This is a genomic window from Kitasatospora sp. NPDC088783 (assembly GCF_044750705.1).
Classification (GTDB): Bacteria; Actinomycetota; Actinomycetes; order Streptomycetales; family Streptomycetaceae; genus Kitasatospora; species Kitasatospora fiedleri.
Genome location: NZ_JBIVKJ010000018.1, coordinates 1 through 111,953, shown reverse-complemented (window position 1 = coordinate 111,953; position 111,953 = coordinate 1). Strand labels below are relative to the sequence as shown.

Genomic DNA, 111,953 nt, shown 5'->3' with positions numbered 1-111,953 from the left:
ACCCGGCGGAGTCGGGGGGCTGCCGGTACGAACGGGGGGATCAGACCTCGGTGCGCTGGGCCGGAATACCGGCCAGCAGGGCACGCACCTCCGCCTCGCGGTAGCGGCGGTGGCCGCCGAGAGTCCGGATCGACGTGAGCTTGCCTGCCTTGGCCCAGCGGGTCACGGTCTTCGGGTCCACACGAAACATCGTGGCGACCTCTGCCGGCGTCAGCAGGGGCTCGGCGTCAGGGGTACGAGCGGTCATGAGCGGCCTCCTCGGGAGAACCGAACCAGGGCGGTTCTATCCTTCAAATTCTGCACCTTGGCCCCCGATGCCCGAAATGGCACGGACGGGCCGAGTCGGTTATAGGACGAACGGCTTGTCCTGGTGTCTACAACTACACCATCCGTCCAGCCCCATCGGCCAAACCGCCAAAATTGACCCCTCACGGGTTCAAGAGCGACGGAAGGCCCCGGACCACCCCATAGCGGACAGTCACGCAGCGGTGACGTCCGGTCACGGTGCGGCACGCCTGAGTGAGCTTGGGCTGGTTGTCCCATTTTGGCATATAGGTCTGAGTTCGCGTCAACGGTGAGTAGTATCACGTTCCGTGGGGATTGACCCGATCCGGGACCATGGTCCCGGTAACCGCGCCAATGGTATGGACCATCCTCCCCCGGGCGCCGGAGTTCGGCCAGAGGCAATTTTCTGACGCCCCGTCACCTCCCCCGTCCGCCCCGCGCCCACACCGCCCACACCGTCCTCACACCGCCCGGACCCGCCCGGACCCGCTCAGGACGCCTGCCGCAGCGCCAGCACCCGCCGCCAGCGCGCCGTCAGCCCCTCGTAGGCCCGCAGCGCCGCCGCGGTGTCCCCGGCCCGCAGGGCGCCCAGCCCGTCCGCCAGTTCGCCCACCGAGCGCTCCTCGGCCAGCTCCCGCGGGCCCAGCAGCCGGGCCAGGCCGCCGTAGTCCAGCTCGACCAGCGAGCGCGGGTGGAACTCCTCCAGCCAGCGCCCGACCTCCTCCGCGCCGTCCACCAGCGGCCCGCCCGGCGCCCTCCCCCAGCCCTCGGCCGGGGGCACCCCCTTGCGCAGCAGCCGGTAGGCCCGGGCCACCCGGCGGCGGGCCTGCACCATCGGCGTCAGGTAGAACAGCGCGGCCGGCTCCGGCCGCTCGCCCTCCCCCGACGAGCCGTACTCCCCCGCCGGCACGTGCCGGCGGTCCTCCTCGCCGAACGGCAGGAACCAGCGCAGCGGCACCTCCCAGCGGCTGGAGGCGATCCACGGCCGGGCGTCGGGGTGCTCCTGCTGCCACCGCGCCCGGTCCGCCTCCGCGGCCGTCCGCAGGGCCGGCGGCAGCACGGTGTCCACCAGGTGCGCGGGCAGCGTCCGCTGCAGCTCCTGGAGCGCCAGCCAGCTGCGCAGCCGGGTCGTCCAGGGGCAGACGTAGACCACCCCGTCCAGCGCCCGCACGAAGGCCCGCCCGTCCTCCCGGGCGGGCAGCGGACGGGGCGTCAGGGCCGCCAGGCCCGCCAGCGCGGCCCGCTGCTCGGCCAGCGCCGCCGCGGTCACCGGCTGCCCCGGCCCCTCGGCGTCGGGGCCGTGCTCGGCGGCGTACGCCTGCCAGCGGGCGCGGTCGGGCTCGGGGAAGGCGGCCAGCGGCTCGTAGACCCGCAGCTGCGCGGTGTACGGAGGAAGCACGGTCGTGCGCCAGACGGTCACGCCCGGCATCGTCGCACGCGCCCGCGGGAACCGTCAGGGTGTCGCGCGGACGGCTTCGGTCGTTGTCCTTCGGGGGCCCCCGAAGGGCGGATTCGAAGGTGTTCCCGAGGCTAGGCTTCCACTCAGACGCCCGCACCACCGCCGCGGGCCATCCTTACTGGAGTCACCACCGTGACCGACGTACACACCACGCACACCGCACCAGGCGTGCTGAGCCGGGTCTTCGGCACCGACCGGGACGGCGAGGGGCACGAGCAGGTCGTGCTCTGCCACGACCGCTCCTCCGGCCTCAAGGCGATCATCGCCATCCACTCCACCGCCCTCGGCCCGGCCCTGGGCGGCACCCGCTTCTTCCCGTACGGCACCGAGGAGGAGGCGCTCCAGGACGCGCTGAACCTCTCCCGCGGGATGAGCTACAAGAACGCCCTCGCCGGGCTCGACCTCGGCGGCGGCAAGGCCGTGATCATCGGCGATCCCGAGAAGGTCAAGAACGAGGCGCTGCTGCGCGCCTACGGGCGCTTCGTGCAGTCCCTGCGCGGCCGCTACATCACCGCCTGCGACGTGGGCACCTACGTGCGGGACATGGACGTGGTGGCCCGGGAGACCGAGTTCGTCACCGGCCGCTCGCCCGAGCACGGCGGCGCCGGCGACTCCTCGATCCTGACCGCCTTCGGCGTCTTCCAGGGCATGCGCGCCTCGGCCCAGGCCCGCTGGGGCCGGCCCACCCTGCGCGGCAAGCGGGTCGGCGTGGCCGGCGTCGGCAAGGTCGGCCACTACCTGGTGGGCCACCTGGTCGCGGACGGCGCCACCGTGGTCGTCACCGACGTCTCCGAGGCCGCCGTGAACCGGGTCCGGGCCACCCACCCGGAGGTCGAGGTGGTGGCCGACACCGGCGCCCTGCTGGCCTCCGCGCTGGACGTCTACGCCCCCTGCGCGCTCGGCGGCGCGCTCACCGACGACACCGTCGCCGCGCTGGGCGCGGCCGGCACCGCGGTCGTCTGCGGCGCGGCCAACAACCAGCTCTCCCACCCGGGCGTCGAGAAGGACCTCGCCGACCGCGGCATCCTGTACGCGCCCGACTACCTGGTGAACTCCGGCGGCGTGATCCAGGTCGCCGACGAGATCGAGGGCTTCAACTTCGACCGGGCCAAGACCAAGGCGACGGGGATCTTCGACACCACCCTGGAGATCTTCACCCGGGCCGCCGCCGACGGCGTCCCGCCCGCGGTGGCCGCCGACCGGCTCGCCGAGAAGCGGATGCGGGAGATCAGCGCGCTGCGCTCGGTGCTGCTCCCGGGGGCCCGCCGGGGCTGACCCGGACCGCCCGTGCGCGCGGGGCCGGCACCGCCCGGCCCCGCGCATCACGATGTGGAACCGGATTCTCAGTCCGTCCCCCGATCGGGCGATACCGCGCCCCCTTCGGGGGATAATCTCTGCAGGAACGACGGGACCGGCCCTGGGTCGGACAGCCTGCCAAAGCCCCGTAATTCCCCTCTGACCTGGGCGGACCTGGTTCGGGGGGGCTCGGGTGCGCGCCACGTCACACCGGCGACGTACCGTCCGGCGGCGGAAACAGGTACCGTTAATGCTCCAAGGGACGGTTTCCCACTTCGGGCAGGCCGGACCTGATCATCAACACGTGTCAGACTCGGGGCCGTGAGCCCCACCGTTGAGGGGGTCGACCCATGGGGCGCGGCCGGGCCAAGGCCAAGCAGACGAAGGTCGCCCGCGAGCTGAAGTACAACAGCGGCGGGTTCGACGCAAACCGTCTGTCGAATGAGCTGGGTGTATCTCCGTCGACCGCGATCGAGCCTGAGCCGATCGAGGACGACGACGAGGACGACCCCTACGCGGCGTACGCGGACAAGTACAACCACGACGACGAGGAAGAGGACACCCCTCCGGCTCGTCGTCGCGCGTAACGCCCTCCGACCCGGCCGGTCCGAGCGCTCCCCGTGAGCGCCGGGCCGGTTTTCGGCGTCCCGCCGCGGCACCCCGGGGTTCTCCGGCGTCCCGCTGCGGCGCGCTGAGGCGCGCTGAGGCGCGGGGGCGGGCCGGGCGTGCGAAGGGCCCCACCGCGGTGCGGCGGGGCCCCTCACCGTGCCTCGGGTCAGAACGACTCGTAGGAGTTGTACAGCGCGGCGCCGCCGTCGTGCTCGGCGGTGCGCTCGACCACGTCGCCGAGCAGCCAGGCCTCCACGTCGCGGTCCTCCAGGACGGCGAGCACCGCGTCGACCGACTCCGGCGGGACGACGGCGACCATGCCGACGCCCATGTTCAGGGTCTTCTCGATCTCCAGCGTCTGCACCGCGCCGACCTGGGCGACGGTGCGGAACACCGGCAGCGGCGACCAGGTGCCGCGGTCGAGGCGGGCGTGCAGGCCGTCCGGGATGACCCGGGCCAGGTTGGCGGCCAGGCCGCCGCCGGTGACGTGCGAGAAGGCGTGGACCTCGGTGGCCCGGGTCAGCGCCAGGCAGTCCAGCGAGTAGATCCTCGTCGGCTCCAGCAGTTCCTCGCCCAGGGTCCGGCCGAACTCCTCGACCCGGCGGTCCAGCGACCAGCCGGCCCGCTCCAGCAGCACGTGCCGCACCAGCGAGTAGCCGTTGGAGTGCAGGCCGGAGGCGGCCATCGCGATCACCACGTCGCCCGCCCGGACCCGGTCCGGACCGAGCAGCGCGTCGGCCTCGACCACGCCGGTGCCGGCGCCCGCGACGTCGTACTCGTCCGGGCCGAGCAGGCCCGGGTGCTCGGCGGTCTCGCCGCCGATCAGCGCGCAGCCGGCCAGCGTGCAGCCCTCGGCGATGCCCTTGACGATCGCGGCGACCCGCTCCGGGACGACCTTGCCGACGCAGATGTAGTCGGTCATGAACAGCGGTTCGGCGCCGCACACCACCAGGTCGTCGACGACCATGGCGACCAGGTCGTGGCCGATGGTGTCGTGCTTGTCCATGGCCTGGGCGATGGCGACCTTGGTGCCGACGCCGTCGGTGGCGGTGGCCAGCAGCGGGCGCTCGTAGCGCTTGAAGGCGGAGGCGTCGAACAGTCCGGCGAAGCCGCCGAGCCCGCCGACCACCTCGGGCCGGTTGCTCTTCCTCACCCACTGCTTCATCAGCTCGACGGCACGGTCGCCGGCCTCGATGTCGACACCCGCGGCGGCGTAGGTCGCCCCGGTCTCGTTGCTGGTCACCTGGTGTGGCCCTTTCGAAGTGGTGGTGCTGCCTCCCCGGCCGGGGCCGGGACGGGGTGCCCCCGGCGTCCGGCGCCGGGGGCGGTGCGCACGGTTACGGGCGGCGCAGCGCGTCCGCCGCGCCGGCGCCACCCAGCATCGACTGCACGCCGTCGAGGTCGCTGGTCTGCTGGCCGCCGCGGACGGGCTGCTTGGCCTGGTGGCCGGAGTTCGCCGCGCCGGCGATTTCAGCCTCCAGCAGCAGCTTGCCGAGCAGCGCCGGGTCGGGCAGCTCCATCGGGTACTCGCCGTCGAAGCAGGCCCGGCAGAGCTGGTCCTTGGGCTGCTTGGTGGCCTCGATCATCCCGTCGATCGAGATGTAGGCCAGCGAGTCGGCGCCCAGCGAGCGGCCGATCTCCTCGACCGAGAGGCCGTTGGCGATCAGCTCGGCGCGGGTGGCGAAGTCGATGCCGAAGAAGCACGGCCACTTCACCGGCGGGGAGGAGATCCGGATGTGCACCTCGGCGGCGCCGGCCTCGCGCAGCATCCGCACCAGCGCGCGCTGGGTGTTGCCGCGGACGATCGAGTCGTCCACGACCACCAGGCGCTTGCCCCGGATGACTTCCTTGAGCGGGTTGAGCTTGAGCCGGATGCCGAGCTGGCGGATGGTCTGGTTGGGCTGGATGAAGGTGCGGCCCACGTAGGCGTTCTTCACCAGGCCGGAGCCGAACGGGATGCCGCTGGCCTCCGCGTACCCGATCGCGGCGGGGGTGCCGGACTCGGGCGTGGCTATCACCAGGTCGGCCTCGACCGGGGACTCGGCGGCCAGCTTGCGGCCCATCTCCACCCGGGAGAGGTGCACGTTGCGGCCGGCGATGGTGGTGTCCGGGCGGGCCAGGTAGACGTACTCGAAGACGCAGCCCTTGGGCTTGGCCTCGGCGAAGCGCGAGGTGCGCATGCCGTTCTCGTCGATGGCGATCAGCTCGCCGGGCTCCACCTCGCGGATGAAGCTGGCGCCGACGATGTCGAGGGCGGAGGTCTCGGAGGCGACCACCCAGCCGCGCTCGATCCGGCCGAGCACCAGCGGGCGGATGCCCTGCGGGTCGCGGGCGGCGTAGAGCGTGTGCTCGTCCATGAAGACCAGCGAGAAGGCGCCCTTCACCCCGGGGAGGACCTTGCGGGCCGTCTCCTCGATGGTGAGGTCCGGGTGGCCGGCCAGCAGGGCGGTCAGCAGGTCGGTGTCGTTGGTGGCCGCGGTCCGGCCGGAGCGGGAGACGTGCTCCTCGCCCGGCAGTTCGGCGACCATCGCCGCGAGTTCGGCGGTGTTGACCAGGTTTCCGTTGTGGCCGAGGGCCAGCGAGCCGTGGACGGTCGCGCGGAAGGTCGGCTGGGCGTTCTCCCAGACCGAGGACCCGGTGGTCGAGTAGCGGGCATGTCCGACGGCGATATGCCCGTGCAGCGACCCCAGGGAGGTCTCGTCGAAGACCTGGGAGACGAGTCCCATGTCCTTGAAGACGAGAATCTGGGAGCCGTTGCTCACTGCGATGCCCGCGGATTCCTGTCCGCGGTGCTGCAGGGCATAGAGGCCGAAGTACGTGAGCTTCGCGACCTCCTCGCCGGGGGCCCAGACCCCGAAGACGCCGCAAGCGTCCTGGGGGCCCTTCTCGCCGGGGAGCAGGTCGTGATTGAGTCGTCCGTCACCACGTGGCACGTCTCCGAGTCTAGGGCAGCCCGGGCGAACGGCCTGATGGCAGCCTCCTGGTACGCGCGTAGATACCGCCTCTTACCAGCTTTCCGCACAGCGGGTGGCCGCCTTCACGCCCTTGTCATCAGGCTTTCGCACAGTGGACGGGCGGGTCGAACGTGAGCCTGCTCACGCTGGGTGATCGCGGGGCGGGCGGGGCCGCGGGGGCGGCGGGGCGGGCGCTCAGGCGGCGGGCAGCAGCAGCCGCCAGGAGGCCGGGCGGACCGTCCAGGTGCGGTGGCGGACCGGGCCGACCGGGCAGCCGTCCGCCTCGTAGCCGAAGCCGCGCCCGGCGACGGTCAGCCGGTCGGTCCGGTGGCGCAGCGGGCTGCCGTCGAGGTCCAGGGCGAGTTCCATGGCGCCGTCGACCACGGCCACCCGCAGGTGGCGCACCCGCTGGTGCACGTCGGCCAGCAGCCGGCCGTCGGCCTCGATGCGCAGTTCCTCCGGGCCGGCGGGGCTCGCCTGCTCGGTCGCAGCCAATTTCGCCCATAGCGAACGCCAGCCGCCCTCCCCCGCCCGTCGGCCGTGCGGGCCCCCGCGGCCCGGACGGCCCGGACCGGTGAAGCGCACCTCGGCGAGGACCACGCCGCCGCCGTCGTCGAGCAGCAGGTCCAGCCGGCGGGCGGTGCCGGCCAGCACCGCGCGGGCCGCCGCCACCGGCTCGGCGGGCACCCCGAGCAGCCGGGCGGTGGCGGTGGCCACCGGGCCGCCGACCGGGACCAGCCCGACCGGGTCGGCGTCCAACTCCCGCTGCCGGTGCAGGGACTGGAGCACCCGCTGGAGCGCCTGGTCGGAGCCGATCACCACGGCCCGGCGCCGGCCCCGGTGGGCGAGCACCCGGTCCAGCTCGGACGGGCTCTCGGGCAGCGCGACCTTCACGTCGGCGCCGCCGCACAGCACGTCCTTGGCGATCCGCACCGATTCGCCGTCGGCCTCCCGGGCCGACGGATCGAGCAGCACCAGCAGCGGCCCGGGGCGCTCGGCGTCCTCCGGGGGGCGGGATACGGGCGTGGACAGCGACGACACGACCGGTCCTTCCTCAGGTAATCTCTCGGTGCAAGAGCCCCTTGCGCCATTGCGCCAGGGGCTTCGTCCATCTCGGGCCAGACTGCGGTCTACGCAGGATGCCCCAACCGGAAGGGGTGTACGCCTGTGCCGGCACTCGTGCTCGTTGGCGCCCAGTGGGGAGACGAGGGCAAGGGGAAGGCCACCGACCTCCTCGGCGGCTCCGTCGACTACGTCGTCCGCTACCAGGGCGGCAACAACGCCGGTCACACGGTGGTCATCGGCGACCAGAAGTACGCCCTGCACCTGCTGCCCTCCGGCATCCTCAGCCCGAACGTGGTGCCGGTGATCGGCAACGGCGTGGTGATCGACCCGGGCGTGCTGCTCTCCGAGCTCAAGGGCCTGGACGAGCGCGGCATCGACACCTCGAAGCTGCTGATCTCGGGCAACGCCCACCTGATCACCCCGTACCACCGGACGCTGGACAAGGTCACCGAGCGCTTCCTCGGCAAGCGCCGGATCGGCACCACCGGCCGCGGCATCGGCCCGGCCTACGCCGACAAGATCAACCGGGTCGGCATCCGGGTCCAGGACCTGTTCGACGAGTCGATCCTGCGCCAGAAGATCGAGGCGGCGCTGCACGACAAGAACCAGCTGCTGGTCAAGCTCTACAACCGGCGCGCGATCCCGGCCGAGCTGGTGCTCGAGGAGTACCTGGGCTACGCCGACAAGATCAAGCCGTACCTGGCCGACACCACCCTCGTCCTGGACGAGGCGCTGAAGGCGGGCAAGGTCGTCCTGCTGGAGGGCGGCCAGGGCACCCTGCTGGACGTGGACCACGGCACGTACCCGTTCGTCACCTCGTCGAACCCGACCTCGGGCGGCGCGTGCACCGGCTCCGGCATCGGCCCGACCAAGATCGACCGGGTCATCGGCATCCTCAAGGCGTACACCACCCGCGTCGGCTCGGGCCCGTTCCCGACCGAGCTGCTGGACGCCGACGGCGACGCGCTGCGCCGGATCGGCGGCGAGCGCGGCGTCACCACCGGGCGCGACCGGCGCTGCGGCTGGTTCGACGCGGTGATCGCCCGCTACGCGACCCGGGTCAACGGCCTGACCGACTTCTTCCTCACCAAGCTGGACGTGCTGACCGGCTGGGAGCAGATCCCGGTCTGCGTGGCGTACGAGATCGACGGCAGGCGGGTCGAGGAACTCCCGTACAACCAGTCGGACTTCCACCACGCGAAGCCGATCTACGAGAACCTGCCCGGCTGGAGCGAGGACATCTCGAAGGCGCAGTCCTTCGCCGACCTGCCGAAGAACGCGCAGGCGTACGTGAAGGCGCTGGAGGAGATGTCGGGCGCCCCGATCTCGGCGATCGGCGTCGGCCCCGGCCGGACCGAGACCATCCAGATCAACTCCTTCCTGTAGGACGCGCGCGAGAGGCCCCGGCCCCCCCCGGGGGCGGGGGGGGGGGGGCGCGCGCGCGGGGGGGGGGGGGGCCCCGGCCCCCGGGGGGGGCGGGCGGGGGGCGGGGGGGCGGGCCCCCCCCGCCCCCCCCCCCCCCCGGGGGGGGGGGGGGGCCCCGGGCCCCCCCCCGCGCGGTGGCGGCCGGACCGGCCGCCGGCGGACGTCAGTAGATGGCGGCGGAGACGATCGCCGCCACGGCCAGGTTGGTGGAGGCGGTCACCCAGACCGCCGGGTGCGGCTCGCGGTCGACCAGCAGCTCGCCGAGCCTGCCGGGCGTCACCAGGTCCAGCACCCAGAACGAGACGGCCATCAGCACCAGGCCGAACAGGCCGAACACGGCCGCCGCGGCCAGGCCCTTGGCGAACTCCTGGTAGGTCGACATCACGGCGGTGAACACGATCGCGCCGATCGCCAGCAGCGCCGAGCTGAGCACCACGGCGGCGTTCCGGTTGCGCTCGATCCAGATCTGCCGGCGCAGCTCGCCGGGCGTCAGCAGGTCGACCAGCAGCACGCCGAGCAGCAGCAGGACCAGCCCGACCGCACCGTACGCGGACGCGTATCCCAGCTGGTGAAGGATGTCGTTCATGCGTCCCGCCCCTCCTGCCTGTCCGGCCGCCGGCCCGTGCCGAGGACCGGCACAACATAGCGCACGGGGCGGGCGGCCGGACGGGGCCGAGGCTCAGTCGTTGTGCTCGACCAGGCGGTCCAGGCAGACCGCGACGGCGATCATCAGCGGGACGTCGACGCCGTCCTCGATCTCCACGCCGTAGGTGTCGCGGATCCGGAACCACTTGCGGGAGACCTCGGCGAGCCGGTGGCCGTCGCCCTTGACGGTGTACTCCTTGTCGATCAGGTCGCCGTGGATCTCGTACTCGCCGCCGTTCTCCAGCTCCACGTGGTACTTGTCGTGGAACGGGGTGAACAGCTTCTTGCGGACGGTCGCCACCACGTCCCCGTCCGCGTTCTCGATCTTCATCGCGTCGCGGACGGTCAGCACCTTCTCCCGGACGGTGGCGACCGTGTTGCCCGCGGTGTCCTGCAACTCGAAGGTGTCGCGCATCCGCAGCACCTTGCCGTCCACCAGGAACGCCTTCTCGCCGTGCTCGTCCTCGACCCAGTAGTCGTCGCCGACCGCGAAGAGGCGCTCCTTGACCACGAACTTCCGACCCATGTCCCCGACTCCTCGTCTGGTGCTCGCCGGCCCGCCGTCGGGCGGCACCCGACATGGTGCCACCGGCCGCTACGCCAGGTCCCACAACAGGCGGTAGTAGGCGAGCCGCTCGGCGTCCGGCGCGACGCCGTACGCCTCCAGCAGCGGACGCTCCCAGCCCGGGCCGTAGTTCCACACCGTGCTCCAGGTGGCCACCGCCAGGTCCGCCCAGCGGTCGGCCGTGCCGAGGGCGCCCAGGTCGACGTGGCCCGAGGGGCGGCCGTCCGCGCCGACCAGGGTGTTGGGCGCGCAGGCGTCGCCGTGGCAGACCACCTCGACGTCCACCGGCGGCGGGTCGGCGAGCACCGCCAGCGCCCGCTCCACGGTGCCGTGGTGGCGCAGGTCCGGGTGCCAGTCGGCCGGGTCGCGGCGCAGCGCGGCGGCGCGGGCCACCCGGCCCGGCGCGGACCAGTCGTACGGGCAGCCGGCCACCGGCAGCGCCTCGTGGAAGGCCCGCAGACCCGCGCCGACCGCCCGGACGGCCGTCGCCGGGTCCCGCTTCCACGCCTCGTCCACGGCCGACCGCCCCGGCAGCCCCGCCGTCAGCAGCCAGTGGCCGCCCGCGGCCTCGCCGCCGCCCAGCGCGAGCACCTCCGGGACGGTGGTGAACCGCCGCGCCCAGCCCAGCCGTTCGGCCTCCACCGCGAGGTCCGCCGGGCTGCCGGCCGGCGCCCACTTCACGAACCGCCGCCCCGGCCCGTCGCCGAGCCGGAACGTCAGGCCGTGCAGCTCGTTGCGCCACACCGCGACGACCGGCTCACCGGCGGCCAACTCGGCCACGGCGGGCGGTACTTCGACGTCGTCCCCGGGTACGTAGGCGATCATCCGGCCATTGTCGCGCGCGGGCGGCGCGGCGTCACCCGGGTTCCGGCCGGGAACCGGGGCGGGGCGCCGGACGTACCTACCGGCACGAGGAACGGGGGAACCACGTGTCCGAAACGACCAGCGGACCTGTCGAAGCGGTCGCACCGGGCGAACCGTTCGCACCGGGCGCACCTGTCGCACCGGGCGAGCTGCTCGGCACCGGCCGCACCGCGGACGTCTTCGCGCTGCCCGACGGGCGGGTGCTGCGCCGCTACCGCGCCGGGGCCGGCGCGTGGGCCGACGCGCGGGGCGAGGCCGACCTGATGGCCCACCTCGCCGGGCACGGCTACCCCGTACCGGCCGCGTGGCCCGGCGAGCGGCCCACCGACCTGCTGATGGAACGGCTCGACGGCCCCACCATGGCGCAGGCCGTCACCACCGGCGCACTCGCCCCCGACGCCGCCGGCCGGATGCTCGCCGACCTGCTGCGCCGCCTGCACGCCGTCCCGCCCCGCACCGCCGCCCACCCCGGCGACCGGGTGCTCCACCTCGACCTGCACCCCGAGAACGTCCTGCTCACCCCCCGCGGACCGGTCGTCATCGACTGGGCCACCGCCACCGAGGGCGACCCCGGCCTGGACACCGCGATGAGCGCCGTCGTCCTCGCCCAGGCCCTGCTCGGCATGCCCGAACACACCGCCGCCGCCCCCGCCGTCCTCGTCCCCCTCCTCCACGGCCTCCCCCCGCTCACCACCCACCACCTCACCACCGCCCGCGCCCGCCGCGCCGCCGACCCGGTGCTCGACGCCGCGGACCACGGACGGCTGGACGCGGCCGTCGCCCTGGTCCGCGCCTGCGCGGCGGAGGCGGCGGCCGACGCCTGACCGGCGGCCGGACGGTCAGACCGGGGAGCGCTCCTGCGGGAGCGGGGCCCGGAACTCCGGCTCCACCAGGACCGGCGCCGCGGCTCCCGCCGGGCCGGCCGGGGAACGGCGCCCGGGCGGATCGGCGGCCCGCACCTGCTCCAGGGCCCGGTCCAGGCCGCGGCGCAGCACCGGCGCGAGCGGCCTCTCGACCAGCCGGTGCACCAGCCAGGCGACCACCAGCATCGCCGCGGTGACCGTCCCGACCGCCGGCCACGGGCCCATCCCGCTGCGGTGCAGCCAGCGCAGCGCCGTCCAGCCCATGACTTCGTGCAGCAGGTACAGCGGGTAGGTGAGCGCTCCGGCGACGGTCAGCCAGCGCCACTGGATCCGCGCGGTCCACCCGAGCGCGACCGCCAGCACCGCCAGGTACGCGAGGGTGACCAGCAGGACCACCGGCCAGTGTTCGAGGTGCAGGCCGGCGACGTCCAGCGGCGCGACCCGCGCGTCGCCCAGCGAGGGCTGCACCTCCGCCTGGTGGCGCAGCCCGTTCTCGACCGACAGCGCCCAGTTGAACCCGACGATGCCCCACAGCAGCAGGTTCGGACCGAACCTGTGCATCAGGTACATCGCCATTCCGGCCACGAAGAACGAGGAGTACTCCGACATGCCGATGGAGTCGACGAGGGGGGTCGACCACGCCGAGGCCACGGTCCACAGCACGCAGAAGACGACGATCTTGCGGTACGTCAGGCCGCGCCACACCAGTGGGGCGAACAGCAGGTAGAAGCGCATCTCCACCCACAGCGTCCAGTAGACCGCGTCCACGCTGTCCAGGTTCAGCCCGAGGTGGAACATGGTCAGGTTGGCCAGCACCGCGTCCACGGTCAGCGGCTTGCGCAGGGTCGGCCACAGCGCCAGGAACGCCGTGGTCGTGAGCACCGCGAACCAGTAGGCCGGATACAGCCGGACCACCCGGGAGCGGACGAAGTCCCCGAGGCTGCGCCCCCAGGAGCTCATGCAGATCACGAAGCCGCTGATGACGAAGAACAGGCACACCCCGGTCCAGGTGTACGCGCCGAGTTCCGCGTAGCCGTGGAACACCTCCACCGCCGGCCGCTCCCAGGCGCTCTCCGCCGGCTTCGTGCCCCCGCCGTAGCCCACGTAGTGGTGGAAGAGCACCATCAGCGCGGCGACCAGCCGCAGTCCGTCCAGGGCCGCCAGTCGGCCCCGGGAGCGCGGTTCCCGGGGCGGGTCGCCGCCCGCGCGACGCAGGAGAAGTTCCACCGGTCATCCTTCCGGGACGTGGCCAGGAGTGGAACTTCGGCGCCGGTCAACGCACAGCCCACCGGTCGCGCCTCGCACGACCCTCCACCGCAGGATGACCCGCCACCGACCGGACCGCCGTGGTCCACGTCTCCTGTCACCGGATCCTGACGACAGTTTTCCGAAGCCTTTACCGGCCGTCAGCGCCCTCGGCCCGATGCGGTTGACTGGGGGCATGACTTCTCGTGCACGCGTCCGGGCCCCCGAGCTGGTGGGCAAGGGCGGATGGCTGAACACCGGCGGCAAGGACCTGTCGCTGGTCGACTTCCGCGGCAAGATCGTGATCGCGGACTTCTGGACCTTCTGCTGCGTCAACTGCCTCCACGTCCTGGACGAGCTCCGGGAGTTGGAGGAGCGGCACCGGGACACCGTGGTGATCGTCGGCGTGCACTCGCCGAAGTTCGTCCACGAGGCCGACCACCGGGCGGTGGTGGACGCGGTGGCGCGGTACGAGGTGCACCATCCGGTATTGGACGATCCGGAGCTGGTGACGTGGAAGCAGTACGCGGTGCGGGCCTGGCCGACGCTGGTGGTGATCGACCCGGAGGGGTACGTGGTCGCGCAGCACGCCGGGGAGGGGCATGCGCACGCGATCGCGAAGCTGGTGGAGGAGCTGGAGGCCGAGCACGCGGCGAAGGGGACGCTGCGGCGCGGCGACGGGCCGTACGTGGCGCCCGAGCCGGAGGCGGGGGACCTGCGCTTCCCGGGGAAGGCGGTGCGGCTGCCGGACGGGCACTACCTGGTCGCGGACTCGGGGCACCACGCGCTGGTGGAGCTGGCCGAGGACGGCGAGCGGGTGGTGCGGCGGATCGGTGACGGCGTGCGCGGGCTGGTGGACGGGGTCGAGCCGCGGTTCAGCGAGCCGCAGGGGCTGGCGCTGGTGCCGGCGGGCCTCGACCTGGGCTACGACGTGGTGGTGGCCGACACCGTCAACCACGCGCTGCGCGGCGTCCGGCTGGCGGACGGCCGGGTGACCACGCTGGCCGGCACCGGGAAGCAGTGGTGGCAGGGCTCGCCGACCGCGGGCCCGGCCCGCGAGGTGGAACTGTCCTCGCCGTGGGACGTCGCGTTCTTCGACGGCCGGGTGTGGATCGCGATGGCGGGCGTGCACCAGCTGTGGTCCTTCGACCCGGTGGCCGGGACGGTCGCCGTCGCGGCGGGCACCACCAACGAGGGCCTGGTGGACGGTCCGGCCGCGGAGGCGTGGTTCGCCCAGCCATCCGGCCTGGCGGTGTCCGCCGACGGCGAGCGGCTGTGGGTGGCCGACGCGGAGACCTCCGCGCTGCGCTGGGTTTCACGTGGAACCGGCGAGGTGCGCACCGCCGTCGGCACCGGCCTGTTCGACTTCGGGCACCGGGACGGCGCGGCCGGGCAGGCGCTGCTCCAGCACCCGTTGGGCGTCACCGTGCTCCCGGACGGCTCGGTGGCCGTCAGCGACACCTACAACCACGCGCTGCGCCGCTACGACCCGGCGACCGGCGAGGTCAGCACGCTGGCCACCGACCTGCGCGAGCCGTCCGGCGCGGTGGTGGTGGACGGGGACATCGTGGTGGTGGAGTCCGCCCGGCACCGGCTGACCAGGCTGCGGCTGCCCGAGGAGGCGGTCCGGGTCGAGGCCGTCGCGCACCGCACCCGGCGGGCCGCCACCGAGGTCGCCCCGGGCGCGTTCCGCCTGGACGTGGTGTTCTCCGCGCCGTCCGGCCAGAAGCTGGACGAGCGCTACGGCCCGTCCACCCGGCTGCTGGTCAGCGCCACGCCGCCGGAGCTGCTGGTGTCGGGCGCGGGCGCGGACAGCGCGCTCGGCCGCGAGCTGGTGCTCTCCGGAGAGGTGGCCGAGGGCGTGCTGCACGTCTCGGCGATGGCGGCGTCCTGCGACGACGACCCGGCGGTCGAGTACCCGGCCTGCCACGTGCACCAGCAGGACTGGGGCGTGCCGGTGAAGCTGGTGGCGGGCGGCGCGAGCCGGCTGCCGCTGGTGCTGGCCGGGATGGAGTGAGACGCGGACGGGGGCGGGCCGCCGGCCCGCCCCCGTCGTCCGGGATGCCGCTCAGCCCTCCAGGAACGCCTTGATCGCGCTCGCCAGGTAGTGCGGGTCCTCGGCGCCGCACAGCTCGCGGGCGGAGTGCATGGACAGCGCCGCGATGCCGCAGTCGACGGTGGTGATGCCGAGCCGGGCCGCGGTGATCGGGCCGATCGTGGTGCCGCAGGGCATCGCGTTGTTGGAGACGAAGGACTGCCACGGGACGCCGGCCTTCTCGCAGGCGGCGGCGAACACCGCCCGGCCGACCCCGTCGGTGGCGTACCGGTTGTTGACGTTGACCTTGAGGATCGGGCCGCCGTTGGGCATCGGGTGGTGGCCGGGCTCGTGCCGCTCGCTGTAGTTGGGGTGCACCGCGTGGCCCATGTCGGAGGAGAGGCAGACGGTGCCGGCCAGCGCCCGGGCGCGGTCCTCCAGGGTGCCGCCGCGGGCGTGGCAGGAGCGCTCCAGCACGTTCCCCAGCAGCGGGCTCTGCGCGCCGGTGTCGGACTCGCTGCCGGTCTCCTCGTGGTCGAACGCGGCCAGCACCGGGATGCACGGCAGGTCCGCGCCGGCCTCGGCGACGGCGGCCAGCGCGGCGGTGGCGGCGTGCACGGACAGCTGGTTGTCCAGCCGCGGCCCGGCCAGCAGTTCGCGGTCGCGGCCCAGGTAGGCGGGCGGCTGCACGTCGTGCGCCATCAGGTCCCAGCCGGCCACGTCGGCGGCGTCCAGCCCGGCCTTCCCGGCGACGTACTCCAGCAGGGCGCCCTCGGTGGTGCCGCCGATCCCCCAGATCGGCGTCAGGTGGCGCTGGCGGTCGAGCTTGAGGCCGTCGTTGACCCCGCGGTCGAGGTGGATGGCCAGCTGCGGCACCCGCAGCAGCGGCTCGTCCAGGTGCACCAGGCGGGTGGTGCCGTCGCGCAGCGCGAGCCGGCCGGAGATCCCGAGGTCCCGGTCGAGCCAGGTGTTGAGCGGGACGCCGCCGTAGATCTCCACGGCGATCTGCCGCCAGCCGGCCGAGCTGGTGTCCGGGACCGGCTTGACCCGCAGGTTCGGCGAGTCGGTGTGGGTGCCAACCACCCGGTACGGGGTCGCGGCCGTCGCGTTCGGCGGCACGTACCAGGCCATCAGGGCGCCGCCGCGCACCAGGTAGCGGCCCCCGCCGTCGCCGTCCCACGCGTCCGTCTCGTTGACCCGGCGGAAGCCGACCCGCTCCAGCCGCTCGGCCGCGCTCGCCACCGCGTGGTACGGCGAGGGAGAGGCCGCGAGGAAGGCGATGAGGTCGTCCGTGTGCTTCCGGTCGAAGTGGGCCGTTCGGGCGACGGTCGACATTTTGCTCCTGGGTAGAGGGCGGGGCGGGCCTGGTGGGGTTGCCGGTCCGCACCATGAGCATATGCCCGTACACGGACAGGGCCGCGGGAAGTCCGCAACGGTGACACAACAGTGAACGGGCCGCGACCCGGCGCCGCGGCCGGGCCGCCCCGGAGCGGCTCGGAGCGGCCCCGGAGCGCCCCGGAAGTGACTCCGAGCGCCCCCGGAGCGGACAACGCCGCGGGGCCCGGTGGAGTACCGGGCCCCGCGGCGTGAGGGTGGGTCGGGCGGTCCTGTGGCGGGCGCCGGGTCAGAACGCCTCTTCGGCCAGCTCCATCAGCTCGTTGTCGATGTTCTCGGCGATCTGGCGCTGCGCGGCGGTGGTCGGCAGCACGGTGCGGGCGAAGTGCTTGGCCGCGGCGACCTTGCCGCGGTAGAACGGCACGTCCTTCTCGGAGGCGCCGGCCTCCAGCTTGGCGAGCGCGACGGCGGCCTGGCGCAGCAGCAGCCAGCCGACCACCACGTCGCCGGAGACCAGCAGCAGGCGGGTGGTGTTCTGGCCCACCTTGTACATGTTCTTGACGTCCTGCTCGACGGACGACAGGTCGGCGATCAGGGTGCCGACGATGGCCTCCAGGTCGCCGGCGGCCTTGGCCAGCAGGTCGCGCTCGGCGGCCAGCTCGGCGCCGCCCTCGCCGGCGGCCAGGAACTTGGTGATCTGCTCGTTGACGGCGGTCAGCGCCTGGCCGCCGTCCTTGACGATCTTCCGGAAGAAGAAGTCCTGGCCCTGGATGGCGGTGGTGCCCTCGTACAGGGTGTCGATCTTGGCGTCCCGGATGTACTGCTCGATCGGGTACTCCTGCAGGTAGCCGGAGCCGCCGAAGGTCTGCAGCGACTGGGCCAGCTGCTCGTAGGACTTCTCCGAGCCGTAGCCCTTCACGATCGGCAGCAGCAGGTCGTTCAGGCGCTCGGCGGCGGCGTCGTGCTCGCCGCGCAGGCGGGCGGCCAGCATGTCGTCCTGCACCGAGGCGGTGTAGAGCACCAGGGCGCGCATGCCCTCGGCGTACGCCTTCTGGGTGAGCAGCGAGCGGCGCACGTCGGGGTGGTGGGTGATGGTGACGCGCGGCGCGGTCTTGTCCATGAACTGCGAGATGTCGGCGCCCTGCACGCGCTCCTTGGCGTACTCCAGCGCGTTCAGGTAGCCGGTGGACAGGGTGGCGATGGCCTTCGTGCCGACCATCATCCGGGCGAACTCGATGATCTTGAACATCTGGCGGATGCCGTCGACGGTCTCGCCCAGCAGCCAGCCCTTGGCCGGGTGCTTGGCGCCGAAGGTCATCTCGCAGGTGTTGGACGCCTTGAGGCCCATCTTGTGCTCGACGTTGGTGGCGTAGACGCCGTTGCGCTCGCCGAGCTCGCCGGTCTCCCAGTCGAAGTCGAACTTCGGCACGATGTACAGGCCCAAGCCCTTGGTGCCCGGCTTGCCGCCCTCGGGGCGGGCCAGCACCAGGTGGATGATGTTCTCGGACATGTCGTGCTCGCCCGAGGTGATGAAGCGCTTGACGCCCTCGATGTGCCAGGAGCCGTCCTCCTGCTTGACCGCCTTGGTGCGGCCGGCGCCCACGTCCGAGCCGGCGTCCGGCTCGGTCAGCACCATGGTGGCGCCCCAGAGGCCCTCGACCATCCGCTGGGCGACCTTCTGCTGCTCCTCGGTGCCCTCGTCGTAGACGACGCCGGCGAAGGCCGGGCCGGAGGAGTACATCCAGATCGCCGGGTTGGAGCCGAGCACCTGCTCCGCGTACGCCCAGACCAGGGAGTTCGGGGTGACCTGGCCGCCGATGCCCTCCGGGATGCCCAGGCGCCACCACTCGGCGTCCATGAAGGTCTGGTAGCTCTTCTTGAAGGTCTCCGGGATCGGAGCCGTGTTGGTCTCCGGGTCGAACACCGGCGGGTTGCGGTCGGCGTCGACGAAGGAGGCCGCGAGGTCGTTCTCGGCCAGCCGGGAGATCTCGCTGAGGATGTTCTTCGCGGTGTCGACGTCCATGTCGGCGAACGGACCGGTGCCGTACACCTGGTCGCGGCCGAACACCTCGAAGAGGTTGAACTCCACGTCCCGCAGGTTGGACTTGTAGTGACCCATGACCGTTTCTCCGGTTCGTCTGCTCCACGGGCGGCCGCTTCCGGCGCACCGCTTACCCACCAGTACGCCCCATGATGCTACCGGTTGGTAACTTGTTCAAGCCCCCTGACGTGACGGAGCTATGAACGTGGTCACGTCCCACAATGGCCCCCCGGGCCGGATTGTGCGGATCACCCGCCCCCAAGCGGGGCGCGGCCCGATAGCCTTGTCCCCGTGTACGGCTACGAGCAGAGCGCCTACCAGGACCCCTACCAGCAGCAGATGCAGCAGGGGATGTCCGGCATGCCCGGCCCCGGGTACGGCGACCCGCAGGCCGCCCAGCAGTCGCTCTACCCCGAGCCCTCGCCGCCCTCGCTCGCGGACGCGGTGCGCGCCTTCACCACCGGCGCGATGCCCGTGGAGGACTTCCAGGCCATCTTCATCACCTCCAAGGTGTACTGCCCGCGCGGCGACCGCCCCGGCTTCCTGGCCCTGCACAACACCCCGACCCCGGTCATCCCGATGTTCAGCTCGCTCAAGGAGCTGAAGCGGTACGCGGGCAAGGAGTCCAAGCACTTCTCGGTGACCGGCGCGGAGATCCTCGACCTGCTGCCCACCGGCTACGGCTTCGCCCTCGACATGGAGGGCGAGCACCGGATGGTCTTCGACGCGCGGGCGGTCGAGCAGATGGTGGACTTCACCATGCGCCGCATGTACGGCTGACCCCTCCCCCTCCTCCCGCGCCTCCCGCCGGACGGGAATGCGTCCAAGTAGTTCAACGTTCAACCTTGCGAGTGGTTGATGATTGAACTACTGTGGTGGACGTAGGCCACAGACCCGCCTAAGGAGGCCGACATGCCCGCCGTGACCGTCGAGAACCCGCTGACCCTGCCGCGCGTCACCAGCCCCGACCCGGTGCACAGCACCGCCCGGCCGGTCCTCACCGTGGCCACCACCCCCGAGGGCTACGAGGGCGAGGGCTTCCCCGTCCGCCGGGCCTTCGCCAAGATCAACACCAAGTTCCTCGACCCGTTCATCATGATGGACCAGATGGGCGAGGTCGACTACGAGGCCGGCGAGCCCAAAAGCTAGTCCAGTTGGGGCAGTAGTGGCAACAGGGGTCTGACCTGCGGAAACGCAGCTGAACGTCCGAAACCGAACCATCGAGGAGGCCGACATGCCTGCCGTGACCGTAGAGAACCCGCTGATCCTGCCGCGCGTCGCGGCCCCCGCCGAGGGCGCCAACGCCCGCCCGGTTCTGGCCGTCGCGACCGCCCCCGAGGGCTACGAAGGCGAGGGCTTCCCCGTCCGCCGCGCCTTCGCCAAGATCAACCAGAAGTTCCTCGACCCGTTCATCATGATGGACCAGATGGGCGAGGTGGACTATCAGGCTGGCGAGCCGAAGGGGACGCCTTGGCACCCGCACCGGGGCTTCGAGACCGTCACCTACATCATCGACGGCACGTTCATTCACCGTGACTCGCACGGTGGTGGTGGCACCATCACCGACGGCGACACCCAGTGGATGACGGCGGGTTCGGGCCTGCTGCACATCGAGACGCCGCCCGAGTCGCTGGTCATGTCCGGTGGTCTGTTCCACGGTCTCCAGCTGTGGGTGAACCTGCCCGCCTCCGACAAGATGATCGCCCCGAAGTACCAGGACATCCGCGGCGGCAGCGTCAAGCTCCTCGCCTCGGCCGACGGCGGCGGTCTCCTCCGGGTCATCGCCGGCGAGCTCGACGGCCACCAGGGCCCGGGTGCCACCCACACCCCGATCACGATGATCCATGTCTCGGTGAACCCCGGTGCCCAGGTCACCCTGCCCTGGCGCCCGGACTTCAACGCCCTCGCCTACGGCCTGGCCGGCAGCGGCTCGGCGGGCGAGGAACGGCGTCCGTTCCACATGGGCCAGGCCGTGGTCTTTGGCGACGGCGACAGCCTCACCATCCGCGCCGATGAGAAGCAGGACTCGCGCTCGGCCAACTTCGAGGTCGTCCTGCTCGGCGGCCTCCCGATCCGCGAACCCGTCGCCCACTACGGCCCGTTCGTGATGAACAGCCACCGCGAACTCCAGCAGGCCATGGAGGACTTCCAGGCCGGCCGCCTCGGCACCGTCCCCGCCGACACCAACTGACCCGTATCGCCACGCCGGACAAGGTCCCGACCGCACCTGTGCGGCCGGGGCCTCGCCATGCATGCACCGAGAACCTTGAGACCGGCGTCTCCGGCCCGGACGGCCGCGCCCCAACAACGCCTGACGGCGACAGGGTGGGAAGGCGGAGTCACCTGGTCTCATGCTGGCATCGGACAGCTGGCTGTTATCCAGTCATCGAATGATCACTTGCGATCCAATACAGGCATCACACCGCTAAACACTTCGATATATGGCCGATTGGCGGAGACCAAACGGTCATCCTGGGCAGTAAGATCCAGCCATCGATACGGTTCACATATGGCCGATTTTGTTCATCAGAGACATGGAGTCCCGCTCGAAGCTTATGAATTGACTCGGCGAGATCATGCTTCACAGAAGACCTCAGATCAGATCCGTGACGCCGTCAACAAGCAGGTTGAAGAGTGGCAAGCCGAGGAGGCGGCGAATCCGGAGCTTTGGCGGCAGCGGAACGCTCGCCGCGAAAAGGCGCTTGAGATGATGGGATCGTTCAAGACCTCAGATCATCAGATCATGCGCTGGCGCGTACGTCTCTACTGCAGCCACATCGTGGAGACGAAGCGGCACTGCTCCATGGCCAATCCCACGATGCACGGATCATCGTCGATGCGGTGCCCGGATTGTGGCAAAGACCCTTCGGTCATCGTGGCCTACGAGCCACTCGGGCTTGTAGTGGAACCACCAAATGCCAGAAACGCCCCCGTTCCAGCCCCCAAGAGCAACCGCCTCACCCGCACCCAGCTTGAACAACGTATCGCGGCCTTGGAGGCCGAGAATACGCGGCTCAAGACCGAGCGTGGTTCGTGAGACCAGCCGCATGGAACCGTCGTCCGCCGCGTGTCATCACAACGGTCCGAACTCCGTTTCCGGCCGGTAACGGTCCTAGGAAGCAGTAGTGCGGCAGAACGCCGCTTTGGCTCAATAGGTACATGGAGATCAACGAGAACTGGGCCTATCGTGCCCAGCCCAAGATGCTTGGCAGCGCGGTCCGCCGCGTGGAGATCGTCCGAGAGAGCGGTCCGCGTCGGTCAGCCCAGGTGCACGTTCGGTTCCTCGATGGAGAGGAGGCTGGGCTGCAGGAATGGGTGGCACGGGCTTCACTGGTCGCCCGGTGGGCTGACGTGGAGGTCTTCCGTGCTGACGATGCTGCGGAACTGAGGCTGACCGAAGCGTCCCGGCAGGTGCGCAAGAGTCCCGAGTTCGAGGCGGCCCGGACGGTCCTGGGGTTCGTCCGCCCGAAGAGCCAGGTCCGGCTGCGCAAGGGTGTGGCTGACGCCGGCGTGTTGGAGCTGACCGATCTCGATGCCACAGCGCGTCGTCTGGACCTCGATCCAACCGAACTGCGCGCCGATCCGATGGTCTACGAGACCCGGTCCGGGCTGTGCCTGGCGGGCTGGCCGGTCGTCGAGCGGATCGCCCGGCGGGCTGCGAAGGTGCTGGCCGAGGAGATCCTGCCGGAGGTCGATCGTCGGCAGGAAGCCGTGGACCGCGAGCGGGCCCTTCCGTCATGGCACTCCTGGGAGCGCCGCCGGGACGACGGGAAACTGAAGACCGAGGACGACGCCCTCCGCACCGTCCGCGAGTGGTGCGGCCAGGAGCGGGTGGACCGCTATGACGAGCTGCTTGCCCTCCGCGAAGAGGTGGAACGGCTGAACACCCTGATCGAGCGGGCCGTGAAGGCGTTGCGCGAGCGAGGGCACGGCGTCATTGCCTCCACCATTGAGCGCGACCTTGGCGTCCGTATCTCCAGCCTTGGTCCCGAGGTGAGGCGCTGAGGTCGCGCCAGGGGGCCGCCTCACGGGGTGGTTGGGCGGGCTCGGCCGGCGGTGTCTCCTTGACGGGCTGATGCGGGCTCCAGCCGTTGAGGAAGGGACGCAGGGCCTCGTCAGTGGGTTCGGTCTCGAAGTCCTCGACGCCGAGCCCGCGGCCGGGCGACGTCGGATCGATCCTGTCGGCTTCTTTCGCACCCCAATCGGCCCACTGGCGCAGGCGCCCGGCCTCCGCGACGGACGTGGCGCGGGACACGGATTCCTCCAGCTCCGCGCAGAACCGGCGGATCTCAGCTGCAGCACGCCACCGGTCCAGGGCTGCCGCGAAGGTCTCCGCTCGCGCAGCCTCGGCGGCGTGGACCTTGGCGGCGGCGACGGCTTTCTCCCACTGCCGCTGCTTGCGCTCCTTCTCCTCGGCCTCCAGTCGTCGCCGCTCGGTCTCCGCCAGCTCCCGTTCCTCCCGAAGGCGTCGTTGCTCGGCTTCGTACGCCAGGCGGCGCTTCTCCTGGTCCTCGGCGTGCGCCTTGAGTGCCCGGAAGGCACTGCCGATCTGTTCCTCCAACGGGCGGTCGGGCCTGTCGCAGTACTCCTTCTTCCAGGCGCTGGCGTGGTTGTAGCCGTAGGGATGGGGTTCGACCAGGTAGAGGTCGAGTTCTCCGGACGGCTCGGTTCGGTAGGCGGGTGTGACCCGCTGCCAGTCGTACGTCTTGCGCCGCCCCTTGGGGACAGGCACGTACTTGACCTGCTGCTGCCGCTCCTTGAAACCGATCTCCCAGGTCCGGCCGTGGACGTTGAGCATCGGCCTGGCCTGCCGTCGCTTCTTCGAGATCGTGACGTCCCCGTGCCTCGCCAGGGCTTCCTCGGCGATCAGACGGACGATCGGCAGCACTCGTGGGAGCACCTCCTCGGAGATCTCGAAGGCGCTGTGGTCGGCTGTGATCGCCGCGATCACGTCGTCGACGTCGGTGATGACCCGGCTGCGCTGGAGGCGGATCCGGTTCCACTCGGTCTCGTCGAGCCCGTTCGTCCGCAGCAGGCCGAGGAAGAAGTCTCCCTTCTCCCGCCCGCTGTACTTCAGCTGATAGCCGTCGGGCGCATACTCCCGGGCGGCATCGAAGGCCCGCCGGAGCCGCGCACGTTCCTCGGGCGGCGGGTCCGAGATACGTAGGAAGCGCCCGGCCTGCTGGACCTGCTCGATCAAAGCTAGGCCAGTCACCGAGCGGGGAGGCGGCAGCGGGCGGGCTGAACGGGTAGGAGTCAGCGGCTTCGGGCTCCTGGCCCCGTCGTCTGGTTGAGCATCCTGCCTATGGGCCTTTGCAGCGGGTTCCTGAACTTGATCACGATCTGCAGACCGGCCGGGCCGCTTGGCCGGCCGATCCGGGTGATAGCCATGCTCCAGATAGAACTGTCCGACGTCGGTGATCTCCGCCAGCCACTTCTTCTCGGCGGTCCTCGGCATGAGAACCAGCCCCCGCTCCTTGAGTGCCCGCACAGTGAGAGCGAGCGCGGGTTCGTCCGAGGTAACAGGGTTGGCTCCATCACCGATACGAGTCAGGAGTGCGAGCTGACGCTCGTTGAGAGGAGTCCAGCGGTGCATATCGTCTTGGTGTCCCCTCACTCCTGTCCAGCACAAGCCAATTGATCGGCCCTGCTGGCGGAATTCACCGTCGCCGCCCCCGTTGGGGCACGACTAGCCCTACCGCCCGGTACGGACTTGGTGGGGTCGGGCGGCCTGCCCGACCCCACCGCAGTTTCACTTGGTAGCGAGACCGATCAACTCGTTGATGCTTCTCATGTCCCGCATCCCGTGGAGGTATCCCACTCCACGATGAAGGTGTACCAGAAGCGTGTTGGCGACGTTCTTCTCGGTTGGTTCTTCGCCATCGGAGACGCAGCGCTGCTGGATCAGCGCCATGTAGATGTCTCCGTGCTCGCCGGCGAAGGTCCGCCAACTCATCTCTACGTTCGAGTCCGTGACGATCTCTCGGACCAGTGGCGTGCTGGGATCTTTCAGGGAGACGGCGAGCGCCCAGCGACACAGCACGTTCCAGTGGGAGATTCCGGTATGGCGCTTGATCCAGACGAGCTGATCACGGGCAGTCTTTGACAGGCGAATGATCTCAAGCGACATGGACGGCTCCTGATGTCCACCAGTATCCGGGGACGACAGCAGTGGTGAGCTCTGTATCGTCGTGGACCAGCATGTAGGTGTGCGAGATCGACGGCTTCAGGCGGGCGAGCAAGTGCTCGTCGATCTCCTCATCGGTGGAGAGCAGCAGCACTTGGCGGCCAGCGTTGGGGAAATAGCGGTCGACGAGATGCTGACGGTGCTGGCTGTCGAGCCGACCCAGTGGTGTGTCGATGACACTGGGAAGGCGGTTTCCTGCGACCTTCATCAGACCAGCCAGGAGCGAGATAGCAAGGAGCTGCCGTTCACCAGCGCTGAGACGGCCAAGGTTGAGCTCCTCGCCCTCCTCGTCCCACAGCTTCAGGGCGAAGCTCTCCGCATCGATATGGAGGTTCTTGACTAGCCCGCGCTTACGCATGAGCTCGTTGAAGCTCTGCAGGACCGCCACTTCCAGGAGCCCAATATGGCGCTTGACGAGCGCGGTACTGAACTGCGTGAGAGTGCCTCTTGTACGCTCGGCATAGTCGAAGAGCCTCTTTGCGGCCTCTGCATCCCACGTAGAGTCGCCCGCTTCCTTGCGGGCACGGGTTACGGCGGCTTCCAGTTGGTCGCGTCGGCGCTTCAGGTCCTCGATGATGGCGCTCGATCGGTCGTGGTCGGCTCGTGCTACAGCAACTTGGTCGTGAAGTTCTCGCCGCTTGGCCATGATCGACTCAACGCGGGTCTGGTCGGGGACGCTCGAGAGCTGCTGATCAAGAGTGTCCAACTTGTCCTGCAAGTCCGCGGACTCGCCCAGGAGCTCGCCTGCCCGCTTCCGGTCGTGAGCGAGTGTCTGGCGGAGAACCGCGAACTGGGCCACGGCATCGTGCGGAAGACGGAACCCGTGCTCCCAGCTGGCAACCGCGGCACGCTTCTTTCGGTCCGAGGCGAGCTTCCGCGACACCGACAGGCGTGCGGAGTTCGGGAGGCCATCAAGCAGACCAAGAAGCCACTCGTCCCTGTCCGCCAGCACATCCACGACTTGAGACGCCTTGGACGCCTCGTTCTCCTGCTCGGCCTGCTTACCCAGCATCTCCAGCTGATCCTGAAGAAGAAGCAGGGGGAGAGACGAACCCGCAATGCTCACCAGAGCCAATGACGTGGCCTCGACCTGTGACTTCACCCGCCCACGGTCAGCCTCAAGGTCCTTCACGCGCTCGAAGAGCCGTCCCCCCTCGCGCTCGAAGTCGCTCTCCGACTGCTCCAACTGGCCTTGGAGACGGTCCAGGTCTGTCTTGAGCCTGCTGCGCTTCTGAACTTCCGAATCCACGGCGCTCACAGCCGCCTCGTACTCGGCCTCCCGGGATTCGAGCACAGCCATGAGTTCCTGGTCCTTGGGAGTCATCTCCTGACGGCGCTGCAGGGCGGCCAGGTCAGTACGCAGCTGCTCGACTGCATGAACCCCCATGAGTGATCGGACTGCAGTCCGAATCACGGCACCGGCCTGCTCCGGGTCAGCAAGCGCCTCGATCTTTTCCCCGTCAAAGAAGAACAGGGAAGAGAGGTCGAAGGGAAGTATTTCCTCTACGTGCTCGAGCCACCCATTGGCAATGACTGGCTCAAGGACTCCATCGATCTCAACCCTCAGGGTATCCTTGCCATCGGCGCCCCAACTACGGACGACCGTGTAAATCTTCTCCTTGTCCTCTACTGCGATTGAGAACTCGATCGCGACCGATGCACCCTCGCCGGCCTCAACCTGCCTGTTGATGCTCTCGCGCAGAAACGACTCGTAGTTACGGCCGCCGCGAGCACTGCAGTTGGCACGCCTGCCGTACAAAGACAGCTGGATCGCGTCAAGCAGCGTGGTCTTGCCGCATCCGTTCAGGCCTCCGATCAGTACGATCGGACGATTCTTCTTCGGGGTGAGTTCGAGTGAGTGACGACCTCGGTAGGCCCCAAAGTTCTCCAGGGTGATCTTATTCAGGAGCATTGGCGCTGTTCTCTTCGTCGAAGATGCTGGGCGTGGTGGACCTACGTGAACGCAAGGCCCTCTTACGCTGGGCGAAGGCGAGGGCGTCCTCCTGGTCGACGTAGTAGCCCTTTTTGATGGTGTCTTCCAACGCCTTGAACAGGCCCGAACGGCGGGTCATGGTGCGGTATTTCCGCTCCACTCCGAGCAGTGCCCTGGTTGTCTCGAAATGCAAGGTGTCGCCCTGGCAGATCTCTTCAAGGATCTTCATCTCATCAGCGCCCAAGACCAGTTGGGCATCCAGTGTGCGGCCAGGGAAGTCCACACCTGTGGTCTCGCGGTAGATACGCGGGAGAGAGTCTTCCACCTCATGCTTCTCAAACACCCAGAGCCGACGGATCTCGTGCAGCTCGTCCATCGTGATCAGCTCGATGTCCCGCACGTTCTCAGGAGCGTGCTCGCGCACCCACGTTTGCGCCTCCAAGAGGTCCCGCAGCCATTCCTCCCGGGCCGACTGCTTGTACGGCCCGTGGACAACGTCCTCCCCGTCCCCGAAGAGCATCACGCTGCCGTTCATGCGCCGGAAGTCGCGGATCGGCTTGTCTGGCAGCGGCTTCCCCGTCTCCTCGTCATGCCCGAGAGGCGCGTCCAGCTTGTTGCGCAGAGTCAGGAGCGGAAGCATCCACTCCTTCTCGTCATCGTTCTGGATCATGGCTGACATGGACTTGTCCTCTTCGACGAGGGTGCAGGTCCAACATCCGAATCGACTAGAACCACAGGACGGTGTGGTGTTGTCGACGACGAGCGGACACTCGCCGTCTGCCGAGGCGCCCTGATACATGGTCAGGAGGTCCTTGTTGTCGTACCCCCAGGGGTTTTCCTGCTGCATGAGGAAGGCCCATACGTCCTCGTTGGTCCACGCCTCCACGGGGCTGTAAACGAGGGAGTTGGGCAGGTTGCCGTTCGGAGAGAGGCGGTCGCGAACACGTCGTTCTTCGTGCTTCGCCATGGCCCGGGCACGCGCCTGGCTTTCCGCCTTACGGATGCCCAGCACGAGGATGGCCTCGCCGTGCTCCTGCACGACGCTGCGGATGAACTCGTTGGACGGCCTGATCTTCAAACGCTCGGTGCACCAGCGGAATTTCGGGCGCGGTGCGGGGTAGCCCCGGCCGATCAGGGACACCCAGAAGCTGTCCTTGATCTTCGGCGTCAGGCGATGCGGCTGGATCGGAAGATCCTGATCGACAGCCGCCTGATGCATCTTCTCCAGCGAGTGCTTGACCCACATGGCGACAACAGGGTTCTCAACAAGGGTGTCGGTACTGATCACGTGAACCGGCTTGGTTCGCTGATCGGCCGGCAGCCCCTGCAGCGCGAGCCAGACCAACTGGAGGACGGCGGTGGAGTCCTTGCCCCCGCTGTAGCCAACGACCCACGGGACCTGGTCCGCGGTGTAGAGCTCACGGATCTCCTCAGCGAGCTCCCCCACGACCTCCGCAAGTTTCCGGCCTCCGAAGAGCGGGCGTCGTACCTGGACGAGTGGGAGGGTGGTCATTCGTCTCCTCGCATGTACGCATCCTCAACCCGCTGCTCCTCGGCGCCGAGGGGAAGCTGCAGGTGATGGCGCAGATAGTTCACGGTCAGCGTCACGTTCTGATGGTTCTTGGAGACCCGTCCCGCCACGATGGCTCTGCCGGCCCAGTCCTGGTTGGTGCGGGACCAGTCCACCTGCTTGAGCGGCGCTAGCCTTGGTGTCCACTCTGTCGGGTCTGTTGACTCGCGCAGAAGCGTGTTTCCGAGGCGGCCAAGAGCATGCAGGGCGATGCCGTGGCTATGGATGAAGTCCCGCCGGATATCCGGCGCGGACAGCTTGCGTTCGCGCGCCAAGCGCCACTCAGGGATGGCCGCGTCGACCGTCTCCCAGAAGGTCTGCGCCAGGGACACCGCCTGCTCCTGACTGGCCAGCTCAATTCCCTGCAGTAGCGACTGGGTGGCGAAGTACAGGGCACTCAGAGTGAAGAGCCGGCGCGAGCTTGAAGAGAGGGTGCTCTTCTCCATCTCCACATGGCCGGTGAACACTGATGACCGCAGCACCAAGAGGCGGACGAGCGCAGAGTCCTCATCGCGGTGGTCGTAAAGCACGCCGATGGACCGCGGCGGCCTGACCGCATGCCGGTTGAGGTCAGCGAACATTTGCTGGCAGCGAGAAAGTCCTGTGTCGTGGAAGAACACCACCGCGATGGTCTCGTCGCCGAGGTCGGGGTTCTCCTTGAGGGCCAGCTCAATCGCGCCCCGGCGATGCTGGCCATCGTTGATCAGGAAGCGAGCGTCCATGGGGATGCGGATCTGGCCGGCGCGCATGCCAGGACCCTCGTCGTGGATGCTCTCGAAGATCATCTCGCCGTCGACGGACGCCGTGAGGGCACTAAAGACGTAGTTGTCCGGGTTGTCCAGGATGTACTTCGCGAGAGCCGGAAGCCTGCCCTTGTTGAGCACGCGCTGAGCTCTGACCTCGGCGGCGAGCTCCTCGTCGTCGAACAGGAAGATCTTCGGGATCAGCCGCAACGGGCACATGGAGACGTAGAACTCTCGCCCAGCCTGTACCCCTCGGATGGCAGGGAAGACGTACTCGAAACCCGATGACGTCCTTGTGCCTGTCTTGGTAGATGTACGCGTGCCCACCTGCGCAAGGGTATCGTAGCCACGTCACCGATTTAACGTTTGCGACGTGTCCTGCTTACCGAAGACTGCCTGGGGGTCTGCTGATGGCGACGTACCTGGACGCGGCGGCAACCACCCCCGTCGACCCGCGTGTCGCGCAGGTGGTGCTCCACTGGATGACCGAGGAGTTCGGCAACGCCGGGAGTCGGACCCACGAGTACGGCACGCGCGCCAAGCGCGCGGTGGCGCAAGCTCGCGAGTACCTCGCAAGGACGGTAGCCGCCAAGCCAGAAGAGCTCATCTTCACCAGCGGAGCCACCGAGTCCAACAACATCGCGATCCTCGGCCTTGCCCCGTTCGGGGAGAAAAGTGGTCGACGTCACATCATTGCGTCAGCCATCGAGCACAAGGCCGTTATTGAGCCTCTCGAACACCTGGCCTCTCGCGGCTTCGAGGTCGAGTTCATCAAGCCGGACCCCAGTGGCAGGGTCTCCCTCGAATCCGTACGTGAGCGTCTGCGGCCGGAGACTCTGCTCGTCTCACTCATGCACGTGAACAACGAGACCGGCGTCATCCAGCCCGTCGCGGATCTGGCCCGCGAGCTCCAGAAGACACCTACTTATCTTCACGTCGATGCCGCCCAGGGCTACGCGAAGGTGGCCGAGGACCTCAAGGCCCCCATCGACATGATCAGCATCAGCGGTCACAAGATCGGTGCGCCGAAGGGTGTCGGGGCGCTCGTACTACGCCGCCGCGGCTGGAACAAGGTCCCCCTTGAGCCCATCATGTTCGGCGGCGGCCAGGAGCGGAAGCTACGGCCAGGCACTCTTCCTGTGCCCTTGATCGTAGGGCTCGCCGAAGCCTCCCGGATCTTCCACAGTGAGCACGCGCAGTGGAAGAAGGAGTCAGAACGGATCCGGGAGGTCCTCCTCGCCGCGCTCGCACAGACTCGCTTTACGATCAACGGCGACCCTGCCCATTCGGTTCCGCACATCCTGAACGTTTCCTTCGCCGATCTGGATGCTGAGGCACTCATCGTTGCGCTGCAGGACCAGGTGGCAGTGGCGACAGGCTCAGCCTGCACAAGCGCCTCGTACACGCCCAGCCACGTCTTGACGGCAATGGGCCTTCGCGAGCACACGGCAAGGAACGGGCTGCGACTGTCCTGGCTGCCCAACCAGCTGAAGGGCCTCGACGTCGAAGCTGTTGTGGCTGAGGTGCTCAAGCTTCAACCGGAAGCCTGATCTGGTCTCCGCTTGACTAGGCGATGCCCTTTCAGGTGCCAGCCACAGCGGGCGAGCTCGGCCTCCCAGCCAGCCTCCGTCCCGATCAGGTGTGGCTTGGCGTAGAGGCCGGCTCTCACCTCGGCGTCCGTCAGACGTCGGTAACGTGCAGCATGCGGATCATCCGGGGCAAGGAATTCGTGCTTGCGATGTAGTAGAGGGCGGTTTGTCGATCCCTCATATGAACGATGAGAAGTCTTGAGCGAGCGCAGGTCGACCTGGTAGTCACTGCAGATCCGCGGATGCGGATCGGAGTCGAAGTCGGGGTAGTGCAGCCAGCTCGCCGCGCGCCCATCGTGCTTGAGCTTGACGAGCGTCCACTGTTCAGGGCGTCCCGCCGCGATCGCAGCGCAATGCTCGTAGAGCCGAAGGACTGTCGGCATCATGTCCAGGGAGCGCTTGTGAACGTACAGCGCCGTCGGCGTCAGCTTGCCAGCCCTGGAGGCGGACATAGCGCCTCTCACGTACGAGTCATCACGTAGCTTGAGAAGCAGGCGATCAGCTCGATTGCACGCCTCCCTATAGGAGGAGAAGAAGGCTCGAATATCCAACTGGACAGATAGTGGAAGGCTCGCGAAGGGGCCCCTTCCGTTAAACAGTTCAAGCGCCAGGAACAGCAGGGTGTCCAGGGTGGATCGGCGAGCAGAAGCATCGACCAGCTCCTGGCGGGCGGTTTCACGGAGAAGTTTCCGCATAGCCGACGGATTAAGCTGGGCGATAATTTCCGCGATCGGTCGTGGCGCTTCTTCCAGCCGTGGCGCCCGGCCACGGCTTTCGACGTATTCCACCAATGCCTTGATGGCGCCGTCTGCCTCGTGGGACACTGCCCAGGTCAGCTGCGGAGCGATCCGCTTTGCAAGGTAACTGAGTCGGGCAGCTTCGTCCCTGAATGCGTAAATGATCCCGGGTGCCGCGGCCACGCAGCGCGATCCGGTGACATCCTCAACGAGTTGGCGAAGCTCGTGAGTGGCGAACAGGTGCTGGAACGTGCCCCGACTTGTGAGTACTCCGTCCGCTGCACGGTCGCCATGGACCTTGGAACGCTCCCACGTCAGGCGCGCCGACACGATCAGCACAGTTCTCGCCAGCGCCCACGCTGTTCGGAGCGTTTCCCTCCTCTCCGCCGGGTCCTCGATCACGTTCAAGACATAGGTCATGAGAACAACGTCAGCAGGACATTTCTGGGCATGCGGTTGGAAATGTGGATCCCACCCAGTGATCTGACAATCCAGACGTTTCAGTGCTCGCACGTCATCGCCACGGCCACATCCGAAGTCCAGGATCTTTCGATCCGGATACAGTTGACCGTCAATGAATGCCTGACGAGCCGGCACCGAAAGGCAGGACCGTGCGATAGCGGTGCGATGCCGCTCGCTCGCCCATCCCGGTTCTCCCACAGCCCCTCCCCGCCAGGTGAGGACCTGGCCCACATCCTGCACACCGCGCGCCTTCTAGACCGGCCGCACCCCGGAGATCGAGCTCTCCCCGAAGGCGGAGCCAGTACTGTGGCAGACGCCAGACGGCCTCACCTTATGAGAGCGTCCGCCAGCCGCTGCGGCCCGATCCAGCGAGCCACCGCCCAAGGATCGTGTGCCTGACAATAGACGCCCACGTTCACCGGAGTCATTGCACCCTTTGCATTCCTAGGGGCAGCGAAGAGCTCGGAATCGTCGATTCGAGCCGCACAGCCGTCAGGAGACTCGCAGCGTCGGCGTGTAGCCACCGTCCGCAGCACCCACAGGGCCTGGGGCTGCGTGACAGCTCCCAGCTCAGGGAGTGCAACTATTCCCAAGGCCCACGGGATCGCATCATAGATATTTGTGTATCTATTCTTTACCGAATTGCACCAGCCGCAGGCCAGACGTAGGTTGAAGACCTCCGTCTTTCCGCCCTGGGCAACCGGAGTGACATGATCAACCTCGATGCAGGCGTGAGCCGGCCGCGTGCGAGGCCTAGTGAAATCCACCAAGCTCGGAACAACTGGCAGGTCCCCGGACTCGCCCAGGAATTTACTTCGAGCTGCAGATCCAAATTGATATCCGCACAGATAGCAGCGCGGATCCGGCTGCGCCTGCGCCCACAGCTCGTCGCGCATGGCAGCAGTTATCGTCAGACGTTTGCGGTCGCGCCTGGCCTGCACCAGCTGCCATGCAAAATCCGTCAGAATTCTGGCGTACTTGTCGCGTTCATCCTTCGGAGAGTGAGGGCTGGCCTGGTTGAAGTGCGCCAGAACCTGCGCATGCACGTGACCGATGTTGAGATTGCTGTCAAGCTCGAACGGTGCGAGGTCTACAAGGCTCTCGATAAACCAGCGCCCCCATACCGTGGACAGGTCTCCCCGCAACAGCCAGCCGTGCTGTCCAGAAACTTCCTCGGGAACGGTGCGGTCCGAGAGCGCCTTGAGGCGCTCATCCGACCAGTTACTTGCAAGCGCCTTCTGGATCTCGGCGATGAAGCCCGCGACCTGCTGAGGCTGCATCACGCCCCACTGACGGGGTTGTACTGGCTTTCCTTCGGAAGCGACTCCGGGTTCTTGCGATAGTCGACCCAGAGCTTGGCCCAACGATTGCGAACCGCGGGAACGTCCTTCTTTGCGACATTCCAGTTCCGGTTGAAGTAGGAAGAGCTTACTTCCTCGAGCCACGACTCCATCGTGGCATCAACGTCGCCGATACTGCTCAGTGTCTTCTTCTGGGACCGCAGGTACTCGAAATAGTCGGCCGCCAGAATCGTCAGGCTCACCTTGTTGAAAAGGTTGCGCTGCGAATTTCCCCATGCGTTGGAGGCTTCCATGTCGGGCGAGCCGAACTTATCCCTAATATTGGAGTAGAAGCGAACAAATACGTCACGCCATGGACCGTCGGCACGACCCCACTCGGCAAGCCGCTCTTCCTGCGTCTCACACTGCGCCACGAAAGCGCTGTCTTCGAGATGATGCTTCGCCCAGATTCGCGCCCAGTCAAGCTTTTCGCCATAGAGCTTTCCGCCGGACAACTTCCGGAAGATGTTGACAAGCCCCGTGAGGACAGACCATTGGAGAGAGGTATTCTGGTCTCCAGAGATGCCCGTCTGGACCAGGTTCTTGAACGGACTTTCGTCCGATCGCGTCAGATAGGCAATAGCTTGAGAGTCGTCAAGCTTGATGTCCGCGTTCTTCAGCCGTTGCGCGACCGGCTCCAACTCCTCCTTACTGAGACTGGTTGAGACAATGGTCCCAAGGAGCGCCTTGTTTAGCGGAGTGGCCTTCTGATTCACCACAACAAACTGGAAGACATGCTCGCTCGGGCTGTCATCCATAAGCATCGACACCGGAAGCTGCCGGACGTGCTCGGCGATGAAGGATGAACTGGCCTGGTCCGGATCCATGCCCAACTCCGCCGACTTGAGAAGGTATTCCTTCCCTGCGTCGCTCTCCGTCAACAATTCAGCCGCAAGTACTGCACCCTTAAGCCGGTGCTGTCCATCGACGAGCATGGCCGGCTTGAGATAGCTGATCATGGCGGTTCGATCGAAGCCAAGAATGCGCTCGGGTTTGGCGCTGTCGTCGAGGGCTTCGAGTACCTTAATTCGACCCCTGAGCTCGGTGTAGAAGTCGGTAATATGGGTTTCGTCCGTCAATAGAACGCTGGCGGCATCAGTGTCGTCGACACCTGCGGCATTGTTCTCATCAACGTCTTCCTCTTCGTCCACCTCGACGGAATCCTCAAGACCGTGCTCGAGGCGCCCCCGCTCCATTATTGACGCCATGCGAGCCTGATCGAGGGGCATCTCTGCGAGGCTTGGAACGCGCAGCTCCAGTCGCTGTACGACTTGCTGCATGAGGTCGAGCAACGAATCACCACTGAAGTCACGGCTCGTGATTCGCAACGTGCCGAACTGGGGATGTCCATCTTGCGGGACAAATTCAACCAGATCCAGGCCCTGGGGTGCCGCGAGAAGCGGGTTCTGCACAACATTGCGCTCGTCATGATAGAAGCTTGAGAGCTCGCGGATCCGCGTCTTGCTCTCCTGACGCTGGAACCCGATGGTCTGCTCGTCCTGGAGACGACTGCGCTGAGGTACACCCACCCAGTCAGAGATCTCGGTCGCCCGCGCAGCAAAGAGCACCAACGGCTTCCCCGATGGCGTCTGCTGCGTCCGGTACGCCGGGTACTCATACGTGGTGATCTTGGCGTTCACGCGGGCCCCTCCAGCGGGATCATGATCGTGCGTGCCCACAAAGTTACAGTGCCCCGACCACGGTTGGGAGAGTTTCGTGTGTTACGTCGTCGTTGGTCGAGCACACGAGCGCGGGTTCTGCCCCTCAGCTCATCGGTGGGGATCGGGAGGATCACGGTGGCCGGACGCATACCACCGACCCTAGCCGGACCACCCCGCTGTGCGTTGATCCACGTCCGTCAGACAGTGGTACGCGCTTGGCTCCCCGCGCCGGTCATTGCGGCGCGCAGGGCAGCTCGGACACGGGCAGCTCCTGCCGTTGCCACGACAGCTCTACCGCCGACCTCACTGGTTCGGGGTGCGAGGCCCGCGCAGGGGCGACAGATGCCGGGGCGGGGCACCGGGTCGTGGCACTTGGCGCACTCGGCGTACCAGGCCGCTTGCGGGCGCACGGGGGCCTGGACAGGCGGCATCTTGCGCTCAAGTCGGTTGCGGAGCACGCCGGTCGGTGAGTGGAGGGGGACGGGCAGGCCAGGGAGCAGGGCGCGGGTGAGGTCGGTGTGGGTCGCGCCGCGCTCCAGCCATTGGGCGACCAGGGGCGCGAGCGTGCGGGCTTCGGCCTCGCCGAGGTGGAGGCGGGGTTCGGGGCGGATCGCCCGGAACAGGGTGTCGACCGCCTCGCGGACCTGCTCGTCCGGCAGTACGGGGGCGTCCCCGGTTTCCTGGCGGACCTCCTCCCGCCCTCCCGGCGGCTCGGTCGCCTCGTCGGCGGTCGTCCCGCTGCTCACGGGGCCGGTGGGGCGGGAGGGTTCTTTGTACCGGTTCTTTGAAAGGGCGTCAGAGACGCCGGTGGCCGGTTCACCGGCGGCCGGACGGGTGGCACCCGGTGGCAACGGGAGCTGCGGGGTGTCGTAGACGTGGGCCTCGCTGACGATTCTGCCGTCGGGCATCCGGATCTTCTCGACCCGGTAGAAGCCGGCGTCGGTCAGCTCCTTGAGGGCCTTGCGGATCGCACCGCGTCCCTGGGGGCTGGTGTCGGCCATGTGCTGGCCGTCCTCACGCCAGCCGTCGGGGCGGGAGAGGAGGTCCGCGAGCAGGCCGCGGGCGGTGTAGGAGAGCTGCCGGTACTGCAGCATGGCGTTGGGCAGCACGGTGTAGTGGCGCGCGTGGGCGCTACGATGAACACGCATCGGGAGTTACAGCTCCTGGTGCCGGACCCCGGGGTGTTCCACCACCGCCGGGGTCGCCTGTTTTCGGTTTGACCACGGAACGTAGCACAACGCCCAGGCAAGCAAGGCGTGTTCATGCGAGCGGTCTTGATCACGTTCACTCGCCGAGGAGCACGACGCTCCGTCAGGAGCGGGTGGCCCCGTGTTCCAGGTATGCCGTCTCGGACTGTGCCCTCGCGGCGCAGGCGGCGTGGACGCGGCGGGCCAGGCGCGGGATGAGGACTTCGTCGAGCTGGTCGGTGGTGTGGAAGGCGTACTCGCCGATCTCCACCTGGTCGACGGTGACGTGGTCGAGTTCGTCGGCCGGGAGGATCCCGCCGTCGAAGACGAAGAGGAGCTTGTCGCCCTCGGCGGGGTGCGGTGCCCAGTCGGCGACGAGGAGGCGGCCGATCGGCGGGGTGATGCCGAGTTCCTCCCTGACCTCTCGGGCGGCGCCCTCGCTCGGGGTCTCCCCGGGGTGCAGGTAGCCGCCGGGGATCTCCCAGCCGGGCTTGTAGGTCGGCTTCACGAGCAGGACGCGGTCGTCCTCGTCGAAGAAGAGGACGCCAGCGGCGGTGCGGGGTTGGGCCACGACCTCTTCAGGCGGGGAGTCGCTCATGGCAACGACTGTAGTCGTCCGCTGCGGTCAGGCGACGATGCTGAGCCGTTGGGCGACGCCGACGAGCAAGTGGCTCGGCTTGCCTCGCTGTTGGCGGACCCAGGCGGTGACGAGGTGTCGCGGGATGAAGTGGTAGCGGACTTGCTCGGGGGCGAGTTCCTCGGCGTCCAGGACGAGGGCGAGCGCCTCGTCCATGCGGTTCTGCGCGCTGTAGGTGCGGGCGATTTCGAGCATGTGCCGGACGCGGCGTTCGAGCGGGAGGGTCGAGGAGTCCACGCGGGGGCCCTGGTCGGCGGCGATCTGGATGTCGCCGAGTTCCATCGCGGTCGAGATCCGGTGGATGGCCACGTTGGTGGGGCTGAAGGCCGTCCACATGTGATTGGCGTCGTGGCCGAGGCGCTGCGCGGCCCTGTTCACCTCGGCGAGGAACTCGCGGACGGTGCTGCGGTCCTCGGTCCTGGCGGCGGCCATCGACCCGACCAGGAAGAGGGCGCCGTAGATCGAGAGGTAGGTCGGGGAGGCGTCGTCGAGGCCGGCCTCCAGGTAGGTCGCGGAGTCCACGACCAGGTCGCGGGCAGCGGTAAGGCGCCCGTTGGTGAGCAGGCAGTCGGCTACGGCGAGTGGACCGTCCCCGCCTCCGCCACCTTGATCGGCGTCGGTCGCACCGCCGTCGAACAGATCCGCTCGATCACAGCGTGATCAGCACCCGTGCAGCGGCTCTGTTTCGGTCCCGGAAAATCCCCAACCGCCATGCGGAGCAGGGGAGTACCGTCCCTTCATGGCCGCAACCACCAGGTCCGAGCTGATCAGCCCTGCCACCCGGGTCGCCTTCCGATCGCACTGCACCGGCATCAACCTCCGGGACATCGCAGTGGCTTGGGAAGGGCAGGGCTTCGCGCCCGTCGCCCCGGACGAGCTGAACTACCAGGACACAGGAGCACGACGCTCCTCGTTCCAGTCCTACGCTCAGACGGTCGACTGGAGCGACCGCGGCCACGTGGAACGGGCGCTGTTGGTCTTCGAGGACCTGATGCGGGTCGCCCGGCGTGAGGAGTGGCAGGGCAAGTGGCTGGAGGACCTCACCGTCCCGCTGGGGCGGGACGGCCTGAGAGTTGACGAACGGGGCCGGATCCTCTGGAACAAGCCACCGGCTCGCACCCACGACCTCAGCGGTCTCCGCGACCCTTCGGGCATCCTCGTCGAGCTCGACCGCGTCCACCGCGACCTCTCCGACGACCCGGCCGGTGCCATCGGCAGCGCCAAGCAGCTGATCGAGGCCACCGCCAAGACAATCCTGCGCGAACGCGGCCTGCCCATCGATGAGAACGCCAAGATGCCCGTCCTGATCAAGCAGGCCCAGAAAGCCCTCGCTATGGACGCCTCCTCCGCCATCCCCGGCCCGGACGGCACCGACGCGGTCAAGAAGATCCTCGGTGGGGCGGCAGCCATCGCGATCGGGATCGCCGAGCTGCGCAACCGCGGCCACGGCCAGGCCAGTGCCCCGGCCGGTCTAGGCGTGCGGCACGCGCACCTTGCGGCCAACGCGGCGATCACCTGGTGCGAACTGATGCTCGACACCCTCCGCGACCCCGCCGCCCCCTGGCGTCAGACCGCTTCCGCGCCTCCCCCGCAGCCAGGGCATGCCGGGTCGTGACCGCGTCCGTCGGGCCTGACACTAGGGCACCGATACCCAACGCCGCCTCGGCTCCGCCCGATGTCGTCGCCTCGGTGTCCAATGGCCCCATGGACGACCCGCAGCCTCGAACGACGTGGCACCCGGTGAACGGCGGCGCCGAGGTCACCCTGGTCATGGAGACCCCGGCCGGTGCCTCCATCCGCCGCATATCCGACGCGCTGCCCCTGCCGCCCGACACCGACCCGGGCAAGAGCGCGGAACTGGCGACCCATGCGGCTGCGGCGATCTGGGGGCTGCCCGACTTCGTCTTCCATCCGTCGATGGCCGAGAAGGGCTCCGGCCGACGTGAGCTCGGTGACCGCGTCATTCTCACCGGTCGGCGCGGCTTGATCGTCCAGGTGAAGTGCCGCACCGTCGCCCCCAAACCCGACGAGGCCGAGCGGGCGTGGATCAACAAGGTCGTCGGCAAGGGCATGCGGCAGGCGAAGTGGACCGTGCGCACCCTCAACCTCGCGGCGGCCCAGATGGTCAACGGCCGGGGCCGCACGCTGACCGTGGCGGGAGACGCCTTCGAGTGGGCCGCCGTCCTGGAGCTCGACCACCCGCGCCTGCCCGACGCGACCGTGCCGGACTGGGAGCCCATCGGCATCCCCGCGATCGCCCTCACCCGGCGCGACTGGGACTTCCTCTTCGACCAACTGCCGCTCCCACCACCGCGGTGGTGGGAGCGGCAGTAACGCAACAGGGCCCCTCGTCGTTGCCGTGGTGTTCTCATGAGCTGCCCCGAGTTTCGTGGAGTACGCGATCGTGTGATCAATCGGTCTGCCTGGGCTGTCCGATCCAGCAGTCGATACAGACTTCTCACGCTCGCCACGGCAGTCTGGGACGCCGCCGGTGTCTGCCCCGCGGCGGCTGGTCAGCCGGTTCGATGTCGTCCGGTTCGATGTGCGTGATGGGCGTGGCCGGTTCGTCGCCGAGGAGGACGGAAGTCCAAACCCGTTCCTGGAGTTCGGCGATGCAGGGACCGCAGGCGAACATGGGCGCGTTCATTCCCGCGACGGTTGCCGGGCCGATCCACAGGACGCGGGTCCACCGCTGGCCGCAGTACAGCCAGCAGATCCCGTCCACCCAGGGGTTGCCGTCGTTCGTTCGCGCGGGCGCGGGCAGGCCGCCACGGGCGAACTCGGCAATGCCGGGGATCACGAGCACGTCTACGTCGAGCACTTGGAGGTCTCCGGTAGGTGGCCGCATGGTGGCGACCAGGACGGTCGGGCCCAGCGGGGATGGCGCCGGAGCAGGCTGGCCGAGGCAAGTCGGCTGCCGGCGGCACGGTCAGGACGGCTGCCGGACGTAGGCCAGGTGGGGTGCCCGGTCGAGGTCGAGGGTGAAGCCCTCGATATCGCCCGTGTCACCGGGCAGGGTGAGGCTGTAGCCGTTGCCCGCCCAGGTGGCCGGTCCGGCCGGGGTGAGACGGTCCGGAGTTCCGCGGCGCCACAGGTGGAGGGTGTCGCCAGTGCGGGTGAGCCGCAGGGCTCCCGGGACCTGGTCGCAGGTGAAACGGCCGACTTCATGGTGAGGCCAGCCGTCGTCGTCCTTGCTGTGGACTGCGGCGGTCTGGACCGTCCGTCGCGCGTGTTCGGCCGCCAGGGGCAGCAGCTCGTCCAGGTCCTGGCCAGGGTGCTGGTCCAGCGCGCGGAGCACAGCGGCTGCAGCGTGGTCGGAGGCCAGGTCGGTGTTGTTGGAGAGGCTGACGATCCGTAGGCCGTCGCGGGTGAGGTGGGTGGCGGCGGAGAAGCCGTGTTCGTGGCCGTAGTGGAAGACGGCGGTATTGCCGGGGCGGGGGGCGGCGTACAAGCCGGGGCCGTACAGATACGGCTCGCGGTCGGCCGTGCGGTAGCCGAGCGCCTCCTGCCAGGGCAGCGAGGCGCCGTCGTGCTGCCACTGCTGGTGGAGGTGGCCGAGCCAGCGGTCGAGGTCGCCTGCGGTGGTGAACAGGCTGCCGGGGCCGGGCAGGGCGGCGGGGGGTTGGGTGTGCTGCCAGCCGTTGTCGGAGGGTCGGTAGGCGGCTGCGGCACCGGGGACGACCTGGCGGGGGTCGCTCTGGAAGCCGGTGGCGTGCATGCCGAGCGGGTCGAAGATCTGGCGGCGGGCGAGGTCGGCCAGGTCGGTGCGGTGGACGGTCTCCAGGAGTTCGACCAGCAGGAGGTAGTTCGTGTTGCTGTAGAGGAACTGCCCTGCCGGGACGGCGCGTTCGCGCTGCCGGTAGGCAAGAGTCCGCAGGTCGGCTGCGGTGTAGTGGTCGAGGTCGCGCAGGCCGGCGAGGCCGAGCAGGGTTTCGGCGTCGCGCAGGCCGGAGGTGTGGGTGATCAGCTCGGCAACGGTCACGTCAGCGGGCTTCAGTTTGGGCAGCAGGTCGGCGGCGCTCTGGTGGAGGTGGATCAGGTTGTCGCGGGCCGCGAGCAGGACGAGGTGAGCGGTGATCTGCTTGGCGACGGAGCCGGTGTTGAAGGCGGTGTCCGGCCCGATCGGGACCTGGTGCTCGACGCTGGCCAGGCCGGTGTGCCAGAGCGCCGGTTCCCGGCCGGGGAGACGGACGAGCAGGGACAGGCCCGGGGCGGTGGGGCGGTCGGCGGTCACAGGGTGAGCGCCTGGCGGTGGACGGCGGCGAGGCGCTCGCGCAGGCCCTCGTCGCGGATGAGGTGGAGGGCGCGCGGGTGGTCGGCGGCGCTGGCGGCGAGGAGGTCGCGCTGCCGGTCGAGGTAGGCGGTCAGGAAGTGCCGCACGTCGCCGTCGGTGTGCTCCAGGACGCGGGCGGTGTACAGCATGGTGAGTGGGAAGGCCCAGCAGGCGTGCAGGAAGCCGAAGGCGGGCCGCACGCTCTGCTTCCACGGGGAGTAGAAGGCGGCCTGGTCGTCGATCTTGCTGCCGGTGGCGGTGAGGGCGTCGTTCAGCCAGTTGTGGCCGGCCTCGTGGATGAAGTCGCGGGCCAGCACGACGGGGTCGCCGACGTGGTCGAGGAAGACGGTGCCGGGCAGGCGGGTGATGGTCCAGCTGTCGAGGGTCTGGCCGAGCTGCTTGGTCCGCAGCAGGACGACCACGACGGCGTGCGCGGCCAGCAGGGTGCCGAAGCCGGTGTCGGCGGCGGTGATGAACGCGCCGGCCGCCAGGGTCCGCAGCGCGATCGGCGCGGGTTCGGTGCCGGGCCCGATCACGTAGTACGGGGTGTCCGAGATCGGGGAGCGGGGCAGGTCGGTGAGGTCGGGGGCGACGACGACGCGCGGACCGAGCACGGTGGGGGTGGAGTCGGCGGCGGCGTGCGGGTTGGCGGTGTACCAGTCGAAGGCGGTCCGCTCGCCCGAGCGGGCCGCGGCTTCAGCGCCTTCGAGGGCGTGGTGGGCCAGGCTGTAGTCGGCGGCGGGGCCGAGGCCCGTGGGCCGGGGCGGGGTCCCGGGGCTGAGGATCGTGTGGATCTTGGCGGCGCGCTCGTCGTGCAGGCGGCTGGTCGGCGGGAAGTCGAAGAGGCCGGGGGTGTCCACGTGCGGGCTCCTAACCAGGTGCAAAAGGGGCGGCCTGGGGCCGGGCCCGCCGCGGTCGGGTCCGGCCCCAGGTTGATTACCTCCGGCGTTCAGCGCGCCGAGCGGTCAGGGGTGTTCAGGCGATGTCGCCCTCGGCGGTCGGCCAGCCCTCGGCGGAGACGCTGGAGGTGTGGGCGGTGGTGCGGACGGTCTCGTCCTCGCCGCGCAGGTCCTCGACGTCGGCGAGGAACTCGGAGATGCGGTCGTTGTCCATGGGGTCCTTCTCCTTCTGAGCGAATCGGATGGTGCTGTTGCGTGCCCGCTGCGGTGGTGCGTGCTCGGGCACCGGGCGGTGCTCGCGCCCGGGTCACGGCGGCCTCCCGGTCAGTGCTGGACGGTGCGGGCGACGGTGCGGAGAGCGGCGGCGAGGTCGCTCATGGCGGGGCGGTCGTCGGCCTGCTCGGAGAGGGCTGCGACGACCAGGGTCCGCAGCACGGCGGGGATGAGGGCGAGGTTGGCGTGGCCGCCGAGGCGGGGGATGTCCGCGCACAGGTAGCGGTAGATCAGGACGGCGAGGCTGAACACGTCGGCGGACGGGCCGGCCTGGTGGTAGCCGGTGAGGTACTCGGGCGGCCAGTGAACCTCGGGTCCGCGGTGCTCGGGGCCGCGCGGGGTGGCCAGGCGGCGGGCGGCGCCGAGGTCGGTGATCAGGCCGCGGCCGCCGTGGATGAGGATGTTCTCCTGGTAGACGTCGCGGTGGACGATGCCGCGCTGGTGCAGGGCGCTCAGGCCCTCGGCGACGTCGGCGAGGATGTCCAGGCCCTCGTCGGTGTCCTTGCCCGAGGCCATGAGGGTGCGGAAGTTGCCGCCGTCGCACAGCGGCATGGTGTACCAGTCGAACCGCTCGCCGGTGCCGCACGCCAGCAGGGGGACGACGTGGTCGGTGCCGTCGGCGGCCTGGGTGAGGTCGGCCTCGTGGCGGAAGTCCTCGCGGGCCAAGGCGCGTTCGGCGTCGGTCATCTGCGCGTACCAGTAGAAGCCGTAGGCGGCGCTTCGCTGGTCGGCGGGGAGTTCGGCCAGGACGTGGTTGGAGCCGAAGCCGGCCTTCAGCACGACAGGCTGCCGGCCGTCGCGGTGGGCGGTGACCAGGGTGCTGGCGCGGGTGAAGGCGAGCAGCTCGCTCACCTGCCAGCCGTCCGTGCGGAGTTGGTCGAGGACCCAGGCGGCGGGGTGAAGGGGGTTCAGGTTCATCGGCTCGCTTCTTCAGGCGGACGGGTGGTGGCGGTCAGATGGGCGAGGCAGTCGGCGGCCAGTTGGTCGAGGTCGTCCTTGGTGGTGCACGGCCGCTGCCAGACCTCCAGGCCGGTGCAGCGGGTCCAGGCGGTGGCGGCCTGCGGGTAGAGGTCGGCGAGACGGGCGGCGGCCTCGGGGCGGTCGGTGAAGCGTGGGGCGCTCTCGCGGCCGGCGAGGCGGGCCTGGCACAGGTCGGGCTCGGTGGTCAGCAGGACGGTCAACTGCGGGCGGGCCCGGTGTTGTTGGGCGAGGCACTCGACGTACTCGGCGACCGGGCGCCGGTGGACCAGGGCGAGCAGGCAGGCGGTGGACAGGCTGAGCCGGTCGGCGACCACCGGGCCGCGGGCGAGCGCGGGGGCGAGGTTGAAGCGGGCGTGGAGTGCGAGGTCCCAGCAGGCCGCTTCGACGGCTTCCTCCGGGTCGGCGGCCGGTTCGCCGGCCCGCAGCCGCACCAGGGTGCGGGTGGCGGCGAGGGAGAGCCAGGAGAACTGGCCGGTGTGGTCGAGCACGACGCCGCCGGTGCGGGCGTCGGCGAGGAGCCGGTCTCGCAGGGTGCTCTTGCCGGCGCCGGGTAAGCCTTCCAGGGCCATGAGCACGGCGGTCACCTCGCCGGTTCGTCGGCGGCGAGCCAGCTGATGAACTTCGCACACCGTCCGGCGGTCACTGGCAGGGTGCCGTGGGCGAGTTGGGAGCCGTAGAGCAGCGCGGTGCCCGGTGCGGGATCGACGGACCAGCGGGTGCGGGGCATCTGCTGGAACCAGGCTGCGGAGTTGTCGGCGCCGTCGTGGGCCAGCCACATGCCCTCGGCGTAGCCGTTGGCGGCCGGGTCGGGGGCCTGGCGGTACCAGAGCCGGTCGCTGGAGGCGGTCTCGACGTAGAAGTCACCTCCGGCGTCGGCCGCCATGATGACGACGCTGATGCCGGCGATCTGGCGGGGCCAGGCGAGCGGGTCGGGCGCGATACCGTCGAGGTGGCTGGTGATGTGCTGCCCCGCGCCATACTCGACGTACGTCCACGGGCGGCAGACGGTGATGGAGGGCATGACCCTGGCCAGAGCCGGGCGGGCGCGGTCGAACGCATCCTGGAGGATCTTCTCCGCCTCGGCGGGGATGCCGAGGATCTCGATGCGTCCGGCGGGTTCGTAGACGGCCATCGCCTGCTCGTGGCTGTGGCCGGGGATCTCGTGGATGGAGGTTCGGCGCTCGTCGCCGAAGCGGATGGCGTCGGCGGCGGCCAGGACGTCGTCCATCAGGGTGGTGAGGTCGAGCCGCTCGGTGGGGTCGAGGAAGTTCTCGATGCTGCCGACGCCGACGGTCTCGGCTATGTGGATCACGGTGTGGGCCTCCTGGTGTCGAGGACGCGGCGGATGTCGTCAAAGTCGGTGCAGTGGTTGAGCCAGCTGACGACCGGGCTGCCGCCGACGGCCAGCGGGTCGCGCCACAGGGCGAGGAGTTCGCCGGTCAGCGGCAACTCGTCCGTGCCGGGTAGCAGCCAGGCACCGGCCTTCTCGCCGACGTGGGCCGCGGGGCATGGTGCGTGGTGCTGGTATACGAAGACGCGGGTCAGCCGGGCAGCGGCGGCCTCCCGGCACGCCTGCCGCATCGGGCCGTGGGGTTCAGGCCGCCGGTAGGCGCGGTGTTCGGCGGCCAGCCACGCCTCCGCGACGGCGGCGGCCGAGTCCGCGACGCGGCACGTCGCACAGCAGGTGGCCCCGTGCGAGGGACACCGCCCGACGCTGGTGCCGAGGGTGGTGGCGACCTCGTCGAGGACCGCCCACGCGGTGCCTGCCAGTAGCCCGCCCGTGTCCGGCCGCACCGTCCGCACCGGGCTGCGGTGGTTGCAGCACATCTCGCCGACGGTGGCGGCCGGGGGCGGGACGAGGACGGGTTCAACGAACAGCGCGTGGAAGTAGACGATCCGGCCGAGGAGTTGGTGAACGGCCACCTCGTCGCCGGGCTTCATCCAGCCACCGCCGTGGACGCGGCACCGGCCGGGGCCGGCAGCGGGCAGGAGCACGCGGTGCCCGCCGGGCGCTCGACCTCCAGTGCCGTGGCCAGGGCACTGGCGGCGGCGTCGAGGCCGGCGAAGTAGGCGTCCCAGTCCTGGTGGTGGTCCGGGTGGAGGCTGAGGTCGAGCACCGGGACGGTGGCGCCGGAGGTCTCGCAGGTCAGCTCGGAGCGGGCAACGCGGACCTCGAATCCGGCGGGCAGCGCGGAGGCGACGGCGGTGGCCGCGCGGCACAAGGCCGCGGCGGTGCGGGCGTACTCGGCGCGGTCACGCGGCAGCAGACCGACCCGCAGTTCGGCCGGGTCCAGGTCCAGGCCGCCGTACGGGTGGCCCTGGCAGCTGTCGTAGGTGATCAGACCCCAGCCGGTGGTGAGGACGTCGACCAGTGGCCAGACGCGCGCTTCGATCGCCTCGCGCCACTTCGGGTGGGCGGGGTCGAGGTCGTCGGCCTCGTGGACGCCGGGCAGGCCGACGGTGTTGATGTTGCCGTGCTCGCTGGCGTGCAGCCGCACCTCGGCGCGGAAAGCAGCGGGGTCGTCCCAGCGGGCGGTGAAGGCGTTCACGTCGCGCATGCTGTTCGGGCTGCGGGGGTGCCAGCGAAGCATCTGGCACCAGGCGCCCTCGGGGTGGGCGGGCTGGGCGAGGAGTGCGGCGATGCCGTCGACCAGGCGCATCCGGTGGTCGCAGTAGGCGTCGTCGTCCACGGCCGGGTCCTGGCGCCAGCGGGTGGCGATGCAGCCGCCACCGCAGGTGCTGCGGTAGTCGCAGCCCGCGCACTTGGCCATCAGCGCCTTGCCCTGGTCCAGCAGCAGGTTGCCCTGCTGGAGGCGGACCACCTCGTCCTGGCCGGTGATCTCGTCGAGCCGGCCCAGGCGGGCCTGAGGCCACGGCAGTTCGTCGCAACTGCCGAACCGGTTGTCCGGGTAGAGGGTGAAGACGTGGTCGCACTTGAGGTCGGAGAAGTGGCAGAAGCCGCTGCCCAACCCGCGCAGACGCCGGATCGTGGAGACGGCCGGCTCTAGCTTGATCCGGGTGAAGTGCCCGGCGCCGATCCAGTGGGCGGTGACGGCGAGTACGAACTGAGCGTACTCGTTCGGGTGGATCGCCCACGCCGGCCCGCCCTCCCCGGTAAGGGCGGCCTGCTGGAGCAGGCGGCTGGCCGGGACGCGACGGGTCTTGGCCGTGGTCGGGCGGCGGATGGCGGTGTCGAAGCAGGGGACGAAGCTGACCGCGTTGACCGCGGTGAAGCCGGCCAGATGGTCCAGCACCTGCTCGGCCCGGCCCAGCACGGCCGGGGTCACGGCGGCGATGACGCCGACCTTGCGGCCCCGCTCGCCCAGCAGCTGAAGGGCAGCCGCGACGCGCGGGTAGACGGGCCGGCCGTCATAGCCGATGCGCCACGCGTTGCCCTCGGCGTCGCCGTCGAGGGAAACGCCGATCTGCAGCTGCGGGCAGAGCTCGTCGAAAAGGTCGAGCCACGCGGCGTCGAGCTGGACGCCGTTGGTCTGCATCGACACGCGCACCACCTGCGGCTGGGCGGCGAGTTCGCGCAGGACATCGGAGATCGCGTCGCGGCCGGCGGTCAGCGGCTCCCCGCCGTGGAGCTCAACGGCGAGCGGACGGCCCCGGAAGATCCGGGCCAGCTGCCCGACCTGGTCGGCGCCGACCCGGGCTCCGCCGGGAACCTCCTTGCGCTTCTCGTAGCAGTAGAGGCAGTCGACGTCACAGGTCTCCCCGCGCAGCTTGACGATCACCGACACCGCCGTACTGGTGTCCTCGGGCTGAAGGCTCCGGTAGAGCCGGTCGATCGGGTGGTGCTGTTCGGTGGTGCGGTGCATCGGCTGCCTCCCTGCTGCCGTGACCGGGTGGATTAGTCGGACAGGCGTCCCAGCAGGGCGCCCTGGCCGGACTGGAGGATGTGCGCGGCCTCCAGCGGAATCCAGAAGCACTCGAAGTGGGTGGGCTCCTGCTCGCCGTCGTGGTCCTCCTGGCTCATCCACCGCTCCTCGGTGGGCTCGGTGAGCTCCAGCTGGAAGACGTGCCGCCGCTGGATCTCGAACCGGTACGGGCTGATGTCGTACTCGGTCTCGCCGAGCTTGCGCACGATCTTGAAGTCGTTCAGGCCGGTCTCCTCCCGGGCCTCGCGCAGCGCGGCGGCCTCCGGGGTCTCGCCGGGGCGGATGCTGCCGGCTGGGACCTGGATGCCGACCTCCTCGTAGGAGTAGTCGGTGTGCCGGAACACCAGCAGCCGCCCGTCGCGCACGACGTAGACGAGAACCTTCTCCTTGGTGACCTTCTCGGGCATCGGAACAACCTCCACGTGGTTGGGAATGATCGTTGGGAGCTCACGGGACCGCGGCTCCAATCCCTGGGCCCGGCCGATGAGGCCGAGCTGGGAACCCACGAGTTTAAGTCCGCTGAGTATTCGTCAAATCGCTTTCTTCTGACCGCTCCGGGGGAAATCTGACTGTTGCGGGCAGAGCGATCGACCCCTCGTTCGACAAGTGCAGACCTCGAACCGCCCACCGCGAACAACACGTTGTGCGACTAGGCTGGCGCTGATGGTGACCATGCCGGTACGTCCTGGCACTGCCCCGACCCTGAACTTTCACCGAACTTCGGCCCCCTGCCAGCCGGAACCGTGCCTCGCCCCTCGGTGGCCGGTGCCATGCTTGGCGCCATGGCGGAACTGAACGGAAGCCCGATCAGCCTGGACCACCTCCAGGCCCTTGCCCTGACGAACTACGGGCACTTCACCTCGATCCGTGTCGAGAGCGGCCGCGTGCGCGGCCTCGCCCTCCACCTGGCGCGCCTGGCCCGTGACTGCCGCGCCGTCTTCGACACCGACCTCGACCTCGACCGCGTCCGGGACTTCGCCCGCCGCGCCGTACCGTCCTCCGGGGACTGCGTGGTCCGGGTGACGGTCTTCGATCCCGCCCTCGACCTCGGGCACGTCGGCAACGACGCCCACCCGCACGTACTGGTGACCACCCGTCCTGCCGGACCGCTGCCCCTCCCTGCCATGCGCGTTCAGTCCGTGGTCTACACCCGTGACCTGCCGGCCGTGAAGAGCGTCGGCCTCTTCGCCTCGCTCCACCACCGCCGTGACGCCCAGCGGGCCGGCTTCGACGACGCGCTCTTCACCGACGCAGAGTCGGTGATCTCCGAGGGCGGCACCTGGAACGTCGGCTTCATCAGGGGGGACCAGGTCGTCTGGTCGGACGCCGAGTGCCTGGTCGGCACCACGATGGAGTTGCTGCGCCAGGCCCACCCGTCGTCGACCGCGACCGTCCGGCTCCGCGATCTCGCCGGCTTCGACGCCGCTTTCGCCACCAACATCGGCATCGGTGTCCGGGCGATCAGCGCGGTGGACGGCACAGCCTTCCCGGACACACACCCCGTGATCGAAGAACTCCGAAAGGAGTACACGGAACTCCCGCTCGATCTACTCTAGTTGGCTCCGGCGAGGGGACGCCGGACGCGAAGGGGTGGGGTGGAGGGGCCGCGTTGGCGACCGTAGAGGTGTGGACCGGAGCCGAGGTCAAGGCGCTTCGGCAGGCGAAGCGGATGAGCATCGAGGCGTTCGCCTGCCACCTCGGCATCAGCGACCGCATGGTGTCGAAGTGGGAGGCGCGGGGCGCCGACATCACGCCCAGGCCGGTCAACCAGGCCGCACTGGACACGTCGCTCGCGGCGTCCGGCCCCGAGGTCCACGAGCGCTTCGTGCGCCTGACCGGCGCCTCGGCCGTCGTCCTCTCCGACCAACCCACGGAGAGCGAACACGCCCTGCCCCGGCAGCACCAGATCAGGCACCCCGGCGACGGTAAGCGAATGGCGCTCGTCGAAGCCGGGGTGTTCCTCGCCGGCCCCGAGAAGACGCCGATCTGGCTGCCGGACTTCTACATCGACGTCTTCCCGGTCACGAACTCGGACTTCTCCCGCTTCGTCGCGGCCACCGGCCACCCGGCTCCGCGCCACTGGCCGAAGGGGAAGTGCCCGGACGCGCTGTTCGACCATCCCGTCGTGTTCGTCACCTGGCACGACGCCGCCGCGTACGCACTCTGGGCGGGCAAGCTGCTGCCGACCAGTCACCAGTGGGAGAAGGCTGCCCGCGGGCCCCGGGGTGACGTGTACCCCTGGGGTGATCAGCCGACCCCGGCCAAGTGCAACAGCCGGGAGGGCGGTATCGGCCGGACGACCCCGGTCAGTCGCTTCCACAGCGGGGTCAGCGCGTACGGCGTCTACGACCTGTGCGGCAACACCTGGGAGTGGTGCGCGGACGAATCCGAACCGGGACGGCGCGAGCTGAAGGCCGGCGCGTTCACCAGCCCCTTCGCCCGGGCGACGCCGTCCGCCTTCAACGACGCCGACACGACCATGCTCGACGACGACACCGGCTTCCGATGTTGTTTCGTGGACGGCGCGCCGGGCTGAGCCGAGGCTCTTGCGGTGGCGACTGTGCGGGGCGCCGACCTGTGTACCCGTTAATTCCACGTGGTGCCGGCGAGCAGGCGTCGAATCCCAGAGCCGTCATGGCGTCGTCGAAGTTCTCCCACTCGTGTTCGGGTTCAGTGAAGTGCTGGTCGAAGTAGGCGCGGGTGAGGTCGGGTTCCTCCCACTCGTGCGCGCAGCGCCAGCGGACGAAGACCTGGTGGAGGACGTTGAGCAGGAGCCAGTCGCGGCGGGCGTGGCAGTGGGCGCAGGTGATGGGGATGCCGCGGGCGTCGAGTTCGGCGGGGTGAGGGACGACGCGGACGACGGGGTGCTGGGGCTCAGGGTTGTGGAAGTCGGGTTCGTAGTCGGTCATGCGGTCCCTTCCGACACGGTGGTGTGGTGCAAGGGAGCACAAGACGTGCGGCGGTCGGGAAGTTCCCGACCGCCGCTGAAGACATCACATCGACACCCTGGCCATGGAGTTGACGGGCCAGGGTGCCGGTGAAGGTCACTCCTCGCTGGGTGCGAAGAGCCAGCCGTCCGGGGCGACGATGTCGAGCAGGCGCTCGTACTCGGTGCGGTCTTGCTCGGTCATGACGGCGGCGGCGACGGCGGCCGTGCTGTCCGCCGGGAGCACGGCGAAGTACCGGTGCAGGAGGGCGATGACGGCCTGGGTGGCGTCAGCTATCTCGCGGTCGCGTTCGATCTTGCGGTCCCGCAGCCAGCAGAACGTTTCGCACTCCTCCCGGGTGGCGCCGAGGACGGTGGCCTGCTCCTTCCTGGTGAAGGGGCGGCCGTCGCTGTGGGACCAGGTATTGGTGTCGGGGCGGTACTTGAAGTCCGCGTCGAACAGCAGGTCCATGACGTCGGTGCGGTAGTCGGACTGGGCCAAGGTGGTGAAGCTCCTTACGGGAGGGGTCAGCGCCGGTGGGGGGGCCGGCTGTGAGGTGGTGGGTGGGAGTGCGGCTGTCGGGGTGGGGGCGGTTCCCGAGGTGCCAGGAGAGCTGTGGGGCTGGTGTGTTGGGGTAGGTGGAGTGGTGGTGCGGCCGGTGGCGCTCCTGGACAGTGCCGCGTTCGTGCGGCGGTCCTCGGGCGTGACCGCTCGTCCGGGGGCGGGGAGGGCGGTGTCGCGGCGGATGCGCCAGGTGAGCACCGCGGCGGCGGAGTCGGCGCTGGCGAGTTCGCGCCGCCCGGTGGCGTGGGCGAGCAGGGTGTTGGGGTCGTGGCCGGCTGCTTCGGCTTCGGCGAGGGTGGCGGCGAGGGCTGCCCAGCCGTCCTTGTCGGCGAGCACCCGCGCGGCTTGGTCGGCCGGTAGCGCGTGGCGGAGCGCTGCCGCCTGCCGGTCCCGGACTTCCCCGGGTAGGCGTTCGCCTTCGAGGGAGAGGTGGGCGATCGGTCGTCCGGCGTGCCTGCCGTAGGCGGTGCGCAGGTGGTCGGCCGTGGTGCGGGCGGCGTCGGCCTGGTGCCGGTGGCCTTGGACTGCATGCCACTTGGCTACGAGGACAGTGAGGAGGATCAGGCTGGACAGGATCGTGGCGGCGGCCGCGCCCTCTTCGCCTCGGCCGCCGGTGGGGCCGGTGTAGAGGAGTTCGCGGGCGGCGGAGCGCATCGCGCGCAGGTCGGCTCGGGAGGCGCGGGTGCGGGAGACAGCGGTGTATTCGAGGGCACGGGCGGCGTGGTTGATCTCCTTGCGGGACAGGACGGGGCTGGTGAGGGCGAGGGCGTCGAGGGCTTCGATGCCGCCGCTGACCACGGCGGCGACCTGGACGGCGTCCGGGGCGTCGTCGAGGATGCGGACGGCGTGGTCGACAGTTGCGCTGGCCCGGTACCGGGCCGCGACCGGTGAGCTGGTGGTGGGCAGGTCGGTGCCAGTAACGAAGCGGGCGTGGATCTGCGGGCGGGTGAGGTCGGCGGCGAGCTTGCTCCCCGAGAACCACACCGGCCCGGTGCCGTCGCCAGCGGCGAGGGCGAACTTGTAGCCGGTCACGTCCCCGGACGGCGCCCGCCGCACGCCCAACAGCACACCCTGGGCGGCGAGGCCGGCGGCGAACTCCTCCTCGCTCGCGGCCCCGGCCAAGGCACGGCGCACGGAGGTGCGCAGCCGGTCGCGGTCGCTGGTCTCCTTGCCCTGGCGCTGGGCCTTGCGCAGCTCCGCGCCGGTGGCGCGTTTGGGGACCGCGGCCCGGTAGGCGCGGGTGCGGGTGTCGGCGAGGCTCTTGAGCCCGTGCTGCCTTTCTATCGTGGTGAGTTCGGCTTCGACGCGGTACTGGTCGCCGCGCAGGCGGGCCTGGGTCAGGTCGGCACGGACGGTGGTGGCGAGGATGTGGATGTGGTCGTCAGCGTGGCGGACGGCGATCCAGCGACAGGCGTCCGGGTCGCCGTCGGGGGCGATGCCGGCGGCGGCCACGACGCGGCGGGCGACGGCGGCCCAGTCGTCGTCGGTGAGGATCCGGTCGGTCGGGTCGGCACGGACCATACGGTGGTAGACGTGGCTCTTGATCTTGCGGCCGTACTGGACGACGTGCAGGTCGAGGGCATCGCGGAGCTGCGCGAGAGTGGAGTGCGGGTCACGGCCGGGGTCGGGGACGAAACCGTCCCAGGACGCGACGAGATGCGGGTCGGTGTGCTCGTTCGCCCGGCCCGGCCCGTACAGGTAGCGGAGCGCGCCGAGGGTGTTGCTGCCGTGGACGGCCTTGCTGATCAACGGCGCTTCGCCTTCGCCAGCTCCATCGCCACCCGGTCGACCTCCGCGATGACCAGGCGTCCCGCGTCGAACGCGGCACGGACGGCGTCGGCGGCGTCCCGGACGTCGGCGGGCCGCAGGTCGATGCCCGAGTTGTACTCGCGGGCGAGCTGGTTGAGGTTGCTGGCCGCGCCGGCGGACTGGCGCCGCACCAGCCGCAGCTCGTCGATCGCCTCGTCCAAGCTCACGTCTCGACCACCCGGCCCCAGGCCTGCGTCGGTGAGGGCCTTGCGGGCGAGGTAGTGCGCGACGGTCAGGTTCTCGGAGGCGGCCCACCGCTCGATCTCCCGCTTCGTCTCGGAGCTGACGCGGAAGGAGACCTTGGCGAGCCTCGGATTCTCGTCGTCACGGCGACGGCGCTTCGGCGAACGATGGGCGTCGGCACGGTCAGCACTGAGCGCTACATCGGTAGGTGACGGCTCGTAGGCGACGGTGGGCTTCTCCAGGAGTGCCGCGCCCTCGCGGTGCTCCTCCGGTGTTGTCGAGCGCGCCCCCGCGCCCGGCAGCACCGCCTCGTCCGCGCCCTCCTGGGCGTGGGCGTCCGCGTCCGGACCCCGATCAGGGGTCCGGACGCACTCGCTTGCTCCGCTGTTGGCCTGGAGGGGGTCAACTCCGTTGCGGCCAAGGGAGCTTACAGGGCTGCCGTGCTGGTCGTTGAAGGGCTGGCGGGTGGTGTTCACGGGGATGCTTCTGGTGGCGGTGAGGGTGGGAGGCTTCCGGGCAGGTGCCGGTTCGGCCGCGCTGGACTTCGCAGGCATGGACGGCGTGCCAAGTAGAACGAGCCGGGCGTGGACCGGCGCGCAGGAGAGGTGGTCGGCGGCGCAGGCGAGTTCTGCCGGGTGCGGTGACCGGGGCGGTGGACTTCTGCCGACCGCGTGTGCGAGTCGACAGAAGCCGGTGTCCGGCCGACCGCATCGGTCGGCCGGACAGGCGGGCGGGCGGTCAGCTGGTTCCGGGGTCCTTGCGGCCGTGCTCGGCGTTCCATGCGAGGCGGAGCCTCTTCATCAGCTCCGTGAATCGGGTACTGCCGAGCGGCAGGCCGGCTTCCCGGATGCCCTGTTCGACGATCGCGCGGGTGAGTCGGCCGTGGGCGATGGCAGACTGGAGGCCGACCTCCACCAGTTGGTCCATGGATGCCCCCGGCGGGCGGCCGATCGGCTTGCCCTGCGTGGTGGCGGCAGGCTTATCGACGGGGGATTCGTCGGACGGCTCGGCGGGTTCGGCCTGCTCCTCGGCTGTGGCGTCACGAGTGCCGTTCGGCTGGTCATCGACTTCTGCCGACTGGGGACCGGGGAGTGCGCCGCTCCACTCGTCGGGCAGAAGGCCGGCCGCGGACAGCAGTGTCAGCAGTGCGTTGTCGTCGCTGCGGTCCTCCCCCTGCTCCGGCCAGGACTCCGCTTCGTGGTCAGCGGTCACCGCATCGGTGGAGGTCGTGGCATTCGGTGGGTTGTTCTGCTCACCGTGGCGGGCGATGAGGATATAGAGGTGGACGGCGCCGCCGAGGGCGAGCGGGGCGAGGGTGGACAGGACGCCGACGACGGTGTCGCTGAGCCTGAGCTCACCGCTAACGGCGGGCATCTGGTTGAGGCGGACGGCGTGCAGGGCGTTGGCCCAGACGCTGGTGGCGGTCGCTGTGGCGAAGAGAGTCCAGGCGTAGGCGCGGGCGGGCCGGCGGGCGTTGCGCAGGACGAGCAGGGCGCGCACGCCGTACGCGATGAAGCCGTCGATGATGATCGGGAACAGGTAGGTGAGCGGACCACGGACGTGGGCCGCGGCGGCCATCTGCCGCAGGGCGTCGTAGGACAGGACGAAGCCGAGGACGCCGAGCAGGGCGACGGCGAGGCGGTCGAAGAGCGTGGCCCGGACGGACGGCGTGGGGGTAGGGGGGATCGCAACGGTGGTCACGTGTGGTGCTCCAGGGGTGGCCTCGCCGCGCGCGGGCACGGCGATGCGGCGAGGCAACGTTGGGGTGAGGTGTGGGGGGCCGGCGGTCCGGCCAGGCCGTTCAGAAGCTGAACGGCCTCAGGCAGCGGTTCTCCGGCGGCGGTCGGTGCCGGTGAGGATGGCGCGTTCGCACATCTCCGCGAGGCGGGAGGCGGTGCGGTCGCCGAGGGCGGCCTTGATCTCGCCGAGCGGCAGGTTGGTGGTGAAGAGCGTCGGGAGCATGTACTCGTAGCGGTGGTTGACCAGCCGCAGGGTCAGCTCCTCGGTCCACTCGGACGTCTTCGCGGCGCCGATGTCGTCGAGGAACAGCAGCGGGCTGGTCATCAGCTCGCGCAGCTCCCGCTCGGTGTCGGCGCCTTGGCGGGGCCGCTGGGAGGCGTACAGCTCGGTGGCGGTGATCTTCGCCCACCGCAGCCGCACACCGGCCTTCAGGAGGATGCGGATCGCCCCGTACGCCTGGTGGGTCTTGCCCGAGCCGGTGGGTCCGGCGATCAGGAGCGAGGGTCCCTGGGCGATGCCGGGGGTGCCGCCGGGGCCGGGCCGGCAGGCCAGGGTGACCTGCCGGACCCAGGTGGTGACCTCCGGGTGGTCGGCTTCGGCGAGGCGGTAGCGCGGTGGGATGCGTCGGTCGGCGAGCTCCAGCGCGGTGGACAGCTGGTCGGCGTTGGCCAGCGGCCGGTCGGGGTCGATGCCCTTGGCGGCCAGGAGTCGCTCCAGGCGCAGGACGGCGCCGGAGGCCGGCTGCGGCTCGCGACGCTCGTCCGCGCGGCGGGGGATGGGCAGGCTGGTCACAGGTCCCCCTCGTAGTAGGCGCGGGCGTCGGCCGGGTTGGCGAAGGGCTGGTAGGGGGCGCGGGCAGCGCTGTGCCCGGTACGAGTCGTTCCGGCGGGCTGGGCGTTGATCGCCTCGTGGACCATGCTCGGCAGCACGCTCGGGCTCATCGGCTTCGCCGCGTACAGCCGCAGCCCGGCACGGATGTCGTCGTCGCTGGTGCCGCCGTCGAGCATGCCCTTGATGACCTTGCCGAGGTGCCCCCGCACGTTGGCCGGTACCGGCTTCGGGCAGCTGGCGACGTACTCGGCCACCAGGTCGCCCGCGTTCACCGACGGCTCGCCGGTGGGCGCGGCGACCAGGACCGGATCGTCCCGCTCGGGTGCTGCCGACGAGGGTGCCGGGGTGGGCGCGGCGTCGCCGCCCCCTTCAGAGGTAGATCCATGGTCCAAGGTCCATGGTCCAGGCACGACGTTCTCCGGAGTCCTCCGGAGGGCTTCCGGAGAGGCCGTCTGACCTGCACTCTCGCTCGGACCCGCCGCATCGGGCACCGGCCGGGCTGCTGCAGGGGCGGAGACGACGTCGGCCGCGAAGGGCCGCTGGGCGGGGACGGTCTCCGCGAGGGTCGCGAGCGGTTCCGGAAGGCTCCGGAAGTTCTCCGGAGCCGGACGCACGCAGCCCTGGCCCTTCGCCTTGCACTTGCCGCACCAGCCCGCGCTCTCGTGGACGGGGCAGGCGGGCAGGCGCGAGGCGGTGGGGTGGGAGATCTTCTGGTGCTCGTGCCACTTGGCGACGTGCAGGTACTGGCGGCCGTCGCAGCCGGTGTACCGGCAGATCAGGCCGGTCTCGGCGAGCTGGTGCAGCTCGTCCTCGGTGTCGAGCGCGGTGTGCTCGGGCCGCAGCGACCACAGCGCGCCGTTGAGGACGGCCGCGTTGTCGCGCTGGCGTCCCTCGTCGTCGGCCTGGGTGAGCAGGCAGACGAAGGTGCGCTCGGCGGTCAGGGAGACCGAGGCGAGGTCCTCGGAGACGGGGTACTCGGGCTTGATGGTGCGGATGCGCGCCATGGCCTACCGCCCCGCCTTCGGGGCGAACGGGCGCGAGGCAGGTGCGCCGCACAGGGGCGACGCCGTACGCTGGAGCACGCTGGTCCTTCCTCGGTGCGCATGGGCTGCAACCCTGCACCGTGGTCGATCGTCATGGATGGGCGGTTTTGGGACCTTTCAGGCCCTCGGTGTTGGTAGCACCGGGGGCCTTCGGCCTTTTCGGGGCGAGGCGCAGGCCGCCGCCCGCGATGCGGTTCGACTTGACATGCGTTTCGCTATGCATGACTATGGCACCCCGGCGGCCGTTATGCAAGTCGCCTCGGAACTAGATGCGAGGTGAATCGAATGCCTGGTCAGGACAAGGCTGCGGAGGCCCCCTCCGGCGCACTGGTGCGGGAGGAGTCGGAAGGCGGTTCGACCGGTGAAGCCGCTGTCGCCGGCCTGAGCGAGGAGAACGCTGCCGAGCGGGTCCGGCTGGAGCGTGAGCTTCGCGGCTGGAGCACCGGCGAGCTGGCCAAGCGCATGACCGAGGCCGGCTACCCGATCAACCAGTCTTCGGTCTGGCGCATCGAGAGCGGCGAACCCCGCCGGCGGATCAACCTCGACGAGGCGATCGGCTTCGCCAAGGTCTTCGACCTGGCCCTGGAGGACTTCCTCGGCCCCTCGACCTCTCCCGAGGAGAAGATCATGCAGGAACTCGCCGACCACGTGGTCCAGGGCTACCGCCTGGCCGCACAGGGCGCCGAGTTCACAACGAAGGCCCTGGCCGCCGCCGAGAAGTACTGCCAGGACTTCCCCCACAACCGCAAGCGGCTGCGTGGGAAGATCGCGATCGGCCTCTCCTTCGAGTACCGCAGATACGCGCCGACCCCACTGGTCCAGGAGTTCCTCAAAGGCGGCACGATGCCGACCGAGCCGGTCCACACCGACGAGTGACGGTCCTGGCCGTCACCCGGACCACCGCCGACCGCTCAAGATCTTCTTGGAGAACGGCCGGAGCGGCCCTTACCGTGCCCACCGGGCCCGACCAGCCGTTTGGCGCGGCCGGGATCCAGAGCTAACGTCACACCCCACGCGGCCACCAACCGCGCAACGCCCATCCATGACGATCGACCACGGTGCAGGGTTGCAGCCCGCCAGCCACCGAGGAGGGACCTGCATGCCGCCGCAGCAACACACAGTCGCCACCCGCAGCTCCTGCCAAGCCACCACCGCGCGGTTCGTATCGGGCTCCGCCGCGACCGCCCCCAGCGCCTCCCCTAGACCCATCTGACGGGTCTGTCCCCAGCTGCCCGTCTGTACCCGCAGGCCACCTGCGCTGGACGCCGACGCAGCTTCTCCGCCGTGCCGCCGCGACAGATCGCGGCCCGTCCGGCTCTCGTGATCTCGATGCCGACATCCGATCGCCGCCTTCTCGCTCCCAGTCGGGAGCCATCCTCTCGCCAACTGCCCATCCACGACGTCACCATGCGGTAGCCCGGGTTGCAGCCCGTCGACCACCGCAAGAGGAGCCGCATGCCCCAGCTGTCCCTCAGCACTGCCCAGCCGGATACCCGCTCCGCAGCCATCCACCTGAAGGCCCTTCAGGCCCCAGTGGCGGCCACTCGACCTGCACTGACCACTACCGGCATCCTCCGCTCCAGCCGTGTGATCGACGGATCGCTCGCAATGCCCCATGAGCGGAAGTCCTCCGGCAACAAGGGCACCCGCAAGCGGGTTGACCCCTCGGTAGCTCTGGACGTCTGCGTGCCCAACGACACAGTCGTGGGCCGCTTCCACACCGGCCGCCGGACCGACAACCGCCCTGAGTCCCTGCCCAACTGGCGGGTCTCCAGCACCACCCCGGAGACTGCTGCGGCAGTCTCTCAACTTCTCGGCGGCACACAGGCCGACGATTGGGCCCAGGGGGTAGTGACCGGTTCGCCTGCGGTTCGGATCGTCCTCGACGGCGCGGGCTCCGTCGTGACCGAGATGCGCTTGTGGGGACCGAAGGGGCTCGTCCACCACTGCGACGGTGCTCTGTTCCTGTCACCGGCCGAGGTGCGGGGGGCTCCGTGCGGCTGCCCAAGCTCCTCCGAGGAGCGGGCCGCGCTGGCCAAGATGCTCAAGGCTCCGCAGCCCGAGACCACCGTGACCTTCCGCCTGGCAGGGCACTACGGCCTCGGACGGTTCGAGTTCAGTTCGCCCTCCCGGATGCTCGCCGACGAAACACCCGAGATCCGTGCCCAGCTCGCCGGCTTCGTGGGCGAAGCGCTCTGCGAACTCGCGCTCGAACTCGTCACGGTCACGGTAGCCGGTAACGTCGAACTCTCCTTCCGGAAACCGACGTTGAAGGTGATCGGACCGTGGAGCTAAGGCTGGCCTGACAAGTTCCCACCGGGTCGGCCCACCTGGTAATTCGCACCCCGCATCGAGCGCCGTCCGGCAACCTGGGATCACCGACCACAGAACGCCTGGGTGTCGGACGGCGCCTTCCTCGGCCTGGTGGCAATCCGTGGGGGCCACGGCCAGGTGTGGTCGGACGATCTCGCCTACGACGAGGGCCTGAACCCCGAGGCGGACTTCCGGGACTGGTACCTCGGCGGGCTTGCGAGGGTGCCCAGCCGCTGAGGCCGCGCACCCTCGATCGGTCCCATTACTTCCACTCCACACCCGTCACCGACAGCTTCGTCGCTCCGTACGCCTCCGAGGAGAGCACCGTTGCGGGGCCGCCCCCTTGCGGCACTTCCACGACGGCCGGCACGGACCACACTTCTTCGATGCTGGCCCACTTGCGGCCCCGTCCCAGCAGCGCGTCGGTGTCGCCGTTGGGCTCGATCCAGTTGGCCGGCGTCCGGCCCCGGTCCCGGTAGGTGCCCTCCAGTGTGCAGATGACGAGGGAGCCGCCGTCCTTCAGCCGGAACGTCGGCAACGGGTTTGTCAGCGAACGGAACGAGAGGCTGCGCTCAAGCACCTTCTCGTCCCATCCGTTGAAGTAGTCCACCAGGCCGTTGGTGAAGTCGCCTCGTTCGAAGTCAGCGCTCTCCGGCTTCCCGGCCGGCACGGTGAAGCTCAGGTACTGGGCGTAGCGCCCGCACACACCGGTATCCGTTTCTGCTGTCGGCGACAGCTCCACGCCTCCGAACGTTCCACGGGCCAGGGCGGGCATGGCCTTCGGCCGCACCAAGCGCTGGCCCGGTGCCGGAGTCGAGGAAGGGGCGTCGGCCGGAGCCGTCGTCGTCGGAGCCTCGGTCACCACCCAGGTGGCCACGACTGCCTTCCACTCCCCGCCCACCCGGTCGCGCGTGAAGAAGGTCAGGGTGGAACTGCGGTCCGTTTCCCGCCCCTCCGTCTTGTTCAGGACGGCGAAGCTCTGCGGCTCTCCGGAGCCGGTCTGCGGGATCAGGTACACCGGGCGGACCGGACGGATGGGTTCGTCCTTGGTTCCGTTGACCTGGTGCAACTGTGCCGTGGCCCGGTTCTCCTTGAGCAGTTGCCCGTCCTCCACCCGGGCGAGCGCCTCGCTGTCGCCCTTCTCTGTGGCCGCCTGCCTCTCTTTGACGTACCGCTCGAAGACCTGCTGGGCCTGCGCTTCGGTGAACGACGGTGTCGCACTGGTGGTGACGCTCCCTGAGGCGCGGGCGGCGGAAGACGCCAGCGACGTCCCGGACCCGCCTCCGGAAGAACAACCGGCCACGCCAACCGTGAGGAGAGCGGCGGCACCCATTGCGCTCCAGCCCCGCGCCCGCTTCTGTGCGATCACTCCGGTTCCCCCTCTGGTCCATCAACCCGATCTGAGGGATCGTATTGGGTCCGACTGAGGCCCCGGCCCTGACATCGGCTCCCTGGGGAGCGGTGGGGGCGGATCGACCAGCTCTTGTCATACAGGTCCCGGACATCGCTGTCCGGGACCTGCTTCACCTACTGGCAACCGTCACAGCACGTGCTGACTGCCGTCGTCCGCCGTTTCCTGTCGCTTGGCGAAGTCGATCTTCACCCGCTCATGCGCCGGCCCTCGTCCGCCCCGCTCTTTGGACTTGAACACGGTGATCCGGTCCACGAAGAGCTTGATGAACCTCCGGCGCTCGGCGATGTCCGCACCGGCCCACCAGGAACCCGGACCGATCGGGTCGATGGCCGGGTCGGCGGGCAGCCACTCGGCGATGGGGATGACCGGGGTGATGGCCTCCTCCAGCGTCGCTATTCGGGCCTCCGCGGCTTCCAGGAGGGTCAACAGGGCGGTCTCCTCCGCGATGAACCGCCGTCGGCCGATGTCGCCCCGGAAGCCGCCCGCCTTGCGGTCGTCGTAGAGCTCTTCGAGCGCCCGCGCGGCGTCCGCCCTTTCCGCCACCAGCATCGCCCGTTCACGGGCACGTTCGGGCAACTCGTTGGCGACGCCGAAGCGACGGGTGGCCTCGGCGAGGACCGCGAGCGCCTCGTGGTCGTTCTCGACCTCGCGCAGCAGGGCGAAGACGCTCCGGACCACGTGGCCGTCGAGCGCGGGCTGACTGATCGTGCAGTCGCCGGCGTGCTGCCCCGGCAGGACCTTGCGGCGGCGGCACCGGTAGGACCGCTTCATCCCGTTGGGGTCCGCGTGCGAGGTCTTCACGGCCCCGCACTCGCAGAACAGCACGTCCATGGCGGTGAGCAACGCTTGGCCCCGCGACATGCCCTTCCCGCGCCCTCGACCGTCGAGCCACTGTTGAAGCTCGTGCCACTCCTCGGGCGGGATGATGGCGTCGTAGATCTGGAGCGGCTTCATGGTCTCGGGGTCGCGCAGGATGCGGTAGCTCTCAATCTGGGTCGTCGTCCGGCCGTCCTCGTCGACCTTGTACACCGGCACGGCCGCGAACCCGGCTATCCGGGGGTCGCGCAGGATGCGCTTGACGGTCTTCGTGTCCCACGCGCTGTCCTTGGTCTTCTTCCCGTAGGTCGCCCCGCGCGTGGGCACGATGACCTCATTGTTCATGCGGTTGACGATGCCGCCCAGCGATCCGGGGTGCCGTCGCTGCTTCGGGTCGTACGGCTCGTCCTTGTGCTTCTTGATCGTCGCCCACCAGTCCCGGATGACCTCGGGCTCCTGCTTCGTGTGCACCAGGGTCTGGATGACGATGGGCTTGTTGTCCGCCGTGAACCTGGTCTCCGCCTTGAGCTCGAACCCGTACGGGGCCTTGCCGCCGAGGTACCCGCCGAGACCGCGCGCGGTGGCCTTGGCCCCGCTGACGGCCTCGCTCTTGTTCTTGCTCTCGTTGTGGGACTGGTCGAGCCGCATGAACATGTGGATCAGGTCCACCAGGTTGCCCTTGCGGAACTCGCCCTCGGTGACGCTGACGATGGTCACGCCGAGGTTCAGCAGCTCGACCACGATCGGGATCGCGTCGAGCGGGTCCATGCGGGACAGTCGGCTGATGTAGTAGACGATCAGCAGGTTGATCCGGCCCGCCCGGCACGCCTGCAGCAGCTTCTCGAAGTCCGGCCGCTCGGCCCCCGTGAAGGCGGAGATACCGAGGTCCTCGAAGTAGGTGATGGACGCGGCGTTGCGCTTCCTGGCCTCCTCGACGCCCTTCTCGCGCTGAGTGGTGGTGGACGCCTCGCTCGCGTTCTCCCGCGCGTCGGACTGGCGGGAGTAGATGGCCGCATGGACGTCCATACCGGTGATGACGTTTGGTGTGGACACAAACGATGATGTTACTGGTCCTCTAACTGGCATAGGTGAAGGGCACCCCCTGGCACCCGCACCGCGGCTTCGAGACGGTCACCTACATCATCGACGGCACCTTCATCCACCGGGACTCGCACGGCGGCGGCGGCGTCATCACCGACGGCGACACCCAGTGGATGACGGCCGGCTCCGGCCTGCTGCACATCGAGACCCCGCCCGAGTCGCTGGTGATGTCCGGCGGCCTCTTCCACGGCCTCCAGCTCTGGGTCAACCTGCCCGCCTCGGACAAGATGATCACCCCGAAGTACCAGGACATCCGCAGCGGCAGCGTCAAGCTGCTCACCTCCGAGGACGGCGGCGCGCTGATCCGCGTCATCGCCGGCGAGGTCGACGGCCACCAGGGCCCTGGCGCCACCCACACCCCCATCACCATGACCCACGTCTCGCTCACCCCCGGCGCCCAGGTCACCCTGCCGTGGCGCGCCGACTTCAACGCCCTCGCCTACGGACTGGCCGGCAGCGGCTCCGCCGGCCAGAAGCGGCGGCCGTTCCACACCGGCCAGGCCGTCGTCTTCGGCGACGGCGACAGCCTGACCGTCCGCGCCGACGAGAAGCAGGACTCCCGCTCCGCCACCTTCGAGTTCGTCCTGCTCGGCGGCCTCCCCATCCGCGAGCCCGTCGCCTGGTACGGCCCGTTCGTGATGAACAGCCACCGCGAACTCCAGCAGGCCATGGAGGACTTCCAGGCCGGCCGCCTCGGCACCGTCCCGGCCGACGCCAACTGACCGGTCACCGGCACGACGCCCGCGCGAACCCTCTCCGGAGCGGTTCGCGCGGGCGTCTCCCGTTCCGGACCGAACGGGCCCCGGACGGCTTCCGTTCGGTCACGGCTCCGCCGAACACGGACGGAGCGGCGGTACCGGACGCGATGATGTTCACGTCTCGTCCACATCCGCCCATCCGAGGAACGCGCCAGTGAATCCGTACCGGACCCCCTCGCCCCGATCCGGCCGGCGGACGGCAGGAAACCGGTGGGTGCGGATCGCCCTGCTGGTCTTCCTGCCTCCGGTGGCCGCCGTGATGGTGTGGCGGTCGCGCCGGGTGCACCTCGCGGCCAAGGTGCTGCTGACGGTGTGGTGCCTGTTCATGTCGCTGTTCTGGTTCGCGGTCATCGTCGGCCCGGAGAAGAAGGGCCGCGTCCCCGCGCCCGCGGCCACCACCGCCTCGCCCAGCGCCGCACCCAGCCCCGACGACAGCCCCACGCCGGAACCCGCCACCAGTGCGCCCGAGCCGACGCCGACGCCCGCGTCGACCCCCACCCCGACACCGGAGGTCCCGACGCCCGAGGTCCCGGTGCCGACGCCGACCGTGCCGCCCGCCGCGACGCCCGAGGCGCAGGAGCCCACCCCCGAGCCGGAGCGCACCACCGAGCAGGCGTCGGCGTACTACAAGAACTGCACGGAGGCGAAGGCCGCCGGCGCCGCGCCGCTGCACCGCGGGGACCCCGGCTACCGCTCCGCGCTCGACCGGGACGGCGACGGGATCGCCTGCGAGAAGTAGCCGCGGGGAACCCCGCCGGGCGCGGAACGCGTCCGGAGGGGTGGCGCGCGGGGCGTCCGTGCGGGTGCGGGAAGGGTGGCGGGCGTGGCCGGGGACGACTACCTCAGCGGGACGATCCGGGCGTACGACCGGGACTCGGAGCGCTACGAGCGGGCGACCGCCGGGATGCTTCCGGACGCCGAACTCGACGCGTTCGTCCGGCTGTTGCCCGACCCGGCCGGACGGGTGCTGGACGTCGGCTGCGCCTTCGGGCGGGACACCGGGCTGCTCGCCGCCCGCGGGCTGCGGGCGCGGGGCGTCGACCTGTCGCCCGCGTTCGTGGCCCGGGCCGCGGAGCGCCACCCGGAGCTCGACTTCCGGGTCATGGACGCCCGGCGGCTGGCCTTCCCGGACGGGCACTTCGCGGGCGTCTGGTGCCAGGCCACGCTGCTGCACCTCAAGGACCACGACGTCGGCGCGGCGCTGGCCGGGTTCCGCCGCGTGCTGGCCCCCGGCGGGGCGCTGTTCGCCAGCTTCAAGGAGGGCGAGGGCGAGGAGGAGGTCGTCGAGCGCTTCAGCAGCGACGCGTCCCGCTTCTACCGCTACCAGTCCGCGGCCCGCGTCACCGCGCTGCTGGAAGCCGCCGGCTTCCGGGTCGTCGCCGTCGAACGCTCCCACGAGGCCGAGCGCTACGGACCCGGCCACCGCGACCTGACCTGGCTGCACGCCTTCGCCACCGCCCCCGCCCCGGACGGGGGCTGACCGGGCGTCGGGTCAGTCCTGGGCGGGGGGTCGGGCCCGGAGCTGTTCGAGTGCGGCGAGGGCGGCGGCGCCCGCCTCGGCCTTGGTGGGCTCGGGTTCGGCGGCGCGCAGGCGGCGCAGGGCCTCGGTGAGGCGGTCGGCGGCGCCGCGGAGCTGGGCGGCGCGTTCGGCGTGGAGGCCGGTCATCGGGTCCTCGACGACGGTGACCGGGATGCCGCGTTCGCGGGCGGCGGCGAGGACCGCCTCGCCGGCCTCCGGGATCAGGGTGAGCGCGGAGGCCGCGAACAGGCCGCCGGCCAGGTTCTTCGGGCGGCCGAGCAGGTTCTTGGCCACGATCTCGCAGGGCAGCGAGCGCTCCTGCCGCTCGGCGGCGGCGGTCGCCGCCAGCGCGACCGTGAGCAGCGCCTCGGCGGCCCTGGTGACCAGCCACCTGCGGCCCGGGACGGGCGGCAGGAACTCGCGGATCCGGTCCACCTCGCGGTCGACCACCACGTCCGGCAGCAGGTCGACGGTGCTGTGGCAGCGGATCTCCAGCACCTTGTCCCAGGCGGCCGACTCCCCGTCGAAGCCGACCTGCTCCGGCCCGACCGCGACCTGGCCGAGCCCGTCCAGCAGGTGCAGCAGCCGCACCGCCGGGCCCGGGACGCGCGGGAGCCGCCCGACCAGCCCGGCGAGCGAGACCTCCCACTCCTGCGTCGGCGGCGTCCCCGGCTTCGGGTGCGTCTCCAGTGCCCGCCGGGCCCAGTCCGTCCCCGCCCTGGCCCGGGCCGAGGCCAGCGCCGCCCCGGCCCGCCGCCCGGCGTCCTCGCCGACCCGCCTGATCCACATGCCGGTCCCTCCCCGTGGCCCGCCGGTCCGCTGTACCCGCCACGCTACCGGCCGGGGGCGCGCGGGACGGGGGGTCGGCGGCGGAAGGGCACGGGAGGAGGAAGAGGGAGAGGACGGGGAGCCCTGGGCGGGAGGCGCTGCGGAGCGGGCGGCCGGGGCGCGGGCGGCGCGGGTGGCGGCGGGCGGGAAATGGCGGCCCGGGGCGGGGCGGGGGTTCGTAGGGTGGGGGTGACGTTGACCGCAGGACCGGGAGGACGGCATGGCGACGATTCACCGCACCACCTTGGAGCCGGGCAAGTTGGAGCTGCTGGCGAAGTGGCTGCCGGAGCAGGAGTGGTTCCGTCCGGGGGGCGGGGAGCTGGTGCGGGCCGGGGGGTTCCGGCTGGACGATCCGGCGGGGGAGGTGGGGATCGAGCTGATGGTGGTGACGGACGGCCGGGACGCCTACCTGGTGCCGATGGCGTACCGGGGCGCGCCGCTGGAGGGGGCGCCGGCCGGGGCGTTGATCGGGGTCTCGGAGCACGGGGTGCTGGGGACGCGCTGGTTCTACGACGGGGCTCAGGACCCCTCGGTGCGCGAGGAGTTGGCCCGGCTGCTGCGCGGTGAGGCGGTGCCGCAGATGCAGGGCGAGAGCGACGCGGTGGACGGCAGCGTGGCGGTGGCGCCGGTGGCGGGCGAGGTCGTGCCGGTGGTGCGCCGGGTGCTGGAGCCGGCCGGGGAGCCGGTGGCGGGCCAGGTGGTGGCGGGGTACACCGCGCCGGACGGGTCGGCGCTGCGGGCGGTGTTCGTGGCGGACGGCCGGTCCTGACGGGGGTTCAGAGCGCGGCGTAGAGCGCGGCGGCGTCGTCGTGGGCCTTGCTGCGGGGCCAGCGCAGGCAGGCGGCGTCGGAGCGTTCGGCGGCCCGGACCTGGGCGATCAGCTCGGCCGGGCCGTCCTGGGCGAGCAGCCGGAGCGCGTCGGCCCAACTGCCCAGTTCCAGGCGGTCGGTGTAGCGGGCGGCGCCGTCCGAGAGGGCGGCCACGCCGTGCAGGTCGGCGCGGGCGACGGCGCCGGTCTCGGCGTGCGCGGCGGCGTGCGGGGTGGCGGCGGCGATCCACGGGCCGCGGCCGGTGTTGCGGGCGGCCCGGACGGCGACCGCGTACCGCAGGTAGAGCGCGGCGCGTTCGGCGGTGCCCGGGACGGTGGACCAGATCTGCCGGCGCAGCGCCTCGCCGTCGGGGAAGCGCTGGTTGTCGCCGATCACCCGGGGCGGGCCGTCCTTGGGGTGCAGCACCAGCAGGGAGTCGCCGAGCGCCAGGTACTCCAGGGTGTCGCCGCGCAGCCGGGCGGCGACCACCATGGCGGCGGGGGTGGCCGGGTCGGTCAGGTCGCAGGTGCCGTCGTGCAGGGCGGCGGTCTCGGCGATCGCGTCGGCCAGGCAGTCGGCCATCGGGCGGTCGGTCCGGTCGGTGAGCCCGGTCAGCAGGTGGACGCCGAGGCGGCGCACGTACCAGGCGATGCCGTGGGTGCAGCCGGACCGCAGGGTGTCCGGGGCGCTGGAGCCGTCCAGGAGGACCAGGGCCTCCGGGGTGGCGGCCGCGAAGTCCTCGTTGGCCCGGTCGGGGCGGCGCGCGTCGACTGCCAGCTCTACCCGCATGCCCACCAGTCTGCGGCCGGGGCCCGGCCTCGAACAGGGGGACGACCGTGATCGCTCCGCGGAATGATTCGGACATAATGGTACGAAAGTGTGCCAATCAGTCGCAGCGTCCCGGCCTCCGGCCCCGGCAACAGGAGCACCCCATGGTCTGGCAGTTCTTCGTCCTGGTGATCGCCTCGATCGGCTTCCCGGTCCTCACCCTGCTGTTCATGATGGGCGGTCTGGAGTACCGCGAGGACCGCCGGCACGGGCACGGCGCGGCGCGCCAGGGCTGACGGACACCGATATCGGCTGACAGCACCCCCCGTCGGCATGACAGGGTGGGCACTCAGCACACCCGTCTTCCGCCCAGGAGGTCCCCCCATGAGCAGCGACACCGCCCCGGCCGCCGAGCCCTCGCCGGACGCCACCGACGGTGCCGAGGCCGCCGCCCCGGACGACCAGAAGGCCAAGTTCCTGGCCGCGCTCCAGCGCAAGGGCAACGAGAACCGGAACGCCGCCGGCGGTCCCGGCGGCGACTCGAAGATCCACGGCACCCACGGCGCGGCCGGCGGCAAGCGCACCTTCCGCCGCAAGAGCGGCGGCTGAGCGGCCCCCGCCCGGCACCCGGACGGCCGGTCCCGCGCACGGAGCGCGGGGCCGGCCGTCCGGCGTTCCCGACCGGGCCGCGGTCAGGCCGCGGGCGCGGTCGGCGAGACCGGCAGCGGCGCCGGCGCCGGCAGCGGTAGCGGCTCGGCGAGGAAGGCCAGCGCGTTGTCGACCACCGTCGGCTCGGAGAGCACCCGGCGGTGCCCCAGGCCCCGGGTGGTGATCAGGCGCAGCTGCTCCTCGCCGTACGCCGCGCGCAGCAGGTGCGCCTGGCGGAGCGGGACGACCTCGTCGTCCTCGTCGTGCACCACCAGGATCGGCGCGCCGACCCGTTCGGGGCGGTGGGTGGCGTCGAAGCGCCGCCGGACGTCCCCGGCGTCCGGCAGCAGGACGCGTTCGATCCGCCGGGCGAGGTCCGCCTTGAGGCGGTCGTTCAGGCCCAGGCCGGCGGTGAACCCCTCGACCAGGAAGCCGAATTCGGCGACCCCGGCGACGGCGACCAGGCGGCCGACCGGCACGCCCTCGGCCATCGCGAGGAAGGTGCAGCAGACCCCGAAGGAGTGCGCGACGGCGCCCTCGAACGGACCGTGCCGCTCGGCGAGCCGGCCGATCAGCTCGCGGTACTCCAGGATCGTGGTGGCCCGCCCCGCGGAGTCGCCGTGGCCGGGGGCGTCGAAGGCGACCGGGCTCATCCCGAGGTCGAGCAGGCCCCGCACGTACGGCGCGAACCGGGACGCCCGGGACTGCCAGCCGTGCACCAGCAGCACCGGCCGCCGGCCGTCGCCCCAGCGGTAGGCGCGCACCCGCTTGCCGTTCACCGCCAGCTCCTCGGTGGTGGCGCGGTCGTGCAGTTCGCGCTCCGCCGTGCGCACCCGGCTGCGGCGGAGCGGGCGGCGGAAGAGCTCGTAGGCCACTCGGCCCGGCGGGGCGGTGGCGACCAGGGAGGTGGCGTTCAGCGTGGTGCGCAGGAGAGCGGTAGCTGCCATGGGCGAGATGTTAGCACGATCGTTCGTGCAGTTTGATGGGTGAGCAGAAGCCCCGCGCCGGAGCCGGCCGGGGCGGTCGCGGGGCGGGGCTGGGCGGTCGCGGGGCGGGAAGGACGGACCGCCGGTCAGGCCGCGGGAAAGCCGAGCAGGCGGCGGATGGTCCGCGCCGCCCGGTCGTAGCGGGACGGGTCGTCGTGCAGCACCGCGAGGCTGTTCGCGCTCTCCATCAGGGCGGTCAGCAGCAGGGCCAGCTCCGCCGGGTCGGTGCCCGCCGGCAGTTCGCCGGACGCGTCGGCCGCCCGGGCCAGGTCGGCGACCAGGCCCTCCCACTCCAGCGCCGACTCGGCCAGCGCGTCGCGCAGCGGGCCGGGCCGGGCGTCGAACTCGGCCGTCACCGCGTAGAAGAAGCAGCCGCCCGCGAAGACCCGGCCGCGCGAGTAGTCCAGCCAGTGCTCGCACAGCGCCAGCAGCCGGGCCGCTCCCTCCGGGCGCTCCAGCGCCGGGGTGACCACCCGGTCGTAGAAGATCCGCCGGGCCGCCCGGACGGTGGCCAGCTGGAGCTCCTCCTTGGAGCCGAAGCCCGCGAACACGCCGCTCTTGCTCAGCCCCAGGTCCGCCGCCAGCCGCCCGATCGACAGCGCCTCCAGGCCCTCGACCGACGCGATCTGCACCGCCCGGCCGAGCACCGCCCGCCGGGTCTCGTTGCCGCGCTGGACCCGGCCGTCGGTGGAGCGGGCCTCCGGGGAGACCTCGACGGGGACGGTCGCGGCGCGGACGGCCACGGCCGGGACGGTCGCGGCGGGAGCGGCCTTGGTGGAGGGGCTGGCGGCCACGGGAACACCTCCGGCGGGGCGGGTCGGGGACACCCGCCAGCGTACGCCGGGGCGGCCGTCAGCCGGTGTGCTCGTCCGGCAGGTACGGGGTCTCGCGCAGGAAGAGCGCCCCGCAGGTGTGGCAGTTGCGGTCGGGGTCGAGGGTCCAGCGGGTGGCCTCCTCGACGGGGGCGGTGGCGGCGAGCTCCTTGCCGCACAGGGCGATGAGGTCCGCGTTGCGGACGATGTGCCAGCTGACCACGGAGTCCGTGGCACCGTCCGGGCCGGTCTCGGCGCGCATCTGATGCATCATGATCACCATGGTCCGCCGCCCGGACCGCTCCGGCAATTCGTACCCCGGGCGGTACCGCGCCCGGGGCCCTCCCCCGGCGTGCGCGGCTCAGCCCCCGGCCGGGGGCTCCGGCAGCACCTCGCGGACCTCGACCGGCATGTTCATCGGCCTCCCGTCGTGCCCGGGCGCGGCGGAGACCAGGGCCGCGACCTCGACCGCCCGCGCCTCGTCCGCGCAGTCGACGATCCACCAGCCGAACAGGAACTCCTTGCGGTCCGGGAACGGCCCGCCGGTGACGGCGGGCGCCCCGTCGGCGGCCCGCACGATCCGGGCGGTCTCCGGCGCCGCCAGGCCGCGGGCCTCGACCAGTTCGCCGGTGGCGGTCAGGTCGGCCACCGCCCGCCGCATGTACGCGACGTGCGCGGCGACGGCCCCGGCGTCCCAGGTCGGGATCGGCGGGACGGGGGTGTCGTCCTGGCTGAAGTGCAGTTGCAGCATGTACGTCACGGCGGGGCTCCTCGGGGCGCGGCTGGTTCGTCGTCCTCCGTACCAGGGTCGGAGCCGGGACGCCGCTCTCGACGTCCCGGGTCCGCGACGTCCCGGCCGCCGTACCCGCGGGGGCTCAGTCGGTGGCGCGCAGGGCCCGCCAGGCCGCCAGGGTGGCCAGCAGCAGGGCGGTGCCGGAGACGCAGAAGCCGACCCGGGCGCCGACGTGCTGGGCCACGAAGGTGACGGCGAGTCCGGTGAAGGGGAGGGTGCCGGTCATCGCGCTGCCCCACAGCGACATCACCCGGCCGCGCATCCCGGGGGCGGAGCGCAGCTGGGCCAGGGTGTTGGCGGTGGCGATGAACCAGATCGAGGTGAGGCCGACGGCGGCCATGCCGATCACCGCGACGAAGGCGTTGGGCGACAGCGCGGTGCCGAGGACGGCGACGGAGGTGGTCAGCGCCAGGGTGCGCACCCGGCGCGGGGTGGGTTCGGGCGCGGAGGCGGCGAGCAGCGCGCCGGGCAGGCCGCCGATCCCGAACGCGGCCATCAGCAGGCCGTACCCGCCGCCGCCCATCTGCAGGGAGCGGCTGACCAGCGGCGGGAGGGTGAGGTTCATCGCGAAGATCAGGCCGCTGGCGGCGGACATCGGCAGCAGGCCGCGGACGATCGGCGAGCGCCGGGCGTAGGCCAGCCCCTCGCGGGCGCTCGCCCGCGGGCCGCGGACGACCTCCCGGCGCGGGCCGCCGTCGGCGGGGCGGAGCTTGATCAGGGCGATCATCGGGGCGGCGTAGGCGAGGCCGTTGAAGGCGAAGCAGAACGCCGGGCCGTTGGTGGCGAGCAGCGCGCCGGCGATGCTGGGGCCGATCACCCGGGAGGCGTTGAGCGCGACCTCCCAGAGGCCGACCGCGCTGGCCACCGAGCCGGCGCCGACCAGGTCGACCACGAAGACCTGGCGGGCCGGGGAGTCGACGGTCGCGATCAGCCCGGTGCAGGTGGCGAGCGCCAGCAGCACCCACAGGTGGACGCCGCCGACGGCGGTGAGCAGGGCCAGGGTCAGGCCGACGGCCATCATCAGGCCCTGGGTGAGCAGCAGCAGGCGGCGCCGGTCGGAGCGGTCGACCAGGGCGCCGGCCCACGGGCCGAGGACCAGCGTCGGGCCCCAGGTGCAGGCCGTCAGGACGGTCAACCAGACGGCGTTGTGCGTGAGTTCGAAGATCAGCCAGGACAGTGTGACGCCCTGCGCGAGGGTGCCGGACGCGGACGTCAGCTGGCCGTAGAACCAGATGCGGAAGTCCCGCCCCTGGAGGGCCTGACCCATCCGGGACAGCGCGCGACGAGGTGCGGAGAACGGCTCCGCGGCAGTGGTGGTCATGGTCCCTCCGGTGGCCGGTCTAGACCTTAACCGGAGTTCCGGGGCGCTCGGCCAACGGGTTTCGGGCCGTGGGACGGGCCCTGCGTCGGCCGGACGGGGCCGCAGCGGAAGCGGGGCTCGGCGGCGGTGCGCGGCGGCGGGACGGGCCGGACGGGCCCTCAGGAGGCGGTGCGCAGCAGCGGGGCGGTCGGGCGCGGGGTGAGGATCTTGTCGAAGCTCACGGTGGCGCCGCGCAGCGGGTGGGTGCGCAGCTGGACGCGGTCGGCCAGGGCGTGGATCAGGAACAGGCCGCGGCCGCACTCGGCGTCCAGGTCGGGGACGGTGTCGGCGACCGGGGCCGGCAGCGCGGGGCGCAGCGGGGGCAGCACGTGGGTGTCGTAGGGGGCGGGGCGGTCCGCGGCGGGACGGCGGACGGCGAGCACCCGGGCCGGGACGGAGGCCCGGCCGCGGCGGGTGCGGCAGCGCGGGCCGGGCCGGTCGGCGGCGGGGCGGCGCGGCGCGGCCGGGCGCGGGCCGGGGCGCTCGGCGGCCACGGGCGCGGCGGCGGACGCGGCGGGGGCGGCCGGGCAGGCGTTGGCGACCTCGATCCGCAGCAGGTCGCCGCTGAGCGAGGCGGTGACCTGGAAGGTGTCCCCGGGGTGGGCGGGAACGGCGTGCTCGACCGCGTTGGCGCACGCCTCGGTGAGGGCCAGTCCGAGGTCGAAGGCGATCTGCGGGTCGACTCCGGCGGAGTCCATGGCACCGAGCAGGATGCGGCGGGCGAGCGGCACGCTGGCCGGGTCGCGCTTGAGGTGCAGAGTCCACCAGATGTCCACGGGAGATCCCTCCTGGCTGCGGCTCCACATACAACTAGCTATCTCCTCGGCCGTGCGCGGTGAACCGTCCGCACGAGCGAAGCCCGCCCGTTCGGCGGATGGACCGGCCCCGCCGGGTGTGCCGATCAGCGCGTGGCCGGGTGAGTGCGCCGGGCGGTTTCCCGCCATTCGCGACGGGTTGCCGACCCTGCCCCGGTAGCGGGTGTAGGCGGTGAGATGATGGCCCGGCCATGACCGACCCCACCGCCGCCGCCCGCCGGGCCGCCGCCGCGCCCGCTGGACGGGTGCCGACGGCCGCCTGGGACCTGCGGCTGCTGCGGGCGGTGCCGTTCGCGCTGGTGTGCACGCTGGTGGCGGCCTTCGGGCACGTCCGGGCGGGCGGCGCGGTGGCACCCGACACGCTGGTGCTGGGGTTCGCCGCGGTGTGCGCGGTGGCGGCGCTGGCCGGCGGGCGGGAACGCCCGCTGGGGGCGATCGCGGCCGGGCTGGGCACCGGGCAACTGGGCCTGCACCTGCTGTTCCACTCCTTCGGGAGCGGGCTGGGCGGCGGTCGGGCGATGGCGCACGCGCAGATGGCCGGAAACGGCTCCATGGACCCGCTGGCGGTCGCCGCGGGCCGGCTGCTGTGCGACGACACGCCCGGCAACGGGCTGACCGTCGTCCCGCTGGACACCACGCCGGAGCAGGTGGTGAGCGCCGCGGGCCTGGACCCGCAGGCGGTGGTCGCCGCCGCCGCGCCGCACGCGTCCGGCTGGCTGGGGCTGACCCCCGGCATGCTGCTGGGGCACCTGGCGGCGGCGCTGGTCGCGGGCTGGTGGCTGCGGCGCGGCGAGGCCGCGCTGTGGCGGCTGGTGCGGACGGCCGCGCTGACCGCCCGGGAGTGGGCGGCGCCGGTGCGCCGCGCGGTGGCGCTGCTGTCGGCGCTGCTGCTGGGCGCCGAGCGCCCGGCCGCGCCGCGCCGGGCCGGGCGTCCGGAGGACTGGCCGCTGCCGGTGGCGGCGGTGCTGCGGCACAGCCTGCCGCGCCGGGGACCGCCCGCGGTGGCGTTCGCGCGCTGACCGGGCCCGGGGGAACCGGGGCTCGGGCGCGCGCCGCTGCCGCCGTGCCCGCGCCCTGAGCGGGCCGGCCGAGTCTCCCGCACCTCCCCCACCGGGCCGACGCGCACCGCCGCGCGGCCCCTCTCCCTCAGGAGTCCCCTGATGCGTTCGCTTCCCGCCCGTCGTTCCCTCGGCGCGCTCGTGGTGGCGGCCGGCGCCCTGCTGGCGTCCGCCGTGCCCGCCTTCGCCCACGTCACCGTCCAGCCCGGCAGTGTCCAGCAGGGCGGCTACAGCGCCGTGGCGTTCCGGGTGCCGAACGAGAGCGACACCGCCTCCACCGTGAAGGTCGAGGTCAACCTGCCGCTGGACCACCCGATGGCCTCGGTGCGCACCCAGCCGGTCCCGGGCTGGACCGCCGTCCTGGAGAAGTCGAAGCTCGACAAGCCGCTGGACTCGCACGGCCAGCAGATCACCGAGGCCGTCTCGAAGATCACCTGGACCGCCAACGAGGGCACCAAGATCGCGCCCGGGCAGTACCAGGACTTCGCGGTCTCGCTCGGCGCGCTGCCGACCGACGCCGACACGCTGGTCTTCAAGGCGCTCCAGACGTACGACAACGGCGACGTGGTCCGCTGGATCGAGGAGGCCAAGGACGGGCAGCCCGAACCGTCCAAGCCCGCCCCGGCGCTGAAGCTGACCAAGGCCGCGGGCGCCACCGCCGCGGCCGCCGACCAGCACTCGGCGGACTCCACCGGCCAGCAGGAGGCCGCGTCCGGCGCGAAGTCCTCCGACTCGACCGCCCGCACGCTGGGCGTGGTCGGCATCGTGGTCGGCGTGGTCGGCGCGGCGCTCGGCGCGGCCGGGCTGCGCCGCCGTTCCGCGCAGTCCTGACGCCCCGCCGGGGCGGGGCCGCCGCACGTCCGGCGGCCCCGCTCCGGCCCCTCGCCGCACCCGGCGCCGCCGCGCGCCCGCTCCCGCGCACCACCCGCTCCCCGCACGAACAGGAAAGTCCCTTGGTCTCCCTCCGCCGCACCCGCCCCCGGCTCCTGTCCGCCGCCGCCCTCGTCCTGGGCGCCTCGCTCGCGCTGTCCGCCTGCTCCTCGTCCGGAGGAGGCGCGCAGGACACCGGGGCGGCCAAGGTCAGCAGGAAGGCGTCGACCAGCCAGTACCAGGGCACGGTGCTGAGCAAGAACTTCGAGAAGCCGGACCTGGTGCTGGACGACACCTCCGGACAGCCGTACGACCTGCGGGCGCGGACCGCGGGCAGGACGGTGCTGCTGTTCTTCGGGTACACCAGCTGCCCGGACGTCTGCCCGACCACGATGGGCGACATCGGCGTGGCGATGTCGAAGCTGACCCCGGAGCAGCGGGCGAAGCTGGCGGTGGTGTTCGTCTCCACCGACCCGGAGCGGGACACCCCGCAGGTGCTGCGGACCTGGCTGGACTCGATGGGCAAGGACTTCGTCGGGATGACCGGCGACCTGGCGAAGGTGAAGGCCGCGGCCAAGCCGCTGGGCATCCTGGTCGAGGACCCGGTGGTGGACGCCAAGGGCGCGGTGACCTCCACCCACGGCGCGCAGGTGCTGGCGTTCCTGCCCGGCGACGACAGGGCGCACCTGCTGTACATGGCGGGCACCTCGATCGACGTCTACCGGCACGACCTGGAGCTGATGGCGAACGGGGTGGCGGTGTGAGCCGGGCGTTCCGGCGCGGCGCCCTGGTCGGGGCGGGGCTGGCCGCCGCCCTGGCGGTGGGCGCGGTCGCGGTGGCGCACCAGTCCGACGGCCCCGGCGGCGCGCCGCGGCTGACCGTCGCGGACCCGTACATACCGCTGCCCGCCACGCCCGACGGGATGGGCGCGGGCTACCTGACGGTCCGCAACAGCGGCGGCGCGGACACCCTGGTGGGGGTGAGCAGCCCGGCCGCCGGATCGGTGACCATCCACCGCTCGACCGACACCTCGATGGAGCCGGTCGCGGCGATGGACGTGCCGGCCGGCGGCACCCTCGACCTGGCCCGCGGCGGCGCACACCTGATGATCATGGACTGGGCCAGGCGGCCCGCGCTGGGCGACGAGCTGGAACTGGACCTGGAGTTCGCCAAGGCGGGCCGGGTCGTGGTCAAGGTCCCGGTGAAACCGCTGACGTACCGTCCGGGTAGCTGATCGGCGATGGCGACGAGAAGGGGCACGCACGTGGTGACAGGGGCGAGGCGGCGGCTGGGAGCGCTGCTGGCGGTGCTGGTGGCGGCGCTCGGGCTGGTGCTCGGCGGGGCGACGGCCGCGTCCGCGCACGCCAGCCTGGAGGGCACCGACCCGCAGCGGGGCTCGGTGGTGGCCACCGCGCCCGCCGCGGTGACGCTGACCTTCAGCGAGGGCGTCTCGCTGGCCGCGGACTCGGTGCGGGTGCTCGACCCGCGGGGCGAGGCGGTCGACGACGGGAAGCCCGAGCACGTGGACGGCAAGGAGTCGACCGCCCGGGTGGGGCTGCGCCCCGGCCTGGCCGACGGCACCTACACGGTGGCCTGGCGGGCCGTCTCGGAGGACTCGCACCCGGTCGGCGGCGCGTTCACCTTCTCCGTCGGCGCCCCCTCCGACACCTCGGTCAACGCCGCCGCCGTGCAGGGCGCCGAGGCCGACGGCGCGGTGGCCTTCGCCTACGGCACCGCCCGCACCGTCGCCTACCTCGGGTTCGCGCTGCTGGCCGGCGCCGCCGCGTTCGTGATCGCGGTCTGGCCCGGCGGCGCGGCCGTGCGCGGCGTGCAGCGGCTGCTGATGACCGGCTGGATCGGGCTGCTGCTGTCCACCGTCGCCGTGCTGATGCTGCGCGGCCCGTACGAGCGCGGCACCGGCCTCGGGCAGTCCTTCGACCTGTCGCTGGTGCGCGCCACCCTGGACGAGCGGATCGGCACCGCGCTCGCCGCCCGGCTGCTGCTGCTCGCCGCCGCGGGCGTCTTCCTGTCGCTGCTGGTCGGCCAGTTGGGGGTGCAGCAGCCGAAGCCCGCCACCGCCCCGGAACCCGGGCCGGACCCCGAGGACCCCGAGGACCCCGAGGACGAGGAGGAGGCGGAGCTGCGCCGGCTGGAGCGGGCCGCCGCCGAGCGCCCGCAGCGCGACACCCGGCTCGGCCTCGGCCTGGCCGGGCTCGCCCTCGCCCTGGCGCTCTCCGCGACCTGGGTCGGCGCCGACCACTCCTCGGTCGGCATCCAGGTCGCCCTCGCGCTGCCGCTGGCCGCCCTGCACCTGCTGGCGATGGCCGGCTGGCTCGGCGGCCTGGCCGTGCTGGCCGTCGGCCTGCGCCACGGCCTGCCCGCCGCCGCCGTCGAGCGCTTCTCCAGGCTGGCGTTCTGGCTGGTCGCGGTGCTCGTGGCCACCGGCGTCTACCAGTCCTGGCGCGGCCTCGGCTCGTGGAGCGCGCTGGTCGACACCTCGTACGGGCGGCTGCTGCTGGTCAAGGTGGGCTGCGTGGCCGCGATGCTCGGCGTGGCCTGGATCTCCCGCGCCTGGACGGCCCGGCTGCGCACCGCCGACGAGACGCCGTCCGTCGCGGCGGACGGCGGGCCCGCCGACCCGGCTGCGGTGGACGCCGAGCCGGTGGACGCCGAGCCGGTGAGGGCCGCGGTCGGCGGCGGCGACCCGGAGCGGGCCGCCCAGCTCGCCCGGCAGCGGGCGCTGCGGGTGCGCGCTCGGGGCGAGCGGGCCGGCGGGGGCTCCCCGGCCCGGTCCGGGCTGCGGCGCAGCGTGGTGGTGGAGACCTCGGTGGCCGTGCTGGTCCTGGTGGTCACCACCCTGCTCACCAACTCCCCGCCCGGACGCGTCGCCCGGGCCGCCGCCGACGCGCCCGCGACCGCCCCCTCCGCCGGGGCCCCGGCGGCGCCCGGGCGGACCGAGGAGCTCAAGCTCCCGTACGACACCGGCGGCCGCACGCCCAACGCCAAGGGCACCGCGACCGTCACCGTCGACCCGGTCGGCACCGGCCCGAACGCGGTCACTCTCAAGCTCACCGACTCCGCCGGGCAGCCGGCCGAAGTCCCGGAGCTGGAGCTGGCGTTCACCCTCCCCGACCGCGACCTCGGCCCGCTCCCCGTCACCCTCCAGCCGCAGGGCGCCGGCAGTTGGAGCGGCACCGCGCAGCTCCCGCTGGGCGGGGTGTGGGTGGTGTCGGTGACCGTCCGCTCCTCCGACATCGACCAGGTGACGGCCACCCAGCAGCTCAAGGTCGGCCAGTGAGCACCGCCGAGCGGCCGCCCGCCGCCGCGCCGGAGCGGGCCGCCGCGCCGGGGGCGGCGCGGGGGCCGTCCCGGCGGGCGGTGCTCGGCGGGGCCGGGGCCGGGCTCGCGGTGGGCGCGGCCGGCGGGGCGTGGGGCGGCCGGGCCTCGGCGCAGGCCCCGGCGGCGGGCGCCGGGGCCGCGCCGGGCGGGGCCCGGGTGCCGTTCCACGGGGCGCGGCAGGGCGGGATCGTCGAACCGGCCCAGGCCCGGGTCGAGTGGGCGGCGTTCGACCTGCTGTCCAGCACCCGCCGGGACGGGCTGGCCGCGCTGCTGCGCGGCTGGTCGGCGGCGGCGGCCCGGATGGCCGCGGGCGAGCCCGCCGCGGAGGGCGAGAACCAGATCGCGCTGGACGCCGGGCCCAGCTCGCTGACCGTCACCTTCGGCTTCGGCGCCACCCTGTTCGACAAGGCCGGGCTGGCCGACCGCCGCCCCGAGGCGCTGGCCGCGCTGCCCGCCTTCCCCGGCGACGCGCTGGACCCGGCCCGCTCCGACGGCGACCTGTGGGTGCAGGTCGGCGCCGACGACGCCCTGGTCGCGGTGCACGCGCTGCGGGTGCTGGTGCGGCTGGCCACCGGGCTGGCCGCGCCGCGCTGGCTGATGTCCGGCTTCGCCCGGACGCCCGGCGCGACCCCGCACCCGATGACCGGCCGCAACCTGATGGGCCAGGTCGACGGCACCAACAACCCGCGCCCGCAGGACGAGGGCTTCGCCGCCACCGTGTTCGCCACCGGCCCGGACTGGATGGCCGGCGGCAGCTACGCCGTGCTGCGCCGGATCAGGATGCTGCTGGAGGGCTGGGACACCCTGCCGCTGGAGCGCCAGGAGCGGATCGTCGGCCGCCGCAAGAGCGACGGCGCCCCGCTGTCCGGCGGGCCGGACGCCGTCGAGCGCACCCCCGTCGACCTGGCCGCCACCCACCCGGACGGCACCCTGGCGATCGCCCCCGACGCGCACGTCCGGGTCGCCGCGGCGGCCTCCAACGGCGGGGCGGCGATGCTGCGCCGCGGCTTCTCCTTCCACGACGGCCTGCTGCCGGACGGCTCCCCCGACGCCGGGCTGCTGTTCGCCGCGTACCAGGCCGACCCGGCGCGCGGCTTCGTGCCGGTGCAGCAGCGGCTGGCGCGCGGCGACGGCCTCTCCCGCTACCTGCGGCACGAGGCGTCCGCGCTGTTCGCGGTGCCGCCGGGCGCGCCCGAGGGCGGGTACGTGGGGCAGCCGCTGCTGGAGGGCTGAGCCCGCCGGGGGCGCGGGCCGCCGCCCGGGGGGAGCCGGGCCGGCTGCCCGGAGTGCGGAACGGGGCCGGGCGGGGCGGCGGAAGTGGCTAGGGTGAAGGCGGATCGGCCTTCGGGCCGCGCAACACTCGCTGCTCGTTCGGAGGCGGTCATGTCGGCGACCCGTTACACCTACCTCGGGCCCGCGGGCACGTTCACCGAGGCCGCCCTGCGCACCCTGCCGGAGGCCGGGACGCGGGAGCTGACGCCGATGGCGTCGGTGTCGGCGGCGCTGGACGCGGTGCGGGCGGGCGAGGCCGCGGGCGCGATGGTGGCGATCGAGAACTCGGTGGACGGCGCGGTCACCACCACCAGCGACGAGCTGATCAACGGCAGCCCGCTGATGATCTACCGCGAGGTGCTGCTCCCGATCTCGTTCGCGGTGCTGGTGCGGCCGGGCACGGCGCTGTCGGACGTGAAGACGGTCAGCGGCCACCCGGTGGCCCAGCCGCAGGTGCGGCACTGGCTGGCCGCGCACCTGCCGGACGCGCAGTGGGAGTCGGCGGCGTCCAATGCGGAGGCGGCCCGGCTGGTCCAGGACGGCCGCTACGACGCGGCGGTGGCGGGGGCGTTCGCCGCCGAGCTGTACGGGCTGGAGGTGCTGTCCGACGAGATCCACGACGCGGCGGCGCCGACCACCCGGTTCGTGCTGGCGGGCCGTCCCGGGCGGGTGTCCTCGGCGACCGGCTGGGACAAGACCTCGATGGTGGTGTGGCTGCCGGAGGACCACCCGGGCGCGCTGCTGGAGCTGCTCCAGGAGTTCGCGGTGCGCGGGATCAACCTGATGCGGATCGAGTCCCGGCCGACCGGCGAGGGCATGGGCAACTACTGCTTCCTGATCGACTGCGAGGGGCACCTCAGCGAGCGGCGGGTCAGCGAGGCGCTGATGGGCCTGAAGCGGATCTGCCCGCAGGTGCGCTTCCTCGGCTCCTACCCGCGGGCCGACCAGGGCACCTCCGCGCCGCTGCGGGCCGGCACCTCGGACCTGGATTTCGCGAACGCCGCGGACTGGCTGTCGCGCTGCCTGGACGGGCGCGGGGAGCTCTGAGCGCGCCCCCCGGCGCGGGGGTGCGATTCCGGCCGGACGGGACGGTACGCCGTCCCGTCCCGTTCATTTCCGACCTGCCCGCACGTCACCTGCCCGGCCGAGCGCCGTTCACCGGCGGTGCGGCCGGGCGCCGCGCGGGCCGGGGCGGGCGGGGCGGTTCATCCACAGGGCGGCGGTCGGCGTCCACAGGGGCGGTTGTCCCCAGCTGACGGGCAGTTATCCACAGGGCCCGGCGCGAGTCGACAAACCGGTAAAGAAACCCCCAGTACCGGTCAGATCATCTACTAGGGGCGCGGAGTGGACTTATCGGACCAGAGTCCCCCTCGCGCCGACAAATCACCTGGGCGAGCGAGCGAATTCCCTCACTCGGGAAGCCGAATCGAGGTTTGAAACCTGGAATTCCCGGTTCGGACGCCTGCGGACCTTCGGTTTCCCGCTGTCCACAGGCCCGGCCCGGAACCTGTGGATAACCCGCCCCCGGCAGAGTTGTCCACCGGGGTTATCCACAGGCGGGGCCGGGTTATCCCCAGGCCGGGCGGGGCCGCCCCGGCCCCCTCCCCCGGCGGCCCGGGGCAGGATGCCGCATTTCCTGCCGGAAGGCCACAGACCACCGCACACCGCGCACCGGCCGGAACCCGCCCCCGGCCGAGCCGGGCGGCGTCCCGGAGCGCCCTCCGCCCACCGGTAGGCTGGAGCCCGTGATCGACCTTCGCCTGCTCCGTGACGACCCCGAGCGAGTGCGCACCTCGCAGCGCTCCCGTGGTGAGGACGTCGACCTGGTCGACGCCCTGCTCTCCGCCGACGAACGCCGCCGCGCGTCCGGCACCCGCTTCGACGAACTGCGCGCCGAGCAGAAGCAGCTGGGCAAGCTGGTGTCCGCCGCCAAGGGCGAGGAGAAGGCCGCCCTGCTGGCCCGCACCAAGGAGCTGGCCGCCGAGGTGAAGGCCGCCGACGCCGCGCAGGGCGAGGCCCGGGAGGAGGCCGAGCGGCTGCAGCGCTCGCTGGCCAACCTGATCGACCCGGCCGCCCCGGTCGGCGGCGAGGAGGACTTCGTCACGCTGGAGGAGATCGGCACCCCGCGCGACTTCGCCGCCGAGGGCTTCGAGCCCCGCGACCACGTCGAGCTCGGCCGGCTGCTCGGCGCGATCGACACCGAGCGCGGCGCCAAGGTGGCCGGCGCCCGCTCCTACTACCTGACCGGCCCCGGCGCGCTGCTGGAGCTGGCCCTGGTCAACATGGCGATGGCGCGGGCCACCGCGGTCGGCTTCACCCCGATGATCACCCCGGCGCTGGTGCGCCCCGCCGCGATGGACGGCACCGGCTTCCTCGGCCAGGCCGCCGAGAACGTGTACTACCTCGCCGACGACGACCGCTACCTGGTCGGCACCAGTGAGGTCCCGCTCGCCGCGTACCACATGGACGAGATCCTGGACGCCGAGCGGCTCCCGCTGCGCTACGCCGGCTTCTCCTCCTGCTTCCGCCGCGAGGCCGGCACCTACGGCAAGGACACCCGCGGCATCATCCGGGTCCACCAGTTCGAGAAGGTGGAGATGTTCGTCTTCACCACCCCCGAGGACGCCGAGGCCGAGCACCGCCGCCTGCTCCAGTGGGAGAAGGACTTCCTGAACGCGCTGGAACTGCCCTACCGGGTGATCGACGTCGCCTCCGGCGACCTCGGCTCCTCCGCCGCCCGCAAGTTCGACATCGAGGCGTGGGTGCCGACCCAGGGCAAGTACCGCGAGGTCACCTCCACCTCCAACACCACCGAGTACCAGGCCCGCCGGCTCTCCATCCGGATGCGCGACGCCGACGGCGTCCGCCCGCTCGCCACCCTCAACGGCACCCTGGTCGCCGTCCCCCGGGTGATCGTCGCGCTGCTGGAGAACCACCAGCGGGCGGACGGCTCGGTGGTCCTCCCCGAGGCGCTGCGGCCCTTCCTCGGCGGGAAGGCCGTGCTGGAGCCCGTCACCAAGTAACGCCCCCTCTCCCAGGAGCACCCCGCGCCATGAGCACCGCACCCCTGCCCTACCGACTGGTCGCCACCGACCTCGACGGGACGCTGCTCACCAGCGCCGAGAACGTCTCCGCCCGCACCCGCGCGGCCCTGGGCGCGGTCACCGCGCTCGGGGCGAGGCACATCATCGTCACCGGGCGCTCGGCCGGCTGGACCAGGCCGGTGCTCGACGAGATCGGGTACGACGGGATAGCGGTGTGCGGGCAGGGCGCCCAGGTCTACGACGCGGGCGCGCACAAGCTGATCACCTCCGTCACCCTGGACCGGCGGCTGGCCGCGGTCGCCCTCGCCAAGATCGAGGCCGAGGTCGGCCCGCTCGCCGTCGCCGCCAACCAGGACGGCCTGGACGGCGAGGTGCTCGCCGGGCCCGGCTACCGGCTGCGGATCGGCGCCGAGCTGCCGCTGCGCCCGGTCTCCCCCGACCAGCTGCTCGCCACCCCCGTCAGCAAGCTCTACATCCAGCACCCCGAGCTGACCGACGACCAGCTCGCCGAGGCCGCCTGGTCGGTGGCCGGCCAGCTGGTCGGCATCACGATGGCCGGCGCGGGCATCGTCGAACTCCTCCCGCTCGGCCTGACCAAGGCCACCGGCCTCTCGCTGGCCGCCCGCCGGCTGGGCGTCACCGCCGCCGAGACGATCGCCTTCGGCGACATGCCCAACGACGTCCCGATGTTCCACTGGGCCGGGTACGGCGTGGCGATGGGCAACGCGCACGAGCGGCTGCGCGCGGTGGCCGACGAGGTGACGGTCGACAACGACGAGGACGGCGTGGCCGTGGTGCTGGAGCGGGTGTTCGGGCTGCGCTGAGCCGCACCGCCCCGCGGGGACGGCGGAGGGGCCGGGCGTCCGCCCGGCCCCTCCGCCGTCCGTACCGTCCTGCGGTGACCCGCCGTCACCTGCCGTCCGGTCAGCCGTAGCTGACGTTGGAGCAGGCGTCGTCGTCCGCCGAGCGGGCGTTCTCGGCGACCTGGGAGGCGACCGGGCCCGGGTCGGTGGCGCCGGCGGCCGGGGCCGTGCCCGCGTAGTCCTTGCCGAGGATCAGCGTGACGCCCGCGCCGCCGCCCGCCTCGACGGTCGAGCCGGGGAACAGCGCGGCCACCGCCTCGGCGTGCGCCTTCTGCCCGGCGGAGCCGTACTGCACCACCGTGGTGGCGTGGTTCTGGCTGGCCGCGTTGCCGGTCGCGGTGATGGTGTAGTTGGCGGCCTTGAGGGTCGCGGCGGCCTTGGTGCCGAGGCCGCCGGTGGTGGTGCCGTTGTAGACGGCGACCTTCACGCCGGTGCCGTCCGCGGGCGGGGCCGGGGTCGCGGTCGGCGTGGCCGGGTCGGGACTCGGGGCGGCGGTGCCCGCGCTGGCGTCCTTCCCGTCCAGGGTGCGGTCGGCCTTCAGCGCGGCCCAGAGCTGGTCGACCTCGGGGTGGTTGAGGCCGATCCGCTCGCCCTGGTAGTGCCAGGGGGTGGTGAGGAACTTGATGTCGTGCAGGTCGATGTTCTTGAGCGACATCGCCAGGTCGGTCAGCTTCTGCACGCTGCCCAGGTCCTCGTCCACCGTCAGCGACTTGGTGGCGGCGTCGGCCAGCGGGAACAGGCTGGTCGGGCTCATCCCGTTCGCCTTGACCTGCTTGATCAGCGAGGAGAGGAACGCCTGCTGGCGCTGCATCCGGCCGACGTCGGAGCCGTCGCCGATGCCGTGGCGCAGCCGGACGTAGTCCAGCGCGGCCTGGCCCTCGACCTTCTGGACGCCCTTCGGGTAGACCAGGTTGCCCTTGCGGGGCAGGTTGGGGTTGATGTCGCGCTCGTAGATGTCGTTGGGCAGGCAGACCTCGACGCCGCCGACCGCCTTGGTCATCGCGGCGAAGCCCTCGAAGTTGACCACGATGGTGTGGTCGACCCGGAGGTTGGTGAGCTGCTCGACGGTGTTCTGGGTGCAGGCCGGGTTGCCGTCCTTGAAGTTGCCCACCGAGAAGGCGCTGTTGAACATGACGTCGGTCTGGGGCTTGGTCCAACTCTTGTTGGCCAGCATGCACTTGGGGATGTCGACCAGGGCGTCGCGGGGGAACGAGACACCGACGGCGTGCTTGTGGTCGGCGTAGACGTGCAGCAGGATCGTGGTGTCGGAGCGGGCGCCGCCCTCGTCGCCGCCGCCGAGGTCCTTGTTGGCGCCGTCGCGCGAGTCGGAGCCGATCAGCAGGATGTTCATCGGCTTGTTGCCGTTGGCGTCGGCCTGCGCCTCCGGCGGGCGGCTCTCGCTGACGCCGGCGCTGTCCCAGGAGGAGAGGTTGGCGTTCAGCCGCCAGTAGAGGAAGCCTCCGGTGCCGACCACGGCGAGGCTGGTGCCGACCAGGCTCCAGACGACTATCCGCTTGGTCCGGCGGGGCGGTTTGCGGCGGCCCTGCGCGGCGGCCCGGCCGCCACCGCCGCCGCCCTGCGCGGCCCGGCGGGCCTCCGCCCGTCCGCCGCCACCGGCACCGCCACCGCCGGCACCGCCGCTGGTGCCGCCACCGGCTCCGGGGCGGCCCTGGGCGGCCCGGCGGGCCTCGGCGCGGCCCCGGGCGGGGGCGGCGCTGTCGTGGTCGGGGGAACGGCGGCGCGGAACGGTCGGCGCGGGTGCGTCGTCGCGCCGGGGGGCGTCCTGCCGGTAGGTGTCCCCCTGCGGCGGGAGGTTCTCCCACCAGCCGGGGTCCTCGCCCGACGACCCCGCCCTGTGGCCTGTCATACCTGCACCCTTCACCGGAGGCTGCCGTCGGGCGCCTCTGCCACCGCGCCGTCCGCCCGGATCGGCGCGGCGGACGGATGAAGCCGGAGAGCGGAGCATACAAAGGGATCATTTCCGAGTCACCGCCCGGGGCACCACTCCGAGCAATGGAACGCCGGCACGCGGACCGCCGGTTCCCGCCCCGGGTGTGAGACGCACAACGCCGCGCACGACCCACCCGCCCCGGTGGTGGGCGCGCGGGGCCGGGAGGCGCGGGACCGGCCAGTTGTAGGATGACCGGGCAAGGGGTTGTAGGATGACCGGCGTCGGTCGGTCGGTGCGTACGGAGAGGAGCCCGGGCGTGGAGGGGTTGCAGGCGGCGGGGCGGCGTTCGTTGGTGGACGCCGCGATCGAGCAGCTGCGGGAGCAACTGGCGTCCGGGGTGTGGCCGGTGGGGGCGCGGATCCCGACCGAGCACGAGCTGGCGGAGCGGCTCCGGGTGGGGCGCAACACCGTGCGGGAGGCGATCCGGGTGCTGGTGCACGCGGGGATGCTGGTGTCGCGGCAGGGGGAGGGGACGTTCGTCCGGTCGACGAGCGACCCGGCGTCGGTGCTGCGCGGGGTGCAGCGGTCGGGGGTGCGGGACGTGCTGGAGGTGCGGGCCGCGCTGGAGACCGAGGCGGCGCGGCTGGCCGCCGAGCGGCACACCGCGGAGGACCTGGCCCGGATGCGGGCGGCGCTGGAGCGGGAGGCCGCCGTGATGGCGGCGCACCCGGAGCGGGCCGGCCGGGAGGCCACCGTCGAGCACGACCTGGAGTTCCACACCGCCGTGGTGGAGGCGGCGCACAATCCGGCGCTGACCGAGGTCTACCGGTACTTCGGGGCCTCGGTGCGGGAGTCGATGCGCACCGCGTTCGGCGACCACGAGATGCCGGAGGTGGCGATCGCCACCCACGCGGCGCTGGTCGACGCGATCGAGAGCCGGGACCCGGAGCGGGCCGAGGCGGCCTGCCGGGCGCTGCTGGCGGAGCCGACGGCGGCGGTGGAGCAGCTGCTCGCCGAGATCGCCGCCCGGAAGTAACGCCCGGTCAGTCCGGTCGACCCGGTTCCGCCCCTTCCCCGTTCCGTTCCACCCGCACAGAGAGTCAGCCCCGCCATGTCGGTCACCCGTGCCGTGCCGCCCGTCCTCGACCAGAAGGCCGGCGGCCGGACCGCCGCCCCGTACGCCCACCCCGCCCTGCTGCTGGCCGGGATCGTGCTGGTGGCCCTGAACATGCGGGCCTGCCTGGCCGCGGTGTCGCCGATGGTCGCGGAGATCCAGCGCGCCTTCGGCCTGTCCGCCACCGCGAGCGGCCTGATCACCACCGTGCCGGTGCTGTTCCAGGGCGTGGGCGCGCCGCTCACGCCCCGGCTGACCCGGCGGTTCGGCACCGAGCGGGTGGTGCTGGGCGCGGTGCTGGCGCTGGGCGCGGGCGTGCTGCTGCGGGTGCTGCCCTCGGTGGCGGCGCTGTACGCGGGCTGCGTGGTGATCGGCGTGGCGATCGCGGTGCTGAACGTGTCGATGCCGGGCCTGGTGAAGCGGGAGTTCCCGCAGAGGGCCGCGGCGATGACCGGCGTCTACTCGACCACCATGCTGGTCGGCGCGACCATGGCCGCCGGGCTGTCGGTGCCGCTGGAGCACGCGCTGGGCGGCGGCTGGCAGGCGTCGCTGGGGGCCTGGTCGGTGCTGGCGCTGGTCGCCGCGGTGGCCTGGCTGCCGCAGGTGCTGAAGGCCCGTCAGGAGCGGACGGTGCCCCTGCGGGTCGCCCCGGTGACGCCCGTCCCGGACTTCGGCACCAGCCCGTGGCGGTCCGGGCTGGCCTGGCAGATCAGCGTGTTCATGGGCATCTCCTCACTGCTGGTGTACACCCTGGTGGCGTGGATGCCGACCATCCTGGCCGACCACGGGATGCCGCGCGGCGAGGCGGGCCTGGTGTTCGCGTTCAGCAACCTGGTGCAGGTGGTCGGCGCGTTCCTGGTGCCGCTGGCGGCGGGCCGGATGACCCGGCAGCGCGGGCTGGCGCTGGTGATGGCCGGGCTGAACGGCGCGGGCGTGCTGTGGCTGCTGCTGGCGCCGGTGTCCGGGGCCTGGTTCTCGGCGACGGTGCTGGGCCTGGCGCAGGGCGGTTCGCTGGGCCTGGGCCTGGCGTTCATCGTGCTGCGCACCGACAGCGTGCCGGGCGCGGCCCGGCTGGGCGGGATGAGCCAGGCGGTGGGCTACCTGGTGGCGGCGGCCGGCCCGGTCGGTGCGGGTGCGCTGCACCAGCTGACCGGCGGCTGGGACGCGACGCTGCTGGTGATGCTGGTGCTGGCCGCGGTCGCGGCGGTGGCGGGCTGGGGCGCGGGCCGCAACCGGACGGTGTGACGGGGCGGGAGGACGGACGGGCGGGAAGGTCGTCGACCTTCCCGCCCGTCCGCGTGTCCGGGGCCCGCGGCCGGTGCCGCCGGGCCTACTCCTCGCTGCCGAGGGTGAGTCCGGCCAGCTTGACCGAGGCGACGGCGGTGGCGCCCGCCGCGACGACGACCAGCAGCCAGACCGCGGTGGTCAGGCCGACCGGGGCGGTGACGGTGCCGTCGGCGGCGACCGCCTCGGTCAGGGCCAGGCCCCACTGCTGGACCGAGAGGGTGCGGGCGCCCTCGACGTAGTTGCCGATCAGGGACTCCCAGATCAGCGCGTAGGCGAGGCCGGCGATCACCGCGTGCCGGGTGAGCACGCCCAGCAGCAGGAACAGCGCGCTGTAGGCGGCGCCCGCGGCGAGCGCGCCCACCCCGTAGCCGAGCGCCACGCCGTCCCCGGGGCCGTACAGGATCAGGCCGGCGACGTAGGTGGGGACGGCGGAGAGCAGCCAGGTGCTGGCGACGGCGACGGCCAGCTTGGTGGTGACGATCTTCCAGCGGGGCAGCGGCTTGGCGAGCAGGTAGACGATCGAGCCGTCCTCGATCTCGGTGGCGATCACGCCGGTGCCGACGATCAGGCCGGTGATCGGGACCAGGGTGCCCAGGGCGAGGCTGCCCAGGACGCTGTGCGCGAGGTCCAGCTCGTCCAGGGTGCTGTTGCCGGCGATCACGGCCAGGACCAGCAGCATGACCGGGACGGCCAGCAGGACCAGGACCCGGCGGCGGCCGAACAGGCCGCGCGCGGTGAGCCGGGCGACGGTGGTGTTCATCGGTGGGCCCTTCAGGACGAGACCAGGTACGAGAAAACGCTTTCCAGCGACTCGTCGGCCGGGGAGACGGTGTACAGGCGGATGCCGGCCTCGCGGGCGACCTTGGGCAGCAGGGTGGTGAAGCCCTGGAAGTCGATCGCCTGGATGCGCAGGGCCTTCTCGGCGGCGTCGAGTTCGATGCCCGCGGTGGAGCCGTCCGCGATCAGCGCCGAGGCGAGCCGCCGGTCGTCGCTGGAGCGCACCAGGTAGCGGTGCGGGCGGTCGGTCATCAGGCGGCGGATCTCCCGGAAGTCGCCGGACGCGGCGTGCCGCCCGGCCACCACCACCTCGATGTGGCGGGCCAGTTGCTCGACCTCCTCCAGGATGTGCGAGGAGAACAGCACGGTGCGCCCGTCGGCGCCGAACCGGCGCAGCAGCTCCATCAGGTGCAGGCGCTGGCGCGGGTCCATGCCGTTGAACGGTTCGTCCAGCAGCAGCACCGAGGGGTCGTGGACCAGCGCGGAGGCCATCTTGACCCGCTGCTTCATGCCCTTGGAGTAGGTGCCGGTGTGCCGGTCCTGGGCGTACTCCATCTCGACCAGGGCGAGGGCGTGTTCGGCGGCGGCGCCCGGGTCGGCCAGGCCGTGCAGTTCGGCGTTGGCGAGGACGAACTCCCAGCCGGTCAGGTAGTCGTACATCGACTCCTTCTCGGGGACCAGGCCGATCTCCCGGTAGACCTCCTGGTTGCGCCAGATCGGGGTGCCGTCGAGGGCGACGGTGCCGGAGGAGGGGGCGAGGAAGCCGCTCATCATGTGGATGAGGGTGGACTTCCCGGCGCCGTTGGGGCCCAGCAGGCCGGTGATGCCGGGTCCGATGGTCATGGTGACGTCGTTGACGGCGACCACGTTGCCGAACCAGCGGGAGACCTTGTCGATGGTGATGACGGCCATGGCTGCCTCTCAGACGTTCCGGTAGCGGCGCAGCATCAGCGCGTAGCCGCCGGCCGTGAGTGCGACGAGCACGGCCGCGAACACCGCCGCGCCGGCCGCGCCGGGGGCGTGCAGGACGGTGGCGCTGTCCGTCCCCAGGCCGAAGAGCCGGTTGGCCAGGGCCTCCACCAGCTGGGACGGCGAGATCAGGAACGCCCAGGCGGCGGAGTCCGACCGCAGCGGGTCGAGGCCGCCGTTGAGCGCGTAGACGATCGAGGCCAGCGCCCGGGTGATCATCAGGACGCCCATGATCGCGGCCACGCCGAAGCCGCGGCGCGGGGTGGCGGCGGCGATCAGCAGGCCGAGCGAGGCGTACAGCAGCGCGTACAGCAGGGCCGCGACCAGGCCGTACAGCAGGTGCAGCAGGTTGTCGCCGAGCGGGAACTTCGCCAGCAGCGCGCCGACGAACAGCAGCAGCAGCGGCGTGGACAGCACGATCATCAGCGCGCTGAACATCGCGGCGAACTTGGCCGCCACGTAGTCGCCGCGGGTGGCCGGGCGGGAGAAGTACAGCGGCACCACGTGGTGCCGCAGGTCCCGGGACATCAGCACGGGGGCCTGCGCGGCCAGGAAGATCTGCGGCAGGACGACGAACGTGGCCAGGTAGTCGGCGTAGTCCATCGGCATCTTGTCCAGGTGCGCGAACAGCGCGATCGCCAGCATCGCCAGGGCCGGCGCGGCCATCCCGCCCAGCAGCAGGAACGGCAGCACCTTGGACTTGCCGGAGCGGCCCAGGCCGAACGCGGCCCGCAGGCTCTGCACGTACAGCGAGCGGGTGGCGTACCGGCGGCCCAACCGCGGCCCGGTGTACGGGCGGTAGCCGATGTCGTGGATGACGCCGCTGTGGGCGTCGGCGGGGGTGGTCATGCCTGCTCGCCTCCTACGGCCGCGGCCCGGTACGTGTCGTGGCCGTACTCGCCGTACTCGCCCGGCTCGTCCTCGTCGGACCGGGTGCTGAAGATCTCGGCGACCCGGTGGCGGCGCTGCTCCAGCCGGATCAGGCCGAGGCCGAGGTCGTCCACGGTGTCGCGGACGGTGTCGTACGTCTCGTCGCCGGCGATCTCCACCAGCAGGATGCGGCTGCCGTCGGCGCGGACCGTCAGACCGGCCGCGGTCAGCCGCTCGCGCAGCACCGCGTCGGCGTCGAAGGCGCGGTCGACCGGGTGGTCGGTGACCTCGACGGCGAGCAGCTGGGTGGTGCCGGTGAACGAGGCGGTGGAGGAGGACCGCAGCAGCTTGCCGCCGTCGATCACCACCAGGTGGTCGCAGGTCCGCTCCAGCTCGCCCAGCAGGTGGGTGGTGACCAGCACCGAGATCCCGAAGTCGGAGTGGATGCGGCGGATCAGCCCGAGCATCTCGTCCCGGCCGACCGGGTCGAGGCCGTTGGTCGGCTCGTCCAGCAGCACCAACTGCGGGTCGTGGACCAGCGCCTGGGCCAGCTTCACCCGCTGCTTCATGCCGGTCGAGTAGCCGCCCATCGGGCGGTAGCGCTCCTCGTACAGGCCGACGTGGCGCAGGGTGTCGGCGGTGCGCTCGCGGGCCGCGGCGGCGGGCAGGCCGGACATCCGGGCCATGTGCACCACGAACTCGGTGGCGGACACGTCCGGCGGCAGGCAGTCGTGCTCCGGCATGTAGCCGACGCGTTCGCGGATCGCCGGGCCCTGGGTGGCGATGTCCAGGCCGAGCACCTGGCCGGTGCCCTCGGTGGCCGGGGACAGCCCGAGGAGGATCTTGATGAGGGTGGACTTGCCCGCGCCGTTCGCCCCGACCAGGCCGACCACGCCCGGCTGCACCTCCACGGTGAGCCGGTCGAGTGCGGTGACCCGGGGGAACCTCTTGGTGAGGCCGTCCGTCTTGATGACTGTGGACACGGTCATCAACGTAGCCGTGCACCGGCGGCCCGCGGAATGCGCTGGGAAGCCGGGCTTCCCTCCCCCCACGGGATGACCGCCCGGCCCCGCCCCCTAGGGGACGGGGCGGCGGGCCGGTGCCCGAGCGGCGCCCGAGCGGCGCCCGACGGTGCGTCAGGGTGCCGCCCGGGCCGGAACGGCCCGCCCGGGCCGTGCTCAGGACAGCATGCTGCTCTGCAGGGCGACCACCTGCCGGAACGCCTGCACCGGGACGCCCTGCGGGTTGGTCAGCTGGACCATCGCCACCACGTCGCCGCTCTGCACCCAGCCGACCCGGCCGGTGGGCATCCCGTGGGCCTGCTCGTCGGAGAGCCGGACGTCCACCCGCCCGAAGGCGATCGGGTACGTGCCGCCGGCGTCCAGCTGCCAGGACGCGATGTCCTTCGTCCCCGTCATCAGGGTCGCGCCGGCGAAGTAGTCGGCCGCCTCGTCGCCCGTCCCGAAGTGGAACAGCCGCAGCTCGGTGCGGGTGCCGTCGGGGGTGGTCCAGCCCTGGGCGGCGGCGCCCCGGCAGGCGTCCGTGGTCAGCCGCAGGGTGTGCGCGTCGTCCTTGGCCAGCATCGCGTCGCGGTCGCACGGGATCCAGCGGCCCGCCACCGCGGGCAGGGCCGGCCCGGCGGACCCGGACGCGGACCCGGACGCGGTCCCGGACGGCGTCGCGGACGGTGCGCCGGAGGCCGTCGCGGCGGCGCTCGGGGACGCGGACGCGCTCGGGGACGCTCCCGGGGAGGCGCTGGACGACGGATCGGCCGACGGGTCGGCCGACGGACCCGTGGCGACCGCGCCCTTCGGAAGCGGCAGCAGCAGCCCCCGCAGGTCCGCCGCGTGCGTCCTGACCTTGTAGTCGGACGGGGCCGAGGCACCCGCGGGCAGCGGAGGCAGCGTCAGTTCCGGGAACGCGTACCGGCCGTCGTTCGGCGTGGCCAGGCCCGGGACGTCGGTGCGGTCCGGCAGGGTCACCAGCACGGCGGTCGCCGCGCCGGTCACCAGCGTCAGCAGCACCGCCGCGCCGACCTGCCACCCGCGCCGGCGGTCGGAGCCGGTCCGCGCCCCGGCCGGGGCCTCGGCCGGGGGCTGGAACGGGTCCGGGGCCGGGGGCGCCCAGGGGTCCAGCGGCTGCGCGGGCGGCGGCGGGGTGGCCGGGGCCGCGGGGGCGTCCGGCTGCGGAGGGGTGGTGTCACTGCTCATGCGGCGGCTCCCGGTCGGGCCAGTCGGTCCAGTTGCTGGCGGAACAGGTCCACGACCTTGTTCTGGTCGAGGGGTGCCACGCCCGAGACCCGCAGCTGCACCAGCAGGTCGCCCTCGGCCGAGTAGCAGGTCACGTAGTCGAGTTGGTCGCCGGCCTGGAGCGCCGGCAGCGCGCAGCGCGCGTCCGGGTGGCCCGGTACGTCCGGGCCGCGCCGGAACAGGTCGCTGTCGTCGACCAGGGCCCCGAACAGCGCGTTCTGCTCCGACACCGTCTGCTGGTTGAACTGGGTCAGCTTCAGCACCGCCATCAGCCGGTTGTCGAACCGGGTCAGGCTGCGCACCCCGATGCCGGTGAAGTGCAGGGTGGAGAGCGCGTCCTTCAACTGGCCCCGGTACTTCTCCGGGACCTCGTCCAGCAGTTCCTCCTGGGCCCGGGCCAGGTCCGCGCCGCCGAACTCGTCGTCGTTGCCGAGGTCCTTGTAGTCCGGGCCCAGCCGGTACCCGTCGGGCACCGGCAGCAGCAGGTCGCGCAGGCTGCCGAAGTGGTTGCCGTTGGACTTGGCGCCCCACGGCGCGGGCGTGCCGGCCGAGGGCGCGGGGGCCGCGGCGGCGACCGGCGCGGCCGGCTCGTCGCCGTAGTGCACCCGGATCACCACCTCGCCGATGCCGACGCCGAGCAGCGCCGCCGCGACCACCGCGGCGACCGCCTTCGGGGCCCGTCGGCGGGGTTTCACCGGGGCGTCCGTCCCGGGGGATTCGATGTCGGTCACGCGAGTCGCTCCCACTGGCGCTTGGCGATGTCTTCGAGTTGCGCCCGGTCCACCGGCTTCTCGGCGTAGACCTGGACGGTCATCAGCACGGTGCCCTTGCGGGCGAGCGCCTCGCCGTAGTGGTACGTCTCGGTGCTGCGCGCGTAGGTGTAGGGCTGCTTGGCGAGCAGCAGGACGCCCTCGTCGTTCCCCGGGAACTTCGACACGTCCATGTCCGCGGTGGCGCTCGGGGTCATCCCGGTGATCGCCTCCACCACGGACTCGGGCACGTACTGGACCAGCATCACCTGGTAGACGTCCTCGCCCGTCTTCCAGCGCACCGTGGCGGCGCGGCGGAAGCCGTTGCCGAGCATCCGGACGAACATCTGCTCGCTGTCGCCGAAGGTCTCCGCCCGGTCGGCCGGGGACAGCCAGCCGTCGCCGTCGCCGTCCTCACCAGTCAGGTCGGTGCTGCCCGACGGCGGCTCGACCAGCAGCTTGCGCAGGTCGCCGTCGATGTCGAGCGGCGGCGGACCCGCGGCGGCCAGCGCGGCGGCGTCCACCCGCTCGGCGGAGTACGTCATCTTCGGCGCGGTGAGGGCCGGCAGCGGCGTCGGCGGCCGGGACGCCTGGATCGCGTAGCCCACCCCGGCGCCGACCACCGGGCCGACCAGCACCGCGGCCAGGAACAGCGCGCCCGCGCCGAACCGCCGCCTGCCGCGGGCGGGTTCGGCGTCCGGGCGGCCCGACTCGATCAGGTCGGACCCGGGGTCGAGGGGTGCGACGGGGGCGAGGGGTGCGGCGGGGTCGAGGGGGGCGGTGGGGTCGAGGGGTGCGGTGGGCGGGACGGTCGGCGCGGGTGGCGCGGACGGCTCGGCAGCGGCCGTCCCGGGCTCCGCCGCGTCCGCGGGTTCGGTGCTCAACTGGTGCTCCTGGAAAGAGGGTTCGGGACGTCCGTCAGCCGTTGGCAAGGCGGTCGCGCGCACGTTTCATGGCGTCGGCGAGCAGCGCCTTGTCGGGGTCGCCCTGCACCTGGACGGTGACCTCGTAGACCACGTCGCCGACCACGCCGATGCCGACCAGCTCGCCGGTGTACGCCTGCTGCTCGGGCTTGAAGACGTAGCCCCTGGCGTTCGACACCCCGTCGACGCCGAACGAGGGCTGGTCGTAACTGGTGTTGTCGGCGAAGCCCTGCGCCCGGTCGGCCCGGCCGAAGCGCCGCAGGTCGGTGCGGACCTCGGACTTCCCGTCCCGGGTGCGGTAGGTGCGGGTGGCCGCCTCCTTGAAGCCCCAGGAGTCGAGGACCGCCTTGATGTCCACGTCCTTGCTGTACTGGGCCTGGAGGTCCGCCATGCTCATCATCGCGCCGTCCGGGGAGCCGTACGGGTCCGCGTCGTCGGGCACGGGCAGCAGGAAGTACCGCAGGTCACCGCTGTGCTTGCCGCCCGAGACGCTGCCCCGCAGGGTGCTGGCCGGACGCGGGGCCACCGTCGGCGACGGGGTCGGCGCGGCGGACGGCGTCGGGGTCGGGCTCGGCGTGGCCGACGGGCTCGGGGCCGCCGACGGGGACGCCGCGACGGCCGCGACGGCCGCGACGTGCCCGGAGCGGTCGGGCCGGCCCACCGCGACGGTGACGGCCGCGCTGGCCGCGGTCACCGCGAGCAGCCCGGCCACCGACAGCACCACCCCGGCCGCCCGGGGCAGTCGGCGCGGGGGCCCGGCGGGGGCCGCCTGCGCGTCCTGGGTCTCCTGGGCCTCAGCGGCGGGCGCGGGCGCGGGGTCCGGCCCGGACGCGGGCGCGGGTGCGGGTGCGACGGGCGGGGCCGTCGGGGTCGGTGCCGGGGCCGGAACCGAGGCCGGGGTCGGCGCCGGATCCGGGGTCAGGTCCCGGTCAGGGGACGGTTCGGGAACGGACAAGGGTCTCCCCCCAGGGTTCACATGGCGGCCCGCGCAGCGGCGCGGGCCGTCCCCCCGGTCGGCCCGAACGCGTTCGTCATTGCGCGGTGCACGAATTATGTGAGACCTGTGTGGCCCTCAACAACACGGTTCCACCGACCAATCGCCGTAATCCACGGCCAATCGGACAGGCCGTGACTGAACCGCAACCCGGAACCGGAGCGGTTCAGCGCCCCGCCGGCCCCTCCTCGGCGGACGGCTCGGCCGCCGTCCCGGGCTCCGCGGGCGCCCCGGGCTGGGGCGGAACGGGCGCGGACAGCGCGGGCTGGGACGGCGCGGGCTGGGACGGCGCGGACGGCGCCGCCTGCGGGTAGCCGTACGCCTCGGCGAAGTGGATGCCGGCCGCCTCGGCGAGCGCGATGTCCAGGCGCTCGTTGCGGATCCGGCGGTCGATGTAGAGCACGCCGTTGACCAGCGGGACCAGCGGGCCGGTCGCCAGCGTGCCGAACAGCACCAGCAGCGAGTAGCCCACCAGCACGGCGGTCATCGTGCCGTGGCTGAGCTGGAGCCGGGCGGGTTCGCCCTCGAAGTCGACGGAGCTGAGCGGCACCAGCACCGACAGGACGATCGTCAGCGGGTAGCTGATCACCCCGGCCGCGACCCGGCCGATGGCGATGACCAGCGCGGTGAGGCCGAAGCTGCGCCACCAGTTGCCCCGGTTGAGCTGCCAGGCCCGGCCGATCGCCGCCTTCGGGGTGCTGTCCTCCAGCACCAGCACCGGGACCTGCGGGGCCAGCCGCACCACCGCGTAGACGCCGGCGATCCCGACGGCCGCGCTCAGCAGGAGCAGCAGCAGGAACAGCGGCGCGCTGCCGGTGACGGCACCGAGCCCCACCGCCAGGCCCAGCAGCAGGACGTTCAGCACCAGCAGCGGGCCGTACAGCAGCGCCATCGAGGCGACGGCCGCCCCGAGCCGGGGGCGGGCCTCCTTCCAGGCCTGACCGGCCGTCATCCGGCGGCCGAGGGTCGCGGCCCGCAGCACCACCGTGGCCAGCGGTCCGGCGATCACGTACTGCACGATCCCCAGCAGCAGGATCAGCCCGAAGACCACCAGCAGCGGCCAGCACAGCGCCCACAGTTGGTCGCCGGTGGGCTCTTCGCTCTGCGAGGTGTCCGGGAGGGCGTTGTAGGCGTCGCCGAGCCGGCCCGCCAGCAGCACCGACACCACCACCATCGGCACCGCCAGGACGCCGGTGACCGCCGTGAGCGGCAGGTAGAGCGCGCCGGTGTAGCGCCGCACGGTGTCGAAGACGGCGCTGAACATCTCCCCGAACGCGAGCGGGCGCAGCGGCAGCACCCCGGGCTTCGGTGCGACCGGCACGGCGCCCCAGGGGCTCCGCCCCCAGCCCCCGTTGGGGTGGCCCCCCGGCTGTCCGTACCCCGGCCAGTACCCCGGCCCGCCACCCGGCCCCTGGGTACCCGGCCCCTGGGTACCCGGCCCGTGGGCCCCCGGCCCGTACGGCTGCCCGCCGCCGTGCTGCTGACCCGGACTGCCGCCGTCCCCGCTCATCCGTACCCCTCCATGGCTCCGGTCCCGTCCTTCGGGCTCCGCCACCGAGCCTAGGGCCCGGTTCGGACCACCACCGAGGCACCCCACTGATCAGGTCCGGGCCCGGACCCGGTGTCGCGCCCGGTCCGCCCGTCCCGCCCGTCCCGGTCCTCGTCGACGCCGGGGGCGGAGCAGCCCGGTCGGGGCCGGCTGAACCGGCCGGACCGGCGGGGCCCGGGGTCGGTCGGTCCGGCCGGACCGGTCGGCCGGTGGAGGTCCGGGCGGTGGAGGTCCGGGCGGTGGAGGTCCGGGCGGTGGAGGTCAAGGCGGCGGAGGTCCAGCCGGTCCTTCGGGCGGTCGAGCCAGCGTTTCCACGCGGCGGTGTCGGCGATGCCCAGGAAGCGGAGGCCGCCGATCTCCTCCGCCCGGTCGAACAGTTCCTCCACGCCGCCGAGGAGGCCGGTGAACCAGCTGTCGGTGATCTCCAGCCGCCCTCCCAGCAGGCGGACCGAGACGGCGCCGTCGAACGGGGCCGGTTCCGGTTCGCCGAGCAGCAGGGCCCGCCGCAGCGCCTCGCCCCGCGCCACCACGTCGAGGTCGCCGATCCGGTCGCGCAGTCCCCGGACGTACAGGGGGGCGCTCCCGGCGATCAGCAGGTCCTCGGGCGGGAGGCCCAACTCCCCCAGCAGGACGAACGGTTCGGTGTGCATCCGTTCCGGTAGCAGGGGCGCCGCCTCCCCGCCGGGGCCGGCCTCGCGGGGCGGCGCCGGCTGCTTCCGGCACCCCCGTCCGCGGCCGGCCCTGGAGGGCGGGCGCCCCTGTCCGGTCACCGCTAGACCTTGAAGGAGGCGAACGCGGCGATCAGCGGCGGAAGTACGGCGATCAGTCCGGCCAGCGCGGTGATCACGGCCGCCACCTTGAGCGGGGCGCTCCCGCTCATCCTGGCGACGGCGAAACCCGCCAGGCCGAGGGCGGCCAGCGCGACCACCGCGCCGACCGCCGCGATCCAGATGTTGGTGTCCAAACTGCCTCCCGGAAGGGGTGTCTGCCGAGCCCTGGGCACCGGCGGCCCCGGGGCGCCCTGGTAGGGGGCGCCGCGTCTCGCGGGCGGCCGGTGGAGTCCACGCTACGAGCCGGAAGTGCCGGGCTCCAGGGCTTCGGGCGGCTCGGAACGGAGCGCGGAAAGGGCGTCGGACTCTCTACTTTGAGCAGGTCTTGGCCCGGTCCGGGCATCTACCCTGATCAGGCTGTCGCCGGGTCCTCCTGCCGAGCCCGCCGCAGTGCGACCGTGGGTGGAGCCGCGGGGGTGGTAGCCCGCAGCTCCCACCTGCGCACGTCCAGGTGCCGGTCGTCGGTCCGGCGTAGCCCGGCTACGTCCCCGCCGGGAGCCCGGTGGCCGTCCCGCCGATCGCCCTGTCGACCGTCCCGCCGGCCGCCCCATCGACCGCCCTGTCGACCGTCCCGCCGACCGGGCGGGAGAGCACCGCCAGCTCGCTGAGCGCGTCCAGGTCCAGGACGGTCAGCCGCCGGTAGCTGGTGTCGATGAGGCCGTTCTTCCTGAGGTGCTGGAGCGACCGCGTCACCCCCGCTGTGGACGAGGAGATCAGCGCGGCCAGGTCCTCCTGGCTCAGCGGGACGGTGATGGTGATCCCGGTGCCCGCGGGCTCCCCGTAGGTCTCCGCGAGTTCCACCAGCGCCCGCGCCATGCGCACCTGGAGCGGGTAGCCCCCGGTGTCCACCCGGGCCCTGGTGGCCGCCCGCAGCTTGCCCGCCACGGCCGCCACCAGGGCGAGGGCGATCTGCGGCTGCTCGCGGAAGAGGCGCACGAACTCGCCGTGCTGGATGGCGCGCGCCCGCACCGCCCGGGCCGCGGTCACCGTGGCGGAGCGGGGCGCGCCGTCGATCGCGGCGAGCTCCCCGACCACGTCGCCCGCGGCCCGGATGGCGAGCAGGCTGGTGTGCCCCTCCCGGGTCGTGGACGTGACCTTGACGAGCCCCTTCTCGATCAGGAGGAGGTGGGAGGCCCGGTCCCCCTCCCGGAGGATGACCTCGCCGGGGGCGTAGGACGCCACCCGCCCCGCCCGCAGCAGGAGTTGCCGCGACGGCGCGGACAGCAGGCCCAGGTACGAGCCGGTCGGCCAGACCGCGTCGGCCGCCCGCCGCCGTTCGCGCCCCGCGGGCCGGACGGTCCCGTCGACGCGGTCACCGGTGGCGCCGTCGGCGCCACCGCCGGGGGTGTCACCGGCGCCGTCGTCGGGGATGTCGTCGGGGGGCGGTGCACCGGTGTTCACGCAGCACCTCCGCGGTCTGGGTCCGGTCCGGTCCATGCTCCCAAAGAGCGGGCCCGCTGGGAACGCGCCGTCCCGGGCCGCCGACGGCCGGCACCACCGTACGCGCGGGCCCGGTGCGCGCGGTCAACGTTGCGCAAAATCCCCCTCCCGCCCGCCCACCCGTGGTTACGGTCGCCCGGATGTGCGCCGGATGTGCGGACGTCTTCGGGAGGGGCTTGGCGTGGCGATCGAACTGCCCGGCGAGGTGGTGGACTTCCTCTCGATCATCGGCATCAACTGGCCGACGGTGAACGAGGACAAGGTCCGCGAGTTCGCGGGCCACGTGCGGGAGTTCGCGGAGAACGTGGACGCCTCGCACCAGCAGTCCACGGCGACGATCCAGCAACTGGGCCAGGCCTACGAGGGCGCCTCCTACGAGGCGCTGCTCGCCAAGTGGGCGGCCGTCTCCGACCAGCACCTGAACGAACTCGTCCAGGCCTGCCACGTGGTGGCGCAGGCACTGGACGCGGCGGCGGACGTGATCGTGGCGATGAAGGTGGAGACCATCGCCGAACTGGTCGCGCTGGCCGCCGCGTTCGTCGCCGACCAGGCCGCCGCGATCGCCACCCTCGGCGCGGCCGAAGCCGCGGTGCTCCTGATCGAGGAGGCCGCCAAACGCCTGATCAACTACCTGGAACAGCAGTTGGAGCAGTACGTCATCGGCCAGGTGGTGGAAGCCGCCATCAACCCGCTGGTGGACACCGTCGCCAACGCCGTCCAGGGCATGGTCTTCCAGGCCGCCGAAGGCGCGCTCGGCGTCTCCGCCGGCGGCGCGGGCGGCACCGGCTTCCGCATCGACCCGGACGCCCTGGACGAACACGCCCGCACCATGCACGACCACGCCGAGACCGTCGCCGGCCACGCCCAGGCCTTCCAGTCGAAGATCGCGGGAGTGAGCTTCGAGTGAGCAACCAGATCGTCAGAGCACTCGAACACGGCGCGCAGAAGCTCGGCAGGACACCCGCCGAGCACCGGGACGCCGGCCAGGCGCTGGAGTCCTTCTCCCGCGAGGCCGGCGGCTCAGGGGCCCCGGCCCAGAACGGAAGCGCGTGAAATGACCTGGGTGGTACTCGGCTTCGACCGGAACAGCGACTCGCTGGTGGTGGAGTGGGAGCTGCCCGCGAGCTTCACCGAGGACGGCGCGGCCCGGCTGGTCGGACCGCACCCCGACCTGGCCGGGTCGTCCTTCCCGCTCCCGGAGAGCCGGCTCGCGGCGGTCTCCGCGCTCCTGGGCGTCCGGACGGACACCGATCGGATCGCCTACTTCCTCGAAGCGCAGGACGATTCCCGGGGAGTCCGCTGACCCGTGGGGTGGCGCGGGGTCGCCGCTGTGCGGCCGGGTCCGGTGGCGTCGCCGCGTCCGAGGCGGGCCGTGGCGGGGCGGGCCGTGGCGGGGCGGGCCGTGGCGGCGAGGGCCAAGTGGACGGCGTACGCACGGCCGTGCGCCGTCGGCCTGCGCGCCTCCATGGTCAAGGTTTCGGAAAGTCCCTCCTTCCCGGTGTGCGGCCGTGGTTACGGTCGCACGGATGTGCGGGCGTCTTCGGGGGAGGTCTTGGCGTGGCGATCGAGCTGCCGGGCGAGGTGGTGTCGTTCCTGTCGGTGATCGGGATCGACCGGCCGACGGTGCACGCGGACGAGGTGGGTGAGTCCGCTCCGCACGCGAGGAGGTTCGCGCAGGGCGCGGGGTCCTCGTACCGGGCGGCGGTGAGCTCCGGATGAGCAACCAGATCGTCAAGGCACTGGAGCACGGCGCCCAGAAGCTCGGCAAGACGCTGGCCGAGGACGCCGGGAAGGCGTTGAAGGGCTTCTACCGCAAGGCCGGCGACAACCTGAAGAAGGTCGCCAAGAACGTCCGGGACGTGGAGGAGAAGCACGTCAAGGACCTGGAGAAGATCCTCAAGGGCGAGGGCAAGGACGGCCTGCCGCACCCGCGCTCCGGCGGTGGACGGCGCGGAAAGGACGGCACCTCGCACCCCGGGGGCCGGGGGCGCGAGCAGGTCGGGAGCCCGCGTACCGAGGGCCGCCCGCTGGACACCCGGTGCGGTGGCGGCGAGCCCGTCGACATGGCCACTGGGCGGATGTACATCGACCAGGTCGACGCGAGCCTGCCCGGCTCGCTGCCGCTGCGGTTCACCCGCGGCTTCGACTCCGGCCTGCGGACCGGCCGCTGGATGGGCCCGAGGTGGATCTGCACCTTCGACGAGCGGCTGGAGATCGACGAGCACGGCGTCGTCCACGTCCGCCCCGACCGGATCACCCAGGCGTACCCGCACCCCGAACCCGGCGACCCGGTGCACGCCTCGGCCGGCTCCCGCCACGAACTCGGCCTCGTCAATGGCCGCTTCACCGTCACCGACCCCGCCACCGGCCTGGTCAAGACCTTCACCCCCACCCCCGACGGCGACGAGGCGCTGCTCACCGAGGTCCGCGACCGCCACGGCCGCCACTACGCCCTCGCCTACGACCCCGACGGCGTCCCGCTCTCGATCACCCACTCCGGTGGCTACCGGCTCCTGGTCACCGTCGACAACGACCGCATCACCGCCCTGCGCCTCGCGGGCGCCGGGGACAACGGCGGCGACGCCCTGCTGACCCGCTACAGCTACACCGACGGCCACCTCGCCGCGGTCTACAACTCCAGCGGCAAGCCGATGCGCTTCACCAACGACGCCACCGGACGCCTCACCTCCTGGACCGACCGCAACGGCTCCCAGTACGTCTACCGGTACGACAGCCTGGACCGCGTGGTCGACGAAGGCGGCACCACCGGCGCCCTGCGCTTCACCTTCACCTACGGCGACCCCGACCCCGCCACCGGCCTGCGCACCCACACCGAGACCAACGCCCTCGGCCGCACCACCACCTACACCGTCAACGACCACGCCCAGATCACCGCCGTCACCGACCCCCTCGGCCACACCACCCGGTACGAACGCGACGACCACGACCGCCTCCTCGCCGAGACCGACCCGCTCGGCCGCACCACCCGCTACGAGTACGACGGCGCCGGCGACCTCACCGCCATCACCCGCCCCGACGGCGGGCGTTCCACTGCGCAGTACGCCGACCTCCTCGGCCTTCCGGTCACGATCACCGAACCCGGCGGCGCCACCTGGCACCAGACGTACGACGAGAACGGCCTGCGCACCGCCCTGACCGGCCCGCTCGGCGCCACCACCACGTACGCCTACGACGGGCTCGGTCACCTCGCCGGCACGACCGACGCCCTGGGCCACACCACCCGAGTGCGCTGCGACCCCGCCGGTCTCCCCGTCGAGGTCACGGACCCCACCGGCGCGGTGATCCGCTACGACCGGGACGCCTTCGGCCGGGTCGTGGCGATCACCGACCCGCTCGGCGGCACCGTCCGGTCGCGCTGGACGGTCGAGGGCAACCTGGCTGAGCGGACCCGCCCGGACGGCAGCACCGAGCGCTGGACGTACGACGGCGAGGGCAACGCGCTGACCCACACCGACCAACTCGGCCTGACCACCGCGTTCGAGTACACCCACTTCGAGACGCTCGCCGCCCGCACCGCTCCCGACGGTGCCCGCGTCGCCTTCACTCACGACGCCGACATGCGGCTGATCGCGGTCACCGACGGGCTCGGCCGGACCTGGCACTACGACTACGACGCCGCGGGGCGGGTGACCGGCGAACGCGACTACCAGGGCCGCACCCTGACATACCGGCTGGACGCCGCGGGACAGGTCACCGCGGTGACCGATTCGCTCGGCACGGTCACCGAGTACTCCTACGACCTGACCGGCCACCTGGTCCGGAAGAACGCCGGTGGCCGGGAGACGGCCTACGCGTACAACGGATCGGGCCACCTGGTGCGGGCGGAGAACGCCGACGCGACGGTCGTCCGTACGGTCGACGCCCTCGGCAACCTCTTGGAGGAGACGGTCAACGGGCGCACCCTGCGCATCACCCGCGACGTCCTCGGCCGCCGCACGAGCCGCACCACCCCCACCGGCCGCTCCGGGACCTGGACGTACGACGGCGCAGGCCGCGCGACGGCGCTGGACACCCCGGACGGAAGCATCGCGTTCGGCTACGACCCGGCCGGTCGTGAGACCCACCGGACCTTCGACCGGCGGCTCGTGCTGACCAGCGAGTGGGACTCCAGGCACCGGATGACCGGGCAGTCGGCCCGTACGGCCGACCGTACCCTGCAGCAACGCAGTTACGACTACCGCGCCGACAGCTCGCTCGTGACGGTCGAGGACCTGTGGGGCGGTCCCCGTGCCTTCGACCTCGACCCGGTCGGGAGGGTCACGGCCGTCCGGGGAACGGAGTGGGAGGAGAGCTACGCCTACGACCCGGCCGGCAACATCACCCGCGCGTCGTGGCCCGCGACCGACACCACCCGGTCGGCCGTCGGTGAGCGGACCTACTCCGGCACCCTGATCTCCACCGCGGGCCGGACGGCCTTCGAGTACGACGCCGCAGGTCGCACCACGGTGCGCCGGGTCACCCGGCTCTCCCGCAAGCCCGACGCCTGGCACTACACCTGGGACGCCGAGGACCGGCTGACCGAGGTCACCACCCCGGACGGCAGCCGTTGGCAGTACCGCTACGACCCGTTCGGCCGCCGCATCGCCAAGGAGCGGACCGCCACCTCCGGCAGCGCCGGGGAGCGCACGGACTTCACCTGGGACGGCCCGGTGCTCGCCGAGCAGACCACCTCCGCGCCCTACCTCCCGGGCCCGCACACCCTGAGCTGGGAGCACCACGGGATCCGTCCGCTCACGCAGACCGAGACCATCAGCACGGCGGAGCGGGTGGACCGGCGGTTCTTCGCGATCGTCACCGACCTGATCGGCACGCCCACCGAACTGATCGACCCGGCCGCCGAGTCGATCGCCTGGCGCGCCACTCCCACCCTCTGGGGGCAGACCACCTGGCCGTCCGACAGCACCACCTACACGCCGCTGCGCTTCCCCGGCCAGTACTTCGACCCCGAGACCCGCCTCCACTACAACGTCCACCGCTACTACAACCCCGAGACCGCCCGGTACCTGACGCCGGATCCGCTGGGCCTGATCCCCGGCCCGAACCCGGACGCCTACGTCACCAACCCGCACACCTGGTGCGACCCGCTCGGCCTGTCCCCCCACCAGAACCACCAGGGGCCGCCACGGGGTGAGCACAGCAACCCCTTCGACTCCCGCGAGGAGGCCGAGCGGGCGGCCTTCGACCTGGCGGGCGTTCCGTACGGGGAAGAACCGATCGCGGAATGGAAGGTCGTCGGGGACAAGCGGTACCGGAACATGCCGGGACATGTCTACTCCGAAGATCCCACGCACTGGGGGAATTTCCGTCAATTCGAGACGGAAAACGGTTCCCGCGTGGTCGTGGAGCACACCGACGACCCCGCCGGCCTGCACTTCCACGCCGGAAAACCCAAGTACGACGACACCCGGGAATTGGTCAATTTCGGCTGGGACAACTCACCCGAGGGCTACACCAGGATGGAGCGCTACGGTAAGATGAACAAACCTGGCGGAGACCACCACTTCTTCTACCGGAGGAAATAATGCCGGCCCCTTCCGAGGATTCGAGAAGGCTACTGCTGGAAGCCGCCGGTCTCACCGTCCTCGGCGCGCCGGACGAGGCCGGCCTGCCGTCCCCGGGCGAGGTCTGGCAGTCGGTCATCGGCTTCCTCGTGGAACCCGACGCCACCGTTCCGCTCAGCACCTCCGACTGGGCCGCGCAGGTCGACGAGCACTGGCTCCGGCTCTCGCGGGAGTCCGAACTGCTCGCCCCCGACGGGACTTTCCTCATCCACGTCGGAGGCCACGGCATGGGCCGCCTCGGCTGGGCCCTGGTCCGCTGGAACGACGACGCGCACTTGGCCGCGCACCTCACCGACGGCCCACAGCAGCCGGAATTCGTCGCCATGGCACGCGACGGCCACACCTCCTGCGGCGTGACGACCGAGGAGTACGACGTCTGGCTGGTCCGCTCCACCCCCGTCCCCGAGAAGACACCGGGCAACTGATCGACCGGGCGGGGCACCGCACGGTCCGTGATCTTCGCGGGCTGGGGCTCGCGCAGATCACGACCCCGCGCGCCTGCCGGCGCGAGCCCCGCTGCCCGACCTGTCGAAACACCCACCAGGAGCCGTTCAGGTTCCGCTCCGGCTCGCATCGCGATCGGTCGGACCCGTGAACCGCAGAGCTTGGCCGTGTCGTCGACGTCCGAGGTGAGCACGGCCACCGGCCCCGGCCGGCGGAGCGCCATCTCGGCGACAGTGGCGTCGACGGCGTCCTTGTGGCCGTGCAGCCTCTTCGGTCGCGAGGAGTTCGCTCGCGGCGCGTGCCGCTCACGCCGCCTCCGCCGGAGCCGAGTTGCTGCGGTGGGCGGCGTGGTGGGCGCGGACGCGCTCCGCCCTGGCCGCCACCTCGGCCGGATCGACCGGGCCGTGCTCCGCTTCGGCGGTGGCGATGTACCCGTCGATGGCTTCGCGCTGGAGCTGCCGCTGCACGGCCTCCTCGATGTACGAGCAGACCCCCTGCTTCCCGGTGCGCGCGAATCGCCTCCCACGTCTCGGCCCGCGCGGAGACACTGGTGACCCGGGCCCGCATCCGACCGCGACCGGCGCCCCGCCGGGAGGGGCGGGGCGCCGGTCGCGGTCGAAGCACCGGAGGGGTCAGGCGGGGTGCTCTTCGGTGCTGTGGGAGTCGGTGAGGGTGAGTGCGCCGAATGCGGTGATGAGGCCGACGACGGCGGCGAGGATGGCGTAGGTGATGCGTTCGCCGTGGAAGAAGGAGTGGACGAGGGTGTTGCTCCAGGTGCCGGCGGGGAGCTGGGTGGTGACCAGGGCGGCGATCAGGGTGCCGACGACGGCGGTGCCGACGCTGCTGCCGACCTCCTGGGCGGTGTCGTTGAGGGCGGTGCCGATCGAGGTGCGGTTCTCGGGCATCTTCTCGACCAGGGCGATGGCGCAGATGGTCATCACGGTGCGCAGGCCGATCGTCATCACCACCATGCAGACCGCGATGGCGGCGTAGCCGTGCGAGACGCCCCAGGCGAGGCCCGCCAGCGAACCCGACAGGCAGAGCGCGCCGACCAGGCAGGCGATGCGGTGGCCGAAGCGCTTGGCGAACCATTCGGACAGCGGGGTGGCGGCGAGCATGGTGACGATGATCGGCAGGTTGGCCAGGCCGGCTTTGACGGGGCTCCAGCCGTAGGCGTACTGGAAGTGCAGGATCAGGCCGAACATGACGGCGGCCATGGCGATGGCGGTGCCGGTCTGGGCGATGGCGGCGCCGCGGACGGTGCCGTTGGTGAACAGTTTCAGGTCGAGCATGGGGGCGGCGGTGCGACGCTCGTGCCAGACGAACACCACGCCCGCCAGCAGGGCGCCGAGGATCGAGCCGATGGTGGCGGCGGAGGTCCAGCCGTGCTCGACGCCGCTGGTGAGCGCGTAGCAGGCGAGGCCGATGGCGGCGACGCTGAGGAGCGCGCCCGGCAGGTCGAGGCGGTCGCGGGTGAGGTCTTCGGGCCGGTCGGCGGGGACGCCCAGGCGCACGCCGATGGCGGCGATCAGTGCGATCGGGGCGTTGACGAGCAGCAGCCACTGCCACTTGACGTGGGCCAGGGCGGTGCCGCCGAGCAGCGGGCCGAGGACGAAGCCGGACATGCCGACGATGATCATGACGGTCATCGCGCGCATCCGCAGCGCCGCGTCGTCGAAGAGCCGGAACACCAGGGAGTTGGTGATCGGGGCCATGGCGGCGGCGGCGATGCCGAGGCCGGCGCGCAGGGCGATCAGCTGCCCGGTGCCGGTGACGAGGGCCACGCCGAGGCTGAGCAGGCCGAACACGGCGAGGCCGACCAGCAGGACGCGGCGGCGGCCGAGCCGGTCGGCCATCGACCCGGCGGTCAGCAGCAGGCCGCCGAAGGTCAGCGAGTACGCGCCGGTGACCCACTGGAGGGCGGTGGTGCCGCTGCCCAGGTCCCGGCCGATGGTGGGCAGTGCGATCGAGAGCAGGGTGTTGTCCACCATCTCGACGAAGAAGGCCAGGCAGAGCGCGGCCATCGGGATCCAGGCCGCGCGCAGCGACGGATAGGTGCGCGGCGCCGCTGCTGGGGCGGCGGCGGTGGTTTCGGTGCCGGTCATGGCGGCCTCCTCTCGGGACGGGTGTCAGGGCGGGTGTCGGGGTGGGCGTCGCGGTGGGCGTCGCGGTGCATCGATGCCGTCCGCACTGCCGCCGTGGCGCTGCCGCCCGTCTCCTCAGAGCGTGCGGGAGCGCGCCGACAGGCCGCTGTCATCCCACTGACAGCCCGCCGACAGCCCGCCGACAGCCCGCCGACAGCCCGCCGACAGCGGGGGCGGGCGGCCACCAGGGGTTCCATCCGCTCCCACGCCGCGTCCGTCCACTCACCTCGACCTGCCACAAGATCAATGACCAGGCGCGTCTTGGAAGCACGCGGGTCCGTTCGGCGCCAGATCGCGATGAGTCGAATCCGGGAGCCGCAGAGTTTCGCCGTGTCGTCGACGTCCGAGGTGAGCAGGGCCACCGGTCCCGGTTGGTGGAGTGCCGTCTCGGCAACGGTCGCGTCGATCGCGCATGCGTGACCGTGCAGGCCGGCCTCCACGAGCAGGTCCGCCGCCGCGTCGGCTGCGGGCTCGGTCACGGACTCGACCCTGACCCGGGAGAGCACCAGTTCAGTCGTGCCCTGTCCACCCGGGCGTGGATGACTTCCACGATGGTGTTCGCACAGGTCACGAACTCTGCTCCCACCGAAACGAACAGATCCGGCTTGACGAGGAGACCGCGGTCCTGCGCGACCCGTGCAGACAGCCCCTGGGAGTCGAGAACGACCGTCGCGAAGCGCTCGTTCACGCGGCGTCCACCGACCGAGCCGCCCCGCCCGACCCGAAGATCTCCTCGTGCGACGGCTTCCGCCACATAGCCGGACACGTTGTCCGTGAGCTTCTTGAGTTCGGCCACCTGCTCCGTCGGCAGAGTGACCGTGAGGCGCGTAGTGGCTGCCACACAGCAAGCATGCTGCGGTATGCACGCGGCTCGCGGGTGTTCGGCGTCGTAGTGCCGGGTCATGCGACTGAGCACGGTGATCCTCCCCCATCCACTGGTGGAGCGAGGGGCAGCAGGTGTGGCGGCGGGCTGAGGATCTCGGGTTCCATGCCGCGTATACCTACGACCACCTGAGCTGGCGGAGCTTCCGGGAGGAGCCGTGGTCCGGGTCGGTGCCGATGCTGACGGCGGCCACGGTGACCGAGCGGATCCGGCTGGGGACGCTGGTGACCTCAGTCGAGCCACGCTCACCCATCACACGCTGACCTGTGGAAATGCGGATCATGAATGCCCTGACCCGCCCTCGAATCAGATGGCGATGAGCCGGATCAGGTCACCGCAGAGCTTGGCCATGTCGTCGGTGTCCGAGGTCAGCATGGCCACCGGACCTGGCTGGCGGAGCGCCATCTCGGCGATCGTGGCGTCGATGGCGTACTTGTGACCGTGCAGACCCGCCTGCTTGAGAAGCGCCGCGGAGGCTCTGGCCGCGTGCTCGGTCACGGGCTCGATCCTGACCTGCGAGAGCACCCAGTTCAGCCGGGCGGTGTTCGCCCTGGCGTGCGAGATCTCCACGATGGTGTTGGTGCCAATGACCAGGCCGGCCCCCATTGAGTGGAAAGTCTTGATCATCGCGAGCACCTCCCGGTCCTGCGAGATCCAGGCGGACATTCCCTGGGAGTCCAGCACGACGGTCTCGATCCGCACGCTCACGCGGCAGCCGCTCCGCTGCCCGGCTCGGACGAACCGAAGATCCTCGCGTGCGCGGCAGCGAGCTCCTCTTCCGTGAACGCGCCGTGTTCTTCCTCGTACTGACGGAGTTCCTCCGCGAGCAGTTGATGCCTGATCTGCCGGGCCACCGCTTCCGCGACGTAGCCGGAGACGTTGTCGGTGAGTTTCTTCAGCTCGGCCACCTGCTCCGTGGGCAAGGTGACCGTGATGCGCGTGGTAGCCGCCATGAAGCAAGCATACCGACGGTATGCACGTTCCGGCCGGTCTTCGGCGGCACAGGGTCAGGCCATGCGACTGACCACGGCGATCCTCCCCATCCACCGGTGGAGCGAGGGGCAGCAGGTGTGGCGGCGGGCCGAGGAACCGGGCTTCCATACGGCGTACACGTACGACCACCTGAGCTGGCGGAGCTTCCGGGAGGAGCCGTGGTTCGGGTCGGTACCGACGCTGACGGCGGCGGCCACGGTGACCGAGCGGATCCGGCCGGGGACGCTGGCGACCTCGGTCGAGCCTTCTTCACCTATCACCTACTGAACCACCTGGGACTACCGGGCTGACCCCCACCAGTCTCTACGCCTGTGCCACGGCTCTGACGCCGCCCCCGCCTACAGCCACCAGCATCCTTGTCATCGGCAGCAGTTGTAGATCGGGTCGGTAATTCTGCTCTCAGCGAATCCGGTGTAGTCGGCGGGTCACTGCTCTCCCTGAGTCGGCGGCGGTGGTCTAGAACGAGCATCCACCACACGAGCCGGTCGCGGGAGTTCGCGGGGGATGAGTACGTGTAGGAGCCTGAGAAGAAAACATGCAGCAGCAGTGAGAGCAGCCATGATGAAGGCCACCCATCCGGGGATATCGGGAAATGATCTGAGAATGTTCTCGAACCCTGCGCTACGACGCCTTACGTTGGGCCAATCAGCTGACGGGTTCGTGTGCAGCGTGGGCTACTGAACTTGATTGAGTGATGTCGGAGCCGTTCGTCTGACAGGGGTAGGCGTGCTCCGGTAGCTCTGGGTTCGTGAGGTACGCGCAGGGTGGCGGGCTGACCGACGTCGAGAGAGCCGCGCGGGAGCGGATCCGACTACAGGCTGTGGAACGCTTCGAGGGCGGGGAGAAGAATCGGGAGATCGCCGTCGCGTTGCGGGTGAGCGAGCGGTCGGTGGAGCGGTGGCGCCGGGCCTGGCGCGAGCGGGGCGAGGCCGGTGTTCAGTCGAAGGGATCGCCGGGCCGGCCGAGGCTCGATCCGGCCCAGATCGCCAGGCTTGAAAGGGAGTTGGAGCGCGGACCGCTCGTCCACGGGTGGGCGGACCAGCGGTGGACGCTCGCGCGGATCAAGACACTGATCGGCCGGCTGTTCCACGTCTCGTACACGGTCGAGGGCACGTGGCTGCTGCTCAAGCGGCACGGCTGGTCGTGGCAGCAGCCGGCCCGGCGGGCGATCGAGCGCGACGACGCGGCGGTCGAGGTGTGGAAGAAGGAGACCTGGCCGCGGGTAAGAGGGCCGCGGCGGCCCTCGGGACCTGGATCGTCTTCGAGGACGAAGCCGGGCAGTCGATGACGCCGCCGCGTGCCAGGACCTGGGGCCGGATCGGCCGCACCCCCGTCGTCGGGGTGCGCGGCCGGGGCTCCGGTCGGGTGTCGATGGCGGGCATGGCCTGCTACAAGCCGGGTGAACGGTCCCGCCTCATCTACCGGATACGTGAGTACCGGGGCCGCAAGGACGAGCCGAAGGGCTTCGGATGGCGCGACTTTCGAGACCTGATCGTCCGCGCCCGGATCCAGCTCGGCGGCCCGATCGTCCTGGTCTGGGACAACGTCCGCCTCCACCTGACCAAGCCCCTGCGGGAGTTCATCACCGCGAACTCCGACTGGCTCACCGTCTTCCAGCTCCCCACCTACGCACCGGACCTCAACCCGCAAGAGGGCATCTGGTCGCTGGTCAAACGCGACCTCGGCAACCTCGCCGCGGCCGACCTCGGCCAGATCACCCGGGCCGTGAAGCGCCGACTCAAACAGATCCGGCACCACCGAGACCTCATAGACGGTTGCCTCGTCGGCACCGGTCTAATCATGGACGGCTGACCGACATCACGCATTCAAGTTCAGTAGTACTCCGGCTGTAGATCGTGATCACGTGGCGGAGGAAGCTCAGGGTGACCCGCCACGTGATCGTTGGGTCACCGGATCACGCCCGAAAGATCCAGTCGCTCCATACGGTCCAGGCACTGCCCGATCTCGGTGACCAGATCCTCGGCGCTCAAGGGGAACTCCTCTGGCCCGGTAGACAGCAGTTCCGCGACGTTCCCACTGGCATCCTCGACGGAGACCGCGGCCAGCATGTCCGTGCCAGTGGCGCTGAAGCTGATGGACAGTTGGACGACCACCGTCAGGTCGCTCGCCAGCTCGATCACCTGGCCATCGGTGTAGGAGGCCTCATCCGGCCGGTCCGAGTACTGCCAGGCCGGACCCAGCGACTCGCGTCTGCGTACCAGGCCGAGCGGAGCACCCTCCTCCCAGGTTCGCGCCAGTCTCTTCAGCCCGAAATGGGCCTGCCGAAGCGCTACTGCCAGCGCAACGGCGGCCTGCCCGGTGCCATCCATCAAGTCCGCTCCCCGCCCGTCACCGTTGGCGAGTCTTCCACCCGCCCGTGCCCGCATGGATCCTCGTGCTCCTCCGGGGCCGGCCTGGCCGGGACGGAGACGGCCACCGTTGATCATCGTCAGTTGTGTGGACAAACGAAGATCAGCCGGTGGCCGTGGGCCACAGCGTAGACCCTGCCCGGTGGCAGCCGATATTCGAGGGCCTGATGGCGCGGGTGGCGGGCAGGTTCGCCCGAGTGGAACCGCGCCGCCGGGCGCGGGCGTTCGTACTGGGCCTGCTCGCGGACCTGCCGAGGAAGAACTGCTGGACGATCGCCGAGCACGCCGGTGACGCGAGTCCGGCGGGTATGCAGCACCTGCTCAGCCGCGCGTCCCGGGACGCGGACCAAGTCCGTGACGACATACGCAACTTCGTGGTCGACAACCTGGGTGACGAGAACGCGATCCTGGTCGTGGACGAGACAGGCGACCTGAAGAAGGGCAGCAGCACGGTCGGCGTGCAACGCCAGTACACCGGCACCGCGGGCCGGATCGAGAACTCCCAGGTGGCCGTCCACCTCGTCTACGCCGCCCCGGCCGGGCACGCCGCTATCGACCGCCGCCTCGACATCCCGCGCTCCTGGACCCAGGATCCCGACCGGTGCCGCGCGGCGGGCATCCCCGACGATCTGAGGTTCGCCACCAAGCCCGCTCTGACCGCCGAGATGATCGCCCAAGCTCTGGACTCCGGCGTCCCGGCCAGCTGGGTTACCGGAGACGAGGTCTATGGCGGTGACCCGCATTTGAGCGCCGGGCTGGAGCGGCGTCGGATCGGCTATGTCCTCGCTGTCTCGCGCAAGCGGCCGATCGCCACCGGCGCGGGTGCCTTCCCTGCGGGCGTGCCGGCCCACGGCCTGCCGAAACGGGCCTGGCAGCGCCTGTCGGCGGGAGCCGGAGCCAAGGGGCACCGCTTCTACGACTGGGCCCAGGTCGCCATGCCCAGTCCGCCGGACCGCCCCGGCCACCGGTGGCTGCTCGTGCGACGCAACCGGCGCACCGGTGAACTCGCCTTCTACCGCTGCTACTCTCCCCGCTCGGTCCCGCTGAACACCCTGGTCACGGTGGCGGGACGGCGCTGGACAGTGGAGGAGACCTTCCAGGCCGCCAAGGGCCTGGCCGGCCTGGACGAGCACCAGGTCCGCCGCTGGATCTCCTGGCACCGCTGGACCACCCTGGCGATGCTCGCGCACGCCTTCCTCGCCGTCACCGCCGCCATCGAACGCGCCACGAACGCTGCGGCGGCCGAACTCGTCCCGCTGACCTGCAACGAGATTCAACGGCTGTCTGCGGCTCTATTCGCCCGGCCACTCCGCGACCTCTCCCACCGACTCCGCTGGTCGGCATGGCGGCGCCGACACCAGGCACGAGCCCGTACCAGCCACTACCGACGACAAGCGGCCCAACAACCGTGAAGATCACGATCTACAGCCGGAGTACTAGAGCCTGTCTGACAAATGATCATCTAGCGGGTTCGCAAAGCCAGAGGATCAGGGCCGCCAGGACGATTCCGGCTCGGTAGCGGTTGGCGAGCTTGTCGAACCTGGTTGCGATCGCACGGAACTGCTTCAGGC

Annotated in this window: 109 protein-coding genes and 5 pseudogenes; 46 read left to right on the top strand and 68 right to left on the bottom strand. The window is 71.6% G+C overall.

What is annotated here, in order from left to right:
- Window positions 1-40: 40 nt before the first annotated feature.
- Both bldC and ACIP60_RS33060 read right to left on the bottom strand, forming a co-directional pair.
- Window positions 41-247: a developmental transcriptional regulator BldC gene (bldC, locus tag ACIP60_RS33065; RefSeq protein WP_030459248.1), complete on the bottom strand. Its 207-nt coding sequence runs from the start codon at window positions 245-247 to the stop codon at window positions 41-43.
- Between the two features lie 528 nt (window positions 248-775).
- Window positions 776-1,705: a hypothetical protein gene (locus ACIP60_RS33060; RefSeq protein ID WP_400691742.1), complete on the bottom strand. Its 930-nt coding sequence runs from the start codon at window positions 1,703-1,705 to the stop codon at window positions 776-778.
- A 171-nt stretch (window positions 1,706-1,876) separates the two neighbouring features.
- On the opposite strand from ACIP60_RS33060, the gene ACIP60_RS33055 reads away from it, so the two are divergent.
- Window positions 1,877-3,019: a Glu/Leu/Phe/Val dehydrogenase dimerization domain-containing protein gene (locus tag ACIP60_RS33055; protein ID WP_400691739.1), complete on the top strand. Its 1,143-nt coding sequence runs from the start codon at window positions 1,877-1,879 to the stop codon at window positions 3,017-3,019.
- A gap of 371 nt (window positions 3,020-3,390) precedes the next feature.
- The gene (locus ACIP60_RS33050) at window positions 3,391-3,627 is read left to right on the top strand and encodes a DUF3073 domain-containing protein (protein WP_100837092.1); all 237 of its coding nucleotides are present in this window, start codon (window positions 3,391-3,393) and stop codon (window positions 3,625-3,627) included.
- A gap of 188 nt (window positions 3,628-3,815) precedes the next feature.
- Here the strand turns inward: ACIP60_RS33050 and purM are convergent, their stop codons facing one another.
- From purM to ACIP60_RS33035, 3 genes are all read right to left on the bottom strand, one after another.
- Entirely contained in the window at window positions 3,816-4,892 is a 1,077-nt protein-coding gene (purM, locus tag ACIP60_RS33045) for a phosphoribosylformylglycinamidine cyclo-ligase (protein WP_400691736.1), read from the bottom strand.
- 94 nt (window positions 4,893-4,986) lie between these two features.
- A complete protein-coding gene (gene purF / locus ACIP60_RS33040; RefSeq protein ID WP_400691734.1) occupies window positions 4,987-6,582 on the bottom strand; it encodes an amidophosphoribosyltransferase in 1,596 nt (531 codons plus the stop codon).
- Window positions 6,583-6,798: 216 nt separating this feature from the next.
- Entirely contained in the window at window positions 6,799-7,644 is an 846-nt protein-coding gene (locus ACIP60_RS33035; protein WP_400691732.1) for a diacylglycerol kinase, read from the bottom strand.
- Window positions 7,645-7,770: 126 nt separating this feature from the next.
- Here ACIP60_RS33035 and ACIP60_RS33030 point away from each other — a divergent pair, with 126 nt between their 5' ends.
- The gene (locus ACIP60_RS33030) at window positions 7,771-9,054 is read left to right on the top strand and encodes an adenylosuccinate synthase (RefSeq protein WP_100837095.1); all 1,284 of its coding nucleotides are present in this window, start codon (window positions 7,771-7,773) and stop codon (window positions 9,052-9,054) included.
- A gap of 202 nt (window positions 9,055-9,256) precedes the next feature.
- Here ACIP60_RS33030 and ACIP60_RS33025 read toward each other — a convergent pair whose 3' ends face one another.
- The 3 genes from ACIP60_RS33025 to ACIP60_RS33015 form a co-directional block, all read right to left on the bottom strand.
- Window positions 9,257-9,679, bottom strand: coding sequence for a DUF350 domain-containing protein (locus tag ACIP60_RS33025; RefSeq protein ID WP_100837096.1), 423 nt, complete (start codon window positions 9,677-9,679; stop codon window positions 9,257-9,259).
- 93 nt (window positions 9,680-9,772) lie between these two features.
- Entirely contained in the window at window positions 9,773-10,264 is a 492-nt protein-coding gene (locus tag ACIP60_RS33020) for an LURP-one-related/scramblase family protein (RefSeq protein WP_400691729.1), read from the bottom strand.
- Between the two features lie 69 nt (window positions 10,265-10,333).
- On the bottom strand, window positions 10,334-11,128 hold the full coding sequence (locus ACIP60_RS33015; RefSeq protein ID WP_400691726.1) for a phosphotransferase: 795 nt from the start codon (window positions 11,126-11,128) through the stop codon (window positions 10,334-10,336).
- A 104-nt stretch (window positions 11,129-11,232) separates the two neighbouring features.
- On the opposite strand from ACIP60_RS33015, the gene ACIP60_RS33010 reads away from it, so the two are divergent.
- Window positions 11,233-11,991 carry a phosphotransferase gene (locus tag ACIP60_RS33010; RefSeq protein WP_400691723.1) on the top strand — a complete coding sequence of 253 codons (759 nt, stop codon included), beginning with the start codon at window positions 11,233-11,235 and terminating at the stop codon, window positions 11,989-11,991.
- A 15-nt stretch (window positions 11,992-12,006) separates the two neighbouring features.
- On the opposite strand, the gene ACIP60_RS33005 is transcribed toward ACIP60_RS33010, so the two are convergent.
- Entirely contained in the window at window positions 12,007-13,257 is a 1,251-nt protein-coding gene (locus ACIP60_RS33005; RefSeq protein ID WP_400691720.1) for an acyltransferase family protein, read from the bottom strand.
- A gap of 214 nt (window positions 13,258-13,471) precedes the next feature.
- On the opposite strand from ACIP60_RS33005, the gene ACIP60_RS33000 reads away from it, so the two are divergent.
- Complete coding sequence (locus ACIP60_RS33000; RefSeq protein ID WP_400691717.1) at window positions 13,472-15,292, top strand: NHL domain-containing thioredoxin family protein; 1,821 nt, start codon at window positions 13,472-13,474, stop codon at window positions 15,290-15,292.
- Window positions 15,293-15,343: 51 nt separating this feature from the next.
- Here ACIP60_RS33000 and ACIP60_RS32995 read toward each other — a convergent pair whose 3' ends face one another.
- Window positions 15,344-16,645, bottom strand: a complete 1,302-nt coding sequence (locus ACIP60_RS32995) for a M18 family aminopeptidase (protein WP_282202080.1) — start codon at window positions 16,643-16,645, stop codon at window positions 15,344-15,346.
- 289 nt (window positions 16,646-16,934) lie between these two features.
- Window positions 16,935-18,764, bottom strand: coding sequence for an acyl-CoA dehydrogenase (locus tag ACIP60_RS32990; RefSeq protein ID WP_400691713.1), 1,830 nt, complete (start codon window positions 18,762-18,764; stop codon window positions 16,935-16,937).
- Between the two features lie 213 nt (window positions 18,765-18,977).
- Here ACIP60_RS32990 and ACIP60_RS32985 point away from each other — a divergent pair, with 213 nt between their 5' ends.
- From ACIP60_RS32985 to ACIP60_RS32965, 5 genes are all read left to right on the top strand, one after another.
- Window positions 18,978-19,466 carry an SseB family protein gene (locus tag ACIP60_RS32985; protein ID WP_033251964.1) on the top strand — a complete coding sequence of 163 codons (489 nt, stop codon included), beginning with the start codon at window positions 18,978-18,980 and terminating at the stop codon, window positions 19,464-19,466.
- Window positions 19,467-19,598: 132 nt separating this feature from the next.
- Entirely contained in the window at window positions 19,599-19,835 is a 237-nt protein-coding gene (locus ACIP60_RS32980) for a hypothetical protein (protein WP_400691710.1), read from the top strand.
- An 85-nt stretch (window positions 19,836-19,920) separates the two neighbouring features.
- A complete protein-coding gene (locus ACIP60_RS32975; RefSeq protein WP_400691707.1) occupies window positions 19,921-20,877 on the top strand; it encodes a pirin family protein in 957 nt (318 codons plus the stop codon).
- A gap of 318 nt (window positions 20,878-21,195) precedes the next feature.
- On the top strand, window positions 21,196-21,723 hold the full coding sequence (locus ACIP60_RS32970; RefSeq protein ID WP_400691704.1) for a hypothetical protein: 528 nt from the start codon (window positions 21,196-21,198) through the stop codon (window positions 21,721-21,723).
- Between the two features lie 122 nt (window positions 21,724-21,845).
- A complete protein-coding gene (locus ACIP60_RS32965) occupies window positions 21,846-22,691 on the top strand; it encodes a PE-PGRS family protein (protein ID WP_400691701.1) in 846 nt (281 codons plus the stop codon).
- On the opposite strand, the gene ACIP60_RS32960 is transcribed toward ACIP60_RS32965, so the two are convergent.
- From ACIP60_RS32960 to dndB, 5 genes are all read right to left on the bottom strand, one after another.
- Entirely contained in the window at window positions 22,621-24,282 is a 1,662-nt protein-coding gene (locus tag ACIP60_RS32960) for a PE-PGRS family protein (protein ID WP_400691699.1), read from the bottom strand. The genes ACIP60_RS32965 and ACIP60_RS32960 overlap by 71 nt on opposite strands.
- A gap of 156 nt (window positions 24,283-24,438) precedes the next feature.
- The gene (gene dndE, locus ACIP60_RS32955; RefSeq protein ID WP_400691696.1) at window positions 24,439-24,816 is read right to left on the bottom strand and encodes a DNA sulfur modification protein DndE; all 378 of its coding nucleotides are present in this window, start codon (window positions 24,814-24,816) and stop codon (window positions 24,439-24,441) included.
- A complete protein-coding gene (dndD, locus tag ACIP60_RS32950) occupies window positions 24,806-26,785 on the bottom strand; it encodes a DNA sulfur modification protein DndD (RefSeq protein ID WP_400691693.1) in 1,980 nt (659 codons plus the stop codon). Before dndD ends, dndE begins: the two co-directional genes overlap by 11 nt.
- The gene (gene dndC, locus ACIP60_RS32945) at window positions 26,772-28,319 is read right to left on the bottom strand and encodes a DNA phosphorothioation system sulfurtransferase DndC (protein ID WP_400691690.1); all 1,548 of its coding nucleotides are present in this window, start codon (window positions 28,317-28,319) and stop codon (window positions 26,772-26,774) included. The genes dndD and dndC overlap by 14 nt, the downstream gene beginning before the upstream one ends.
- On the bottom strand, window positions 28,316-29,446 hold the full coding sequence (gene dndB, locus ACIP60_RS32940) for a DNA sulfur modification protein DndB (protein ID WP_400691687.1): 1,131 nt from the start codon (window positions 29,444-29,446) through the stop codon (window positions 28,316-28,318). Before dndB ends, dndC begins: the two co-directional genes overlap by 4 nt.
- Before the next feature lie 83 nt (window positions 29,447-29,529).
- Here dndB and dndA point away from each other — a divergent pair, with 83 nt between their 5' ends.
- Window positions 29,530-30,669 carry a cysteine desulfurase DndA gene (gene dndA / locus ACIP60_RS32935; protein ID WP_400691684.1) on the top strand — a complete coding sequence of 380 codons (1,140 nt, stop codon included), beginning with the start codon at window positions 29,530-29,532 and terminating at the stop codon, window positions 30,667-30,669.
- On the opposite strand, the gene ACIP60_RS32930 is transcribed toward dndA, so the two are convergent.
- The 6 genes from ACIP60_RS32930 to ACIP60_RS32905 all read right to left on the bottom strand — a co-directional run bounded on the left by ACIP60_RS32930 (window position 30,654) and on the right by ACIP60_RS32905 (window position 37,254).
- Window positions 30,654-32,105, bottom strand: coding sequence for a DNA phosphorothioation-associated putative methyltransferase (locus tag ACIP60_RS32930; protein ID WP_400691682.1), 1,452 nt, complete (start codon window positions 32,103-32,105; stop codon window positions 30,654-30,656). The two genes, dndA and ACIP60_RS32930, sit on opposite strands and share 16 nt — an antisense overlap.
- Before the next feature lie 128 nt (window positions 32,106-32,233).
- Window positions 32,234-33,187, bottom strand: coding sequence for an HNH endonuclease (locus tag ACIP60_RS32925; RefSeq protein WP_400691797.1), 954 nt, complete (start codon window positions 33,185-33,187; stop codon window positions 32,234-32,236).
- Window positions 33,187-34,887: a hypothetical protein gene (locus tag ACIP60_RS32920; protein ID WP_400691680.1), complete on the bottom strand. Its 1,701-nt coding sequence runs from the start codon at window positions 34,885-34,887 to the stop codon at window positions 33,187-33,189. Before ACIP60_RS32920 ends, ACIP60_RS32925 begins: the two co-directional genes overlap by 1 nt.
- A gap of 218 nt (window positions 34,888-35,105) precedes the next feature.
- A complete protein-coding gene (locus ACIP60_RS32915; protein ID WP_400691677.1) occupies window positions 35,106-36,056 on the bottom strand; it encodes a hypothetical protein in 951 nt (316 codons plus the stop codon).
- Between the two features lie 163 nt (window positions 36,057-36,219).
- Window positions 36,220-36,693 carry an NUDIX domain-containing protein gene (locus ACIP60_RS32910; RefSeq protein WP_400691674.1) on the bottom strand — a complete coding sequence of 158 codons (474 nt, stop codon included), beginning with the start codon at window positions 36,691-36,693 and terminating at the stop codon, window positions 36,220-36,222.
- A 27-nt stretch (window positions 36,694-36,720) separates the two neighbouring features.
- Window positions 36,721-37,254 (bottom strand): hypothetical protein, encoded by a 534-nt coding sequence (locus ACIP60_RS32905; RefSeq protein ID WP_400691671.1) that lies wholly within the window; start codon window positions 37,252-37,254, stop codon window positions 36,721-36,723.
- Window positions 37,255-37,471: 217 nt separating this feature from the next.
- On the opposite strand from ACIP60_RS32905, the gene ACIP60_RS32900 reads away from it, so the two are divergent.
- The gene (locus ACIP60_RS32900) at window positions 37,472-38,347 is read left to right on the top strand and encodes an abortive infection family protein (protein WP_400691668.1); all 876 of its coding nucleotides are present in this window, start codon (window positions 37,472-37,474) and stop codon (window positions 38,345-38,347) included.
- 89 nt (window positions 38,348-38,436) lie between these two features.
- Complete coding sequence (locus ACIP60_RS32895) at window positions 38,437-39,066, top strand: hypothetical protein (protein ID WP_400691665.1); 630 nt, start codon at window positions 38,437-38,439, stop codon at window positions 39,064-39,066.
- A 124-nt stretch (window positions 39,067-39,190) separates the two neighbouring features.
- On the opposite strand, the gene ACIP60_RS32890 is transcribed toward ACIP60_RS32895, so the two are convergent.
- The 10 genes from ACIP60_RS32890 to ACIP60_RS32845 form a co-directional block, all read right to left on the bottom strand.
- Window positions 39,191-39,553: a hypothetical protein gene (locus ACIP60_RS32890; RefSeq protein WP_400691662.1), complete on the bottom strand. Its 363-nt coding sequence runs from the start codon at window positions 39,551-39,553 to the stop codon at window positions 39,191-39,193.
- 108 nt (window positions 39,554-39,661) lie between these two features.
- On the bottom strand, window positions 39,662-40,966 hold the full coding sequence (locus ACIP60_RS32885; protein ID WP_400691659.1) for a serine hydrolase domain-containing protein: 1,305 nt from the start codon (window positions 40,964-40,966) through the stop codon (window positions 39,662-39,664).
- Window positions 40,963-41,865, bottom strand: coding sequence for an aKG-HExxH-type peptide beta-hydroxylase (locus tag ACIP60_RS32880; protein WP_400691657.1), 903 nt, complete (start codon window positions 41,863-41,865; stop codon window positions 40,963-40,965). Before ACIP60_RS32880 ends, ACIP60_RS32885 begins: the two co-directional genes overlap by 4 nt.
- Before the next feature lie 115 nt (window positions 41,866-41,980).
- On the bottom strand, window positions 41,981-42,118 hold the full coding sequence (locus tag ACIP60_RS32875; RefSeq protein ID WP_400691654.1) for a hypothetical protein: 138 nt from the start codon (window positions 42,116-42,118) through the stop codon (window positions 41,981-41,983).
- A 110-nt stretch (window positions 42,119-42,228) separates the two neighbouring features.
- Window positions 42,229-43,095, bottom strand: coding sequence for a protein kinase (locus tag ACIP60_RS32870; RefSeq protein ID WP_400691651.1), 867 nt, complete (start codon window positions 43,093-43,095; stop codon window positions 42,229-42,231).
- On the bottom strand, window positions 43,092-43,742 hold the full coding sequence (locus tag ACIP60_RS32865) for an AAA family ATPase (protein ID WP_400691649.1): 651 nt from the start codon (window positions 43,740-43,742) through the stop codon (window positions 43,092-43,094). The genes ACIP60_RS32870 and ACIP60_RS32865 overlap by 4 nt, the downstream gene beginning before the upstream one ends.
- Window positions 43,739-44,470, bottom strand: coding sequence for a hypothetical protein (locus ACIP60_RS32860; protein WP_400691646.1), 732 nt, complete (start codon window positions 44,468-44,470; stop codon window positions 43,739-43,741). The genes ACIP60_RS32865 and ACIP60_RS32860 overlap by 4 nt, the downstream gene beginning before the upstream one ends.
- A complete protein-coding gene (locus tag ACIP60_RS32855; RefSeq protein ID WP_400691643.1) occupies window positions 44,467-45,099 on the bottom strand; it encodes a hypothetical protein in 633 nt (210 codons plus the stop codon). Before ACIP60_RS32855 ends, ACIP60_RS32860 begins: the two co-directional genes overlap by 4 nt.
- Window positions 45,096-46,982 (bottom strand): radical SAM protein, encoded by a 1,887-nt coding sequence (locus tag ACIP60_RS32850; protein ID WP_400691640.1) that lies wholly within the window; start codon window positions 46,980-46,982, stop codon window positions 45,096-45,098. Before ACIP60_RS32850 ends, ACIP60_RS32855 begins: the two co-directional genes overlap by 4 nt.
- A 32-nt stretch (window positions 46,983-47,014) precedes the next feature.
- Window positions 47,015-47,449 carry an NUDIX domain-containing protein gene (locus ACIP60_RS32845; RefSeq protein ID WP_400691637.1) on the bottom strand — a complete coding sequence of 145 codons (435 nt, stop codon included), beginning with the start codon at window positions 47,447-47,449 and terminating at the stop codon, window positions 47,015-47,017.
- A gap of 375 nt (window positions 47,450-47,824) precedes the next feature.
- On the opposite strand from ACIP60_RS32845, the gene ACIP60_RS32840 reads away from it, so the two are divergent.
- Window positions 47,825-48,598: an aminotransferase class IV family protein gene (locus ACIP60_RS32840; protein WP_400691634.1), complete on the top strand. Its 774-nt coding sequence runs from the start codon at window positions 47,825-47,827 to the stop codon at window positions 48,596-48,598.
- A gap of 53 nt (window positions 48,599-48,651) precedes the next feature.
- Window positions 48,652-49,578, top strand: a complete 927-nt coding sequence (locus tag ACIP60_RS32835) for an SUMF1/EgtB/PvdO family nonheme iron enzyme (RefSeq protein ID WP_400691631.1) — start codon at window positions 48,652-48,654, stop codon at window positions 49,576-49,578.
- A 508-nt stretch (window positions 49,579-50,086) separates the two neighbouring features.
- Here the strand turns inward: ACIP60_RS32835 and ACIP60_RS32830 are convergent.
- The 5 genes from ACIP60_RS32830 to ACIP60_RS32810 all read right to left on the bottom strand — a co-directional run bounded on the left by ACIP60_RS32830 (window position 50,087) and on the right by ACIP60_RS32810 (window position 56,100).
- Window positions 50,087-52,282 carry a relaxase/mobilization nuclease domain-containing protein gene (locus ACIP60_RS32830; RefSeq protein ID WP_400691627.1) on the bottom strand — a complete coding sequence of 732 codons (2,196 nt, stop codon included), beginning with the start codon at window positions 52,280-52,282 and terminating at the stop codon, window positions 50,087-50,089.
- Window positions 52,279-52,830, bottom strand: coding sequence for a hypothetical protein (locus tag ACIP60_RS32825; RefSeq protein WP_400691624.1), 552 nt, complete (start codon window positions 52,828-52,830; stop codon window positions 52,279-52,281). Before ACIP60_RS32825 ends, ACIP60_RS32830 begins: the two co-directional genes overlap by 4 nt.
- 433 nt (window positions 52,831-53,263) lie before the next feature.
- Window positions 53,264-54,226 carry a DUF2637 domain-containing protein gene (locus tag ACIP60_RS32820; RefSeq protein ID WP_400691622.1) on the bottom strand — a complete coding sequence of 321 codons (963 nt, stop codon included), beginning with the start codon at window positions 54,224-54,226 and terminating at the stop codon, window positions 53,264-53,266.
- A 117-nt stretch (window positions 54,227-54,343) separates the two neighbouring features.
- Window positions 54,344-55,057 carry an ATP-binding protein gene (locus ACIP60_RS32815; RefSeq protein ID WP_400691619.1) on the bottom strand — a complete coding sequence of 238 codons (714 nt, stop codon included), beginning with the start codon at window positions 55,055-55,057 and terminating at the stop codon, window positions 54,344-54,346.
- A complete protein-coding gene (locus ACIP60_RS32810; protein WP_400691616.1) occupies window positions 55,054-56,100 on the bottom strand; it encodes a hypothetical protein in 1,047 nt (348 codons plus the stop codon). Before ACIP60_RS32810 ends, ACIP60_RS32815 begins: the two co-directional genes overlap by 4 nt.
- A 324-nt stretch (window positions 56,101-56,424) precedes the next feature.
- Here ACIP60_RS32810 and ACIP60_RS32805 point away from each other — a divergent pair, with 324 nt between their 5' ends.
- From ACIP60_RS32805 to ACIP60_RS32795, 3 genes are all read left to right on the top strand, one after another.
- Entirely contained in the window at window positions 56,425-57,015 is a 591-nt protein-coding gene (locus tag ACIP60_RS32805) for a helix-turn-helix domain-containing protein (protein ID WP_400691613.1), read from the top strand.
- Between the two features lie 579 nt (window positions 57,016-57,594).
- Window positions 57,595-58,434: a hypothetical protein gene (locus ACIP60_RS32800; RefSeq protein ID WP_400691610.1), complete on the top strand. Its 840-nt coding sequence runs from the start codon at window positions 57,595-57,597 to the stop codon at window positions 58,432-58,434.
- A 129-nt stretch (window positions 58,435-58,563) separates the two neighbouring features.
- Entirely contained in the window at window positions 58,564-58,689 is a 126-nt protein-coding gene (locus ACIP60_RS32795) for a hypothetical protein (protein WP_400691607.1), read from the top strand.
- 25 nt (window positions 58,690-58,714) lie between these two features.
- Here ACIP60_RS32795 and ACIP60_RS32790 read toward each other — a convergent pair whose 3' ends face one another.
- Both ACIP60_RS32790 and ACIP60_RS32785 read right to left on the bottom strand, forming a co-directional pair.
- Window positions 58,715-59,821, bottom strand: a complete 1,107-nt coding sequence (locus tag ACIP60_RS32790; protein ID WP_400691604.1) for a hypothetical protein — start codon at window positions 59,819-59,821, stop codon at window positions 58,715-58,717.
- A 171-nt stretch (window positions 59,822-59,992) separates the two neighbouring features.
- On the bottom strand, window positions 59,993-61,708 hold the full coding sequence (locus ACIP60_RS32785; protein ID WP_400691601.1) for a recombinase family protein: 1,716 nt from the start codon (window positions 61,706-61,708) through the stop codon (window positions 59,993-59,995).
- 62 nt (window positions 61,709-61,770) lie between these two features.
- On the opposite strand from ACIP60_RS32785, the gene ACIP60_RS32780 reads away from it, so the two are divergent.
- The 3 genes from ACIP60_RS32780 (at window position 61,771) to ACIP60_RS32770 (ending at window position 64,021) form a co-directional block, all read left to right on the top strand.
- Window positions 61,771-62,505 carry a pirin family protein gene (locus ACIP60_RS32780; RefSeq protein ID WP_400691598.1) on the top strand — a complete coding sequence of 245 codons (735 nt, stop codon included), beginning with the start codon at window positions 61,771-61,773 and terminating at the stop codon, window positions 62,503-62,505.
- A gap of 250 nt (window positions 62,506-62,755) precedes the next feature.
- Window positions 62,756-63,280: an excalibur calcium-binding domain-containing protein gene (locus tag ACIP60_RS32775; protein ID WP_400691596.1), complete on the top strand. Its 525-nt coding sequence runs from the start codon at window positions 62,756-62,758 to the stop codon at window positions 63,278-63,280.
- 84 nt (window positions 63,281-63,364) lie between these two features.
- Entirely contained in the window at window positions 63,365-64,021 is a 657-nt protein-coding gene (locus ACIP60_RS32770) for a class I SAM-dependent methyltransferase (RefSeq protein ID WP_400691593.1), read from the top strand.
- Window positions 64,022-64,033: 12 nt separating this feature from the next.
- Here the strand turns inward: ACIP60_RS32770 and ACIP60_RS32765 are convergent, their stop codons facing one another.
- Window positions 64,034-64,849 carry a hypothetical protein gene (locus ACIP60_RS32765; protein ID WP_400691591.1) on the bottom strand — a complete coding sequence of 272 codons (816 nt, stop codon included), beginning with the start codon at window positions 64,847-64,849 and terminating at the stop codon, window positions 64,034-64,036.
- Between the two features lie 259 nt (window positions 64,850-65,108).
- Here ACIP60_RS32765 and ACIP60_RS32760 point away from each other — a divergent pair, with 259 nt between their 5' ends.
- On the top strand, window positions 65,109-65,657 hold the full coding sequence (locus ACIP60_RS32760; protein ID WP_400691588.1) for a 1,4-alpha-glucan branching protein: 549 nt from the start codon (window positions 65,109-65,111) through the stop codon (window positions 65,655-65,657).
- Between the two features lie 7 nt (window positions 65,658-65,664).
- Here ACIP60_RS32760 and ACIP60_RS32755 read toward each other — a convergent pair whose 3' ends face one another.
- Window positions 65,665-66,486 carry an integrase gene (locus tag ACIP60_RS32755; protein WP_400691585.1) on the bottom strand — a complete coding sequence of 274 codons (822 nt, stop codon included), beginning with the start codon at window positions 66,484-66,486 and terminating at the stop codon, window positions 65,665-65,667.
- 143 nt (window positions 66,487-66,629) lie between these two features.
- On the opposite strand from ACIP60_RS32755, the gene ACIP60_RS32750 reads away from it, so the two are divergent.
- On the top strand, window positions 66,630-66,761 hold the full coding sequence (locus tag ACIP60_RS32750) for a hypothetical protein (protein WP_282202074.1): 132 nt from the start codon (window positions 66,630-66,632) through the stop codon (window positions 66,759-66,761).
- Window positions 66,762-66,849: 88 nt separating this feature from the next.
- Window positions 66,850-67,074: a DUF5302 domain-containing protein gene (locus tag ACIP60_RS32745; RefSeq protein ID WP_400691582.1), complete on the top strand. Its 225-nt coding sequence runs from the start codon at window positions 66,850-66,852 to the stop codon at window positions 67,072-67,074.
- A gap of 83 nt (window positions 67,075-67,157) precedes the next feature.
- On the opposite strand, the gene ACIP60_RS32740 is transcribed toward ACIP60_RS32745, so the two are convergent.
- The 6 genes from ACIP60_RS32740 to ACIP60_RS32715 form a co-directional block, all read right to left on the bottom strand.
- Window positions 67,158-68,060 (bottom strand): alpha/beta fold hydrolase, encoded by a 903-nt coding sequence (locus tag ACIP60_RS32740; RefSeq protein WP_400691579.1) that lies wholly within the window; start codon window positions 68,058-68,060, stop codon window positions 67,158-67,160.
- Window positions 68,061-68,185: 125 nt separating this feature from the next.
- Entirely contained in the window at window positions 68,186-68,842 is a 657-nt protein-coding gene (locus tag ACIP60_RS32735) for a TetR/AcrR family transcriptional regulator (protein ID WP_400691795.1), read from the bottom strand.
- Between the two features lie 109 nt (window positions 68,843-68,951).
- The gene (locus tag ACIP60_RS32730; RefSeq protein ID WP_159073119.1) at window positions 68,952-69,185 is read right to left on the bottom strand and encodes a hypothetical protein; all 234 of its coding nucleotides are present in this window, start codon (window positions 69,183-69,185) and stop codon (window positions 68,952-68,954) included.
- Window positions 69,186-69,272: 87 nt separating this feature from the next.
- Window positions 69,273-69,662 carry a YciI family protein gene (locus ACIP60_RS32725; RefSeq protein WP_400691792.1) on the bottom strand — a complete coding sequence of 130 codons (390 nt, stop codon included), beginning with the start codon at window positions 69,660-69,662 and terminating at the stop codon, window positions 69,273-69,275.
- 124 nt (window positions 69,663-69,786) lie between these two features.
- Window positions 69,787-71,025 (bottom strand): MFS transporter, encoded by a 1,239-nt coding sequence (locus ACIP60_RS32720; RefSeq protein ID WP_400691577.1) that lies wholly within the window; start codon window positions 71,023-71,025, stop codon window positions 69,787-69,789.
- Window positions 71,026-71,183: 158 nt separating this feature from the next.
- Window positions 71,184-71,840, bottom strand: a complete 657-nt coding sequence (locus tag ACIP60_RS32715; RefSeq protein WP_400691574.1) for an ATP-binding protein — start codon at window positions 71,838-71,840, stop codon at window positions 71,184-71,186.
- Window positions 71,841-72,070: 230 nt separating this feature from the next.
- Between ACIP60_RS32715 and ACIP60_RS32710 the strand changes: the two genes are divergently transcribed.
- The 9 genes from ACIP60_RS32710 to ACIP60_RS32670 all read left to right on the top strand — a co-directional run bounded on the left by ACIP60_RS32710 (window position 72,071) and on the right by ACIP60_RS32670 (window position 82,286).
- A complete protein-coding gene (locus ACIP60_RS32710) occupies window positions 72,071-72,898 on the top strand; it encodes a hypothetical protein (RefSeq protein WP_400691571.1) in 828 nt (275 codons plus the stop codon).
- 141 nt (window positions 72,899-73,039) lie between these two features.
- On the top strand, window positions 73,040-73,768 hold the full coding sequence (locus ACIP60_RS32705; protein ID WP_400691569.1) for a YcnI family protein: 729 nt from the start codon (window positions 73,040-73,042) through the stop codon (window positions 73,766-73,768).
- A 122-nt stretch (window positions 73,769-73,890) separates the two neighbouring features.
- Window positions 73,891-74,571 carry an SCO family protein gene (locus tag ACIP60_RS32700; protein WP_400691565.1) on the top strand — a complete coding sequence of 227 codons (681 nt, stop codon included), beginning with the start codon at window positions 73,891-73,893 and terminating at the stop codon, window positions 74,569-74,571.
- Complete coding sequence (locus ACIP60_RS32695) at window positions 74,568-75,041, top strand: copper chaperone PCu(A)C (RefSeq protein ID WP_100837118.1); 474 nt, start codon at window positions 74,568-74,570, stop codon at window positions 75,039-75,041. The genes ACIP60_RS32700 and ACIP60_RS32695 overlap by 4 nt, the downstream gene beginning before the upstream one ends.
- Window positions 75,042-75,047: 6 nt before the next feature.
- The gene (locus tag ACIP60_RS32690) at window positions 75,048-77,105 is read left to right on the top strand and encodes a FixH family protein (protein WP_400691561.1); all 2,058 of its coding nucleotides are present in this window, start codon (window positions 75,048-75,050) and stop codon (window positions 77,103-77,105) included.
- A complete protein-coding gene (gene efeB, locus ACIP60_RS32685; RefSeq protein ID WP_400691558.1) occupies window positions 77,102-78,379 on the top strand; it encodes an iron uptake transporter deferrochelatase/peroxidase subunit in 1,278 nt (425 codons plus the stop codon). Before ACIP60_RS32690 ends, efeB begins: the two co-directional genes overlap by 4 nt.
- A 150-nt stretch (window positions 78,380-78,529) precedes the next feature.
- Complete coding sequence (pheA, locus tag ACIP60_RS32680) at window positions 78,530-79,465, top strand: prephenate dehydratase (protein ID WP_100837121.1); 936 nt, start codon at window positions 78,530-78,532, stop codon at window positions 79,463-79,465.
- A gap of 698 nt (window positions 79,466-80,163) precedes the next feature.
- The gene (gene serS, locus ACIP60_RS32675; protein ID WP_400691554.1) at window positions 80,164-81,441 is read left to right on the top strand and encodes a serine--tRNA ligase; all 1,278 of its coding nucleotides are present in this window, start codon (window positions 80,164-80,166) and stop codon (window positions 81,439-81,441) included.
- Window positions 81,442-81,470: 29 nt separating this feature from the next.
- Window positions 81,471-82,286 carry an HAD family hydrolase gene (locus ACIP60_RS32670; protein WP_400691551.1) on the top strand — a complete coding sequence of 272 codons (816 nt, stop codon included), beginning with the start codon at window positions 81,471-81,473 and terminating at the stop codon, window positions 82,284-82,286.
- Window positions 82,287-82,386: 100 nt separating this feature from the next.
- Here the strand turns inward: ACIP60_RS32670 and ACIP60_RS32665 are convergent, their stop codons facing one another.
- Window positions 82,387-84,192, bottom strand: a complete 1,806-nt coding sequence (locus tag ACIP60_RS32665; protein WP_400691548.1) for an LCP family protein — start codon at window positions 84,190-84,192, stop codon at window positions 82,387-82,389.
- A gap of 340 nt (window positions 84,193-84,532) precedes the next feature.
- Here ACIP60_RS32665 and ACIP60_RS32660 point away from each other — a divergent pair, with 340 nt between their 5' ends.
- Both ACIP60_RS32660 and ACIP60_RS32655 read left to right on the top strand, forming a co-directional pair.
- Window positions 84,533-85,252 (top strand): FadR/GntR family transcriptional regulator, encoded by a 720-nt coding sequence (locus tag ACIP60_RS32660; RefSeq protein WP_400691545.1) that lies wholly within the window; start codon window positions 84,533-84,535, stop codon window positions 85,250-85,252.
- Between the two features lie 75 nt (window positions 85,253-85,327).
- On the top strand, window positions 85,328-86,575 hold the full coding sequence (locus ACIP60_RS32655) for a CynX/NimT family MFS transporter (protein WP_400691542.1): 1,248 nt from the start codon (window positions 85,328-85,330) through the stop codon (window positions 86,573-86,575).
- A gap of 85 nt (window positions 86,576-86,660) precedes the next feature.
- Here the strand turns inward: ACIP60_RS32655 and ACIP60_RS32650 are convergent, their stop codons facing one another.
- The 12 genes from ACIP60_RS32650 to ACIP60_RS32595 all read right to left on the bottom strand — a co-directional run bounded on the left by ACIP60_RS32650 (window position 86,661) and on the right by ACIP60_RS32595 (window position 97,928).
- Entirely contained in the window at window positions 86,661-87,377 is a 717-nt protein-coding gene (locus tag ACIP60_RS32650) for an ABC transporter permease (protein WP_400691539.1), read from the bottom strand.
- Between the two features lie 11 nt (window positions 87,378-87,388).
- On the bottom strand, window positions 87,389-88,306 hold the full coding sequence (locus ACIP60_RS32645) for an ABC transporter ATP-binding protein (protein WP_282202063.1): 918 nt from the start codon (window positions 88,304-88,306) through the stop codon (window positions 87,389-87,391).
- A 9-nt stretch (window positions 88,307-88,315) separates the two neighbouring features.
- Window positions 88,316-89,212 (bottom strand): ABC transporter permease, encoded by an 897-nt coding sequence (locus tag ACIP60_RS32640; protein ID WP_100837129.1) that lies wholly within the window; start codon window positions 89,210-89,212, stop codon window positions 88,316-88,318.
- A complete protein-coding gene (locus tag ACIP60_RS32635; RefSeq protein ID WP_400691534.1) occupies window positions 89,209-90,222 on the bottom strand; it encodes an ABC transporter ATP-binding protein in 1,014 nt (337 codons plus the stop codon). The genes ACIP60_RS32640 and ACIP60_RS32635 overlap by 4 nt, the downstream gene beginning before the upstream one ends.
- Window positions 90,223-90,411: 189 nt before the next feature.
- On the bottom strand, window positions 90,412-91,443 hold the full coding sequence (locus ACIP60_RS32630; protein WP_400691531.1) for a hypothetical protein: 1,032 nt from the start codon (window positions 91,441-91,443) through the stop codon (window positions 90,412-90,414).
- A complete protein-coding gene (locus ACIP60_RS32625) occupies window positions 91,440-92,213 on the bottom strand; it encodes a hypothetical protein (RefSeq protein WP_400691528.1) in 774 nt (257 codons plus the stop codon). The genes ACIP60_RS32630 and ACIP60_RS32625 overlap by 4 nt, the downstream gene beginning before the upstream one ends.
- Window positions 92,210-93,115 (bottom strand): hypothetical protein, encoded by a 906-nt coding sequence (locus ACIP60_RS32620; RefSeq protein ID WP_400691526.1) that lies wholly within the window; start codon window positions 93,113-93,115, stop codon window positions 92,210-92,212. The genes ACIP60_RS32625 and ACIP60_RS32620 overlap by 4 nt, the downstream gene beginning before the upstream one ends.
- 34 nt (window positions 93,116-93,149) lie before the next feature.
- Window positions 93,150-94,109, bottom strand: coding sequence for a hypothetical protein (locus ACIP60_RS32615; RefSeq protein ID WP_400691524.1), 960 nt, complete (start codon window positions 94,107-94,109; stop codon window positions 93,150-93,152).
- A gap of 205 nt (window positions 94,110-94,314) precedes the next feature.
- Window positions 94,315-95,469: a hypothetical protein gene (locus ACIP60_RS32610; protein ID WP_400691521.1), complete on the bottom strand. Its 1,155-nt coding sequence runs from the start codon at window positions 95,467-95,469 to the stop codon at window positions 94,315-94,317.
- Window positions 95,470-95,708: 239 nt separating this feature from the next.
- On the bottom strand, window positions 95,709-96,347 hold the full coding sequence (locus ACIP60_RS32605) for a hypothetical protein (RefSeq protein ID WP_400691518.1): 639 nt from the start codon (window positions 96,345-96,347) through the stop codon (window positions 95,709-95,711).
- Window positions 96,348-96,469: 122 nt separating this feature from the next.
- Entirely contained in the window at window positions 96,470-96,661 is a 192-nt protein-coding gene (locus tag ACIP60_RS32600; RefSeq protein WP_400691516.1) for a hypothetical protein, read from the bottom strand.
- Between the two features lie 346 nt (window positions 96,662-97,007).
- Window positions 97,008-97,928, bottom strand: a complete 921-nt coding sequence (locus tag ACIP60_RS32595; RefSeq protein WP_400691513.1) for a Crp/Fnr family transcriptional regulator — start codon at window positions 97,926-97,928, stop codon at window positions 97,008-97,010.
- Window positions 97,929-98,148: 220 nt separating this feature from the next.
- Between ACIP60_RS32595 and ACIP60_RS32590 the strand changes: the two genes are divergently transcribed.
- From ACIP60_RS32590 to ACIP60_RS32565, 6 genes are all read left to right on the top strand, one after another.
- Window positions 98,149-98,874, top strand: coding sequence for a WXG100 family type VII secretion target (locus ACIP60_RS32590; protein WP_400691510.1), 726 nt, complete (start codon window positions 98,149-98,151; stop codon window positions 98,872-98,874).
- Complete coding sequence (locus ACIP60_RS32585) at window positions 98,871-99,020, top strand: hypothetical protein (protein WP_400691507.1); 150 nt, start codon at window positions 98,871-98,873, stop codon at window positions 99,018-99,020. The genes ACIP60_RS32590 and ACIP60_RS32585 overlap by 4 nt, the downstream gene beginning before the upstream one ends.
- A gap of 1 nt (window position 99,021) precedes the next feature.
- Window positions 99,022-99,270 (top strand): hypothetical protein, encoded by a 249-nt coding sequence (locus ACIP60_RS32580; protein WP_400691504.1) that lies wholly within the window; start codon window positions 99,022-99,024, stop codon window positions 99,268-99,270.
- A 254-nt stretch (window positions 99,271-99,524) separates the two neighbouring features.
- The gene (locus ACIP60_RS32575) at window positions 99,525-99,686 is read left to right on the top strand and encodes a hypothetical protein (RefSeq protein ID WP_400691501.1); all 162 of its coding nucleotides are present in this window, start codon (window positions 99,525-99,527) and stop codon (window positions 99,684-99,686) included.
- A complete protein-coding gene (locus ACIP60_RS32570; protein ID WP_400691499.1) occupies window positions 99,683-103,510 on the top strand; it encodes an RHS repeat-associated core domain-containing protein in 3,828 nt (1,275 codons plus the stop codon). The genes ACIP60_RS32575 and ACIP60_RS32570 overlap by 4 nt, the downstream gene beginning before the upstream one ends.
- Window positions 103,510-103,974 (top strand): hypothetical protein, encoded by a 465-nt coding sequence (locus ACIP60_RS32565; protein WP_400691496.1) that lies wholly within the window; start codon window positions 103,510-103,512, stop codon window positions 103,972-103,974. The genes ACIP60_RS32570 and ACIP60_RS32565 overlap by 1 nt, the downstream gene beginning before the upstream one ends.
- Before the next feature lie 146 nt (window positions 103,975-104,120).
- Here the strand turns inward: ACIP60_RS32565 and ACIP60_RS32560 are convergent.
- The 4 genes and pseudogenes from ACIP60_RS32560 to ACIP60_RS32545 all read right to left on the bottom strand — a co-directional run.
- Window positions 104,121-104,295: pseudogene (locus tag ACIP60_RS32560) on the bottom strand (DNA-binding protein); the annotation flags it as partial.
- 3 nt (window positions 104,296-104,298) lie between these two features.
- Window positions 104,299-104,460 carry a hypothetical protein gene (locus ACIP60_RS32555; RefSeq protein WP_400691494.1) on the bottom strand — a complete coding sequence of 54 codons (162 nt, stop codon included), beginning with the start codon at window positions 104,458-104,460 and terminating at the stop codon, window positions 104,299-104,301.
- 165 nt (window positions 104,461-104,625) lie between these two features.
- Window positions 104,626-106,098, bottom strand: a complete 1,473-nt coding sequence (locus tag ACIP60_RS32550; protein WP_400691491.1) for an MFS transporter — start codon at window positions 106,096-106,098, stop codon at window positions 104,626-104,628.
- A 329-nt stretch (window positions 106,099-106,427) separates the two neighbouring features.
- Window positions 106,428-106,825 (bottom strand): annotated as a pseudogene (locus ACIP60_RS32545) (DNA-binding protein); the annotation flags it as partial.
- A gap of 214 nt (window positions 106,826-107,039) precedes the next feature.
- Here ACIP60_RS32545 and ACIP60_RS32540 point away from each other — a divergent pair.
- Window positions 107,040-107,277, top strand: a pseudogene (locus tag ACIP60_RS32540) (LLM class flavin-dependent oxidoreductase); the annotation flags it as partial.
- 49 nt (window positions 107,278-107,326) lie between these two features.
- On the opposite strand, the gene ACIP60_RS32535 reads toward ACIP60_RS32540, so the two are convergent.
- Window positions 107,327-107,728, bottom strand: a complete 402-nt coding sequence (locus ACIP60_RS32535; RefSeq protein ID WP_400691488.1) for a DNA-binding protein — start codon at window positions 107,726-107,728, stop codon at window positions 107,327-107,329.
- Window positions 107,725-107,973, bottom strand: a complete 249-nt coding sequence (locus tag ACIP60_RS32530; protein WP_030906175.1) for a type II toxin-antitoxin system CcdA family antitoxin — start codon at window positions 107,971-107,973, stop codon at window positions 107,725-107,727. The genes ACIP60_RS32535 and ACIP60_RS32530 overlap by 4 nt, the downstream gene beginning before the upstream one ends.
- 61 nt (window positions 107,974-108,034) lie before the next feature.
- Between ACIP60_RS32530 and ACIP60_RS32525 the strand changes: the two are divergent.
- The 3 genes and pseudogenes from ACIP60_RS32525 to ACIP60_RS32515 all read left to right on the top strand — a co-directional run.
- Window positions 108,035-108,274 (top strand): annotated as a pseudogene (locus ACIP60_RS32525) (LLM class flavin-dependent oxidoreductase); the annotation flags it as partial.
- A gap of 487 nt (window positions 108,275-108,761) precedes the next feature.
- A complete protein-coding gene (locus tag ACIP60_RS32520; RefSeq protein ID WP_400691485.1) occupies window positions 108,762-109,301 on the top strand; it encodes a winged helix-turn-helix domain-containing protein in 540 nt (179 codons plus the stop codon).
- Window positions 109,298-109,825, top strand: a complete 528-nt coding sequence (locus ACIP60_RS32515) for a transposase (protein ID WP_400691482.1) — start codon at window positions 109,298-109,300, stop codon at window positions 109,823-109,825. Before ACIP60_RS32520 ends, ACIP60_RS32515 begins: the two co-directional genes overlap by 4 nt.
- Before the next feature lie 95 nt (window positions 109,826-109,920).
- Here ACIP60_RS32515 and ACIP60_RS32510 read toward each other — a convergent pair whose 3' ends face one another.
- Complete coding sequence (locus ACIP60_RS32510) at window positions 109,921-110,343, bottom strand: hypothetical protein (RefSeq protein WP_400691480.1); 423 nt, start codon at window positions 110,341-110,343, stop codon at window positions 109,921-109,923.
- 206 nt (window positions 110,344-110,549) lie between these two features.
- On the opposite strand from ACIP60_RS32510, the gene ACIP60_RS32505 reads away from it, so the two are divergent.
- Window positions 110,550-111,794, top strand: coding sequence for an IS701 family transposase (locus ACIP60_RS32505; RefSeq protein WP_400691789.1), 1,245 nt, complete (start codon window positions 110,550-110,552; stop codon window positions 111,792-111,794).
- Window positions 111,795-111,818: 24 nt separating this feature from the next.
- On the opposite strand, the pseudogene ACIP60_RS32500 reads toward ACIP60_RS32505, so the two are convergent.
- Window positions 111,819-111,953, bottom strand: a pseudogene (locus tag ACIP60_RS32500) (IS5/IS1182 family transposase); the annotation flags it as partial.

Excerpts from the sequence above, each read along its gene's own strand:
- ACIP60_RS32665 (WP_400691548.1), bottom strand. The coding sequence starts at position 84,192 with ATGACAGGCCACAGGGCGGGGTCGTCGGGCGAGGACCCCGGCTGGTGG.
- ACIP60_RS32720 (WP_400691577.1), bottom strand. The coding sequence starts at position 71,025 with ATGACCACCACTGCCGCGGAGCCGTTCTCCGCACCTCGTCGCGCGCTG.
- ACIP60_RS32655 (WP_400691542.1), top strand. The coding sequence starts at position 85,328 with ATGTCGGTCACCCGTGCCGTGCCGCCCGTCCTCGACCAGAAGGCCGGC.
- ACIP60_RS32645 (WP_282202063.1), bottom strand. The coding sequence starts at position 88,306 with ATGGCCGTCATCACCATCGACAAGGTCTCCCGCTGGTTCGGCAACGTG.
- ACIP60_RS32570 (WP_400691499.1), top strand. The coding sequence starts at position 99,683 with ATGAGCAACCAGATCGTCAAGGCACTGGAGCACGGCGCCCAGAAGCTC.
- ACIP60_RS32785 (WP_400691601.1), bottom strand. The coding sequence starts at position 61,708 with ATGGACGTCCATGCGGCCATCTACTCCCGCCAGTCCGACGCGCGGGAG.
- ACIP60_RS32960 (WP_400691699.1), bottom strand. The coding sequence starts at position 24,282 with ATGCACCGCTGGACTCCTCTCAACGAGCGTCAGCTCGCACTCCTGACT.
- ACIP60_RS32855 (WP_400691643.1), bottom strand. The coding sequence starts at position 45,099 with ATGAAGCCCGGCGACGAGGTGGCCGTTCACCAACTCCTCGGCCGGATC.
- ACIP60_RS32635 (WP_400691534.1), bottom strand. The coding sequence starts at position 90,222 with ATGACCGTGTCCACAGTCATCAAGACGGACGGCCTCACCAAGAGGTTC.
- ACIP60_RS32670 (WP_400691551.1), top strand. The coding sequence starts at position 81,471 with ATGAGCACCGCACCCCTGCCCTACCGACTGGTCGCCACCGACCTCGAC.
- dndA (WP_400691684.1), top strand. The coding sequence starts at position 29,530 with ATGGCGACGTACCTGGACGCGGCGGCAACCACCCCCGTCGACCCGCGT.
- dndD (WP_400691693.1), bottom strand. The coding sequence starts at position 26,785 with ATGCTCCTGAATAAGATCACCCTGGAGAACTTTGGGGCCTACCGAGGT.
- ACIP60_RS32965 (WP_400691701.1), top strand. The coding sequence starts at position 21,846 with ATGGAGATCAACGAGAACTGGGCCTATCGTGCCCAGCCCAAGATGCTT.
- ACIP60_RS32980 (WP_400691710.1), top strand. The coding sequence starts at position 19,599 with ATGCCCGCCGTGACCGTCGAGAACCCGCTGACCCTGCCGCGCGTCACC.
- ACIP60_RS33025 (WP_100837096.1), bottom strand. The coding sequence starts at position 9,679 with ATGAACGACATCCTTCACCAGCTGGGATACGCGTCCGCGTACGGTGCG.
- ACIP60_RS32755 (WP_400691585.1), bottom strand. The coding sequence starts at position 66,486 with ATGCGGGTAGAGCTGGCAGTCGACGCGCGCCGCCCCGACCGGGCCAAC.
- ACIP60_RS32870 (WP_400691651.1), bottom strand. The coding sequence starts at position 43,095 with ATGAACCTGAACCCCCTTCACCCCGCCGCCTGGGTCCTCGACCAACTC.
- ACIP60_RS32515 (WP_400691482.1), top strand. The coding sequence starts at position 109,298 with ATGACGCCGCCGCGTGCCAGGACCTGGGGCCGGATCGGCCGCACCCCC.
- ACIP60_RS33000 (WP_400691717.1), top strand. The coding sequence starts at position 13,472 with ATGACTTCTCGTGCACGCGTCCGGGCCCCCGAGCTGGTGGGCAAGGGC.
- ACIP60_RS32910 (WP_400691674.1), bottom strand. The coding sequence starts at position 36,693 with ATGAGCGACTCCCCGCCTGAAGAGGTCGTGGCCCAACCCCGCACCGCC.
- ACIP60_RS33020 (WP_400691729.1), bottom strand. The coding sequence starts at position 10,264 with ATGGGTCGGAAGTTCGTGGTCAAGGAGCGCCTCTTCGCGGTCGGCGAC.
- ACIP60_RS32895 (WP_400691665.1), top strand. The coding sequence starts at position 38,437 with ATGGACGACCCGCAGCCTCGAACGACGTGGCACCCGGTGAACGGCGGC.
- ACIP60_RS32690 (WP_400691561.1), top strand. The coding sequence starts at position 75,048 with ATGGCGACGAGAAGGGGCACGCACGTGGTGACAGGGGCGAGGCGGCGG.
- ACIP60_RS32810 (WP_400691616.1), bottom strand. The coding sequence starts at position 56,100 with ATGGCGCGCATCCGCACCATCAAGCCCGAGTACCCCGTCTCCGAGGAC.
- ACIP60_RS32710 (WP_400691571.1), top strand. The coding sequence starts at position 72,071 with ATGACCGACCCCACCGCCGCCGCCCGCCGGGCCGCCGCCGCGCCCGCT.
- ACIP60_RS32975 (WP_400691707.1), top strand. The coding sequence starts at position 19,921 with ATGCCTGCCGTGACCGTAGAGAACCCGCTGATCCTGCCGCGCGTCGCG.
- ACIP60_RS32705 (WP_400691569.1), top strand. The coding sequence starts at position 73,040 with ATGCGTTCGCTTCCCGCCCGTCGTTCCCTCGGCGCGCTCGTGGTGGCG.
- ACIP60_RS32725 (WP_400691792.1), bottom strand. The coding sequence starts at position 69,662 with ATGCTGCAACTGCACTTCAGCCAGGACGACACCCCCGTCCCGCCGATC.
- ACIP60_RS32750 (WP_282202074.1), top strand. The coding sequence starts at position 66,630 with ATGGTCTGGCAGTTCTTCGTCCTGGTGATCGCCTCGATCGGCTTCCCG.
- ACIP60_RS32630 (WP_400691531.1), bottom strand. The coding sequence starts at position 91,443 with ATGAGCAGTGACACCACCCCTCCGCAGCCGGACGCCCCCGCGGCCCCG.
- ACIP60_RS32970 (WP_400691704.1), top strand. The coding sequence starts at position 21,196 with ATGGCCGATTTTGTTCATCAGAGACATGGAGTCCCGCTCGAAGCTTAT.
- ACIP60_RS32580 (WP_400691504.1), top strand. The coding sequence starts at position 99,022 with ATGACCTGGGTGGTACTCGGCTTCGACCGGAACAGCGACTCGCTGGTG.
- ACIP60_RS32840 (WP_400691634.1), top strand. The coding sequence starts at position 47,825 with ATGGCGGAACTGAACGGAAGCCCGATCAGCCTGGACCACCTCCAGGCC.
- pheA (WP_100837121.1), top strand. The coding sequence starts at position 78,530 with ATGTCGGCGACCCGTTACACCTACCTCGGGCCCGCGGGCACGTTCACC.
- ACIP60_RS33015 (WP_400691726.1), bottom strand. The coding sequence starts at position 11,128 with ATGATCGCCTACGTACCCGGGGACGACGTCGAAGTACCGCCCGCCGTG.
- ACIP60_RS32740 (WP_400691579.1), bottom strand. The coding sequence starts at position 68,060 with ATGGCAGCTACCGCTCTCCTGCGCACCACGCTGAACGCCACCTCCCTG.
- ACIP60_RS32900 (WP_400691668.1), top strand. The coding sequence starts at position 37,472 with ATGGCCGCAACCACCAGGTCCGAGCTGATCAGCCCTGCCACCCGGGTC.
- ACIP60_RS32805 (WP_400691613.1), top strand. The coding sequence starts at position 56,425 with ATGCCTGGTCAGGACAAGGCTGCGGAGGCCCCCTCCGGCGCACTGGTG.
- ACIP60_RS32995 (WP_282202080.1), bottom strand. The coding sequence starts at position 16,645 with ATGTCGACCGTCGCCCGAACGGCCCACTTCGACCGGAAGCACACGGAC.
- ACIP60_RS32730 (WP_159073119.1), bottom strand. The coding sequence starts at position 69,185 with ATGATGCATCAGATGCGCGCCGAGACCGGCCCGGACGGTGCCACGGAC.
- ACIP60_RS32510 (WP_400691480.1), bottom strand. The coding sequence starts at position 110,343 with ATGGATGGCACCGGGCAGGCCGCCGTTGCGCTGGCAGTAGCGCTTCGG.
- ACIP60_RS32605 (WP_400691518.1), bottom strand. The coding sequence starts at position 96,347 with ATGCACACCGAACCGTTCGTCCTGCTGGGGGAGTTGGGCCTCCCGCCC.
- ACIP60_RS32640 (WP_100837129.1), bottom strand. The coding sequence starts at position 89,212 with ATGACCACCCCCGCCGACGCCCACAGCGGCGTCATCCACGACATCGGC.
- ACIP60_RS32845 (WP_400691637.1), bottom strand. The coding sequence starts at position 47,449 with ATGCCCGAGAAGGTCACCAAGGAGAAGGTTCTCGTCTACGTCGTGCGC.
- ACIP60_RS32850 (WP_400691640.1), bottom strand. The coding sequence starts at position 46,982 with ATGCACCGCACCACCGAACAGCACCACCCGATCGACCGGCTCTACCGG.
- bldC (WP_030459248.1), bottom strand. The coding sequence starts at position 247 with ATGACCGCTCGTACCCCTGACGCCGAGCCCCTGCTGACGCCGGCAGAG.
- ACIP60_RS32875 (WP_400691654.1), bottom strand. The coding sequence starts at position 42,118 with ATGGACAACGACCGCATCTCCGAGTTCCTCGCCGACGTCGAGGACCTG.
- ACIP60_RS32800 (WP_400691610.1), top strand. The coding sequence starts at position 57,595 with ATGCCCCAGCTGTCCCTCAGCACTGCCCAGCCGGATACCCGCTCCGCA.
- ACIP60_RS33050 (WP_100837092.1), top strand. The coding sequence starts at position 3,391 with ATGGGGCGCGGCCGGGCCAAGGCCAAGCAGACGAAGGTCGCCCGCGAG.
- ACIP60_RS32650 (WP_400691539.1), bottom strand. The coding sequence starts at position 87,377 with ATGAACACCACCGTCGCCCGGCTCACCGCGCGCGGCCTGTTCGGCCGC.
- ACIP60_RS32505 (WP_400691789.1), top strand. The coding sequence starts at position 110,550 with ATGGCGCGGGTGGCGGGCAGGTTCGCCCGAGTGGAACCGCGCCGCCGG.
- ACIP60_RS32925 (WP_400691797.1), bottom strand. The coding sequence starts at position 33,187 with ATGCAGCCTCAGCAGGTCGCGGGCTTCATCGCCGAGATCCAGAAGGCG.
- dndE (WP_400691696.1), bottom strand. The coding sequence starts at position 24,816 with ATGTCGCTTGAGATCATTCGCCTGTCAAAGACTGCCCGTGATCAGCTC.
- ACIP60_RS32530 (WP_030906175.1), bottom strand. The coding sequence starts at position 107,973 with ATGGCGGCTACCACGCGCATCACGGTCACCTTGCCCACGGAGCAGGTG.
- ACIP60_RS32745 (WP_400691582.1), top strand. The coding sequence starts at position 66,850 with ATGAGCAGCGACACCGCCCCGGCCGCCGAGCCCTCGCCGGACGCCACC.
- ACIP60_RS32765 (WP_400691591.1), bottom strand. The coding sequence starts at position 64,849 with ATGTGGATCAGGCGGGTCGGCGAGGACGCCGGGCGGCGGGCCGGGGCG.
- ACIP60_RS32760 (WP_400691588.1), top strand. The coding sequence starts at position 65,109 with ATGGCGACGATTCACCGCACCACCTTGGAGCCGGGCAAGTTGGAGCTG.
- ACIP60_RS32550 (WP_400691491.1), bottom strand. The coding sequence starts at position 106,098 with ATGACCGGCACCGAAACCACCGCCGCCGCCCCAGCAGCGGCGCCGCGC.
- dndC (WP_400691690.1), bottom strand. The coding sequence starts at position 28,319 with ATGACCACCCTCCCACTCGTCCAGGTACGACGCCCGCTCTTCGGAGGC.
- ACIP60_RS32915 (WP_400691677.1), bottom strand. The coding sequence starts at position 36,056 with ATGCGTGTTCATCGTAGCGCCCACGCGCGCCACTACACCGTGCTGCCC.
- ACIP60_RS32990 (WP_400691713.1), bottom strand. The coding sequence starts at position 18,764 with ATGGGTCACTACAAGTCCAACCTGCGGGACGTGGAGTTCAACCTCTTC.
- ACIP60_RS32565 (WP_400691496.1), top strand. The coding sequence starts at position 103,510 with ATGCCGGCCCCTTCCGAGGATTCGAGAAGGCTACTGCTGGAAGCCGCC.